This window comes from Bradyrhizobium sp. WYCCWR15520 (assembly GCF_056174665.1).
In genome coordinates this window covers 1-99957 of record NZ_JBWBWM010000031.1, presented here as the reverse complement: position 1 = coordinate 99957, position 99957 = coordinate 1, and the positions used below count along the sequence as shown (strand labels likewise).

The 99957-nt window shown below is 61.7% G+C and carries 127 protein-coding genes; 74 read left to right on the top strand and 53 right to left on the bottom strand.

Annotated features, from left to right (window positions below; genetic code table 11):
* The 4 genes from AC0QUY_RS30670 to rimP all read right to left on the bottom strand — a co-directional run.
* Positions 1-609: translation initiation factor IF-2 associated domain-containing protein (locus tag AC0QUY_RS30670; protein WP_475389979.1), on the bottom strand; the 609-nt coding region annotated here is incomplete at its 3' end.
* 76 nt (positions 610-685) lie between these two features.
* Positions 686-1366 carry an RNA-binding protein gene (locus AC0QUY_RS30665; RefSeq protein ID WP_475389978.1) on the bottom strand — a complete coding sequence of 227 codons (681 nt, stop codon included), beginning with the start codon at positions 1364-1366 and terminating at the stop codon, positions 686-688.
* 76 nt (positions 1367-1442) lie between these two features.
* Positions 1443-3053: a transcription termination factor NusA gene (gene nusA / locus AC0QUY_RS30660; RefSeq protein WP_161851115.1), complete on the bottom strand. Its 1611-nt coding sequence runs from the start codon at positions 3051-3053 to the stop codon at positions 1443-1445.
* Positions 3054-3056: 3 nt separating this feature from the next.
* Positions 3057-3833 carry a ribosome maturation factor RimP gene (gene rimP / locus AC0QUY_RS30655; protein WP_475389977.1) on the bottom strand — a complete coding sequence of 259 codons (777 nt, stop codon included), beginning with the start codon at positions 3831-3833 and terminating at the stop codon, positions 3057-3059.
* Between the two features lie 341 nt (positions 3834-4174).
* Here rimP and AC0QUY_RS30650 point away from each other — a divergent pair, with 341 nt between their 5' ends.
* Both AC0QUY_RS30650 and AC0QUY_RS30645 read left to right on the top strand, forming a co-directional pair.
* Positions 4175-5245, top strand: coding sequence for a DUF2336 domain-containing protein (locus AC0QUY_RS30650; RefSeq protein ID WP_475389975.1), 1071 nt, complete (start codon positions 4175-4177; stop codon positions 5243-5245).
* Positions 5246-5318: 73 nt separating this feature from the next.
* Positions 5319-5450: a hypothetical protein gene (locus tag AC0QUY_RS30645; RefSeq protein WP_475389973.1), complete on the top strand. Its 132-nt coding sequence runs from the start codon at positions 5319-5321 to the stop codon at positions 5448-5450.
* Between the two features lie 109 nt (positions 5451-5559).
* Here the strand turns inward: AC0QUY_RS30645 and AC0QUY_RS30640 are convergent, their stop codons facing one another.
* The 18 genes from AC0QUY_RS30640 to murJ all read right to left on the bottom strand — a co-directional run bounded on the left by AC0QUY_RS30640 (position 5560) and on the right by murJ (position 23788).
* Positions 5560-6375: a DUF3658 domain-containing protein gene (locus AC0QUY_RS30640; protein ID WP_475389972.1), complete on the bottom strand. Its 816-nt coding sequence runs from the start codon at positions 6373-6375 to the stop codon at positions 5560-5562.
* 200 nt (positions 6376-6575) lie between these two features.
* The gene (gene trmB / locus AC0QUY_RS30635; protein ID WP_475389970.1) at positions 6576-7316 is read right to left on the bottom strand and encodes a tRNA (guanosine(46)-N7)-methyltransferase TrmB; all 741 of its coding nucleotides are present in this window, start codon (positions 7314-7316) and stop codon (positions 6576-6578) included.
* A complete protein-coding gene (locus AC0QUY_RS30630) occupies positions 7316-8443 on the bottom strand; it encodes a M20 family metallopeptidase (RefSeq protein ID WP_475389968.1) in 1128 nt (375 codons plus the stop codon). Before AC0QUY_RS30630 ends, trmB begins: the two co-directional genes overlap by 1 nt.
* Before the next feature lie 98 nt (positions 8444-8541).
* On the bottom strand, positions 8542-8958 hold the full coding sequence (locus AC0QUY_RS30625) for a helix-turn-helix domain-containing protein (RefSeq protein WP_161851120.1): 417 nt from the start codon (positions 8956-8958) through the stop codon (positions 8542-8544).
* 247 nt (positions 8959-9205) lie between these two features.
* The gene (gene lnt, locus AC0QUY_RS30620; protein WP_475389967.1) at positions 9206-10816 is read right to left on the bottom strand and encodes an apolipoprotein N-acyltransferase; all 1611 of its coding nucleotides are present in this window, start codon (positions 10814-10816) and stop codon (positions 9206-9208) included.
* Positions 10813-11931, bottom strand: coding sequence for a hemolysin family protein (locus AC0QUY_RS30615; protein ID WP_161851122.1), 1119 nt, complete (start codon positions 11929-11931; stop codon positions 10813-10815). Before AC0QUY_RS30615 ends, lnt begins: the two co-directional genes overlap by 4 nt.
* A 1-nt stretch (position 11932) precedes the next feature.
* Positions 11933-12457 (bottom strand): rRNA maturation RNase YbeY, encoded by a 525-nt coding sequence (gene ybeY / locus AC0QUY_RS30610; RefSeq protein ID WP_475389983.1) that lies wholly within the window; start codon positions 12455-12457, stop codon positions 11933-11935.
* Between the two features lie 62 nt (positions 12458-12519).
* The gene (locus tag AC0QUY_RS30605; RefSeq protein ID WP_475389966.1) at positions 12520-13575 is read right to left on the bottom strand and encodes a PhoH family protein; all 1056 of its coding nucleotides are present in this window, start codon (positions 13573-13575) and stop codon (positions 12520-12522) included.
* 4 nt (positions 13576-13579) lie between these two features.
* Complete coding sequence (gene miaB / locus AC0QUY_RS30600) at positions 13580-14980, bottom strand: tRNA (N6-isopentenyl adenosine(37)-C2)-methylthiotransferase MiaB (protein ID WP_475389964.1); 1401 nt, start codon at positions 14978-14980, stop codon at positions 13580-13582.
* A gap of 190 nt (positions 14981-15170) precedes the next feature.
* The gene (locus AC0QUY_RS30595) at positions 15171-17144 is read right to left on the bottom strand and encodes an ArnT family glycosyltransferase (protein WP_475389963.1); all 1974 of its coding nucleotides are present in this window, start codon (positions 17142-17144) and stop codon (positions 15171-15173) included.
* Between the two features lie 102 nt (positions 17145-17246).
* Positions 17247-17927 (bottom strand): HAD family hydrolase, encoded by a 681-nt coding sequence (locus tag AC0QUY_RS30590; protein ID WP_475389962.1) that lies wholly within the window; start codon positions 17925-17927, stop codon positions 17247-17249.
* A 12-nt stretch (positions 17928-17939) separates the two neighbouring features.
* Positions 17940-18389 (bottom strand): Fur family transcriptional regulator, encoded by a 450-nt coding sequence (locus AC0QUY_RS30585; RefSeq protein WP_057862685.1) that lies wholly within the window; start codon positions 18387-18389, stop codon positions 17940-17942.
* A 53-nt stretch (positions 18390-18442) separates the two neighbouring features.
* Positions 18443-18928 carry a ribosomal protein S18-alanine N-acetyltransferase gene (gene rimI, locus AC0QUY_RS30580; protein ID WP_475389961.1) on the bottom strand — a complete coding sequence of 162 codons (486 nt, stop codon included), beginning with the start codon at positions 18926-18928 and terminating at the stop codon, positions 18443-18445.
* Entirely contained in the window at positions 18925-19620 is a 696-nt protein-coding gene (gene tsaB, locus AC0QUY_RS30575; RefSeq protein ID WP_475389959.1) for a tRNA (adenosine(37)-N6)-threonylcarbamoyltransferase complex dimerization subunit type 1 TsaB, read from the bottom strand. The genes rimI and tsaB overlap by 4 nt, the downstream gene beginning before the upstream one ends.
* Before the next feature lie 162 nt (positions 19621-19782).
* A complete protein-coding gene (locus AC0QUY_RS30570; RefSeq protein WP_475389958.1) occupies positions 19783-20352 on the bottom strand; it encodes a NifU family protein in 570 nt (189 codons plus the stop codon).
* Between the two features lie 116 nt (positions 20353-20468).
* Positions 20469-20963 (bottom strand): universal stress protein, encoded by a 495-nt coding sequence (locus tag AC0QUY_RS30565; RefSeq protein WP_161851130.1) that lies wholly within the window; start codon positions 20961-20963, stop codon positions 20469-20471.
* An 82-nt stretch (positions 20964-21045) separates the two neighbouring features.
* Complete coding sequence (gene trpS, locus AC0QUY_RS30560; protein ID WP_475389956.1) at positions 21046-22098, bottom strand: tryptophan--tRNA ligase; 1053 nt, start codon at positions 22096-22098, stop codon at positions 21046-21048.
* Between the two features lie 145 nt (positions 22099-22243).
* Complete coding sequence (murJ, locus tag AC0QUY_RS30555) at positions 22244-23788, bottom strand: murein biosynthesis integral membrane protein MurJ (RefSeq protein ID WP_475389955.1); 1545 nt, start codon at positions 23786-23788, stop codon at positions 22244-22246.
* Between the two features lie 206 nt (positions 23789-23994).
* Between murJ and AC0QUY_RS30550 the strand changes: the two genes are divergently transcribed.
* The 3 genes from AC0QUY_RS30550 to AC0QUY_RS30540 all read left to right on the top strand — a co-directional run bounded on the left by AC0QUY_RS30550 (position 23995) and on the right by AC0QUY_RS30540 (position 25852).
* Positions 23995-24996, top strand: a complete 1002-nt coding sequence (locus AC0QUY_RS30550) for an adenosine kinase (RefSeq protein ID WP_475389954.1) — start codon at positions 23995-23997, stop codon at positions 24994-24996.
* Positions 24997-25187: 191 nt separating this feature from the next.
* A complete protein-coding gene (locus AC0QUY_RS30545; RefSeq protein WP_161851134.1) occupies positions 25188-25448 on the top strand; it encodes an antitoxin in 261 nt (86 codons plus the stop codon).
* Positions 25445-25852 (top strand): PIN domain-containing protein, encoded by a 408-nt coding sequence (locus AC0QUY_RS30540; protein ID WP_475389953.1) that lies wholly within the window; start codon positions 25445-25447, stop codon positions 25850-25852. Before AC0QUY_RS30545 ends, AC0QUY_RS30540 begins: the two co-directional genes overlap by 4 nt.
* 506 nt (positions 25853-26358) lie before the next feature.
* On the opposite strand, the gene AC0QUY_RS30535 is transcribed toward AC0QUY_RS30540, so the two are convergent.
* From AC0QUY_RS30535 to AC0QUY_RS30480, 12 genes are all read right to left on the bottom strand, one after another.
* Positions 26359-26625 carry a helix-turn-helix transcriptional regulator gene (locus AC0QUY_RS30535; protein WP_475389952.1) on the bottom strand — a complete coding sequence of 89 codons (267 nt, stop codon included), beginning with the start codon at positions 26623-26625 and terminating at the stop codon, positions 26359-26361.
* Positions 26626-26723: 98 nt separating this feature from the next.
* The gene (locus AC0QUY_RS30530; RefSeq protein WP_475389950.1) at positions 26724-26936 is read right to left on the bottom strand and encodes a hypothetical protein; all 213 of its coding nucleotides are present in this window, start codon (positions 26934-26936) and stop codon (positions 26724-26726) included.
* A gap of 91 nt (positions 26937-27027) precedes the next feature.
* A complete protein-coding gene (locus tag AC0QUY_RS30525) occupies positions 27028-27405 on the bottom strand; it encodes a hypothetical protein (protein WP_475389948.1) in 378 nt (125 codons plus the stop codon).
* A gap of 81 nt (positions 27406-27486) precedes the next feature.
* Positions 27487-28134, bottom strand: coding sequence for a hypothetical protein (locus AC0QUY_RS30520; RefSeq protein ID WP_475389947.1), 648 nt, complete (start codon positions 28132-28134; stop codon positions 27487-27489).
* On the bottom strand, positions 28134-28430 hold the full coding sequence (locus AC0QUY_RS30515) for a hypothetical protein (protein WP_475389945.1): 297 nt from the start codon (positions 28428-28430) through the stop codon (positions 28134-28136). Before AC0QUY_RS30515 ends, AC0QUY_RS30520 begins: the two co-directional genes overlap by 1 nt.
* 32 nt (positions 28431-28462) lie before the next feature.
* Complete coding sequence (locus AC0QUY_RS30510; RefSeq protein ID WP_475389943.1) at positions 28463-28918, bottom strand: hypothetical protein; 456 nt, start codon at positions 28916-28918, stop codon at positions 28463-28465.
* Between the two features lie 33 nt (positions 28919-28951).
* Positions 28952-29188, bottom strand: a complete 237-nt coding sequence (locus AC0QUY_RS30505) for a hypothetical protein (RefSeq protein WP_475389942.1) — start codon at positions 29186-29188, stop codon at positions 28952-28954.
* An 11-nt stretch (positions 29189-29199) separates the two neighbouring features.
* The gene (locus tag AC0QUY_RS30500) at positions 29200-29403 is read right to left on the bottom strand and encodes a hypothetical protein (RefSeq protein ID WP_475389941.1); all 204 of its coding nucleotides are present in this window, start codon (positions 29401-29403) and stop codon (positions 29200-29202) included.
* 2 nt (positions 29404-29405) lie between these two features.
* The gene (locus AC0QUY_RS30495; RefSeq protein WP_475389940.1) at positions 29406-29792 is read right to left on the bottom strand and encodes a hypothetical protein; all 387 of its coding nucleotides are present in this window, start codon (positions 29790-29792) and stop codon (positions 29406-29408) included.
* A 211-nt stretch (positions 29793-30003) separates the two neighbouring features.
* Entirely contained in the window at positions 30004-30438 is a 435-nt protein-coding gene (locus AC0QUY_RS30490) for a hypothetical protein (protein WP_475389939.1), read from the bottom strand.
* Positions 30435-31274, bottom strand: coding sequence for an ERF family protein (locus AC0QUY_RS30485; RefSeq protein ID WP_475389938.1), 840 nt, complete (start codon positions 31272-31274; stop codon positions 30435-30437). Before AC0QUY_RS30485 ends, AC0QUY_RS30490 begins: the two co-directional genes overlap by 4 nt.
* Positions 31271-32059 carry a YqaJ viral recombinase family protein gene (locus AC0QUY_RS30480; RefSeq protein WP_475389937.1) on the bottom strand — a complete coding sequence of 263 codons (789 nt, stop codon included), beginning with the start codon at positions 32057-32059 and terminating at the stop codon, positions 31271-31273. The genes AC0QUY_RS30485 and AC0QUY_RS30480 overlap by 4 nt, the downstream gene beginning before the upstream one ends.
* Positions 32060-32431: 372 nt before the next feature.
* On the opposite strand from AC0QUY_RS30480, the gene AC0QUY_RS30475 reads away from it, so the two are divergent.
* The 13 genes from AC0QUY_RS30475 to AC0QUY_RS30415 all read left to right on the top strand — a co-directional run bounded on the left by AC0QUY_RS30475 (position 32432) and on the right by AC0QUY_RS30415 (position 41197).
* Positions 32432-32683: a helix-turn-helix domain-containing protein gene (locus AC0QUY_RS30475; protein ID WP_475389936.1), complete on the top strand. Its 252-nt coding sequence runs from the start codon at positions 32432-32434 to the stop codon at positions 32681-32683.
* Between the two features lie 24 nt (positions 32684-32707).
* Positions 32708-33157 carry a VRR-NUC domain-containing protein gene (locus AC0QUY_RS30470; protein WP_475389934.1) on the top strand — a complete coding sequence of 150 codons (450 nt, stop codon included), beginning with the start codon at positions 32708-32710 and terminating at the stop codon, positions 33155-33157.
* Positions 33157-34200 (top strand): MT-A70 family methyltransferase, encoded by a 1044-nt coding sequence (locus AC0QUY_RS30465; RefSeq protein WP_475389933.1) that lies wholly within the window; start codon positions 33157-33159, stop codon positions 34198-34200. Before AC0QUY_RS30470 ends, AC0QUY_RS30465 begins: the two co-directional genes overlap by 1 nt.
* Positions 34197-34775 carry a hypothetical protein gene (locus tag AC0QUY_RS30460; RefSeq protein WP_475389932.1) on the top strand — a complete coding sequence of 193 codons (579 nt, stop codon included), beginning with the start codon at positions 34197-34199 and terminating at the stop codon, positions 34773-34775. Before AC0QUY_RS30465 ends, AC0QUY_RS30460 begins: the two co-directional genes overlap by 4 nt.
* A 14-nt stretch (positions 34776-34789) precedes the next feature.
* Positions 34790-35104, top strand: a complete 315-nt coding sequence (locus AC0QUY_RS30455) for a TSCPD domain-containing protein (RefSeq protein ID WP_475389931.1) — start codon at positions 34790-34792, stop codon at positions 35102-35104.
* Positions 35101-35289 carry a hypothetical protein gene (locus AC0QUY_RS30450; RefSeq protein ID WP_475389930.1) on the top strand — a complete coding sequence of 63 codons (189 nt, stop codon included), beginning with the start codon at positions 35101-35103 and terminating at the stop codon, positions 35287-35289. The genes AC0QUY_RS30455 and AC0QUY_RS30450 overlap by 4 nt, the downstream gene beginning before the upstream one ends.
* Positions 35208-36266: a DNA cytosine methyltransferase gene (locus tag AC0QUY_RS30445; protein WP_475389928.1), complete on the top strand. Its 1059-nt coding sequence runs from the start codon at positions 35208-35210 to the stop codon at positions 36264-36266. The genes AC0QUY_RS30450 and AC0QUY_RS30445 overlap by 82 nt, the downstream gene beginning before the upstream one ends.
* Positions 36263-37168 (top strand): DUF7146 domain-containing protein, encoded by a 906-nt coding sequence (locus AC0QUY_RS30440; RefSeq protein WP_475389927.1) that lies wholly within the window; start codon positions 36263-36265, stop codon positions 37166-37168. The genes AC0QUY_RS30445 and AC0QUY_RS30440 overlap by 4 nt, the downstream gene beginning before the upstream one ends.
* The gene (locus AC0QUY_RS30435; protein ID WP_475389925.1) at positions 37155-38396 is read left to right on the top strand and encodes an AAA family ATPase; all 1242 of its coding nucleotides are present in this window, start codon (positions 37155-37157) and stop codon (positions 38394-38396) included. Before AC0QUY_RS30440 ends, AC0QUY_RS30435 begins: the two co-directional genes overlap by 14 nt.
* 229 nt (positions 38397-38625) lie before the next feature.
* Positions 38626-39009 carry a hypothetical protein gene (locus tag AC0QUY_RS30430; RefSeq protein WP_475389924.1) on the top strand — a complete coding sequence of 128 codons (384 nt, stop codon included), beginning with the start codon at positions 38626-38628 and terminating at the stop codon, positions 39007-39009.
* A 282-nt stretch (positions 39010-39291) separates the two neighbouring features.
* Entirely contained in the window at positions 39292-40167 is an 876-nt protein-coding gene (locus AC0QUY_RS30425; protein ID WP_475389923.1) for a cation efflux transmembrane domain-containing protein, read from the top strand.
* Positions 40164-40559 carry a MerR family transcriptional regulator gene (locus AC0QUY_RS30420; protein ID WP_475389922.1) on the top strand — a complete coding sequence of 132 codons (396 nt, stop codon included), beginning with the start codon at positions 40164-40166 and terminating at the stop codon, positions 40557-40559. Before AC0QUY_RS30425 ends, AC0QUY_RS30420 begins: the two co-directional genes overlap by 4 nt.
* The gene (locus tag AC0QUY_RS30415) at positions 40556-41197 is read left to right on the top strand and encodes a class I SAM-dependent methyltransferase (protein WP_475389921.1); all 642 of its coding nucleotides are present in this window, start codon (positions 40556-40558) and stop codon (positions 41195-41197) included. Before AC0QUY_RS30420 ends, AC0QUY_RS30415 begins: the two co-directional genes overlap by 4 nt.
* 141 nt (positions 41198-41338) lie before the next feature.
* Here AC0QUY_RS30415 and AC0QUY_RS30410 read toward each other — a convergent pair whose 3' ends face one another.
* Positions 41339-42259, bottom strand: a complete 921-nt coding sequence (locus AC0QUY_RS30410) for an AraC family transcriptional regulator (protein WP_475389920.1) — start codon at positions 42257-42259, stop codon at positions 41339-41341.
* Positions 42260-42512: 253 nt separating this feature from the next.
* Between AC0QUY_RS30410 and AC0QUY_RS30405 the strand changes: the two genes are divergently transcribed.
* The 54 genes from AC0QUY_RS30405 (at position 42513) to AC0QUY_RS30140 (ending at position 79201) form a co-directional block, all read left to right on the top strand.
* Positions 42513-43121, top strand: coding sequence for a hypothetical protein (locus tag AC0QUY_RS30405; protein ID WP_475389919.1), 609 nt, complete (start codon positions 42513-42515; stop codon positions 43119-43121).
* A 120-nt stretch (positions 43122-43241) separates the two neighbouring features.
* Positions 43242-43466, top strand: coding sequence for a hypothetical protein (locus tag AC0QUY_RS30400; RefSeq protein WP_475389917.1), 225 nt, complete (start codon positions 43242-43244; stop codon positions 43464-43466).
* An 11-nt stretch (positions 43467-43477) separates the two neighbouring features.
* A complete protein-coding gene (locus AC0QUY_RS30395; protein WP_475389982.1) occupies positions 43478-43723 on the top strand; it encodes a response regulator transcription factor in 246 nt (81 codons plus the stop codon).
* Positions 43720-44679: an N-acetylmuramoyl-L-alanine amidase gene (locus tag AC0QUY_RS30390; RefSeq protein ID WP_475389916.1), complete on the top strand. Its 960-nt coding sequence runs from the start codon at positions 43720-43722 to the stop codon at positions 44677-44679. Before AC0QUY_RS30395 ends, AC0QUY_RS30390 begins: the two co-directional genes overlap by 4 nt.
* A 12-nt stretch (positions 44680-44691) precedes the next feature.
* A complete protein-coding gene (locus AC0QUY_RS30385; RefSeq protein WP_475389914.1) occupies positions 44692-44910 on the top strand; it encodes a hypothetical protein in 219 nt (72 codons plus the stop codon).
* Between the two features lie 72 nt (positions 44911-44982).
* Positions 44983-45141, top strand: coding sequence for a hypothetical protein (locus AC0QUY_RS30380; protein ID WP_475389913.1), 159 nt, complete (start codon positions 44983-44985; stop codon positions 45139-45141).
* A 498-nt stretch (positions 45142-45639) separates the two neighbouring features.
* On the top strand, positions 45640-46335 hold the full coding sequence (locus AC0QUY_RS30375; RefSeq protein ID WP_475389912.1) for a ParB/Srx family N-terminal domain-containing protein: 696 nt from the start codon (positions 45640-45642) through the stop codon (positions 46333-46335).
* A complete protein-coding gene (locus AC0QUY_RS30370) occupies positions 46332-47081 on the top strand; it encodes a Mom family adenine methylcarbamoylation protein (RefSeq protein ID WP_475389910.1) in 750 nt (249 codons plus the stop codon). Before AC0QUY_RS30375 ends, AC0QUY_RS30370 begins: the two co-directional genes overlap by 4 nt.
* Positions 47078-47572 (top strand): phage terminase small subunit P27 family, encoded by a 495-nt coding sequence (locus tag AC0QUY_RS30365; RefSeq protein WP_475389909.1) that lies wholly within the window; start codon positions 47078-47080, stop codon positions 47570-47572. Before AC0QUY_RS30370 ends, AC0QUY_RS30365 begins: the two co-directional genes overlap by 4 nt.
* Positions 47550-49133 carry a terminase large subunit gene (locus AC0QUY_RS30360; RefSeq protein WP_475389908.1) on the top strand — a complete coding sequence of 528 codons (1584 nt, stop codon included), beginning with the start codon at positions 47550-47552 and terminating at the stop codon, positions 49131-49133. The genes AC0QUY_RS30365 and AC0QUY_RS30360 overlap by 23 nt, the downstream gene beginning before the upstream one ends.
* A gap of 84 nt (positions 49134-49217) precedes the next feature.
* A complete protein-coding gene (locus AC0QUY_RS30355) occupies positions 49218-49526 on the top strand; it encodes an HNH endonuclease signature motif containing protein (protein ID WP_475389907.1) in 309 nt (102 codons plus the stop codon).
* Positions 49527-49541: 15 nt separating this feature from the next.
* A complete protein-coding gene (locus tag AC0QUY_RS30350; protein ID WP_475389905.1) occupies positions 49542-49898 on the top strand; it encodes a hypothetical protein in 357 nt (118 codons plus the stop codon).
* A gap of 160 nt (positions 49899-50058) precedes the next feature.
* Complete coding sequence (locus AC0QUY_RS30345; protein ID WP_475389904.1) at positions 50059-52275, top strand: phage major capsid protein; 2217 nt, start codon at positions 50059-50061, stop codon at positions 52273-52275.
* Positions 52276-52304: 29 nt separating this feature from the next.
* Positions 52305-52610 carry a hypothetical protein gene (locus AC0QUY_RS30340; protein WP_475389903.1) on the top strand — a complete coding sequence of 102 codons (306 nt, stop codon included), beginning with the start codon at positions 52305-52307 and terminating at the stop codon, positions 52608-52610.
* On the top strand, positions 52611-54062 hold the full coding sequence (locus AC0QUY_RS30335) for a phage portal protein (RefSeq protein ID WP_475389902.1): 1452 nt from the start codon (positions 52611-52613) through the stop codon (positions 54060-54062).
* Complete coding sequence (locus tag AC0QUY_RS30330) at positions 54037-55305, top strand: collagen-like domain-containing protein (protein WP_475389900.1); 1269 nt, start codon at positions 54037-54039, stop codon at positions 55303-55305. Before AC0QUY_RS30335 ends, AC0QUY_RS30330 begins: the two co-directional genes overlap by 26 nt.
* Complete coding sequence (locus tag AC0QUY_RS30325; protein WP_475389899.1) at positions 55305-55946, top strand: hypothetical protein; 642 nt, start codon at positions 55305-55307, stop codon at positions 55944-55946. Before AC0QUY_RS30330 ends, AC0QUY_RS30325 begins: the two co-directional genes overlap by 1 nt.
* Complete coding sequence (locus tag AC0QUY_RS30320; RefSeq protein WP_475389898.1) at positions 55939-56310, top strand: hypothetical protein; 372 nt, start codon at positions 55939-55941, stop codon at positions 56308-56310. Before AC0QUY_RS30325 ends, AC0QUY_RS30320 begins: the two co-directional genes overlap by 8 nt.
* Positions 56301-56657 carry a head-tail joining protein gene (locus AC0QUY_RS30315; RefSeq protein WP_475389896.1) on the top strand — a complete coding sequence of 119 codons (357 nt, stop codon included), beginning with the start codon at positions 56301-56303 and terminating at the stop codon, positions 56655-56657. The genes AC0QUY_RS30320 and AC0QUY_RS30315 overlap by 10 nt, the downstream gene beginning before the upstream one ends.
* Position 56658: 1 nt before the next feature.
* Positions 56659-57306 carry a hypothetical protein gene (locus AC0QUY_RS30310; RefSeq protein ID WP_475389895.1) on the top strand — a complete coding sequence of 216 codons (648 nt, stop codon included), beginning with the start codon at positions 56659-56661 and terminating at the stop codon, positions 57304-57306.
* Entirely contained in the window at positions 57303-57617 is a 315-nt protein-coding gene (locus AC0QUY_RS30305) for a hypothetical protein (protein ID WP_475389893.1), read from the top strand. Before AC0QUY_RS30310 ends, AC0QUY_RS30305 begins: the two co-directional genes overlap by 4 nt.
* A gap of 106 nt (positions 57618-57723) precedes the next feature.
* A complete protein-coding gene (locus AC0QUY_RS30300) occupies positions 57724-59217 on the top strand; it encodes a phage tail sheath C-terminal domain-containing protein (protein ID WP_475389891.1) in 1494 nt (497 codons plus the stop codon).
* Between the two features lie 27 nt (positions 59218-59244).
* Positions 59245-59610 carry a phage tail tube protein gene (locus AC0QUY_RS30295; RefSeq protein WP_128941060.1) on the top strand — a complete coding sequence of 122 codons (366 nt, stop codon included), beginning with the start codon at positions 59245-59247 and terminating at the stop codon, positions 59608-59610.
* Positions 59607-60047 carry a phage tail assembly protein gene (locus tag AC0QUY_RS30290; protein WP_475389890.1) on the top strand — a complete coding sequence of 147 codons (441 nt, stop codon included), beginning with the start codon at positions 59607-59609 and terminating at the stop codon, positions 60045-60047. Before AC0QUY_RS30295 ends, AC0QUY_RS30290 begins: the two co-directional genes overlap by 4 nt.
* A gap of 35 nt (positions 60048-60082) precedes the next feature.
* Entirely contained in the window at positions 60083-60211 is a 129-nt protein-coding gene (locus AC0QUY_RS30285; RefSeq protein ID WP_475389888.1) for a hypothetical protein, read from the top strand.
* A complete protein-coding gene (locus AC0QUY_RS30280; protein ID WP_475389887.1) occupies positions 60211-62622 on the top strand; it encodes a M15 family metallopeptidase in 2412 nt (803 codons plus the stop codon). Before AC0QUY_RS30285 ends, AC0QUY_RS30280 begins: the two co-directional genes overlap by 1 nt.
* The gene (locus AC0QUY_RS30275) at positions 62619-63170 is read left to right on the top strand and encodes a DNA circularization N-terminal domain-containing protein (protein WP_475389886.1); all 552 of its coding nucleotides are present in this window, start codon (positions 62619-62621) and stop codon (positions 63168-63170) included. Before AC0QUY_RS30280 ends, AC0QUY_RS30275 begins: the two co-directional genes overlap by 4 nt.
* Complete coding sequence (locus tag AC0QUY_RS30270) at positions 63167-63835, top strand: hypothetical protein (RefSeq protein WP_475389885.1); 669 nt, start codon at positions 63167-63169, stop codon at positions 63833-63835. Before AC0QUY_RS30275 ends, AC0QUY_RS30270 begins: the two co-directional genes overlap by 4 nt.
* Positions 63832-64299: a hypothetical protein gene (locus tag AC0QUY_RS30265; RefSeq protein ID WP_475389884.1), complete on the top strand. Its 468-nt coding sequence runs from the start codon at positions 63832-63834 to the stop codon at positions 64297-64299. The genes AC0QUY_RS30270 and AC0QUY_RS30265 overlap by 4 nt, the downstream gene beginning before the upstream one ends.
* Positions 64296-64493, top strand: a complete 198-nt coding sequence (locus tag AC0QUY_RS30260; protein ID WP_475389883.1) for a hypothetical protein — start codon at positions 64296-64298, stop codon at positions 64491-64493. The genes AC0QUY_RS30265 and AC0QUY_RS30260 overlap by 4 nt, the downstream gene beginning before the upstream one ends.
* Positions 64462-65529: a phage baseplate assembly protein gene (locus AC0QUY_RS30255; protein WP_475389882.1), complete on the top strand. Its 1068-nt coding sequence runs from the start codon at positions 64462-64464 to the stop codon at positions 65527-65529. Before AC0QUY_RS30260 ends, AC0QUY_RS30255 begins: the two co-directional genes overlap by 32 nt.
* A gap of 11 nt (positions 65530-65540) precedes the next feature.
* Positions 65541-66314, top strand: coding sequence for a phage baseplate assembly protein domain-containing protein (locus AC0QUY_RS30250; RefSeq protein ID WP_475389880.1), 774 nt, complete (start codon positions 65541-65543; stop codon positions 66312-66314).
* Positions 66315-66318: 4 nt separating this feature from the next.
* Positions 66319-66837, top strand: coding sequence for a phage GP46 family protein (locus AC0QUY_RS30245; protein ID WP_475389879.1), 519 nt, complete (start codon positions 66319-66321; stop codon positions 66835-66837).
* Positions 66838-66841: 4 nt separating this feature from the next.
* Complete coding sequence (locus tag AC0QUY_RS30240) at positions 66842-67975, top strand: baseplate J/gp47 family protein (RefSeq protein ID WP_475389877.1); 1134 nt, start codon at positions 66842-66844, stop codon at positions 67973-67975.
* A complete protein-coding gene (locus AC0QUY_RS30235; RefSeq protein ID WP_475389876.1) occupies positions 67972-68754 on the top strand; it encodes a YmfQ family protein in 783 nt (260 codons plus the stop codon). Before AC0QUY_RS30240 ends, AC0QUY_RS30235 begins: the two co-directional genes overlap by 4 nt.
* 16 nt (positions 68755-68770) lie before the next feature.
* Positions 68771-70096: a hypothetical protein gene (locus tag AC0QUY_RS30230; protein WP_475389875.1), complete on the top strand. Its 1326-nt coding sequence runs from the start codon at positions 68771-68773 to the stop codon at positions 70094-70096.
* Positions 70089-70661, top strand: coding sequence for a DUF4376 domain-containing protein (locus tag AC0QUY_RS30225; protein WP_475389873.1), 573 nt, complete (start codon positions 70089-70091; stop codon positions 70659-70661). Before AC0QUY_RS30230 ends, AC0QUY_RS30225 begins: the two co-directional genes overlap by 8 nt.
* 12 nt (positions 70662-70673) lie before the next feature.
* The gene (locus tag AC0QUY_RS30220) at positions 70674-71021 is read left to right on the top strand and encodes a hypothetical protein (protein WP_475389872.1); all 348 of its coding nucleotides are present in this window, start codon (positions 70674-70676) and stop codon (positions 71019-71021) included.
* Positions 71018-72304: a hypothetical protein gene (locus AC0QUY_RS30215; protein WP_475389871.1), complete on the top strand. Its 1287-nt coding sequence runs from the start codon at positions 71018-71020 to the stop codon at positions 72302-72304. The genes AC0QUY_RS30220 and AC0QUY_RS30215 overlap by 4 nt, the downstream gene beginning before the upstream one ends.
* Positions 72304-72621: a hypothetical protein gene (locus AC0QUY_RS30210; protein WP_475389869.1), complete on the top strand. Its 318-nt coding sequence runs from the start codon at positions 72304-72306 to the stop codon at positions 72619-72621. The genes AC0QUY_RS30215 and AC0QUY_RS30210 overlap by 1 nt, the downstream gene beginning before the upstream one ends.
* Positions 72614-72901 carry a hypothetical protein gene (locus AC0QUY_RS30205; protein ID WP_475389868.1) on the top strand — a complete coding sequence of 96 codons (288 nt, stop codon included), beginning with the start codon at positions 72614-72616 and terminating at the stop codon, positions 72899-72901. Before AC0QUY_RS30210 ends, AC0QUY_RS30205 begins: the two co-directional genes overlap by 8 nt.
* Positions 72902-72904: 3 nt before the next feature.
* Positions 72905-73234, top strand: coding sequence for a hypothetical protein (locus AC0QUY_RS30200; protein ID WP_475389867.1), 330 nt, complete (start codon positions 72905-72907; stop codon positions 73232-73234).
* Positions 73235-73543: 309 nt separating this feature from the next.
* Positions 73544-74194 carry a hypothetical protein gene (locus AC0QUY_RS30195; protein WP_475389866.1) on the top strand — a complete coding sequence of 217 codons (651 nt, stop codon included), beginning with the start codon at positions 73544-73546 and terminating at the stop codon, positions 74192-74194.
* Positions 74187-74543 (top strand): hypothetical protein, encoded by a 357-nt coding sequence (locus AC0QUY_RS30190; RefSeq protein WP_475389865.1) that lies wholly within the window; start codon positions 74187-74189, stop codon positions 74541-74543. The genes AC0QUY_RS30195 and AC0QUY_RS30190 overlap by 8 nt, the downstream gene beginning before the upstream one ends.
* On the top strand, positions 74543-74956 hold the full coding sequence (locus tag AC0QUY_RS30185) for a helix-turn-helix domain-containing protein (RefSeq protein ID WP_475389864.1): 414 nt from the start codon (positions 74543-74545) through the stop codon (positions 74954-74956). The genes AC0QUY_RS30190 and AC0QUY_RS30185 overlap by 1 nt, the downstream gene beginning before the upstream one ends.
* Positions 74953-75462: a hypothetical protein gene (locus tag AC0QUY_RS30180; RefSeq protein WP_475389863.1), complete on the top strand. Its 510-nt coding sequence runs from the start codon at positions 74953-74955 to the stop codon at positions 75460-75462. The genes AC0QUY_RS30185 and AC0QUY_RS30180 overlap by 4 nt, the downstream gene beginning before the upstream one ends.
* Entirely contained in the window at positions 75459-75740 is a 282-nt protein-coding gene (locus AC0QUY_RS30175) for a hypothetical protein (protein WP_475389862.1), read from the top strand. Before AC0QUY_RS30180 ends, AC0QUY_RS30175 begins: the two co-directional genes overlap by 4 nt.
* A gap of 20 nt (positions 75741-75760) precedes the next feature.
* Positions 75761-76153 carry a helix-turn-helix transcriptional regulator gene (locus AC0QUY_RS30170; protein WP_475389861.1) on the top strand — a complete coding sequence of 131 codons (393 nt, stop codon included), beginning with the start codon at positions 75761-75763 and terminating at the stop codon, positions 76151-76153.
* 3 nt (positions 76154-76156) lie between these two features.
* Complete coding sequence (locus AC0QUY_RS30165) at positions 76157-76864, top strand: hypothetical protein (RefSeq protein WP_475389860.1); 708 nt, start codon at positions 76157-76159, stop codon at positions 76862-76864.
* Positions 76861-77163, top strand: coding sequence for a hypothetical protein (locus AC0QUY_RS30160; protein ID WP_475389859.1), 303 nt, complete (start codon positions 76861-76863; stop codon positions 77161-77163). Before AC0QUY_RS30165 ends, AC0QUY_RS30160 begins: the two co-directional genes overlap by 4 nt.
* 40 nt (positions 77164-77203) lie before the next feature.
* Positions 77204-77413, top strand: coding sequence for a hypothetical protein (locus AC0QUY_RS30155; RefSeq protein ID WP_475389858.1), 210 nt, complete (start codon positions 77204-77206; stop codon positions 77411-77413).
* Positions 77355-77777, top strand: coding sequence for a hypothetical protein (locus AC0QUY_RS30150; RefSeq protein WP_475389857.1), 423 nt, complete (start codon positions 77355-77357; stop codon positions 77775-77777). The genes AC0QUY_RS30155 and AC0QUY_RS30150 overlap by 59 nt, the downstream gene beginning before the upstream one ends.
* A gap of 80 nt (positions 77778-77857) precedes the next feature.
* Positions 77858-78820 (top strand): AlbA family DNA-binding domain-containing protein, encoded by a 963-nt coding sequence (locus AC0QUY_RS30145; protein ID WP_475389856.1) that lies wholly within the window; start codon positions 77858-77860, stop codon positions 78818-78820.
* Positions 78821-78850: 30 nt separating this feature from the next.
* Positions 78851-79201 carry a hypothetical protein gene (locus AC0QUY_RS30140; protein WP_475389855.1) on the top strand — a complete coding sequence of 117 codons (351 nt, stop codon included), beginning with the start codon at positions 78851-78853 and terminating at the stop codon, positions 79199-79201.
* Between the two features lie 27 nt (positions 79202-79228).
* On the opposite strand, the gene AC0QUY_RS30135 is transcribed toward AC0QUY_RS30140, so the two are convergent.
* The 3 genes from AC0QUY_RS30135 to ligD all read right to left on the bottom strand — a co-directional run bounded on the left by AC0QUY_RS30135 (position 79229) and on the right by ligD (position 80993).
* Positions 79229-79375 carry a hypothetical protein gene (locus AC0QUY_RS30135; RefSeq protein WP_475389854.1) on the bottom strand — a complete coding sequence of 49 codons (147 nt, stop codon included), beginning with the start codon at positions 79373-79375 and terminating at the stop codon, positions 79229-79231.
* Positions 79376-79594: 219 nt separating this feature from the next.
* On the bottom strand, positions 79595-79930 hold the full coding sequence (locus AC0QUY_RS30130) for a hypothetical protein (protein WP_475389853.1): 336 nt from the start codon (positions 79928-79930) through the stop codon (positions 79595-79597).
* A gap of 157 nt (positions 79931-80087) precedes the next feature.
* A complete protein-coding gene (ligD, locus tag AC0QUY_RS30125; protein ID WP_475389852.1) occupies positions 80088-80993 on the bottom strand; it encodes a non-homologous end-joining DNA ligase in 906 nt (301 codons plus the stop codon).
* Between the two features lie 398 nt (positions 80994-81391).
* Here ligD and AC0QUY_RS30120 point away from each other — a divergent pair, with 398 nt between their 5' ends.
* On the top strand, positions 81392-81808 hold the full coding sequence (locus AC0QUY_RS30120; protein ID WP_475389851.1) for a hypothetical protein: 417 nt from the start codon (positions 81392-81394) through the stop codon (positions 81806-81808).
* A gap of 5 nt (positions 81809-81813) precedes the next feature.
* The gene (locus tag AC0QUY_RS30115) at positions 81814-82476 is read left to right on the top strand and encodes an SOS response-associated peptidase (RefSeq protein WP_475389981.1); all 663 of its coding nucleotides are present in this window, start codon (positions 81814-81816) and stop codon (positions 82474-82476) included.
* A gap of 18 nt (positions 82477-82494) precedes the next feature.
* Here AC0QUY_RS30115 and AC0QUY_RS30110 read toward each other — a convergent pair whose 3' ends face one another.
* From AC0QUY_RS30110 to AC0QUY_RS30040, 15 genes are all read right to left on the bottom strand, one after another.
* Entirely contained in the window at positions 82495-84945 is a 2451-nt protein-coding gene (locus AC0QUY_RS30110) for an AAA family ATPase (RefSeq protein WP_475389850.1), read from the bottom strand.
* Entirely contained in the window at positions 84942-85565 is a 624-nt protein-coding gene (locus AC0QUY_RS30105; RefSeq protein ID WP_475389848.1) for a hypothetical protein, read from the bottom strand. The genes AC0QUY_RS30110 and AC0QUY_RS30105 overlap by 4 nt, the downstream gene beginning before the upstream one ends.
* Entirely contained in the window at positions 85562-87304 is a 1743-nt protein-coding gene (locus AC0QUY_RS30100; RefSeq protein WP_475389847.1) for an SIR2 family protein, read from the bottom strand. Before AC0QUY_RS30100 ends, AC0QUY_RS30105 begins: the two co-directional genes overlap by 4 nt.
* Before the next feature lie 148 nt (positions 87305-87452).
* Positions 87453-87794, bottom strand: a complete 342-nt coding sequence (locus AC0QUY_RS30095) for a hypothetical protein (protein ID WP_475389846.1) — start codon at positions 87792-87794, stop codon at positions 87453-87455.
* Positions 87795-87860: 66 nt separating this feature from the next.
* A complete protein-coding gene (locus AC0QUY_RS30090; protein ID WP_475389845.1) occupies positions 87861-89045 on the bottom strand; it encodes a GIY-YIG nuclease family protein in 1185 nt (394 codons plus the stop codon).
* Positions 89038-91104, bottom strand: a complete 2067-nt coding sequence (locus AC0QUY_RS30085; RefSeq protein WP_475389844.1) for a DEAD/DEAH box helicase — start codon at positions 91102-91104, stop codon at positions 89038-89040. Before AC0QUY_RS30085 ends, AC0QUY_RS30090 begins: the two co-directional genes overlap by 8 nt.
* Complete coding sequence (locus AC0QUY_RS30080) at positions 91101-93872, bottom strand: class I SAM-dependent DNA methyltransferase (RefSeq protein ID WP_475389843.1); 2772 nt, start codon at positions 93870-93872, stop codon at positions 91101-91103. Before AC0QUY_RS30080 ends, AC0QUY_RS30085 begins: the two co-directional genes overlap by 4 nt.
* A gap of 220 nt (positions 93873-94092) precedes the next feature.
* The gene (locus AC0QUY_RS30075; protein WP_475389842.1) at positions 94093-94356 is read right to left on the bottom strand and encodes a hypothetical protein; all 264 of its coding nucleotides are present in this window, start codon (positions 94354-94356) and stop codon (positions 94093-94095) included.
* Between the two features lie 474 nt (positions 94357-94830).
* A complete protein-coding gene (locus tag AC0QUY_RS30070; protein WP_475389841.1) occupies positions 94831-96210 on the bottom strand; it encodes a tyrosine-type recombinase/integrase in 1380 nt (459 codons plus the stop codon).
* A gap of 13 nt (positions 96211-96223) precedes the next feature.
* Positions 96224-96940 (bottom strand): hypothetical protein, encoded by a 717-nt coding sequence (locus AC0QUY_RS30065; protein WP_475389840.1) that lies wholly within the window; start codon positions 96938-96940, stop codon positions 96224-96226.
* Positions 96941-96965: 25 nt separating this feature from the next.
* Positions 96966-97412, bottom strand: a complete 447-nt coding sequence (locus AC0QUY_RS30060; RefSeq protein WP_475389980.1) for a DUF3085 domain-containing protein — start codon at positions 97410-97412, stop codon at positions 96966-96968.
* Between the two features lie 14 nt (positions 97413-97426).
* The gene (locus AC0QUY_RS30055) at positions 97427-97795 is read right to left on the bottom strand and encodes a hypothetical protein (protein ID WP_475389839.1); all 369 of its coding nucleotides are present in this window, start codon (positions 97793-97795) and stop codon (positions 97427-97429) included.
* Positions 97796-97864: 69 nt separating this feature from the next.
* Positions 97865-98524, bottom strand: a complete 660-nt coding sequence (locus AC0QUY_RS30050) for a hypothetical protein (RefSeq protein WP_475389838.1) — start codon at positions 98522-98524, stop codon at positions 97865-97867.
* A 106-nt stretch (positions 98525-98630) separates the two neighbouring features.
* On the bottom strand, positions 98631-98777 hold the full coding sequence (locus AC0QUY_RS30045; protein WP_475389837.1) for a hypothetical protein: 147 nt from the start codon (positions 98775-98777) through the stop codon (positions 98631-98633).
* On the bottom strand, positions 98774-99178 hold the full coding sequence (locus tag AC0QUY_RS30040; RefSeq protein WP_475389836.1) for a hypothetical protein: 405 nt from the start codon (positions 99176-99178) through the stop codon (positions 98774-98776). The genes AC0QUY_RS30045 and AC0QUY_RS30040 overlap by 4 nt, the downstream gene beginning before the upstream one ends.
* Positions 99179-99957 lie beyond the last annotated feature (779 nt).

Sequence of the window (99957 nt, the reverse complement as noted above, 5' to 3'; positions counted from 1 at the left end):
GCCAGCGGGACGCGCCGCAGCCGGACGGGCGGCCGGAGCAGGCGCAGCAGCAGCCGCGGGCTTGGCCTCGGCCTCGCCAAACCGCTTCTTGGCCTCGACTTCGGCCTTGCGCTTGGCTTCCTCTTCCTGGCGATGCCGTTCTTCCTCGGCCTTGCGGCGGGCTTCGGCGGCCTCGCGCTCGGCCTGCTCGATGCCTTCACGGCTGGCGCGGCGCTTGGCTTCTTCCTCGGCCAGCCGCCGTTCCTCGATTTCACGGACCTTGGCGTCGGCCAGCGCGCTGGCGCGGGCGGAACGCTCGTCTTCCGTCAGCGTCCGCAGCACAACGCCCGAACCCGAGCGGGGCGCAGCACCGGGCGCTGCCGCCGGGCGGCCGAGAGGGGGCTTTGCAGCGGGTGCCGCCTTGGCGACAACCGGCTCCGGCGCATGCGTTTCCGTGGCAGGCGCATCGCCGCCGACGCGGCGCTTGCCGCGCTTTTCGACCACGACCTGCTTGGTCCGGCCATGGCTGAAGCTCTGGCGCACGGTGCCCGTCTCGACCCGCGGCTTCAGCGTCAAGGTCTTGGTCGGAACACTCAGAGTCTTGTCGCCAGGCGTTTTGGTATCAACCATTCAGCAGTCCTAATCTCGTTACATTGTGCGCATTCGCACATTCATTGAAGCAAGGCTTCGGAACCAATCGTCGTCGTCAGAATTTCTGGCCGCCATCCCCGGTCTTGTCGTCATCGTCCGTCCGGTATCGAACCAGGATCTGGCAGCGCGACAGGAACGTTTTGCTCGCCGGGCCCGCGAGCAGCGCAGCATGTATCACATTTGACCGGCCCAGTGCCAAATCCAATTGTGCCGAGGTTAAAGCAGTCACAATCGGCAAATCCCGCGATTCGCCAATATTTCGGCCCCTTTGCCCGGCGATCGCGTCCAATTTGCGGATTCCGTCGGCTGCGCCGTCGGAAGCGTGGATCAGCGCGTCAGCCCTGCCCTGTTCGAGCAGGCCCTCGACCTTGGCAAAACCGGAAATGACCTGACCGGCCTTGGCCGCCATGGCCAGCGCCTCGATGCAGCTTCGTTCCAGCAGGGCCTCGGTATCGGCGGGAAGGGTGGCCGCGACCCGGACGTCGCGCTTGAACCCTCTGCTAAATTGGTGACGCCGGACCGCTTCCGCAACCGTTCGGCGCGAGGCCGATACCCAGAGGCCGCGGCCGGGCAGCTTGCGTTTCAGATCGGGAACGACGTCGCCGGAGGGGGCGACCACGAAGCGGATCAACTCGTCGATGCAGCGCACCTCGCGGCTGACCGCGCACATCCGCATGGTCGCGGACTTGTCGGTCCGCGGCCCATGGTCGAGATCGGGGTCAGCCAAAGCGAGCATGCCTGTTGAACGGTTCCTGTCATCTGCGCACGGTCTGCGCGCAGAAAAGAGTTTCGGCTTTGCGGAACACCCGCATTTACGCCGTCTGGTCTTCGGTAGCCTGGGTCGCCTCGGTCTGCTTGGCGAGTTCGGCCTCGGTGATCCAGCCGGCAATGACGCGCGCCTGCATGATCATGCGCTCGGCATCGTCGCGGGAGATCTCATTGGCGTCGAGAATGCCGGCATGCTTGGTCGGCTCGCTGCCTTCCTTGCGCTCGGTCCAGCCGACCAGATCGTCGGTCGCGCAACCCGCCAGATCCTCGACCGACTTGATGTCATTCTCGCCGAACTTCACCAGCATCTTCGAGGTAACGCCGGGCACCGTCTTCAAAGCATCATCCACACCAAGTTCCTTGCGCTTGTTTTCCAGCTCTGTCTCGAGCTGTTCCAGATATTCCTTCGCCCGGCTCTGCAGCTCGTTGGCGGTTTCCTCGTCGAAGCCTTCGATGCCGGCCAGTTCCTTGACATCGACCAGTGCGAGTTCCTCGACCGACGTGAAGCCTTCCGACGCCAGCAACTGGCCGACGACTTCGTCGACGTTCAGCGCTTCCATGAACACCCGCGTGGAGTTCTCGAAATCGGCCTGACGGCGTTCGGATTCTTCCTGCTCGGTGAGGATGTCGATGTCCCAGCCGGTCAGTTGCGAGGCGAGGCGCACGTTCTGGCCGCGCCGACCGATTGCCAGCGAGAGCTGGTTATTGGTGTCGGGAACCACGACCTCGATCCGTTCGCGGTCCTCGTCGATCACGACCTTGGCGACTTCGGCGGGCGCCAGTGCATTGACGACGAAGGTTGCGATGTCGGGCGACCACGGAATGATGTCGATCTTCTCGCCCTGCAATTCGTTCACCACCGCCTGCACGCGCGAGCCGCGCATACCGACGCAGGCGCCGACCGGATCCACCGAGGAATCCCTGGAAATCACGCCGATTTTCGCGCGCGAGCCGGGGTCGCGGGCCACCGCCTTGATCTCGACGATGCCATCGTAGATTTCCGGCACTTCCTGCGCGAACAGCTTTGCCATGAATTGCGGATGGGTGCGGGAGAGGAAGATCTGCGGTCCGCGGGTTTCGCGGCGAACGTCGAAGATATAGGCGCGGACGCGGTCGCCGTTGCGGAACACCTCGCGCGGCAGCATCTCGTCGCGGCGGATGATGGCCTCACCGCGGCCGAGATCGACGATCACGCTGCCATATTCGACGCGCTTGACGACGCCGTTGACGATGTCGCCGATGCGGTCCTTGAATTCCTGATATTGCCGGTCGCGCTCGGCCTCGCGCACCTTCTGTACGATCACCTGCTTGGCGGATTGCGCGGCGATGCGACCATATTCCAGCGGCGGCAGGGTGTCGGCGATGGTGTCGCCGACCTGGGCGCCCGGATTGGCGCGCTGCGCGTCCGCCAGCGAGATCTGGTTCGACGAGTTCTCGACCTGCTCGACGACCAGCATGTGGCGCGACAGTCGCAGCTCGCCCTTCTTGGCGTCGATCTCGGCGTGAACATCGGTCTCGCTGCCGTAACGGGCGCGGGCCGCCTTGGCGATGGCGTCTTCCATCGCAGCGATCACGATGCCGCGGTCGATCGACTTTTCGCGGGCGACCGCGTCGGCGATCTGCAGCAGCTCGAGTTTGTTGGCACTGACTGCCATGGCCTAGTCTCCTTCGGTAGGATCGGTCTCGCCCCTGCGCAGCCTTTCTGCGGCGAGGCGGTGCTTCTTGGTATTGGTCGGCTCCGGCTTCTTGCCGGACTTGTTTCCGGTTTTGGGCTTCGGCTTATTGCTCCTGGCCGGATCGCTTTTCTTGGCGTGCGGCGGAGGCGTAGGCGCCAGCCCGAGATTCTGTTTGAGTTCGCGCTCGGCCTGCTTGCCGCGCCGCATCGATTCCGCAATCAATTCGTCGGTCAAAACCAGCCGTGCGTCGGAGATGTCTTCCATCACCAGCAACACGTCGGCATCTTCGTCCGCGCGTGTGTCATCCCGATGTAGGCGCACGGCATCGCCTTCGACGCCGGCCAGCGTACCACGGAAACGCTTGCGGCCCTGATGGGCGACTGCCATTTCGATCTTCACGAGATGTCCGCCGAAGCGTTCGAAATCGGAACGGCGCACCAGCGGGCGGTCGATGCCCGGCGAAGATATCTCCAGCCGGTAGGCGCGGTCGATCGGATCGGCGACGTCGAGCACCGGCGACAGCGCCCGCGAGATCGCCTCGCAATCCTCGATCTGCATCGTACCATCAGGCCGTTCGGCCATGATCTGGACGGTGCAGCCGGCCTCGCCTGAAATCCTGATCCGGACCAGCCGGTAGCCCATTCCCTGCAGCACCGGGGTCGCCACCGCCGACACCCGCGCCGCCACGCCCGGCTCGACGACGAGACGGGGCTCGGCCAAGAGGTCGGCATCCTCGGGAACAGCAGTTGGATCGGTCATGTCCAGGGTCAAAAGCGTCTTACTTGCATGGGTTTAGGCCGGGCCCTAACCGGAGGTCCGGCCGGTTCCCTGAGCCGCCCCTGAATGTCTATTCTGGGCAGGGCAGGTTCAGGTAATAAAAAAGAGCGGGTCCCGGGGGGCCCACTCTCAATACGCGATCGTATGAGATCCATAAGTTGCCGCGGATATAGCGGTTTTTCCGCAATCCGACAAGGCCCGCGATCTCGTTAAGTCCGATTTTGCCAAGCTTTGAAAGGCGGGCAATAATCTAACCCTTCATTCACGAACGCTGCCTAGATTTCCCGAAAAACCAGCCAATTAAGGCCGGTTTGGGCGGGTTTATGATAATTTCACCATCGCTGATCCCGGAATTCGACGACATCGTCAGTCGTGGCGACCCCAAGCGCCGCGCCGATGCGATGCGCCGTATCAGCGAGCTGTTCCTGCAGGGTGCCGCGAGCTTCCGCGCCGATCATGTCGATCTGTTCGATGGCGTCCTGACCAGTCTGGTCCCCCATGCCGAGATCGAGGCGCGCGCCGAACTGGCTGAGCGCCTGTCGACGCTGGCGAATGCGCCGCGCGGCCTGGTCGGCCAGCTTGCCCATGAAGATGAAATTGCCGTCGCAGGTCCGTTGCTGCGCCACTCGCCGGTCATCGACGAAAAGATGCTGCTCGAAATTGCGTCCATGAAGGGCCAGGGTCACCTGCTGGCGATGGCGGAACGGCCGACGCTTTCGGCCGATCTCACCGACGTCATGATCGCCCGCGGCGACCGCGCGGTGGTCAGGCGCGCCGCCGGCAATGCGGGCGCAGCGTTTTCGTCAGATGGCTACTCGACACTGATCAAGCGCGCCGGCCAGGACGGCGTGCTGACGATCAAGCTCGGTCAGCGCGACGACCTGTCACCTACCCAATTGAAGGAGCTGCTCTCCGGCTCCATCGACGTCATCCGCCGCCGCCTGTTCCAGGTCGTCAAGCCCGAGCGGCAGGCCGACATCAAGCAGGCGATGGTTGCCATCACCGCCCCACCCGAACGCGAGGAGCGGCGCGACTTCCTGTCGGCACAGCGCACGGTGCTCAAGCTCCACCGCGAGGGCATGCTCGGCGAGGGCGCATTGCTCAACTTTGCCAGGGCGTTCAAATACGAAGAATCGATCGCCGCACTGTCGGCGATGACCGGCGTCAAGATCGAGACCCTCGATCGCCTGATCAGCGGCGAACGCTACGATCCGATCCTGATCGCCGGAAAATCCATCGACCTCGAATGGGCGACAGTGCGCGCGCTGATCATCCTTCGGCTCGGCCCGACGAAAACGCCGTCGCCGGCCGACATCGAAAACGCGCGAGTGAATTATGTGCGCCTGATGCCCACGACCGCCCAGCGCGTCGTCGAGTTCTGGAAGACGCGGTAATCGGTCCGACGCTTTCTCCCCGTCATTGCGAGCGAAGCGACGCAATCCACCTCTCAGCTAGCGAAGAGATGGATTGCTTCGTCGCGGAGCCTGTCATCGGGCGCAAGGACGCGGCACCCGCCTGCAGGAATTATGCGGCTACAGCGTCTACAAGGGACAGTTCGGCCACATCGACAACCACGACCCGATCGAGACCGAGAGGTGACGCCAACTCGACCGAGAGCTGACACCGCGGCCGCGACGGCCAATTTCCTCTTTCGGGGTAAAGCAGACGTGCATCAACCGCATCGTGATGTAAGCCAGCGATGAGTTCTTCAGTCGTGGGGAGTCCGACTGATCGGTAACCGCAGCTCGCTATTCTGAATGTCAGACAAGTCTCCCCGAGATTCCAGACAGCCAGCGGCAGTAAGTGCGCGGGCGCGCGCACACAAGACCAGATCGGCGGTCTGCAGCACTGACGTCTCCCAGGAATCTGCGAGTGCTTTACCAATGACCCTTGCCGCTTTTTGCCATTCAGGCGTTGCGCACGACAACAGGAGCGGGTCAAAGAATGAAAGCGGCGCGGACACAAGTTCACCTTCGCTGAGGACGCGCAGTGGTGCATTTTCGGTCCTAAGGCGCCCCCATAGCTCTCGATACTGAGCGCGTAGGACCGGTGTGAGTGTTTCAGTGCGGTCGAACAATTCGTTTTCTAGAATCGTGTGTGGAGGCAGTATTCCGAGGGAAATTGCGAGGTGTCGATTGGTCGGCCCAGTGCTATTTCCTGCCACCATGACGTCGGTGAGATCGATGACCTCGATTGGTTCTTCAAGCCGCCACAGCCACTCGAGGAAGCCTGCATATTCTTGCGTTGATCGTCGCGACAGCCACGCGATCCTTCGACTGCCGATCGACAGAGCCTCGGGCCAGAAGGAAGCTGCTTGGCCGACGACCTCCTCCCACCCCGTATAGCCGAGTTCCCCTTCAACCCACTTCCTTCGCAACTCGGGATCGGGTGGGTTGATTGGGCCGAAGCTGAGGCAGTCGGAAAGGCTGACCACGCGTTCGTTGCGGCCTGCCTGTCGTAGTGCGTCGCGCAGGCCAGCCGCCGCGGACGGATTGAACACGATATGAAGCGTTGAGGCAGCCACTGCGAGCCTCTCCCGAATGATGCGGTTCTGCCCTTCTAGAATAGCGTGTAGTTACGCCTGCACATTGTCACAATCGAAAATTGGTAAAGCGAAGCAAAAAACTCATGTCTGCCCTTGGCCTTGGCGGATATGCGCGGAAGCGATAAAGCCGACATTTGGCCGATCGTACCAAGTATCCCGGATTTATGGGTGCTTGGCCGCTAGCTGACACGCCGAAACTTTAAATACGCCGCGACCCGTCCCTCGCGCTCGGCTTTGCGGCCGTAGCGCGTCATGGTGTAGCCGTCCCACGGCTGTTGCCAGTCGGCGGCGCGCTCGGCGGTCCAGAGAAAATCGGGGCTGCGCATCAGATGCCATAGCGTCCAGGCGCAGTAATCGTCGATGTCGCTGACGAAGCGAAACTCGCCGTCGTCTTTCAGGACGCGGGCCATTGCGTTGACTGTGGCATCCTGCACGAAGCGGCGCTTCCAGTGCCGCCGCTTCGGCCAGGGATCGGGATGGATCAGGTCAATCCGCGCCAGCGAGCGCGGTGGCGCCCAGGCCAGCAATTCCGCGGCATCGCCGGCATAGAGGCGGATGTTGTGCAGATTGTGCGCCTCGATCTGCGTCAGGATTTTTGCCATGCCGTTGATATAGGGCTCGCAACCGATGAAGCCGATGTTCGGAGAGGCCTGCGCTTCCGCGATCAGATGCTCGCCGCCGCCGAATCCGATTTCGAGCCTGACATCCTCTGTGCCGCTATCGAAGAGATCGGCAAGCCGCTCCGGCGCTGGTGTAGCGATGTCGAGCGCCAGCTGCGGCAGCAGATTATCGATCAGGTCGGCCTGATGGATGCGGAGCTTGTGGCCCTTGCGGCGGCCGAAGAACGAGCCGCGCGCATGCGCCGACGCGTCGTCTTCCGGCGGCGCGCCGCCGTCGCCGATATCGCGCGGGGCGGTCATCATAGCAGCGTCTGGTACAGCCGGTACAACAGCCGCGCCCTCGGCTCGATCGAGGAGATGTACATCTGCTCGTAATGGGTATGGGCGCCCTGGCCGTCAACGCCGAGCCCATCGAGGGTCGCGGTATGCGGCGCGGTGAAATTGCCGTCGGAGCCGCCGCCTGTTGAGGTGTCGACCAAGTCGAAGCCGATCTCCGCCGCGATCGTTCTGGCATGCTCGTAAAGCGCCGCGCCGGCATTGCTCTTTTCGTAAGGCGGGCGGTTCAATTCGCCGATCACCTTGACGGTGACGCCTTCGGTGCGCGATTTCAGATTGAGGATTTTTGCCACGAGCTCTTCGGAGTCGGCGATCGTCGGCACGCGGGTGTCGACCTCGGCATAGGCTTCCTCCGCGACCACGTTCGGCTTGGTGCCGCCGCGAACGACGCCGACATTGACGGTGATGCCGCGCGCAAGGTCGTTCATCGCCTCCAGTGTTTGAATGACGTTGCCGAGTTCGCGGATGGCGCTGCGGCCGTCCTGCGGCCTTGTGCCGGCATGCGAGGGCACGCCCTTGATGAAGACCTCGAAGCGCCCGACGCCCTTGCGCCCGGTGACAATCTTGCCGCCGTCACGCGCCGGTTCGGTGACCAGCACATATTTCGCCTTGCGTCCCTCGGCCTCGATCAGCGCGCGCGAGGTCGGGCTGCCGATCTCTTCATCTGAGACATAGAGCTGGGTGATGCCGAGCGGCGGCCGGGCGCCATCAGCGCAAACCTGCCGGAACGCATGATAGGCGAGGTAGGCGCCGCCCTTCATGTCGTAGATGCCCGGACCGAATGCGCTGTCGCCGGCGATGCGGAACGGCAGGCGCTCGATGAAGCCCAGCGGGTGCACCGTATCGAGATGGCTCAGCACCAGGATGCCCGGCTCGTCCTGTCCCCATGATGAGCGCGCCACCAGATGGTCGCCGCAGCCGGAGTGCCCGGCAATCCGCTCCACGGTGGCAGGCAGGCCGCGATAGTCGTTCGCGACGACGTCGGCCAACTTATTGACCTGCTCAGGTGCTTCGGTGGGGGTCTCGATTTCGACCCAGCGGCGGATGCCTTCGAGGATCGGGGTGGCGTCGAAAGGATTGGTTGTCGTCATGTCGTATCCGATACGGCGTCATTTCCCGATGCGCAATTGCCGATCGGGAATGAGGCATATTCCAGAATACGAAATTTTCAAACCGGACCCAGTCAAAGTCAGCGCGGGTCAGGTCCGTTGCGCGATGCGATCTGCTCGACCAGCTCGACAATGGAGCGCCGCATTTTGGAGTCGTCGATGCGCGTGAACGCGCGCGTCAGCGCGAGACCTTCTGATGTCGCGAGGAAATCGGACACATAGGCCGGGGAGGCGCCGTCGCCGAAACCCTCGCCGTTTGCCGAGCCGCTCGGTCCGCCGTCGAACAGAAACGACACTGGCACCTGCAGAATTTCAGAGATCTGCTGCAGGCGGCTGGCGCCGACCCTGTTGGTGCCTTTTTCGTATTTCTGAACCTGCTGGAAGGTGAGACCGAGCGCTTCGCCCAGTTTTTCCTGGCTCATTCCCAGCATGATGCGGCGCATCCGGACGCGGCTGCCGACATACTTGTCAACCGGATTGGGCGCTTTGGTAGACATCTGCATCGCTCCTGGGATCGCGCGCCGGGAATGAGGCAGTGGAAGGCACATGCCTCAGGCGCGCCGTGACCGTCATATCCTGCTCGGAGGATCGGGTGGAATTACGGACGATCTGAGCAGCGGAAGTGACTGGTTGTTGTTTTTGGCTTGCAACCGCAGAAAGCGAATTGCAGGCTGTCTGTCAACTGGTGGAACCGCACACGCAGCGTTTTTAGTAAACCAGTGACAAAACTGCGCTGCGGAAATCTCAGGCAGCGTGCTTCGCCGCGCGGCGTCGGATGACGAGCATCAGGGCAACGGCCACAATCACGGCCGCCGGGATATCTCCAAAGCGAGCATAAACCGTCGGCGACAGTGCCGATGGCAGGCTAGCGTCCAACACACCTTCGATGCCGAGGCCGAGGCGTGCGACAATCCGCCCGGAAGGATCGATCACCGCCGAGATGCCGGTGTTGGCGGCACGCACCATCGGCAGCCCTTCTTCGATCGCACGCAGCCGCGCCTGCTGCAGGTGTTGGTAGGGGCCGGTTGAATTGCCGAACCAGCCGTCATTGGTCAGGTTGATGATCCAGCCTGGACGGTCGTCACGCGCCGCAACATTTCCGGGAAAAATCGCCTCGTAACAAATCAGCGGTAGCGTGCGCGGCGCATTCGGTATCTCCATCGCCTGGCGCCGCGTGCCCGGAATGAAGCCGCCGTGCACCTTCGTCAGTTGCACGAAGCCGAGCTTTTCCATCCATTCCTGAAACGGCAGGTATTCGCCGAACGGCACCAGATGCAGCTTGTCGTAGACCGATAGCACGCCACCGTCATGGTCGATCACATATATCGAGTTGTAGGCGCGGGAGACGCGGGCGCCGGGCGGGCCATCAGGGGCGCGCACGGAGCCCGTGATCAGCACCGTCCCCTTGGGCAGGAGCTCGGCGATCTGTGCCATCGCATCGGCTTCGCGGGTCAGGAAAAAGGGGAAAGCCGATTCCGGCCAGATCAGGATCTGCGCATCCCGCACGCCGGTGGATTGCGGCCCCGAAGCGCGGTCGGACAGTGTCAGATACTTCTGCATCACCTCCGCCTTGGCGCCGTAGTTGAATTTGACGTCCTGCTGCAGGTTCGGCTGCATGATGCGCAGCTTGACCTTGGTCAGGGCCGTCGGCTGCAGCGACAGCCGTACGGTGCCGTAAATCCCCATTGCCGCCAGCAGCACGAGCGCCGCCACCGGCGCGATCCAGGGCTTGCGGCCGCGCGAGGTGCCATCGATCAGTACCGCCGGGCTGGCAAAGATCGCGACGCTGAGGAAGGTCATGCCCCACAGCCCGATCAGCGACGCCGTCTGCGCCAGCGCCAGCGGCTCCGAGAGCGCGTAGCCATAGGCATTCCACGGGAATCCCGACAGCATGTAGCCGCGCAGCCATTCGCTGACCGTGAGCGCGACCGCGAGCGCGAGCACGCGCGAGGCATCCCGTGTCCAGATCAGCCGTGCCAGCGCGAAGCCGAGCGCGGAAAACAGGGCCAGGTAGGCCGGCAGCCCGAGCACCGCAAACGGCATCAGCCAGGCAAATGTCTGCGCGTCGACCAGGAAGGCGTTGCCGGTCCAGTAGAGCCCGGGCACGAAATAGCCGAGCCCGAACCAGAAGCCTGATAGCGCCGCCGCCGGCACGCCGCGCCATTTTCCGGCTGCGGCCCCGTCGATCAGCCAGACCGCGACCGGAAAGGTGATAAACAGCACCGGCCAGGCATTGAACGGCGCCATCGACAGCGCCGACATCGCGCCCGCGACCAGCGCGATCGCGGCGCGCTTCCAGCCCCAGGCGAGGATGATCGAGAGTCCCGCCACACGGAATTTGCTTGAAGGAATCACTGCGAGCCGGCTCCGTCGCTGGAACTCGGCGGCGTGTTGTCATTGGCTTGCGGTGTGCTGCTGTCGGGCGCGCTCTCGCGACGGCTGCGCTCCCGCGCGGTACGCGGCGTCGGACGCTCTTTCCGAGCCCCGATCCGCAGTCGCTTGACCCGCCGCGGATCGGCATCGAGCACCTCGATCTCGAAATTGCCCGGGCCTGCGATCACCTCGCCGCGCACCGGCAGCCGGCCGACCTGCGCCACCAGATAGCCGCCGAGCGTCTCGACTTCCTCGCCGGCTTCGCCGGTGACGAATTCCTCGCCGATCATCTTGCGCGCATCCTCGAGGCTGGCGCGGGCGTCGGCGATGAAGGCGTTGTCGCCCTGCCGCACGATCGAGGGCGGCTCGTCGCTGTCGTGCTCGTCGTCGATTTCACCGACGATCTGTTCGACAATGTCCTCGATCGACACCAGTCCGTCGGTGCCGCCATATTCGTCCACCACCAGCGCCAGATGAATGCGCGAGGCCTGCATCTGCGCGAGCAGGTCGATCGCTCGCATCGACGGCGGCACATATAGGAGCTTGCGGATGATGTTGGCTTCCGCCAGCGGCATCGCGAGGTTGACCGCGCGGAGGTCAAGGCCCGCGGGGAGCGGCTTCTTGCGCTTAGGCTTGTCGGTCTCGCCGACGCGCGCCTTCGCGGTCATGAACGCCAGCAGGTCGCGGATGTGCACGATGCCTTCGGGGTCGTCGAGGGTTTCGTTGTAGACCACGAGGCGCGAATGCGCCGCGCTCTCGAACAGGCTCATCAGTTCGCCGAGCGGAATGTCGCGCTTGACCGCGACGATGTCGGCGCGATGCACCATCACGTCGGCGATCCGCCGCTCGTTGAGGCCGAGGATGTTGCGCAGCATGGTGCGCTCGATGGCGGAAAAGCCGACATCGTCCGGCGTCGAGGCATCGAGCACGACCTGAAGATCGGCGCGCACCGATCCAGCCTTCCAGCCGAACAGCGTCCGGATCGCCCGCATGAGCCAGTTATCGGCGGCGGGGCGCAGTACCTCGCCTTCCTGCACCACCACCGGCAGGTTGCGCGTATCGCGCGGGTTGTCCTGTATCGGGTCAGAGTCCGGCATTTCAGTCCATCCGCTCCCGGTCCGCATACGGATCGGGAATGCCGAGCTGGGCGAGGATCTCCCGTTCGAGACTTTCCATGGCTTCGGCGTCGTCGTCATTCTCGTGGTCGTATCCGATCAAATGCAGGAAGCCGTGGACCGCGAGATGGCTGAGATGATGATCGAACGGCTTTTCCTCGTCATCGGCCTCTTTCCGCGTGGTTTCATAAGCGATGGCGATGTCGCCGAGCATGCGCGGCGCGTCCGCCGGCGCGCCCGCCGTCGGCTGCAGGGCCGGAAACGACAGCACATTGGTCGGCTTGTCGATGCCGCGCCAGTTGCTGTTCAGCGTGCGAATACCTGAATCGTCGGTCAGCATGACCGCGAGTTCCGCCTCGCCGACATCGGCATCGGCGAATTCGACCGCGGTGTTGATGGCGCGATGGATCACCGCCTCGGCATCCGGCTCGGTCTGCCAGCACTCGGCAACGACGAGAACTTCGGTGAGAGGAAGGGCGGACGACACGAGCGTTCCAGCGGTTTGCATAACATTGTTCTGGTTGCGGCCGCGGCCTGCCTGCGGCAGGTCCACGGCCGAGGATATTTCGATCAAGATTTTCCGGTTGCCGGCTTCTGCGGCAATCCCTCATAGGCGGCGACGATCCGCGCCACCAGTTCATGGCGGATGACATCCTCCGCGGTGAATTTCACCTGCGCAATGCCCTCGACGTTGTCGAGCAGCTTGCAGACCTCTGCGAGCCCCGACGCCTGCCCGTTCGGCAGGTCGACCTGCGAGGGATCGCCGGTGATGATCATGCGGCTGTTCTCGCCGAGTCGCGTCAGGAACATCTTCATCTGCATCGACGTGGTGTTCTGCGCCTCGTCGAGGATGATGACGGCGTTGGTGAGCGTGCGGCCGCGCATGAAGGCGAGCGGCGCGATCTCGATCTCGCCGGCCTGCAGCGCGCGTTCCACGATCCGCGCATCCATCAGGTCGTACAGCGCGTCGTAGATCGGCCTCAAGTAAGGGTCGACCTTCTCGCGCAAATCGCCTGGCAGGAAGCCGAGCCGTTCGCCGGCCTCGACCGCGGGCCGCGACAGGATGATGCGATCGACTTCCTTGCGTTCGAACAATTGCGCGGCATGCGCCACCGCCAGCCAGGTCTTGCCGGTGCCGGCCGGGCCGACGCCGAATACGAGTTCATGGCGCTTCAGTGCCCGGATGTAGGAATCCTGCGCCGCGGTGCGTGCCCGCACCGGACGCTTGCGCAGGTTGATGGTCTCGAACGTCGACTTGGCGGTCTTGGCGTCGAATTCGAACAGCGAGCCCTGCGCGATCACGGCGCGGATGGCGCCCTCGACCTCGCCCTGCGAGAGATCATGGCCTTGCAACGCCTGCGCATAGAGCGTTTCCAGCACGCGCCGCGCGGCGTCGCAGCCGTCGCGGGTGCCGGCGATGGTGATGTGGTTGCCGCGGGAGTCGACGACGACGCCGAGCCGCCGCTCGACCAGCGCCAGGTTCTGGCCGTAGGGGCCGACGAGGGCGGAAGCGGCGCGGTTGTCGTCGAAGTCGATGACGACCTGGGTCTCGGGCGGAACTTGCATGTCGCGGTCAAATTTGCGGCTGGGAGCGAGCGAAGGTGAATCCGATGCGCTTTTTGGCAAGGGTTCAGGCTCCCGTCGTCATGGAGGAAAGCGTCGATGGCGCAGGCCGCGTGGAGGGACCGGCGAGTTCGCCGAGCAGGCTGTAGCGCTCAAGGCTGTCGATCCTGACCGGCAGCACCTGGCCGATGATATCAGGCGAGGCAAACACATGCGCAGGCTGAAGGTACGCGGTGCGGCCGACGATCTGGCCGGGATTGCGGGCCGCGCGTTCGAACAGCACGTCGACGGTTTCGCCAATCATGGCCCGGTTGAAGGCCGATTGCTGAGTGTCGATCAATTCCTGGAGCCGCACCAATCGCTCGTCCATTTCAGCCGCTGACACCGTCTCCCGCATGTCCGCCGCCGGCGTGCCGGGCCGCGGCGAATATTTGAACGAATAGGCTGCAGCGTATCCGATTTGCATGACAAGCGCGAGGGTCGCGGCAAATTCTCCCTCGGTTTCGCCGGGGAAGCCGACGATAAAATCTGATGAAAACGCAATATCTTGGCGGGCGGTACGGAAACGGTCGATAACGCGTCGATAATCATCGGCGGTATGCTTGCGGTTCATGGCCGCCAGAATCCGGTCGGAGCCGGACTGCACCGGAAGATGGACGAACGGCATCAGCGCTGCGAGGTCGCGATGCGCTGCAATCAGCGTCTCCTCGACGTCGCGGGGGTGGCTGGTCGAATAGCGCAGCCGCGCGATGCCGTCGATTTCGGCAAGTCGATGCAACAGCTTGCCGAGCGGCCAGGTCCGTCCATCGGGGCCCACGCCATGATAGGCGTTGACGTTCTGGCCGATCAGGGTGATCTCGCGCACGCCGTTGTCGGCCAGCCGCTTCACGTCGTCGACGATCCTGGCGACCGGGCGCGAGACTTCTGCGCCGCGCGTGTAGGGCACCACGCAGAAGGTGCAGAATTTGTCGCAGCCTTCTTGCACGGTGACGAAAGCGGAGATGCCGCGCGCGCGGATGGCGTCCGGCTTCGGCTGCGGCAGGAAGCCAAACTTGTCCTCGATCGGAAATTCGGTTTCCAGCGCCCGGCCTTCGCTTTTGGCGCGCGCCAATAGCTGCGGCAGGTGATGATAGCTCTGCGGCCCGACCACGACGTCAACCGTCGGCGCGCGGCGAATGATCTCCTCGCCTTCGGCCTGCGCGACGCAGCCGGCGACGGCGATGTGCATTGCGCGCCCGTTCCGCGCCGCCTCGTCCTTGGCGACCCGCAGCCGCCCGAGCTCGGAATAGACCTTTTCGGAAGCCTTCTCGCGGATGTGGCAGGTGTTGAGGATCACCAGATCAGCATCCTCGGCCCTGTCAGTCTCGACAAAGCCCTCAGGCGCCAGCGTGTCGACCATGCGTTGCGCATCGTAGACGTTCATCTGGCAGCCATAGGACTTGATATGCAGCTTGCGCGGCGGCTTCATGGAACCTGTAAATGCGGGTGGAATGGCGCCCTCGCGGCGACTGGGGCTCAGATATAGCCTAAATGGCCAAAAAGCCAGCGTTGGTCCGTCATTCCGGGGCGCGAAGCGAACTATGTGGCGCCCTTGCGCCCCTGAGAATCTCGAGATTCCGGGTTCGATGCTGGCGCATCGCCCGGAATGACAGCCAAGCTCAGTTCGCAGTGCGCCAGAGATCGAACAGTTCGGGCGGCGGAACTTCCACCCATTGATTGCCGAGGTTGATACGGTAGGGGGTGCTGCTCGAAGCCCCCGACAGCCGCCACAATTTCGGATCGACGGGGCGGCCCTTGGTGCGCACCCATCGCGCGATCGGTTCGAGGGCCGCCGCCTGTTTGGCGGGGGCCAGCGTATATCCGCCCAGCATCACAAAGCGTAGCTGTCTGTCCGATACCAGCCGTTCGATATCCGCTGGCGCCAGGATCGGATCATCGCCGAGATAGCCGCCCATCGCCATGACCGGCTGGCCGGTCGCAAGGATCAGTGGTGCCGCGACATTGGCGTTGGGCACCGCCACGAGAAACTTTGCGGTCTCGCGATTGGCGGTCAGGTAGCCCGTGAGCTTCTGGCGTGCGGCCTCCAGCCGCGATGTCCGCGATGCCAGGCGGTCGGTGTCGGATGGCGCGAGCAGGGCCGTCATGTTGGCGATCGGCGCGGCGATGTTCGGGCGCCTCAGGACGACGCTGGCTGCGGTCAGGATCGGCGAAACCAGCAACGCGCCAAAGGCCACGACGGCGAACAGCTTTGGCAATCTGTCGTTCTGCTGCGGAAGGAAACAAAGGCCAGCGGCGCAGATCGCAGCGATTCCGATTGACATCAGCCATGTCACGCTCAGCCAGTCGGATCCGATCGTCTCGGACCGCGCGATGCAGAGATAGGCCTGCCAGGCGGCCGTGGCGATGATGACCAGCGGCAGGTGCATCCGCGCGAGCTTGCCCTCCTGCCATCGCGACCACAGCCCGGCCGCGGCGATGCCGGAAAATACCGCGAGCGGCGGACCAAGCACGGCGACGTAATAGGTGTGGATCAATCCGCCCGCGAAGCTGAGCACGATCCAGTACATCGCGAGCCAGCCGGTCCAGACAGCGGCGCTGATGCGGCGTGATCTTGTTGCGTCCGGGCCCCATGCCTCCGACCAGGCGAGCACGAGGCCGAGAAGCGCGAGCGGCAGCAGCCAGGCGAATTGTGCGGCGGCCCGCGGCCGAAACAGACGAAGAGGGCCGACAGGCGAGTCGTCGGTCATGACGGGCTGCCGGACTACCGTGCCAGCAGGTGCCGTCTCACTCGAGGCCTCAGGCGAAGAGTTTGCCGGACTGCCTGCGGGCGTGGCCATCGCAAGAAAGCGGGCCGCGCCATTATGCACCAGAGCAAGCTCCAGCATCGAATTATGCCTGGTGCTGCCCGCATAGGGCCGGTCCCGCGCCGGCGCGAGATCGAAGAGAACAGCCCAAGACAGCGAGACGATGACGAGGACCACGCCCGCGATGGCCTGTCGCCCGAGATGCCACGTCACGGGAGCGCGTGGTCGCGCGAGGCTGAACGTCAGGGCCAGCACGGGAGCCAGCACCAGCGCCGCTCCCATCTTGATGTTGAAGCCGACGCCGATCGCGGCCATCGCGGCGCAGAGCAGCACGAGCCGGCCGGTTTCGGCGGCCCGCATGCCGAGCCACGCAGCCGTCAGCAGCACCAGGATGAGGCAGCTCTCGGTATTGTTGGAACGATCGACCGCAACATTGACCGGACTGAGCGCGAGCGACAGCGCGGCCACAGCGGCCGCCGTCCTGCCCCAATACTTCTGCACCAGAATGTAAACCAGGAGGATCGCGGCCAGTCCCGCCATCACCTGGGCGAGCAGGATCGACAACGCGGAAAAGCCGAGCAGTTTGGCGCTTATGACCTGCAGCCAGATCGCCACCGGCGGCTTGTCGATCGAAACGAAGCCGGCGGGGTCGAACGAATTGAAGAGGAAATTGTGCCAGCTCTCCAACTGGCTGCGCACGCCTGCGGCGTAGTACTGCCTGCTGAATTCGTTCTGTGAAAGCTGCCAAGTTCGCGCGAGTGCCGCCACCGCCACGATGAACGTGAGCGGCACGGCCGCCTTCAACGCTTTGCTGTCCGATAATTTCACGATGCGCCGCCCCCTCACGCAGGTTCGCGTGAGATTATCACCTGCGGCTTCGACGCCCAGTTAACTCGCGGCAAGGTTGCTTGTTGGAAGTGACGCCGCGTTCTAGCCGGCCGTTCGACCGACGCGCGCAATCAGATCCGGCAACTGCCGCATATCGTCGAACGTCACGGCGGCGCCAGCGGCGAACAGCATCTCGGCATGGCCGGGCTGACAATGGCTGCCGCCGTGAAAACCAAGCACGGTCATCCCGGCAGCGCGACCGCCGGTGACACCGGGAACGCTGTCCTCGATTACGACGCACTGGGACGGTTGCACCTTCATCTGTTCGGCCGCGAATAGAAACAGATCGGGCGCGGGCTTGCCGCGATCGACCTGCGTAGCGGAGAAAATATGCGGCGCAAGTTGGTCGTAGAGGCCGGCGCAGGTGAGGCCGTGGCGAATCTTTTCCGGCGTTCCGCTGGAAGCGACGCATTTGGGCAGTCGTATTGCGCCAATCGCCTCGCTGATATGGGCGATCGCCTGCAAATCGCCCTCGTAAAATTTCAGCGTGGCCGCCTTCACCTGTTGCTCGAAGTCATCGGGCAGTTTTCGGTCGATCTCACGCTCGATCGTTTGGCGCGCCTCGCGGTCAGAAACGCCGAGAAATCGAACGAGTACCTGCTCCGACGTGATCGGATAGCCGTGACGCGTCAGCGTCTCCGCATGCGCGCGGCATGAAATGACTTCGCTGTCGACCAGCACGCCGTCGCAGTCGAAGATGACCAGATCGAAATTCTGCTTCAAGGTGGCTCGCGATCAGGTCTTGTCTTCGTCGAGCGGGACGCAATAAAGCTCCAGCCGATGATCGACCAGCTTGTAGCCGAGTTTTCTGGCGATCTCGGCCTGCAATTTCTCGATCTCCTCGGAGGTGAACTCGATCACCTTGCCGTCGCGCAGATTGATCAGATGGTCATGGTGGCTGTCGGGCATCTGCTCGTAGCGCGCGCGGCCCTCGCGGAAATCGTGCCGCTCGATGATGCCGGCATCCTCGAACAGCTTGACGGTGCGGTACACCGTCGAAATCGAGATCTTGTCGTCGACCGCGACACAGCGCCGGTAGAGCTCCTCGACATCAGGATGGTCGACCGAATCGGCCAGCACGCGCGCGATCACCCGGCGCTGTTCGGTCATGCGCATGCCGGTGGCGGCGCAGCGCGCCTCGATGCCGGTATTTTTCTGCGCAGACGGAGATTTCAATGCGGTCATGGTCTCTAAGGCCTTGAAGGGCAGGTCAGGGCTTTGTGCCACACGCGTGCATATTACGACAAGTCGCGCCGCATCAGAAGTGCATTCAACTGTTCGCCTCCGGGCTGCTGATAGTAGCGTTCCCGGCGGCCGACGACCTCAAATCCGGCCCATTCATACAGACGCCGCGCCGGCTGATTGTTCTCTTCGACTTCGAGGAAGACCTTGCATACGCCGCGGCCCGCGAGATGACCGAGATGTGTCAGCAAAAGGTTGCGCGACAGGCCACGGCCGCGCTGATTCGCATCGATGGCGATCGACAACAGCTCGGCCTCGTCGGCCGCCATGCGCGACACCGCAAAGCCGATGATCTTGCGCCCAAGCCTGAGGCGGTGCACGAGCGTGTTGCGCTCGGTCAGCATCACCTCGAATTCGCCTTCGCCCCAGCCGCGATGAAACGATGCGCCATGCAGTTGCGCCAGACGCGCCGCGTCGCGCTGGATCGCCGGTTCGATCACCGCCGTGCCGCCGCCCCACCAATCGGAGAGCCACGCCATCATGATGCCGGCGGCTGCTCTGCGCCGGACAACGGATCCTTCGGCGGCTTGGCATCGGGCGCGCGCAGATAATAGGGCCGCGCCGGCGAACTCTCGGGAGTGACCGCGACGCCCAGCCACGCCACCCAGGCGATATCGGGCGCGCCCTGCTGATCCACTTTGAAAGGCGGTGGCGCATCGGCCGGCCAGCGCTCGGCGAGGATATTCGCCGCGTTGCCGACCAGGTGTGGCGCGCCGAAGCGTGCCGCGTCGAGCGCTTCCGCAACCGGCGCAACGTTCGGCTTGATCAGCGAACCGCCGTCGCCGCCGAGCACCTGGAAATAGACATGATCATGTCGCGCATCGACGGCTGATATGACGGGATGTTCGCTGTTCGCGCTGACGATGGGCGCAGCAAACGCGGTCAGCGTCGTTACGCCGACGACCGGCTTGCCGGCGGCGAGCGCAATGCCACGGGCGGCGGAAAGGCCGACGCGCAATCCGGTAAAGCTCCCGGGGCCGGTCGTCGCGGCGATGCGATCGAGCGCGGCAAAGCCGACGCCGGACGCCTTCATCACGCGCGCGATCAGCGGCATCAGGGCTTCGGCGTGGCCGCGCTTCATCGGCTGCGATTCCTGCGCGATGACGCCCGCGCCGGTGTCGAGCACAGCCGCGGCGCAGGCATCGAGCGCGGTATCGATGGAGAGGATCAGCATGAGCGGAGGTATAGCAGACGCGCAATCATGCCGTCAGTCATGTCTTGCGATGCTGTAGCCGCGTAGGGTGGGCAAAGCGAAGCGTGTCCACCATCTGGCTCTACGGATAGATCATGGTGGGCACGGCGCGAAGCGCGCCTTTGCCCACCCTACGGCGCCTTCTTACACCGGCCGGACTTCGACCACGTCGGGCACGAAATGCCGGAGCAGATTCTGGATGCCGTGCTGCAACGTTGCCGTCGATGACGGGCAGCCGGCGCAGGAGCCCTTCATGTTGAGATAGACCACGCCGTCCTTGAAGCCGCGGAAGGTGATGTCGCCGCCGTCATTGGCGACGGCCGGCCGCACCCGGGTCTCGATCAGGTCCTTGATGGTCGCGACCGTTTCCGCGTCCTGCTCGTTGAAGAACTCGCCTTCCTCGTCGGAAGCCTCGTCGTTGCCGGCGGTGCCGTCCGCGAGCAGCGGCGCGCCGGACATGTAGTGCTCCATGATGGCGCCGAGGATCGCGGGCTTGAGGTGCTGCCAGTCGCCGTCCGCCTTGGTCACGGTGACAAAATCATAGCCGTAGAACACGCTGGAAACGCCTGATACGCCGAACAGCCGTTCGGCAAGCGGCGAGCGGGCAGCGGCTTCGCGGCTCGAAAATTCCATCGTGCCGGTATCGAGCACGGTGCGGCCCGGAATGAATTTCAGGGTGGCGGGATTGGGCGTGGCTTCAGTCTGAATGAACATGATTTTTCTCCGGCGTCGCCGGTTCAAGGCCGGCGCGTGGGCTTCCTCTAGCAGATGGCGACGGGGTGCGCACGATCAAGGGGCGCAGAGCAGCAATTCTGTAGGTGGATCAAGCCCTAAGACAGGCCGTCGATGTCCGAATCCGTGAGATCGCCGGGCACGATGACGACCGGGATCGGGAACGAGCCGGCGACCTGCGCCATCATGCTGATCAGTGGCCCCGGGCCCTCGGGACCGGGATTGGCTGCCAGCACCAGCATCGAAATGTCGACGTCCTGGTCGATCACGTCGAGGATCTGGGTGATCGGATCGCCCTCGCGGATCACCCGCTCTGGCGTGATCGCGGCAATGCCGTTGGCGCGGCCGGAGGCGCGGTCGAGCGCCTCGTTGGCGGCGTCCTCCGCCTCGGCCCGCATCAGGTCGGCGACCCCCAGCCATTGCTGGTTCTGGTCCTCGATGGCGATGATGCGGAGCATCACCACCCCGCCGCCGACGCGCACCGCCCAGCGGCTGGCGTAATACACCGCGCGGTCCCATTCCGCGGTGTCGTCAACGATGACAAGGCATTTTGGCTTGTGACCCGTCTCGTAGCTTCGTCGCTGGGTGGTCATGCATGTCCCGGTGCTGCGCCAAACCGCCGCATGCTGCCACGGCGCAGCCACTCTCGACAAGCGGCGTCGCTGTTCGACGCAGCTAGCTCTTTCGGATGAAACCGACGATGTCCCGCGCCGCTCGCATGGTTTCATCGGCGATGACGCGCGCGCGGTCGGCGCCGTCGACCAGGATTTTGTCGACATGGCCGGGATCGGCGACCAGCCGCTTCATCTCGGAGGCGATCGGCGCGAGCTTTGCGACGCAAAGTTCCACCAGCGCGTTCTTGAAGCTGGAGAACTGGCCGCCGCCGAACTCGCGGAGCACGTCGGATTTGCTGCGATTTGCCAGCGCCGCATAGATGCCGACGAGGTTGTCGGCCTCGGGCCGGTTCTCCAGCCCGTTTTCCTCCGACGGTAACGGTTCCGGATCGGTCTTCGCCTTGCGGATCTTTTGTGCGATCAGGTCGGCGTCGTCGGTCAGGTTGATGCGCGAATTGTCCGAGGCGTCCGACTTCGACATCTTCTTGGTGCCGTCGCGCAAGCTCATCACCCGCGTCGCCGGCCCGGTGATCAGCGGCTCGGGCTGCGGAAAGAACAGTCCGTCACCGAAGCCGTGGCCGCGAATCGAATCGCCGAAATCGTTGTTGAATTTCTGCGCGATGTCGCGTGACAGCTCCAGATGCTGCTTCTGGTCCTCGCCAACAGGCACATGGGTGGCGCGGTACAAGAGGATGTCGGCCGCCATCAGCACCGGATAATCGTACAGTCCGACGGAGGCGTTCTCGCGGTCCTTGCCGGCCTTCTCCTTGAACTGCGTCATGCGGTTGAGCCAGCCGATCCGCGCCACGCAATTGAAGATCCAGGTCAGCTCGGCATGGCCGGTGACCTGGCTCTGGTTGAACACGATGTGCTTCTTGGGATCGATGCCGGCGGCGATGAACGCCGCGGTGACCTCGCGGGTGTTGCGGGCCAGCTCGGCCGGGCCGCCCCAGACGTCGACGCCCATCGTGATCGCATGCATGTCGACGACGCAATAGATGCAGTTATGGGTTTCCTGCATCTTCACGAAATTGACGATCGCGCCGAGGTAATTGCCGAGATGCAGATTACCGGTCGGCTGGACGCCCGAAAAAACCCGTTCAACAAAAGCCATCGTCAGCTTCCCCCAGGGATCCCTAGTCGGATGCCTGTTTCGCGCCGTCGTTTGCCACGCGAGCCCTATTCGCGCAAGCGGCCAGGGCATGATCCCGAAAAGTGGGTACCGGTTTTCGGAAGAGATCATGCCCAAATCAAAAAGCCTACCGTGCGGTTTGCCTGATGGCGTTAACCGCCTCGCGCCAGCCGATAACGCCGAAAAGCCGCAGAAACAGGCCGTAGGTCGCTATTCCCACCGAGATCACGGCCAGTAGCAGGACGGCCTGCACGAGGCCGTGAGCGCCCGAGGTGAGGGGAGGCAGCGAGCGTGTCGCAAGCCACAGCAGCGCGCCCATGGCGAGTGCGGCGAGAGCGATGCGCGGCAACCGCCGTTTTGCCTCTCGATCGATCGAGAACCCAAAGGTCTTCGCGCCACGGCGGATCAGTCGGAACGCCATGCTCCACGCGCCGAGCGCAATCGCCGCCGCAATGCCCTCAGTGCCGTACCAATGGCCCAGCAGGTACGCGAGCGCGACCGCCAGCACCACGCCAAGCAGCGCGGCGACCAGCGGCGTCATCGTGTCCTCGCGTGCGAAGAATGCCGGCGACAGCGCCTTCACCAGCACATGCGCCGGCAGCGCCAGCGTCAGCCACATCAGCGCGCGGGCGGTTGCGTTTGTGTCATCGGCGGTAAACGCGCCGTGCTCGAACAAGAGCCGCACGATCGGCGTAGCTAACACGATCAGGCCGAGCGTGGCCGGCAGCGCCAGTCCAACCGCGAGTTCGAGGCCGCGCGATTCCGCGTGCGCGACGGCCGCGCGATCCTCACCCCGTACCGCGCGCGATAATTCCGGGATCAGCACCGTGCCCATGGCGACGCCGACGATGCCGAGCGGCAACTCGATCAGGCGGTTGGCGAAATAGAGCCACGACACCGCCGACGGCGATGACGAGGCGATGATCGCACCCGCCACCATCAGCAACTGCGGTGCGCTCGACGCCATCATGCCGGGCGCGGCCTTGGCCAGGAAGCCGCGGATCTCCTTGTCGAACGAGATCCGCAACGGCGCTGCGATGTTCTCGCCTCGGCGCAATACCAGCACCGATAGCTGCAACAGCCCGGCGACGCCGACGGTCGCGGCGATGATCTGCGCTGATTGCACCGCATCCAGTCGTGCGACCAGCAGCACGGCCATCACAACGATCAGCGCGATGTTGAACAGCAGCGGCGAGAACGCGGTCAGCGCAAAACGGCCCTGCGCGTTCAACAGCGCCATCATCACGGTCACCGGCCCAGCAAAGGCGAGGTACGGCAGCATCAGCCGCGCATTGTCGACCGCCAATTGCAGCGTCTCGCGCCCCGAGAATCCCGGCGCCAGCACGGCGATGACAAGCGGCATCACGAGCGCAAGCAGCGCCGTGGCCGCGATGAGGGCGAGTGTGATCGTGCCGAGCACGCGCCCGGCAAACGCCGCCGCCGCAGTCGCCCCATCGGTTTCCCGCACCCGCAACCAGGCCGGCACCAGCGCCGCGTTCAGCCCACCCTCGGTCAACAGCCGCCTGATGACATTGACCAGTTGAAACGCCGCCAGGAACGCATCCGCGATGGCGCCCGCGCCGAGCAGCGCGGCCAGCAAGGAATCGCGCGCGAATCCAAGCAGCCGCGACGCCAGCGTTCCCGAAGATACCGTGAGAAAGGAGCGGATCATTGGAGGTTCTATAGCAGTCCATAACCCGTCATGCCCGGCCTTGTGCCGGGCATCCACGTCTTTACGGTCTTGCAGCGACGAAGACGTGGATGGCCGGGACAAGCCCGGCCATGACGAGAGACTTTCGGCATCCAGCTTCCCTTGCTGCCACGGGGCCGATCTGGTAGGCCGCAGCCTCATCGCAACGCCGCTGACAGGACGGACGAATGACTGACGCAAAATACGACGTTCTCGGGATCGGCAATGCGATTTTCGACGTGCTGGTGCAGACCGACGAAGGCTTTCTGGCGCGTCACGGCATGACCAAGGGCGGCATGGCGCTGATCGACGAGGCCCGCGCCGCCGCCATCTACAGGGATATGGGCCCGGCGACCGAAATGAGCGGCGGCTCGGGCGCCAACACCATCGTAGGCGTCGCCGGCTTTGGCGCGCGCGCCGCCTTCATCGGCAAGGTCAAGAACGACCAGATCGGCGGTCTCTACACCCATGATATCCGTGCCGCAGGCGTCGCGTACGAGACCAAGGCGGCCGAAGCAGGCCCTGCCACCGGCTGCTCCTACATCCTGGTGACGCCGGACGGCGAGCGCACCATGAACACCTATCTCGGCGCCGCGCAGGATCTTAATCCCGCTGACATCGATGAAGCGCAGATCGCTGCCTCCGGCATCGTCTATCTCGAAGGCTATCTCTGGGATCCCCAAAGCGCCAAGGAAGCCTTCGTCAAGGCGGCGACCATCGCGCACAAGGCCGGCCGCCAGGTGGCGCTGACGCTGTCGGATTCCTTCTGCGTCGACCGTTATCGTGACGAGTTTCTCGATTTGATGCGCAAAGGTACCGTCGACCTCGTCTTCGCCAACGAGGCCGAACTGCATTCGCTCTATCAGACCTCGGATTTCGATGGCGCGCTGAGGCAGTTGCGCGCGGATGCCAAACTCGGCGTCGTCACCCGCAGCGAGAAGGGCTGCGTGGTGGCCGCGAAAGACGGTGTCGTTGCGGTGCCGGCGCACCCGATCGAGAAGCTGGTCGACACGACAGGCGCCGGCGACCTGTTCGCCGCCGGCTTCCTGTTCGGCCTGGTGCGCAATGCCGGCTATGAAAACGCCGGGCGCCTCGGCGCGCTCGCCGCCGCCGAGGTGATCCAGCACATCGGCGCGCGGCCGCAGGTGTCGCTGAAGGAGCTGGCGGGGCAGAAGGGACTGCCGGTGTAGGCCACGGCCTCTCCGGCCGGGCCAGGCTTGACCCGGGCATACACCTCTTCTCGTTCGCTGCCGGTAGAGAGCGTTCCATCCGTGCGCGGGCGTGTTCGGGGCGCGGTTGCCTGCGCTGCTGGATGAGTTGACGGATTCTCTGGTCGTATGATATATATCAATGATATATACCGCATGGACGGAGGCGGATGATGAGTGCAACCGCCAAGATATTTATGCATGGGCGCAGCCAGGCCGTGCGCCTGCCCAAGGAATTTCGCTTCGAGGGTAACGAGGTGCGCGTCAGCAAGGTCGGCGACAAGGTGATCCTTGAGCCGCTCAAGGCACAACCGGTTGATCTCGATAAGTTCTGGGCTGAGCTTGACGCGCTTGGCGCCAAGGACTTCCTGCCTGACGGGATTCCGGACGAAGCGCCGGCCGAGCCAGACCCGCGCGTCTTCTTCGACGAATGATCTGCCTCGATACCAACATTGTCATCGCGATCGTAAACGGACGCAGTTCGTCGCTCCGCCATCGGTTCGGAGAACAGATGCGGGGAGGCACGGCGATTGCGCTGCCAGTTGTCGCGTTGTTCGAAATGCGCTACGGGTCCGCCAAGGGTGGACGGAGTGAACATAACGAACGCCTGCTCGAAAAATTTCTCGGCCTTGGAATAGATGTTCTCCCGTTCGAGGTGGAAGATGCGGCGCACGCCGGGGATATCCGTGCTCGGCTGGAAAGCGCGGGCACGCCGATTGGGCACTATGATTATCTGATTGCCGCGCAGGCCCGTCGACGCGACGCGGCCTTGGTGACGCTCAACGTCAGCGAATTTTCGCGAGTGCCGGGATTGATCGTTACGGATTGGGCGGTGTGATGGATGCCCCAGCACTGATTTGCCCGACAACGCAAATCAAAAACCGCTCCTCCCGCAAAAATAATTCGCTTTTCGATTGACCCAAATCACTCGTACAACTCCGCCATCCCGTCCCCCCAAGAGGGGCGTTTCGCGATCGTCACTAAACGCGGGGCGGGGTGCGGTGGACGCGGCAGCGTCGGGCGCGCAAACGTCGTCGCAGGGCGGGCTCGCCTGAGCCTGTGAGCGAAGGGACGGCACGCCGACGACCGATGCTAAAGCGCCTTTCGTCAGGCCTTGGCGGATGGGTACCAAGCCCGTTGAGGCCCCTGATGTTGAGGCGTGCCGCGTACGGCCAAGTCGTGTGGGCCTGTAGCCAAGCGATATTTTCACCTAAATAATGTCGGCTTTTCAGTACCTTGGAAGAGCGAAGGGCCTAAGCGGATCGGCTCAGGCCCCAAATATGCCCCAGATCAGCTTTCGCGATGGCTGGCCCTATCTGGCCAGCTCTGGCCTGTAATGGGCGGCTAAGCCAGCCTGCCGCGCTTATTGCGCCGCCGCTCCTGCTTCTTGCGGGCGCTTTCGGCTGGCAGGGTTTGCTGCCAACGCTCTATCTGATCTTCATACCAGACCCGCTTGTTCGGGCTGATGTAATGCGGGCGCGGAAACTGGTCGCGCGCCATCATTCGCTTTAGCGTCGAGTGGCCGACCGGCACCAGCTTCAATACCTGCTCCAGCGTGAGCATGCGCCGCGCGCCGCCTTCTTTCTCCTCTCCCACCATTTCCAGCACCATCGCGCTCCTTTCTGCGCTTCACCTTCGGCCACCAATTGCCCCAGGCGTCAGCGGCGCGCGTTTTCATTGCTTCATCATCTTCACCTGCTGCCCATTGCTCACTGCGCCAGATTCATCAGCTCGCGCAGCTCGATCGCCGCGCGCTTCAGCTCATCCGGGTCCTGCCTCGCGGTGTTGCCGATCACCGTGGCCAGCACCGCGAAGGCCACCTTGACTTGTACGGCAGCAGACTCGCCGAGCATTTCATCCATGATCTCCTCGTGCAGCGCGTTGATCACCTTGGCCTCGTTTGTGTTCATGCGCATCGCCAATCCTCTCGCTGCGTCATTGTGGTGGACTCGCCGAATTGCTATCTGTGGGGCCGACGGCGCGATTGCAGTCACGCCGCCAGCCGGGCTTGTGTCAGGCGAGCCGTTCAATCCGTTCGGCCTGCTGGTCGTTCGAGATTGCACCGCCGCAGTCGCAGGAGAAGGCGTGCGCTTGGGTGATCGTCAACTCAAAGAAGCGCAGCGCATCGGCTATCGTCGTCGTCGCGCTCAGACCCTGTGCCTGAAACACCGGGTCTGACGCGGCGATGCCGAGAGCAGTCACGTCGTCAGGACCGATGCGGGTTTTCTGCTGCTGTGCCCAGCTCATGTACTCAAGCGCGTGATAGAGCCCGATGGGCCTGTCCGCCTTGCGGATCAACGCAGCCCAGTGCAGCAGCTTCTCGCGTCGTGTCATCTTCGGTGGAGCAATCGGGACGGCACTGACGAGTTCGCCTATTTCGACGTGCTTCATTGTTAGTCTCCGTTGCGGCGGCTGGTGCAGATACCCGAAACCTCCGCGCCGCCAGCAGGAGGTCTCAGGCCGAGACATCGGTCATGCTGGCACTAACTCCATTGCCCTGTCGTACATCTGCTTCAGCTCGGCGACGGCTTCAGGCCCGTCGCGCTCGGCCATCTCGCGCAGAATCGGCAGACCACTGTCGATGGAAGCCATGATCTCGTCGCGCGTGGCCGCGCGGCCCTCGGCGAAGAACTCGACGCGCACCGGATCGCCAACATTGAACAGCGCGCCGCCGCGGCCATCCTTGAAGATCGAATAACCTAGCGTCGTCCAGAGCAGCGTGGTGCCTGGATTCCTGTGTATCATGATGCCCGCTGGCTCTAGGCTCTCGGGCATATCCTTCTCGTTACGCTTCATTCTGGGTTGCGATAAAAACGGACAGCCTTGCACCGCATAGAGCGCGCAGTCGCGGTGGCTTGGCGGCTCGGCGCTGACGCGGTTGACGGCGCACATCGGCCCGATCACGAACACCATGAACTTGCCGAGCGGCTCACCGCACAGCCAGCACCGCTTATGCCGCACGCAGATGCCCAGCTTCTCGCCATCGAAGCCACGAAACTCCGGCTTGCCATCGACGTAAGGAACGAAGTACGGCACCGGGAAACCCTGATCGTTGATCGGCAGGCGCTTCATGCGATCGGGCAGCTCCAGATGCCGGATGCGCTGGTTCAGCTCGCGCATCAGCTATCTCCGCCGTTCGCCCGACGATCGAGCGCCCGCAGCAGCGCGATGATCTGGTTGAAGGCCAGCTTGCCGATCCCGTCCATCTTACGCAGCTTGTCCGGTCCCGCCGCCTTCAACTGCTCAACGGTGGTAATGCCTGCGTTTCCCAGCGCCACCAGCACGCGGTTTGGCAACGCCAGCTCGCTGCGCTGATCAAGCGCTTCTTCTTTCCACCATGCGCCGCTGCCGCTGGCTTGCTCGGCGAGCGCCGACAATTTGGTCGGGCTGGTGCTGCTGCTGATCTGGTCGCTCATGGTTTCCTCCATTTCTGTGATCCACATTGCCGTCATGATAGTGCCTCGCCAGCTGGCAGCAGGCCGAGCTGATCGGCGCGTTCGGAGATGGTGCGACCGTCATGAGTGAGCATGAAGGGAAGGAAGACAGCGTCGAACGACAGGATGCCGGTCTCAACCGCCATCAGCTGACCCTTGACCCAGTCGCGCAGAATCGAATTTATCGCGATCTGCCCCTGCGCCAGCGCCTTGTTGCGGTGCTGCTGCTCGTCGCCCTTATGGCGATAATTGTACGGGTGTTCCTTTAGATACAGCGCGGCCCAGCCCTTGGCGCTGGCGCGCAGCTGCATCTGGCGGCCTCGATGCTTGAAGACCAGCATGACCTCGTGCTTTTCGTAGTCATCCATGAAGCCGATCTGCTCGCAGCCGAAGCGGCGCAGCAGCCGCGTGATCTCATCGCGGGCCGCAACACCGCTGGTCGCCTGCGCATAGGGCGTGTCTTTTGCCATCACGCGACCATCCTGAGTTCTTTACGACGACCTTCATACGCATGCTGTCCGCAGCTTCAGTTGCATCCGCAGCAGGTCGATCAGGGCGTCGATCTGGTCCTCGTCCTCGCACATGCTGTCAATCTGCGCGGCCAGCAGATTGATCAGCACCGACATACGTTCATCATCCTTGAGCGGCCACAGCAGCAGCGTTGTCACCTCTAGCGACCAGCGCTCGCCGAAGCTGGCGCTGCGCCATGGCTGCTGCGTGATCGAATGAAATGTCGCCATGACCGCCTCCCTCAATGCTTTGCCAGCAACCGCTTCGCGCTGGCAATCTTGCCCTTGCTTATTCCGGTCGTAACCAAGGCCCTCAGCGCAGCGCGCGTCTCCAGCAGATGCCGTGCATCCTTGATCTCGATGATTGCCACCAAGCGCGGGTTGTTCTCGCGCGCCACCCGTTCAAGGCAGTGCCAGACTCCGGTCGGCTTGCTGCCGTTCTTCACGGCTAATACTCCGACAGCTTGTCGAGTTCGGAGGCCAGCCGCTCGGTGACATCCTCGCCGCGTTTTGCTTCCGCTAGGGCAGCGCTGCCGAGCAGATAAAGCGCGGTGATGTCGGCCTTCACCTTGGCGGCGCGCTCCAGCACCAGCTGCTCGACCGCCTTCGAGTTCTCCCGCGAGCGCTCCAGCTGGCTGACCCAGTCGGTGGCGACCTCATCGACGCCCGTGATCATCAGATCATGCTTCTTCTGATCGAATGGCAGCGCCGAGGGCGGCAGCGTCTCCTGAACCTTGATCGACTCGGTGCGGGCAGCGGCCAGGCGCTGGATGTCGCGCACCGTCTCGGCCATATCGTTGCCCGCTTCGTGCGGCAAGCCGTTCATCTCGGTCATCATTGATCTCCGTGGCATGGTTGCTATTTGATCCTTCGGCTCGCCGCCCACCGACAAGGCTGGGGCGCAATGGCAATAGAACGGCGAGCCTCTGGATCACCGCAGGCGAACCCGGACGTCGCGCTGCGGGATTCCCCGTCTCTTCCTCGGCCTGCCGCTCCTTGCGGAGCGGCGAGGCCTTCGGATCACAGCAGCTTCCCGTGAGATACAGTCACGCTGGCTGCAGCAATATCGTTTCCGCCAAGCGATCCCTCTCGGCGGTGACGGTAATTCTCGGCAGCAATTTGCTCTGGATCACCTCCCTCGCTTCGCCCCAGAACGCATGAAGTTCGTGGTCCTTCATGTTCCTGCGCGACATCGAATTGATCGCGACCACTGGCGTGCCGAGCAGATCGCCGAGCAGCACGAAATTGCCGGTCGCAACCAGCAGCTCGGCGCGCACCTTCTCGGGCGTGGTGTGCAGCGCCTTGGCCAGCTCGTTGATGGTCGCCATGATGCGGCGGTGCTCGATCATGTCGCGATCGTGCAGCAGTTCGATCTCGATCACCTGCGCAGCGATCGGCTCGCCGCTGCTCTGGCTCCGGTGAACCTCACGCGCCTCGGCATCGAACGGTGCCCAGCCGGTCGGTGTCAGCACTAACCTCATTTCGTCAGCTCCTCATGCTTGCCTTCGATGTTCTTTTCAAACAGCCGGAACAGCTGCGGCTTGGTCTCGCGCAGTTTCAGCAGCAGGTCCTGATTCATCAGCTTCCATTCGTCCCACTCCTCGATGGTTCGGCAGTGGGTCATGTAGCGCTGCAGCGGCTCCACGAACTCGGCCCAGGTCTGGCCCTCGTGCATTTCGAGCGTGAACGGATCGACGTGATCAACGATCTCGCCACTGTGCGGATCGACCAGCTCATCCATTGAGCGCGGCGCGGACGCTGGCGCTGACACCGGCGCTGGCCGATAACCGCCAGCTCTGTTGCCATCGTCATCGTCGCCGATGGCGAGATTGAACATCATGATCTCCAGCGCCCGCTTGCCGTAAGAGATGGCGGATATTGTCGCGTGCGTGCGGGTCATCATGTCCTGACCGCGAATGCCCTGCGTGACGATGGGCATGTCCACCTGAAAGCGGCGCTGGATCATACCGTTCGACAGCATGCCGACGACGCGGATCATGTTCGGCTCGCCGGTCGGCTCGGTGTTGAACTGGATGCCGAAACCGTGACTGGTGTAGATCGGACGAATCTCGCCATCGAGCCGCGCGAAGGTGGCGTATCGACTCCTCGTCTGCGGATTGTTGGCGTTGGTGGCGATGGTGCTCATCTCGGCTTCGGCCTTCGACAACGCCTCGTTGAACCGTTGATCAGCGTTGCGCTGCTGGCTGGCTTCCTGCATCGCGACCAGGCGCTCCAGCTTGTCCACGTCGAAATTGGGGTCCATCGCGGCGCGCTCGATCACGCTGTGATAATCGCTGGTGACTGGAACCGTGTTCATGCGGCCCTCCTGGTGATGGCAAGGGTGCCCTTGCGATTGCGGGTGATCTGGAAAGCGCCAGCGAAACACTTCCCGACATCATCGGGGATCAGATCGCGCGCCGCCTTGCCAGCTTCCTCGTGGGACTGGGCTGCATCGGCGGTGCTCTCAAATTCGTGAAGGTAGAGGAGCAATTCGCCGGACCAATTGGTCGGCTCGGCGATGATGTCGATCGTGCGCCACTTCTCTCTCGGGACCGCAGGCGGCATCGGGAACGGCGGCGTCAGTGTCCGCAGGCAGGTCAGGAAGATGCCCGCGCGCTTGATCAGCTCGGCGGCATAGTCAGGGTCGTACTCATGCTCGAAGTCGAGCGGCTCGTTGGTGCCCTGCGCGACCAGCAGGATCGCCTTGCTGGCCCCGGTGCAGAGTCGCTGCAGCATCGTCTGCGGATAATACGCGGCAAGAAATTCTTCTCTGCGCCACGCTGGCGAGAGAAATTTTACCTCGATGACGGCGTCGAGCGCCGCGCAGTATCCGTCCAGCTTGCAGCAAACGTCGGCGATCTCGGGATGGAAGACAACTTCGCCGCGCCGCGTGATCGAATATGCGGTTTGTGACGCGAACCAGTCGAGGATCAGCGGCTCCATATGCGAGCCCGCTTTCATCGCCCAGGTCTGCGGCTCTGGCGGATCGATGGCGGCCCTGATGCGGTAGTGCTTATTCCAATCGGCTTCGCTGCCTTGCATCACCACATTGGCGCTGCTGCCGGTGAATCTGCCGATCTGGTAGTCGAACTCGGAGGACATACGGGCGCACTCCCGCAACGACTGCTGCAGGCTTCTGTCACAAAATGCATATTTGAAGAGAGTGCTGGTCGGGCTTGCCGCTTGTGTCTTCTCTTCCGCTGCTGGGCGTCCCGTATCTACGCGCCAGCATCAGCGAACGGCAACTTCAAGCACAAATTTTTATCGCGTCAAGGTGGTACGGCGAACATTTTTTCAGTTCAGTTGTCGGAACCTGAGCGGCTCGATGGCACGAAAAATTTAATGTTGAAGTGTTTGAGCCGATCTGACCTTGCGTGAGCCATTCTGGTTTGAATTGGTAAGTCACGCTCGATCACTTCAAACCATTTCGCACGTTTGACTGAAATAATTTTTGAGCATCAGCATGACGCCATCATGACGCGGCGTCTTCAACCGATCTGGTCCTTCAACGAAGTAGTCGATGTGCTCGGCGGCCCTGTCGCTGTCGGTCGCCTCACTGGCCAGACCTCCGCTGCTGTCTGCAATTGGCGCAGATATCGCGGACTCTTCCCGAGCAAATACTATTTTTGCATGCGCGCCGCGCTCGCGGACGAAGGCTACTTCGCGCCGATCTCTCTCTGGGGCTTCTACGGCACAGCCGAAACCAACAAGGATCAAGCCGCCTGATGATCAAGCGCGGAGGGAGCCGCTATGCGTCAGCTATCGCTGTTCAAGGGCAAGAGGCAACGAGGCATCGCACCACCGCCGCCGCTGGAGTTCGCAACCCACGCCACGCTCGCCGACATCTGCAAACGCTGCCTGCATCCCGACTGGAAATTCACGCACCTCCCGCTCGGCGAACACCGCGAACACCGGATTAATCCCCGCACCGGAAAAAGATACTCGCTGACCGGCCAGCGCCTGAAGCGCATGGGCGTTCTGCCAGGCTGGCCAGATTTTATTTTTTGCGGCCCCAACGCGCAGGTCTTCTGGCTGGAGCTGAAGCGCTTCAAGACGGGCCGCCTTTCCGAGGATCAGTCAGATGTGCTCGCGCATCTCGTCGCCTGCGGCTTTGCTGTGCTGGTCACCACCTCGCTCGATGATGCGGTCGCCACGCTGAAGCAGGCGGGCATCCTGCGCTCGACCGTGGAGCTGCAGTGATGGGGCGCATCGCAAAACACGAAGCCGATCCGCGCGCCCTTGAAGCCTACGGCGCTTTGCGCGAGGGCGTGCATCTCGCGGGCTACAGCTTCGAGCGCGCTTGCGGCAAGTTGAAATGGCTGCTGCAGGAGGATCGCTGGTGCGGCGTCGGCACCGGCTTCGATGACATCAACGCGTTTCTATCCTCGATCCGGCTCGACAACCTGAAGGCCGTCGCCGAGCAGCGCAAAGAGATCGCGAAGCTGATTAAGGAGAAGCAGCCGAAGGCTTCGAACAGGCAGATCGCGAAGACGCTGGGCGTCCGCGAATCCACTGTGCGCCGTGACCTTGCGCCAAATGGCGCAGCGGCTGGAAAAAAGCCGAGCAATGTCAGCGAAGCAAAAGCATCAGCTGCGCCAAATGGCGCACCTGCCATTGCCGGTGCCGCTGCCGCGAAGCTGATAGCGCGGCGCGAGGAAGGCAAGCAGGCCCGCCTCGACAAGGTTGCCGCCGATGAGCGACGCGTGCTGCAGCTCGTGCCGGTGGTCGGCAAGTTTCGCACGCTCGTGCTCGATCCGGCTTGGGACTATGACTGGCTGTCGGTCGCTGGCCGCGCCAAGCCCGGCTATGCGATGCAGACGCACGAGCAGCTGTTGCTGCTTGATCCGAAGCAATGGGCCGACGAGACCGGCTGCCATCTCTACCTCTGGGTCACCAACAATTTCATGGCGCGCGGCTGCGAGCTGATGGCGCATTGGGGATTCCAACATCGCATCGTCATCACGTGGGTCAAGGAAGGTGCTTTCGGACTCGGCTCCTATTTCCGCAACAGCACCGAGCATGTGCTGTTCGGCACGCTCGGCGAGACCACGACGCGGCCAGCGGCGGCGAGTATTCCAACGCACTTCATTGCGCCACGCCCAGGCGAACACTCGGAAAAGCCCGAGGCCTTCTACGACATCGTGCGCGCGGCATCCTATCCGCCCTATGGCGAGGGCAACCAGCGCGAGGCGCGGCCCGACTTTGCCAACCTGTTTCAGGAACTCGCGGAGGTCGCCGAATGAACGACGACTTCGAGCGTGACGACAAGTGGCAACGGGAGATGCGCGACGCTTATCTGCTGCCGTTCTATCGGCGTAGCTATGCCGGTTTTCTGCTGTTCGATGAAGGCCGCTTCGCGCATCAGCAGCAGAAGAGTGGCATCGACACGCTGCTCTGGCGCTCTAATCGAATCCCGGTCTCCATCGAAGAGAAGATCGTGCGCGAACCGCCGCCCGAGCGGCGCGAACCTTATGACGCGATCTGCCTTGAGACCGACAGCTGCAGCTCGCCTGGATTCATCCGCAGCGGCTGGATGGTCTATTCGCGATGCGACGTGCTGCTCTATTGCATGCATTGGCGCGATGACTCGCTTGACTGCCTCTGGATCGACTTCCCGCAATTGCACGATTGGTTCTGGCCGCGCGTGAAAAAATTTCCGGTGCACGTGGAGACCAAAACCATCAACAAGAGCATCTGCCGTGTCGTACCGATCAAGGACATCACCGCTGCCGTGCAGGTGCATCGCTTCCGCCTATTACGCGACCGCCCCGTGATCCCTTGGTCGAAGGTGGTCGGAGCCAACGATCCCATTGTCTGAACGGGAGGCCCGACATGCAGCGCCGCACACTGCCGCAGCGCCGCCGCGCCGAAACATTTGAAATTGCCTTCGGCGGTCTCTCCCGCAGCCATACCGTCACGCTCGGCTACTACGAGGACGGCACGCTGGGCGAAGTCTTCATCAACGGCGGCAAGAGCGGCGAGCTGGTCGAAGCGATAGCGCGCGATGGCGCGGTGCTGCTGAGCCTCGCGCTGCAGTTTGGCGTTTCGCTGGAGAGCATCCGAAGCGCGATCACGCGCGATGGCGCTGGCGATCCGTCCTCGATCATCGGCGCAGTGGTCGATCGCCTGAGCGAGGGGCCGCCATGACGATCACCGCCGACGACAAGCTGCAATGCGCCGAGCGCGAGCTGCGATATCGGCAGCGCGTCTACGGCCGGCTGGTCGAGCGCGGCAAGATGTCGAAGCGGCAATGCGACCGCGAGCTGGAGCTGATGGAGGCCATTGCCGAGGACTACCGCAAGCTGGCGGCGCAGGAAGTGCTGCCGCTTTGACCGCCTGGTACAACGAGATTGATGCCTATGCCGCTGGATGGCTGCGCAACCTCATTGCAGAGCGACTCATCGCCGATGGCGAAGTCGATACCCGTTCAATTGTCGATGTTCGATCTGCCGATCTTGCCGGATTCGACCAATGCCATTTCTTCGCAGGCATCGGCGGATGGTCTCTCGCTTTGCGACGAGCGGGATGGCCTGACCCTCGACCTGTTTGGACAGGAAGCTGCCCCTGTCAGCCGTTCTCGCTCATGGGCAAGCAGGCTGGATACGCAGACCCACGGCACCTTTGGCCGACTTGGGCTCGGCTCATCGGCGAGCGACGACCTGCAACGGTCTTTGGCGAACAGCTTGCGACCGCTGCTCGCTGGCTCCGACTTGTGCGAGGTGATCTGGAAGCGCTGGGTTACACCGTGGGGTCGCTGCCTATCGAGGCCGCATGCGCGGGTGCGGAGCAGCTTCGTGATCGATATTGGTTTGTGGCCCACCGCGACATCGAGCGCGGAGAATCCGCAGGTGCGTGGCTTCGGCGCGGCGGCATTACATCCGAAGCGTGGGACGACGCTGGCGGGCGCGGCGTTCTGGTCAACGGCATCAAGCCGGGACTGGAAGGACTCGCCGGGGATGTCGATCAAGCGCGAGAAGAATCGCAAGCGGCTCGATCAGCTACCGAGGCAGGTTTTCAATTCGGAAGTGGTGCTGTGGCCGACAGCGCGGGCCTCGGAGGCGGGACCGGATTTCGCGAAGGCCTCGCGGTCATCGACGGGGATGGCGCCGCCAGCGATAGCCGCGAGTTCGATCTCTCAATCTGTAGAATCGACGGAAAAGTGCGGCGCATTAAACCCGGACTTCGTCTCGTGGCTGATGGGATACCCGCCCGAGTGGATAAGCTGCGCGCCCTCGGAAACGCCATCGATCCCCGACCTGCCGCTGCCTTCATCCGCGCCGCCATGCAATGCATCGGAGCTGGGCCATGAATGCTGAACAGCTCGCCCAGGCGCTCGGCGCTGTCCGATCCGGCAGGCAATGGAAGTGCTGCTGCGTGGCGCACGAGGATCGCTCGCCTTCGATGATCATCTTCGATGGCCGCGAGAGCGTGCAGGTCAGATGCATGGCTGGCTGCGAGCCTGAGGACATCATCGGCGTGCTGCGCTCGCGCGGATTATGGTCTGGCGCGAGCCGATCTGACCAGCCGCGAGCCGAAAAATGCGTTTCACATGAAACGTTTAGCAGCGATCGGCGCGAGCACATGCTGCGCACGCTGGCGCGCTGCGTCTTCGATGATGCGCAGCCGATCAAGGGCACGCTGGCGCAAAAATATTTCGAGAGCCGCGATCTCTGGTCGGTCGCGATGGAAATTGACGACATCCGCTTTCACCCGCGTTGCCCGCGCGAGAAAGGCGAGCAAGCTGCGGTCGTGATCGCGATGCGCTCGATCCGATCGCATGCGGTGACGGCCATCCAGCGAATTTTTCTGGACCGTCACGCCAAGAAGACCGGCAAAGGGATGATGCTCGGCACCTGCAACGGCGCGGCGATGCAGCTGCAGCCGAAGATCGGCAGGACATTGCATATTGCCGAAGGGCTGGAGACCGCGCTGGCCTGCATTGCGATGGATCGCGCGCCGACATGGGCGCTGGGCTCGACATCGCTGATCCAGACGTTCCCGGTGCTGCCCGATATCGATCGGCTGGTGATCTGGGCTGATCATGATCGGCTGAAGTTTATTGGCGGCGTCTGGTGCAGGCCCGGTCACAAGGCCGCAGGCATTTGCATGGAGCGCTGGCTGAAGGCCGACAAGCAGGTCGAAGTCGAAACACCGAAGCAGGAAGGCTGGGACGAGGCCGATGTCTGGAGTGCCCGCTGTGCCCGACTTTGAAGATGAGGATCATAAGCCGCTCTCGCCAGCGGACATCATCGTTCCGTTCGATGATGCGCGCCGCCGGCGCGGCAAGGCCGAGGAAGGTGAGCCGCAGCAGCGCGTCGTCATCGTCGCCGCGCCGTACATCTGGACCGATCCGCAGAACATCCCGCTGCGCGATTGGCTGTATGGGCGGCTGCTGGTGCGGCGATTCCTGACCGTTACCATTGCGCCAGGCGGCGTCGGCAAGTCATCCCTGATCGCCGCCGAGGCCTTGGCGATGGTCTCAGGGCGCGATCTGCTCGGCGTGCAGCCGGTGCGCAGGCTCCGGGTCTGGCTGTGGAATCTCGAAGACCCGCAGGAGGAGACCACGCGCAAGATTCAGTCGGCGGCGAAGCATTTTCATCTGACGGCGGACGACATCAGCGAGCGGCTGTTCGTCAATTCGGGCCGCGATCATGCGCTGGTGATCGCCAAGGAAATTCGCGGCGGCACCATCATTCTACGGCCCGTCATCGACAACATCGTGCAGCAGGTGAAGGAGCACGCCATCGATGTGCTGGAAGTCGATCCGTTCGTCAGCTGCCATGAAGTGTCCGAAAACGATAACAGCGCGATCGACATGATCGCCAAGGAATGGAGCCGGGTTGCCGAGCTGGCGAACTGCGCCGTCCATCTCGTGCATCATACCCGTAAAGCGCCAGCGGGCACTGAAGTGACAACCGATAGCAGCCGTGGGGCGAAGGCGCTCACCGATGCGGCGCGTGTTGCGCGGGCGCTGAACCAGATGACCGAGGAGGAAGGCGCGAAGGCGGGCGTCGAGAACCACCGGCTGTTCTTCCGCGCGTTCAACGACAAGGCGAATCTCGCGCCGCCCGTCACGGTCTCGGACTGGTTCAGGCTGGCCAGCATCTGGCTGGAGAACGGCCCCGCTGGTGGTGACAGCGTCGGCGTGGTGACGCATTGGGACTGGCCCGATCCGATGCTGGGCGTAACCGGCAGCGACTTCGAGAAGGTCGCGTTGGTGATCCGCGCGGGATCATGGCGCAAGGATGTGCGCGCCAGCGACTGGGTCGGCAAGGCAGTCGCCCAGGCGCTCGGGCTCAATGTCGAGAACAGAGCCGACAAGGCGAAGGTCAACGGGCTGCTGCAGGTCTGGCTGTCGGCGGGTTCCTTGGTGGTGGTCGAGCACGATGATGAGCAACGCCGACCGCGTCAATTTGTGGAGGTGTGCGATGCAGAATGAACCCTGCTCCAGTCGCTATAATAGTGAGTGGAGCAAACTGGAGCGAAGTGGAGCGCCGACAGTCACTGCTCCACTTCCAGTTCCTTACAGGAACAGGAACTGGAGTGGAGCAGGTTCCACTGTCGGTGAGGCAACTGGAGCGGAGTGGAGCGACCAGCTGCTGGACGATGTCCCATCGACGTGGAACGGGCCGCATGTCGGTCGCCGATTGTGCGAAGCAATGCGGACCTTGGCGATGCTGCCGATGGGTGGCGGTTCCGGCCACGCCGCATGGCCAGCCTACTGCTACGAGTGGGAGGACTTGTTGGCTCAGCACGAGCAAGGCGAGCTGGAGCGTACGCAGCAGCTGCAGAACCGCATCCGGCTGCTGCCCTCCAGCCGCGATGTGCAGCGCATGGAAGCCGCGATCTGCTGGCCAGCCCAGTATCTCGCGCCGCTGGCGCATCTGCTGCGCGCGGTCAACGCGGTGGCGCTGGCGCACTCGCTCGATCGCGATGCCGGATGGATCGCGGCCAAGCGCGGCGGCTATGGCGAGACATGGCGCGAGCGGCACGATCAGGGCTGCAGCATCATCGCGCGAGGGCTGCGCGCCTGTCGGGTGCCGGTGTTTTAGGCATGGGCGGCTTCAGCATCGGCGCGGTCGTTCATTTGACCGCGGAGGATGCAATCTGCGCATCGTCGGTGGCGACGCTTGCTAGATCAACACGAGATGCGAAACCGCTCCCGTGTGACGGGACCCATAATGTAAGTTGAAAGCATGAAGTAACACCCTCGGAGCGTGGATTCGATAAGGAGCGCAGAAAAAGCCACATGGCCGGGCTGCGCTGGCCTTTCCGCTTGCTCCTGTAGTCGCTACAGGAGTTAAGTTTCTTTTGGCTCAACGAAGGGAAAGATGATGTCGACAACCGAACTGGATGCCCCAGTACGCTACCGGGTGACCGGCATGGATTGCTCCTCCTGCGCCTCGAAAATCGAGGGTGCAGCGCGCAAGGTGCCCGGGGTACAGGACGTGCGCGTGTCGATTGCCTCCCAGGAGATGACGCTGCGTGTTGATGAGAACGCCGCGGCGCTGCATGAGATTGAGCGCACGGTGACGGGGCTTGGCTACAAGCTCGCGCGCCTTGATGCGAACGATGACGACGACAAGGTTCCAAGCCTCTCCCATGTTACCCCCGCCTACAAGCGCGCTCTCTGGATTGTGGTCCTGCTCAACGCCGGATATGGCGTAATCGAAATCGTCGGCGGGTTTATCGCAGGTTCGCAAGCCCTGAAGGCCGATGCGCTCGACTTCCTGGGCGATGGAATGATTTCCATGTTAGGGCTGATTGCCGTCGGCTGGGGGCTGGCAGCTCGCGCCAAGGCCGCGATGCTGCAAGGGATTTTTTTGGGTGTGTTGGGCACGGGCGTGCTCATCACAACAGCGTATCGAGTGCTGTTCCTTCATCAGCCAGAAGCTGAACTGATGGGAATACTTGGCCTGATCGCCCTCGCGGTAAACGTAGCAGCCGCCGTGGTGCTCCTGCCGCACCGTCACGGCGATGCCAATGTGCGGGCGGTATGGTTGTTTAGCCGAAACGACGCTCTCGGGAATGTCGCAGTCGTCATTGCAGCTTTGCTGGTCGCGTGGACCCAAACAGCGTGGCCTGACCTAGTGGTGGCAGTCATTATCGCTGGTCTGTTTCTGCAATCGGCGCTTTCCATCATTAGGGATGCACGTAACGATCTGAGCGCAGCCGAGCGCACTACAGGAGCAAAGGATTTTGCCGCATGATGCCAATTGGCACGCTTTCCGAACGCGCCGGCGTTAACATCGAGACCATTCGCTATTACGAACGCGCCGGCGTTCTGCCGAAGGCCGAGCGCGGCGAGAACGGGCGCCGGGTCTACGGAGACGACGATGTGCGTCGCCTGGCATTCATCCGTCACGCGCGCGAGCTGGGCTTTGAACTCAAGGCCGTGCGCGAGCTGTTGAAGCTGCAGGAGCAGCCAGAGCGTTCATGCAAGACCGCATCGCGCTTGGCCGCCAGCCAGCTCGCAGCGGTCGAAAGCAAAATCCAACGCCTCACGCGCTTGCGCGATGAGTTGGACCGCATGGTGAAGTCCTGCAAGAACGGCCGCGTGGCTGAGTGCCGCGTTATTGAGGCCCTGGCCACAGCGAAATGATGCCGCACCTTGCAGCGTTCATCTCACGGCTGCACTTGCGCCTGTTCCAGATGACGTTGGGCGCAGGATATCGCTCCGCTTTGAAAACCGCGCCTTGGCGCGATGAGCTGATTAGAGCTGTCGCACCGCGTGCGGGAGAGCGGATTTTAGAGGTCAGCGCGGAAGGATTCAGTTCGTGCGCGGAGCTTGCGCGGCGCTATCCGACAGCGCATTTCGTGGCAGCTCACCCAAAGGCGACCGCTTCAAGCGCGTTCGTTACCCTCAGTAATCTGGAGCACTTACCCTGTTGTGAGGGGCGCATCCAAGCCAGCGGCGCTTCGTTCGACAAAGTGGTCTGCGCGCTTGCTCTGCATACATTGCAACCCCACGAGAAGATCGCGCTGCTCAAGGAAATGCGGCGCGTGCTTCGCTCTGGCGGCACGCTGCACCTAGCTGATTTCGATGCCCCATCCACGCCACGCAAGGGAAGCGCTCTGCGCGCCACCAGTTACCTGTTCGGACCGGACAGCGCCAAGCCCCATCTCGACGGCACATGGTTCAACATGATTGGGCAGGCTGGCTTCGCGCGCGTGCGCCGCGTAAAAACCTGCTCTGAGATATTAGGGCAGGTCGCCATCGTGCGCGCTCGGCGAAGGTAATGAGATTCTGAAACCGAAGCAATGGAGGCGTTCTGGCGCCTTTTGGCAAGCAGCGGGAAAGGCCGCGCGATGCAGCGACGGAACGCTACTCTGGCAGCCGCGTGACGAAACGCAAGCCGTTGCTGCCACGCGTTGACAGTCTCAGAGGCGATCAATGACAAGCACAACTGACTCGATCCAAGTGGCGAAAGTGCCGAAACGCCGCCGCAGCGTCGTCGAGGGCAGCTCACCGAACATCTGTCGATAGGCGGCAGCAAACCTGCCGAGTTCAAGGAAGCCGTGCTCCATTGCGATCTGCTTCACTGTCGCGGCAGGCCCAGCCGTCAGCAGCGCGGTATGCACGTCGCCGAGTCGCTTGCGGCGCAGGAAGGCAATCGGTGGCACCCCAAGCGCGTTGATGAATGCGCGATGCAGCATTCGCCGATGCACCTTGAATCGCTGGCACAGTTCGGAGATGTGGATGGGCCTGGTGCCTGCATCAACGAGGAAGTGGTCCACCTCAAGCACCAGCCGCGCTGCCGCCTTCACCGGCTGGCCACGATAGCTGACGCCGTTGGACAGCGGTGCTGTCACCAGCTCCAGAATGTTGCGCTTGTAGAATTCCACGACCTCGTCTGGCATCGTCGCACCTTCTGCAGTGAGAGCTGCGAGCAGCGTGCGAAAATTCTGGACATTGGCAGCAGCGATGGCTGGATCAGTGTTCAACACCAGGCTGGGCAGCTTCCATATCGGCGCTTCAGATGCTCCGGGCTGCTGGCTGTCGAGATGCGCAAACAATTCGCTCGGCGTGATGAGTATCGCCGCATACCGGTTGGCGCTGTCATGGTGCGAATAAAATTCATGATGCGGTGCGGTGATGATGTGGTCGCCGGGTATCGTCTCGACATGCTCGATCGAGGCCGGAGCATCGAGCGTCATGCCAATCTGCCACCGCTGTTCGCTCAGGGCACCGCGAAAGCGCACGCCGCGTGAAAAGGAGCCGGTTGAAATGCCGAGCGAGCCAACTGACAGGTGCGCCAGTGTACCGCCCATCTTGCCGTACTCTAGCTGCACGACGTCCATTGGGGCATCCTGTACAGCATTGCGCAGTGCCTCGAAGTCGGAAAATTCCGTTCGCCTGATGACGATGGGCAATGTCCCCGTGCCCCACTAACTAGAACGCGAATCGCGGGCATATACAGCTGGAGGATTAAGGAGAGTCTTTGCTGGACCTTGATTAAACCTGTGGACGAAAATTGCGCCGCTTGTCACAAACTGCATAGGGACTCGGGCTGGCACAGGTGCTCAGGCGTCTACGAAATGAAGCGAGGCAATGATGGCGCTGCAGCTGCCACGAGGCGCAGAGCGTGAATACATTGCAGTCAGCAACATCGTTGCGGTCTATGTCGCCGCGCTGCCTGCAGGACCTGCCTTCGTCTCGTTCTCCCGCGATCTGCTGCACAGCCTGCTAACCTTGCGCCGCAGATGGTCGGCATTGCAGATTACCTGCGCCTACTGGGTGAAGGATAGAAGCGAAGCGCGGCTGATCTGCCGCGAGGTTGATTCCAGCCTTTCGCGAGGCGAGGATGGCCTGCTGATCGCGACCGCCAGGGCCGCGCAGCGCAAGGTCGAGAATGTCGCCGCGCATATGGGGATCGCTTTGACCGAGCACGATGTGGTGCTGATCCGCGCACGCGCGGCGGTCGAATACATCGAGCAGCGCATCGCGCAGGCGCAGGCGTCAGGTGAGTTGTCATGGTTCAACCGGGCCTATCGCGCGTGGCGGCTGGAGGCGAAGCAGTACGGGCGCAGCATGTCCTATGCTGAGGCTCGCGCCCGTCTGCGACAAAATTTATTTCGTCAAATTCTGGTCAATGAAGGCCAAAGCGGATCAACGCCGCTGTTCCCGCCGCTGCCGGGAATTGATTTTCCGGTTCCGGGGTGATCTCTTCACGCGCGCAGGTGCGGCTCGAAGTGTGACTGCACTGCGCGCAACCCCCCTTACTGAACGTACCTCCACCCGGCTTCGATCCCCCGAGGCCGGTTTTCTTTGGGAGCTGCGCTGATGGGCGCAATTGAGGAAGGCGGCAAGGTCGCAGCCGGCGTTATCGAGGGCCTGAAAAACCAACCGCTGGCGCTCGCGCTGATCGTGGTCAATGTCCTGTTTCTCGGCTTCATGGCCTTTCTCATCCACGCGTTGAAAGAACAGACCGAACGCAAAGATGCGTTGCTCAGCGATCTTGCGCGCAATTGCGTGGTGATTGCGCCGAAATCGGAGGGCAAGCCGTGACTGCTGCCTTGATGCTTGCCCCGGCTGCGGTTTGCGGTCCGCCGCCGCTGGAAATGCAGCGCAGGATCGCAACCTTGACCAAGCGTGAACGCGAAGTGATGGACCACGTTCTGGCTGGTCGAAAAAACAAGCAGATCGCCCATGATCTCGGCGTCGTCGTGAAGACCGTCAAGGTCCATCGCTCACGGGTGATGACCAAGCTCGGTATGCGCAACATCGTGGAGCTGGTTCGGGCGGCAGAAAGGGCTGGGCTATGAGCTACAATCGCATCGTCATTTCGTCCGGTCACGGAAAGTATGTGCGCGGTGCCAGCGGCATCCTTGATGAAGTGGACGAGGCCCGCAGGGTGGTCGAGCAGGTCGCCATCGAGCTGCGCAATCGACGCGTCGATGTCACGACGTACCACGATGATGTCAGCAAGAGCCAGAACGAGAACCTGAACCGGATCGTGGACTTCCACAATTCCAAGCAGCGCGATCTCGACGTGTCGGTGCATTTCAATGCTTATGAGCAGGTCTCGAAGCCGATGGGCACCGAGGTGCTGTACGTGACGCAAAGCGGCCTCGCCGCCCAGGTATCCAGCGCCATCGCCGTCAGCGGCGGCTTCATCAATCGCGGTGCGAAGAAGCGCACGGATTTGTTCTTCCTGAACAACACCGCGATGCCGTCGATCCTGATCGAGGTTTGCTTCGTGGACAGCGAGGCAGATGCCTATCTTTACGATGGGAATTTTGAAGCGGTCTGCGATGCCATTGCGGACGTGCTCGGCGGCGTTGAGGACGGCGAGATAACACCGTCACCGCCGCAGCCGGATGCAGCGCTCCATGTCGTCGGGAAGGTTTCCCATTTCGGCGGCCCGGACGACAAGGGCGTGTCGGCGAGCGAAGGGTTGGCCTTCATCAACAAGGTCGATGAGAAGCCGGAATTGTTTCTGCCGTACCAGCCAAAAGGGACAACCGGGCTGGCGCGTCGGCTCAACCCCCACATCCACTACGTCGCCTGCCGATGGGACTACAGCAAAACGCCGAAGCCAATGATGCTGCAGGAAGTGGCGCTGGTCCGCGCGACCGCCACTGGCATTGAGATGAAAGCCTTCCCGGCCGACTGGGGACCGAACCAAAACACCGGCCGCGTTGCCGACATCAGCCCCGGCCTGATGGAAGACCTCGGCATTCAAACCGACGACGAGGTCGAGGTGATCTTCCCGTACTAGGAGCGCGCGCCCATGATCACATCGCTGATCTATCTGGTGGTCTACCTGATCGTTGTCGGCATCATCATCTGGCTGCTGCACTACCTCGTGAATGCGATCCCGCTGGATGAGCCTTTCCGCCGCGTGGCCAACATCGTCATCGTTGTGATCGGCGTGCTGATCGTGATCCTGCTGCTGCTGCAGTTCATCGGTGCGATCGATGGCGGCTTGCCCCGCTTGGGAAGACCATAGGCGACAGCCAAGTCGAGCCGCTGCCGCCTTATCCACCACCACCGCCTTCGATCTGCAGAGGATGCTAGGCCGATGCTGAAGCGCTTGCCCATCATCCGTCATGTGCGCTGGCTGATCTGGGCGTGGCGGGCCGAGCGGCACTACGCCATGTGGGCGCAGCTCGGCAGCCTGCCGGTCTACCGGGACCAAGACGAGGCCGTGCTTGATGCGATCTGGCGTGGTGAGCGGTAGCAAGTCCCTGATATTACAACATTATCAGCGTCTAGAACCTGGTTCTCTTTGCGCTGAACGGGCGGCCAAACGGGGCCGGTCCGGTACCAAAAGGGAACACGAGACCCTTCGGATAGTCCGAAATTGACCAAGCAACTGCATGGTTCGCGCTCGTGCCCGGGCTAACCAATTGATATTATGGGGGAATAAATTGCTATGGGCCGGGGGGAAGGTCTCGCGAACGGTTCGCGTTCAATTTCGGAGCGCGGCGGCGCTCGAATTTTAGCGGCTGCGAAACGAAAAAACTCTGAGAGACGAAAGTTCTTTCACCCGAAAAATGTCGATGTTCCAATCGGTTGTACGAAAAATACTGCTCAGCTGGAAAACAGTTAGCTGATGCCCGTCCCGGCTAACTTGCACCTCAGAACGGCCCTATCCGCCGCATCCTGATACCGCAGAGAACTTTCTTCTCAACGCCGAAAACGCAGCATTTTCATTGGCTTACCCAAAGGAGCCGGAATGCAGCTGCCCAGCGAAAGGCCTGTTTTTCCCGACAAAAATAGCCATTTCGGAATGTCCGAAATCGCCAAAAACTGGCCTGCAGATCAGGTAGAGCGCCGCCCGATCAGGGAGCTGGTGCCGAGCGCCCGCAACGCGCGCCTGCATTCCGACGACCAGATCGAACAGATCGCAGCCTCGATCAGCGAGTTCGGATGGACCATGCCCGTGCTGATCGATGAAGCGGGAGAGATCATCGCTGGCCACGGGAGAGTGCTAGGTGCCGAGCAGTTAGGCCTCAGTGAAGCGCCGACGATGGTAGCTCGCGGCTGGTCGGAAGAGCAGAAGCGCGCCTATCGGATCGCCGACAACAAGCTGACCGAGAACGGCGGCTGGGATCAGGCGCTGCTGCGGATCGAATTGAACGACCTCGCAAGGATCGGCCTCGACAGCCTGACCGGCTTCAGCGAAGCCGAGCTGCGCGAAATGGGCATCGGCGTCGAAGCGCTCGGCGGCATGCCGCTGCTCGCCGATGGCGAGCGCTCGCCCTTCCAGCAAATGACCTTCATCCTGCACGCATCGCAGGCCGAGATCGTCACCGAGGCGATCGAGCGCGCTTCGCAGGCGCTGGGGCCGCCGACCGAGGCCTCGCCGAACCAGAACCAGAACGGCAATGCGCTGGCGGAAATCTGCCGCGCGTACCTGGGCGGCGCATGACCAGCGCCAAGGAGATCGAGGTCCGCCCGATCGCCAAGCGCGATGCGGACGCGCTGATTCGGCGCGTGCATTACAGCCATAAGGTCGTTCGCAATTCGAAACTCTCGCTGGGCGTCTTCTTGCACGGCATGCTGGAGGGCGCGATGCAATTCGGCCCTTCGCTGCAGAAGTCAAACATCGTGCATCTGGTCCGCGATACCCGTTGGAACGGATTCCTCGAACTGAACCGGCTGGCCTTCACCGAGGCGCTGCCGCGCAATTCGGAAAGCCGCGCGCTCGGCATCGCGCTGCGCATGATCAGGAAGAACTATCCGCATATCGAATGGGTCGTCTCCTTCGCCGATGCCTGCCAATGCGGCGACGGCACCATCTATCGCGCGGCGGGCTTCGTGCTCACCGCGATCAAGGTGAACAAGGACCTGCATATCGCCGAGGACGGCAGCGTCGTTCACAAAATGACGCAGATCACGGGGCGCAACCGGCTGCAGCATCTCGCGGCGACCGGCGGCAGATGGCGCGGCACTGGCCCGACGCTGGAGGGCCATACGCTGCGCTACATCTATTTTCTGAACCCGACTGCGCGCTCGCGCCTGATCGGCGAGCCGCTGCCCTTCAGCGCGATCGAGTCGCGCGGCGCAAGCATGTATCGCGGGGTGCGTGGGAAGCAGGCGATGGCTGGCACCAACCAGCACAGCGACGGAGCAGCACCGATCCCCACGCTCCAGCGAGAAAAGAGGACAGCATGACGACCACCGGAAGAAAGCCCGTGCCGACGCATCTGAAACTGCTGCGCGGCAATCCAGGCCAGCGCCGGCTGAACGACGAGCCGCAGCCCGAGCAGCATGATGACGTGCCCGAGCCGCCGCCCTTCATCACCGGCTATGCCGCCGATGAATGGTGGATTACCGCCACCGAGCTGCATCGACTCGGCCTGCTGACCAAGGTCGATGTTCCTGCGCTCGCCGCCTATTGCCACGCCTTCGGCCAATGGAGGATGGCGGCGGAATCGCTGGCGAAGATGGCGGCGAATGATCCGATCATGCACGGCCAGATCATCAAGACAAAATACGGGGACGCCGCCGCGAACCCGCTGGTCTCAATCGTGCGCAAGCACGCGGGCGATGTCGTGCGCTACGCCGCCGAATTTGGCCTGACCCCTGCCGCACGTAGCCGGATCACTTCCGGCATCCACGGCGATGACTCGCAGAGCAAGTTTGCCGGACTCATCGCAGGTTAAGCGGACGCCTGAAGGCAAGCGCCGCGCCGCAGCGGTTATAAAATTCATCGAGAAACTGACCGTGCCCAGCGGCCAAGGCATGGGCAAGCCGTTCAAGCTGGAGCCGTTTCAGAAGCTGTTCATCCGCGCAATCTATGAGCCGCATCTCGGCCTGCGCCGCGCTGTGCGCCGCGCGATCCTCTCGATGGCGCGCAAGAACGGCAAGACCGCGCTAATCGCCGCGATCGTGCTGGCGCATCTGGTTGGCCCCGAGGCGATCGTCCACGGCGAAATCTATTCCGCCGCCAATGATCGCGATCAGGCGGCCATCGTCTACAAGTTCGCGCGTCAGATGGTCGAGCTGGATCATGAGCTGCGGGCGATGATCGAGCTGGTGCCTTCGACCAAGACCATGATCGCGCGGCGCACCGGCTCGGTCTATCGCGCGGTCAGCGCCGAAGCTGGCACCAAGCACGGCTATCTGCCAAGCGTGGTGATCTATGACGAGCTGGCCCAGGCGAAGAATCGCGATCTGTATGACGTGCTCGATACTTCGTTCGGCGCGCGGGATGAGCCGCTGTTCATCGTCATCTCAACGCAGAGCAACGATCCCGAACACATCATGTCGAAGCTGATCGACGACGGGCTCAGCGGAATCGATCCCGCCATCGTCTGCCATCTCTACGCTGCCGATGAGGGCTGCGAGCTGGCGGACGAGACGCAATGGCGCAAGGCGAATCCTGCGCTTGGAAAATTCAGGGACTACGAGGACCTCGCGACTGCGATCCGCAAGGCGATCAGGATGTCCGCCGAGGAGCCGAAGGTCCGCAATCTGTTCCTGAATCAGCGGGTCTCGCCGCATGCTTCGCTGATCAGCCGCGCCGAATGGATGGCCTGCGCAGGCAAGGTCGAGCTGGCGCAAGGCGAGGAAGTCTATCTGGCGCTCGATCTTTCCAGCACCGTCGATCTGACCGCGCTGCTGGTCGGCACCGCCGCCGATCCGTGCCGCATCGAGCCGCATTTCTGGAAGCCGCGCGAGCATCTGACCGAGCATGCCAGCCGCGACTTTGGCTCGGGATCGCATCGCTACCGCGAGTGGGCCGAAGCTGGCCATCTGAAAATCAGCCCCGGCAAGACCATCAACCCCGAGGCGGTGGCGCTCTTCATCGCCGAGATGACGCAGCGCTACAGGGTCAAGGGGCTGGCCTATGACCGCTGGCGCATCAACGATCTGCTGCGCGAGTTCGATCGCGTCGGCCTGCAGGCGCACGAGGACGGCGAGAAAGGCGGCGATGGGCTGCGGCTGGTGCCATGGGGCCAAGGCTTCAAGGATATGGGGCCAGCGATCGACGCGCTGGAGCTGGCGGTGATCGAGCGCAAGCTGATCCATCCCAACAATCCGATCCTGAACTGGAACATGGCGAACGCGGTGGCGACGATGGACCCTGCGGGCAACAGGAAGCTGGACAAGGATAAGGCGCGCTTTCGGATCGACGGCGCAGTGGCTGCAGCCATGTTGCTGGGGCTGCGGGCGCGGGATCGCAGAATCAAACCCATCGACATCGAGGCGCTGATCGGATGACACCGCGCGAACGTGGCGACATTCCATTGCTGGTCGCCATCGCGGTGGCGGTCTGCCTGATCATGCTCCTGATCGTCGCCTATTATGCGTGAGGCATGGCAGCACTTCTACGGCACCGCCTTCTGGCAGCGCCGCCGCAAGCTGCAGCTGCAAATGCATCCGCTCTGTCGATTCTGCGCCGAGGGCGGCGTCGTCACCCGTGCCTCGCATGTTGATCATGTCGAGCCACACAAGGGCGACTGGAATCTGTTCTGCCTCGGCGAGCTGCAGAGCCTTTGCGCTTCCTGCCACAACTCGCGCAAGCAGCTGATCGAAGCGCGCGGCCACGACATCATGGTCGATGACGATGGCTGGCCAACTGATCCGAAGCACCCGGCCAACAGGCATCGTTGAAAAGGAGATCGCACCATGCCGATTGCTATCCTCGACGGGCCGACCATCGCAGCTGGCCAGTCCCTCTCTGATGGAATGGATTGCTCAGCTGGCGAAATCGTCCGTATCACCATCCCGCAGGAATACACGCCAGCGAACATGACGTTTCAGGTCTCCAGCGATGGCAACTTCTACAATGATCTATACAGCAGCAGCGGCGACGAGGTCACGGTAGTCGCCAAGCCGAACACCGGCATCGTCATCTATGATCGGGCGTGGGTGCGCTCCATCAAGTTTATCAAATTCAGATCAGGCACGCGCGAGCATCCAGTCGATCAAAAGGTCGAATGCAAGTTCGCCATCGCAATCGAAACGCCAGAGGCGGCTCCGTAGGTGGACCGCAATATCAGCGCGCCGAGCATCGGGCTTTTATGCCTGCGACGGGCAGAGCTGGACTGAAGGGACGCGCTTGGCCGACATCGAGCGCCGTCTAGAGCCCTGATCATCGAAAGCATCAACGAAACCAACCTGCAGCCTGCGGGAGGGATGAGTCATGCCGATCAAACCGCACAAGGGCGAGAGCCAGAGCGACTTCATGGCGCGCTGCGTGCCCGAGATGATGGGTGATGGCGACCGGCCGAAGGATCAGGCGGTTGCGGCATGTCTCGCGATCTGGCGCGACCGCGACAAGAGCACGAAGGCGATGGAGCCTGATGACGACGAAAGCCACAGCGACTTCATGGAGCGCTGCCAGGACGAAGGTTACGACGAAGATGAGTGTCAACTGTTCTGGGAGGATCGCAGTGCTGCAGGCATCAGGCACAAGACTCACGCTGCGAAGGTCAACGGCCTTGAGTTCGTGCTGTCAGATGAGACGCCCGATCGCATGGACGATGTCATCATGTCCGATGGCTGGGACCTGTCGAATTTCAAAAAGAACCCCATCGCGCTGTTCGGCCATCGGAGCGACTTCCCGATCGGCAAATGGAGAAACCTGCGCGTCGTAGACAAGCAGCTGCGCGGCCATCTGGAGCTGGCACCTGAAGGCACATCAGATCGCATCGATGAGATCAGGAAGCTGATCGATGCCGACATCCTGCGCGCAGTCAGCGTCGGCTTCAGGCCGATCGAGAGCAAGCCGCGCAAGGAAAGCGAATACGGCGTTTTCTTCACTAAGGCCGAGTTGGTCGAGACCAGCCTTGTGTCGGTGCCAGCGAATCCGAATGCGCTGGCGGTAGCCAAGTCTCTGAAAATTTCTCCCGAAACCATCGACCTCGTCTTCGCCGGGAAAGGCGCAAGGGACGGCATCGAGCGGCGCGGGATCACCGGCGGGCAAGCCGAAAAATCATCGCTTGTGAGAAAGGGCACGACAATGTCGTTTGCTCAAAGGATCACTGCTGCCGAACAGCGCATCAATGCGCTGCGCGATCAGCTCGCCGCCCACTGGGAAAAGGCCGACGAGACCAACGTCACCGACGAGCAACTGAAGATCGCCGCTGACTTTAACGAACAGATCGAGCGGGAGGAGCGCACGCTTACTGCGCTGCGCGATTCCGAGAAGCATCTCGGCGCAACATCGGACGACAACGGCGGCGGCGCGATCGTGCTGCGCGGCGGCGCGCAGCTCAGGCCGCATGCCGAGCCGCTGCGGCCGTTCTCGAAGAAGAGGATCGAGCCCCGCGAGGTGCTCGTGAAGATGGGCGTCGTTCAGATGCTCGCGCACGTCACCAAGAAGCCGATCGATCTGGTGATGCGCGAGACCTATCCCGACGACGAGCCGGTCATCCGTGGCGTGTTTGAATGGATGGCCAAGGCGGCGACCGCGCCAGCGATGACCTCGGTCACCGGCTGGGCGGCTGAGCTGGTCCAGCAGATCAACGCTGGCTTCATGGATACGCTGATGCCGAAGTCGGTCTATCCCCGGCTCTCGAATGCTGGCCTCAGCCTGTCGTTCGGCACCAACGGCAAGATCGTCATTCCGACGCGCGCAACCACACCGACTATTGCGGGCTCGTTCGTCGGTGAAGGTCTACCGATCCCGGTTCGTCAGGGCCTGTTCACTTCGCAGGCGCTGACCCCGAAAAAGATGGCGGTCATCACCACATGGACGCGGGAGATCAACGAGCACAGCGTGCCCGCCATCGAGGGTCTGCTGCGCAACGCGATCCAGGAGGACACCGCTATCTCTCTCGATACGGTGCTGCTCGATGCCAATGGCGCGACGGTTGTTCGCCCTGCTGGCATCCTCAATGGCGTTACCGGCCTGACGCCCACCGCAGGCGGCGGCTTCAATGCCCTCGTCGGCGACATCAAGCAGATTTCGGGTGCGTTGCTCACCGCTACCAAGGGCAACGTGCGCAATCCGGTCTGGCTGATGAACCCGCAGCAGGTCAACAGCATCTCGCTGACGGCGATGCCCGGCATGAGCGCTTTCCCGTTCCGCGATGAAGTTGGCCGAGGCCAGCTCAATACGTGGCCGATCATCGACTCGGGAACGGTGCCTCTCGGCACGGTGATCGCGCTTGATGCTGCAGACTTCGTCTCGGTGGGTGGTGATGCGCCGCGCTTCGAGCTGAGCGATCAGGCCACGCTGCACATGGAAGACACCACACCGGCTGACATCGTCGGCGGCGCAGACCCCGGCACGCCAGCCAACCCGGTCAAGTCGCTCTGGCAGACCGACAGCATCGCGCTGCGGCTGATCCTGCCGATCAACTGGACGCTTCGCCGCACTGGTGTCGTCGCCTTCGTTGCTGGCGTCACTTGGTAACGGGCGGGAAAGGCAAAGGAGAAAGCACCATGACAGACAACAAGCAGGATGAGGCCGCCCGCAAGCGCTTGAGCGAAGAGCGGGCGCGGCGCGAGAAGCAGCAGGCATCGCAGCGCGAAGCGATGGCTGGCGTGAAGCCGACACCGACGCAGGAGGAAAACGACCTTGCTGCATTGGGCGTGCCGGTGACACCGGAGCCGGATGGATCGCCGAAACAGCCGCCTGCACCGCCCGAGCCGCCACCGCCGGAAGGCGGCGCAACGCGCACGCGACAGGTCGAAGCGGGGCAGTCGAGCAAGGGCTCATATTCAACGCGCAGCCCTGCGTCTGAATGAATGAGCACGCGCAGCCTGCTGGCGCGCATTGCCAACCAGTTGGTGCGACGGGGTGAAGGCGAATATCACCCCGGCCCGTGGCTGCTGCCGATCACCGGAGGCTGGCTGCCTGCCGGTGTCGGCGAAAGCCTGAACTGGTGGCAGCGCGGCTTCGATCCTGTCGGCTTCTCGTCGCGGTCGGCGATGGTCGAGGCGTGCGTCTCGGCCTACGCGCAGACCGTTGCGATGTGCCCAGGCGATCACTGGCGGCTGAACGACAAAGGCGGGCGAGACCGGGTCAAGACATCCGCGCTCGCCCGCATGCTTCGACATCCCAACAGTTACCAGTCGATCAGCGACTTCCTGCTGAACGCCACGCGCTCGCTCTATCTGGAGGGCAACACCTATGCGCTGGCGCTGCGCAATGATCGCTTCGAGATCGATGAGCTGCATTTGATGGACCCGACGCAGTCGTACCCACGGCTGGCGCAGACGGGCGACATTTTCTACCAGCTCGCAGGCAATGATATCATCGACAAGCGGCTCGGCGGCGCGAAGCTGATCGTTCCGCAGCGCGATGTGCTGCATATCAGGCTGCATTCGGTACGCAACCGCTCGCCTGTGCCGCTGGTCGGCGAGTCGCCGATCGTCGCCGCCTATGAGGACATCGGCGTCGGTGGGGCCATCGCGCAGCAGCAAGTGCGCTTCTATCTGAACGAGGCGCGGCCATCGGCGGTGCTGTCCACCGATCTGGTGCTCGACAAGGATCAGGTGCAGGCCCTGCGCGACCGCTGGAATGATCAGGCCAAGGGCCTGCATCAGGGCGGCACGCCGATCCTCACCGCTGGCCTGAAGGTGCAGCCATGGGCTACGGGCGGCAAGGATGCCGCCACCGCTGACATCCTGAAGCTGACCAACGAGCACATCGCGCTCGCCTTCCGCATCCCGCTGCAGGTGCTGGGCCTGGGCGGCAACAACCTCTCATCGACCGAGCTGCTGATGCAGAGCTGGATCGCATCAGGACTCGGCTTCGCGCTGAACCACATCGAAGAAGCGATCGGCCTGCTGTTCAATCTGAAGGGCCAGCCTGACGAATATGTCGAGTTCGATACGGCAGCACTGCTGCGCTCGGCACTGAAGGACCGCATCGAAGCACTGGCGCGCGGCGTTCAGGGCGGCATCTACGCGCCCAATGAGGCCCGTCAAAGCGAAGGTCTCGACGCCGTCGAATACGGCGATGAGCCGCGCGTCCAGCAACAGGTCGTGCCGCTGAGCGCGGCGGCAGCGATCCCCGCAGCGCCGCCTGCGCCAGCTGCGCCGCCAGCTGAAGGCACCGCCGAAGCTGATGACGACGAGGAAGAACCGCCACCGCCACCGCGTCCAGAAAAGGGCGACCGCGATGCAATCCAACGGGAAGTCCGCAACCTCATTGCCTGCGCCGACCGGATTGGCCGCCGAAGAATTACTTCTTGAGGCGTGGCGCGAGGCGCTGGCCGAGGTGCTCGATACCGAGCGCAAGCAGTGGCAGCGCGAGCGCGCCCTGATCGAGGCGCAGGCAGAGGCGATCATCGCCACGCTGAAGGCCGAAGTGGTGCAGTTGCGCAGCAGCTCGCTGGAGCAGATCAACGCCACCATGGGCGAGATCGTCCGCGTGGCTCTGGCCCAGATCACCAGCGGCGAGGATGGCGAGCCCGGACCTGCAGGCCCGGAAGGCCCTGTCGGCGCACGCGGCGATCAAGGCTTGCCCGGTGAGAAAGGCGATCGGGGCGATCCCGGCCCGCAGGGCGAGAAGGGCGAACCCGGAGAGCAAGGCGAGCGCGGAGAACGCGGCGAGCAAGGTTTGCCCGGTGAGAAAGGCGATCGGGGCGATCCCGGCCTGCAGGGCGAGAAGGGTGAACCCGGAGAACAAGGCGAGCGCGGAGAACGCGGCGAGCAAGGCCTTTCTGGTGAACGCGCCGAGCGCGGTGAGCCGGGAGAGCGCGGCGAGCAAGGGCTACAGGGCGAGCGCGGCGAACGCGGAGAACGCGGCGAGCGGGGCGAAAAAGGCGAAGCGGGAGAACGAGGCGAACATGGCGAGCAAGGTGAAAAAGGCGAAAGAGGTGAAGCAGGCCAACAAGGCGAACCAGGTGCGCGCGGCGAGCAAGGCGAGCGCGGTGAAAAGGGCGAGACCGGCCAGCGCGGGGAAACGGGCGCGTCGGGGCGGCTGACAGCTGCGCACCCGTTTACTGAAGGTGCCGTCCATTACGAGGGCGACATCGTCCTCCATATGGGCGGCACCTATCAGGCGCGATGCGATACCGCCCGCGCGCCGCCGCATGAAGACTGGGCCTGCCTCGCCGCCAAGGGCCGCGATGCCGCGATGCCCAAGATCATCGGCACCTATCGCGAGGGCGAGAGCTATTCGTTCCTGAACATCGTCGCGCTGGGCGGCTCCAGCTTCATTGCGCGCACCGATGATCCGGGGCCGTGTCCAGGCGATGGCTGGCAGCTGATCGCATCCGCTGGCCGCCCCGGTAAGCAGGGGCCGAAGGGCGAGCGCGGCGAGCGAGGCGAAGCAGGAGCGCGCGGCGAGCGCGGCCTGCCTGCACCCGGCATCCTCGGCTGGAGGATCGATCGCGAGGCCTATACCGCCACGCCGATCATGTCGGACAGCAGTGAGGCCCCGCCGCTGCAGCTGCGCCCGCTGTTCGAGCAATTCCACGGCGAGGCAGGCTGATGGCTGACATCTGGGTCAAGGTGCTGGAGCCTGCCGACAGCTACGCGCTGCTGACGCTGGAGGAAGCCAAGACGATCCTCGGCAACTCGACTGGCGACACTTCCGAAGATGATCAGATCAAGTTGTGGATCGACCAGTATAGCGACGTGGTCGCCACTATGTGCAACCGCGTCTTCGCCAAGGAGAAGGTGCAGGAAACATGGCGCGGCGATCTGATGCCGTTCGACAGCCCGCGCCTGTTCCTGACGCACTACCCGGTCGCCGATGATGACATTGAAGGCGTGGAGTCGCCGCGCGGCAGCATCATCAATGCAGCTGCCTACGAGATCGAAAACGGATCGGGCAAGCTGCGCATCGAAGGCGCGTGGTCAGAGCCGATCACCGTGATCTATACGGGCGGCTATGTCTTGCCGGATGATGCGCCCGATGCGCTGAAAGCCGCGACCGGCCTGCTGATTCAGGGTGCGCGATCCGAAATGACGACGACCGCCGTCAGCGGCATCAAGTCGATCACCCATCGCGAAAGCCGCGTGCAGTTCATGGAAGGCGGCGGCCAATCCAGTGGTGGCGGCGGCGCATTGTCGAAGGCCGCCGACACCGTCAACGCGCTGCTCTACAAATACATGCGCTTCTATGTTTGAGGTCAGGATCGACGGCATCGAGCCGCTGCTGGCGAAGTTCGACAAGCTAGAGGATCAGATCACCGCGCTGCAGAAGGCAATGCCCGCCGAGCTGGAGGCGTGGCAGCGCGATGACATGAAACGCAAGTATCCCAACATGACGGTCGAGGTCGTCAACAACGAGACCAATGCAACGACCTACATCTGGCCGACATCACGCACGCCATCCGCCAGGCGGCGACGGTTTCAACGACCGAAGCAGCATCGGCCGGCTACCGCTGGCCCTGTGGTGCGAAGCAATCGCCCGATCCTGCGTGCCGAGCTGCTGGCGCAGCTCTGGGACCGCATGAAGAGGCTGACAGCCGAGGCAATGAAATGGCCGTGAACCTCGATGTGCTGCTGCAGGGGCCGATCTTCGACTTCTGGGCGGTGCCGGTGACGTTCAAGCCGATCAAATCGCAGCCGGGACAGCCTGACTATCAGGGGCGCGGCATCCTGAACACCTACAGTCTCGATGTCGCGGGTCTCGATGGGCAAATCTATTCCGATCAGCGCACCATCCTCGACATCCGCGAGAGCGAGTTCGCAGTGCTGCCCGAGCAGAATGATCGGCTGCTGATTCCGAGGGACTGCAACAACGTGCCGCGCGGCGAATACCAGATCGTCGATGCCTCCAGCGATGGCGGCGGGCAGACCATGCTGACCATCCGAAAATACGAAACGATCATGTGACATGGGCATCACCGACACGCAGTCATTCTCGCTGGTGATCCGCGATGTGTTCTTCGATGCCGTGAGTTCAGATCCATTTTTCGCCAATTACAGCAAGCGCAAGAACAAAATGCTGAGCGTCCAGCATCAGCTGCTGCCGTACCTGGGCGTCTACATCATCGATGAGACGATGCTGCCGGATGGCGACGCCAATGCGGGACAGGTTCGCTTCATCCATGCGCTGCGCATCGGTTTCTCGGTGATGGTTGCGAACAACGATCAGGTGGTCGCCGAGCAGCAGATCGACGCGGGTTACTGGCGGATCATGAATCGGCTGTGGCCCGATCAGTACATCATGAATTTGATCGACACATACAACCCGCACACTGGGACCGAAAATCCAGACAACACGCGGATCGAAAGCATCGAGCGCGGCGTGCGCCGCCATGTCTTCGGAGCCACCGCGCTGAACAACGAAACGCCGGTCGCCGAGATGCAATACGAAGTAACGATTAAGCATCGCACCGACTGGCCGCCGATCATCACCGACGAACTGGAAGAGATCGATGTCACCACCGTGGTCGGTGACGAGCCCTACGATCAGCGCGAGCCAATTCGCAGCAAGTACCTGTTCGACATCTCACCTAGAAAGAGGGAGCCACGACGATGAATGCAAAGTTCAGCAAGGCGGGGCTGCGCGGGCTGCGCTCGAAGCAGCGAATGGAAGCAATGCATGCGACCGCGCCAGCTGGTGTGCGCGTGGTGCCCGCCAATGATGACGGACGCCGGCTGCTGCGGCATCCGAAGGGCGGCGGCTTCCCCGCCGAAGGGAGCGCCGAGTGGCCGGATGATCGTTTCACCAAGCGCAGGCTCGCGGACGGCTCGGTGACGCGCGAGGCCCCGCCCGAGCCCGAGGGCCGAGAGAAAGAGCGCAGCAAGCCCGACAAGGGCGATCAGCAGGAACCCAACGACGCCGCCTAACCGGGCGGCGTTTTCATTTTGACAGGAGGCCTCGATGCCGATCAGCTTTGCGAACATCCCCGCCAACATCAAGGTGCCGCTATACTGGGTCGAAGTCGATCCGTCGATGGCGGGCCTGCCGACCATCAACCTGCGGGCGCTGCTGGTCGGCGTCATGATTGCCGATGGTGATGCGCCGTTTGACATCCCGCGTCCTATTGGAAGCCAAGCGCAGGCCGATGAAGCCTTCGGCCAGGGCTCCGAGCTATCGCGAATGTTCAAGGCATACTTCGCCAACAACTTCGCAAACGAGGTCTGGGGCCTGCCGCTAAAAGAACCTACATCTGCAACTGCTGCAACTGGCATCATCACGGCCACAGCCCCGCCAACGACAGCAGGCACGCTGCATTTGTACATCGCCGGTGAGCATATCCCGGTCAACGTGAGCACGACCGACACGGTTACCACCATCGCAGCGGCCATCGTCGCCGCCATCAATGATGACGTGACGCTGCCGGTCACTGCAGCCAACACAGCTGGCGTTGTGACCTTGACCTCGGTGTTCAAGAGCATCAACGCCAACGAGATCACTGTCTCGCTGAACTACTATGGCAGCCGCGGCGGCGAACAGACCCCGCCCGGTCTGGGCATCACAATGCCTGCGACTGGCTTCCTGACTGGCGGCACAGGCGCACCGGATTTCGACACCGCAGTTCTGAACCTCGGTGAAGAGCCTTATGAGTACGTTGCGATGCCGTACACCGACAGCAATTCGCTGTTCGACTGGGATCAGGAATACGGCTTCACGGATCAGGGCCGCTGGGGCTGGCAGCGCCAGCTGTTTGGCCATGTGTTCTCGGCCAAGCGCGGCACCTATGCCGAACTGATCACCTTCGGCGATGCGCTGAACAGCCCGGTCGAATCGGTGATGGCGGTGGAGAAGGCCAGCCCGTCGCCGACCTTTGAATGGGCTGCAGCGTATACAGCCAAGGCGCAGCGCGCCCTGATCAACGATCCTGCGCGACCGCTGCAGGCCTTGACGCTCAACCAGATCAAGGGCGCTGGCGTGCATCAGCGCTTCGACTTCGTCGAGCTGAACTCGCTCGCATCCACCGGCCTCGCGATCCAGAAGGTCGGCGCGGACAACCAGCCGATGATCGCCCGCGAGCAGACCACCTATCAGGTCAACCTCTACGGCCAGCCGGATGATGCCTATGAGCTGGTGACCACACTGGCCACGCTGGCGAAGTTGCTGCGGAATCAGAAGCACGCCATCACCTCGAAGTATCCGCGCCACAAGCTGGCGAATGATGGCACCAAGTTTGGCCCCGGTCAGGCGATCGTCACGCCTGGAATCGCGAAGGCCGAGCTGATCGCGCAGTATCAACAGGATATGTACGTCGGCCTCGTCGAGGACCTTTCCAACTTCAAGCGCCATCTGCTGGTCGAGCGCGATCCCAACGACCCCAACCGTCTCAATGTCCTCTATCCGCCTGATCTGATCAACCAGCTGCGCATCTTCGCGGTGCTGGCGCAGTTCCGGCTGCAATACGACCGGGGCATCGACACCCAAATCATCGGCCCGACCTCGCCGCCTTACAACGCGGCATCGGGTGCGTGATCCACGAGCATCAAGGAGGACTGATCAATGGCACAGAGAATTGCGGGCATCGCCTTCCTGACCGTGGATGGCAACCAGCTGGCGCTGCGCGGCAACTTCACCGTCAGCCCGTCGCCGGTCGAGCGAACCATGATCGCTGGGCAGGATGGCGTGCATGGTTATCAGGAGCTGCCGCGCGTGCCCTACATCGAGGGCGACCTGTCTACGCTTCCCGGCTTCTATCTGGAGGACCTGCTGAACGAGACCGATGTCACCGTGGTGGCGCAGCTCGCCAACCGGATGCAGTACGTGTTGACCAGTGCGACCTGCAAGGGCGGCTTCGAGAACAATACCCGCGACGGTCAGGTCCGCGTGCGCTGGGAAGGCGTGACCTGTGAGGAGGTCTCGCTGTGAACGTCAACCCGAAACGCGAAGGCTTCGTTGACGATTCTGCGGCGAAGCCAGAAGCCGAAGTCATTTCGCCAAGCGGCAAACGCGCGATGCCGCCGCCCGAGATCGAGCCGTCGCCAGAAGAGGTGCCGCCACTGGCGCAGGACGAATGGCCGATCATCGTCAAGTTGCTCTACAAGCCGATCCGCAACAATCGTGGTGAGGAGATCAGGGAAGTCTCGCTGCGCGAGCCACGAGCTGGTGACATCAACCGCTACGGCAATCCGATCCGCGTCAACAAAGACGATGACGTGGTCATCGACGAGCGCAAGATGACGTACATGATCGGTGCGCTTGCCAACATCCTGCCGCCGTTCATCGAAGAGATGGACCCGCGTGACTGGAACAGCTGCGCCTATCGGTTGCGGCGTTTTTTTCTTCCCGATCCAGCGGCCTGGTAGGCAGCGAGGAAGAGATCATCCTCGACTGCTACCGCTTGGCCCGCTGGTATCACGTCAGCCCCGAAGTGTTTTTGGCGATGCCGCTGAGCGAGGTTTCGCTGCATCTGCATCGCACCGCGCAGTGTGATCGCGAGCAGCAGGCAGCAACAGGCGATGACGACTGATGCCCACTGAACAGGAGGAGCTACGCTTAACCGTCAGTTTGGCCGACAACGCTTCGGCTGGGCTGGCAAAACTGAACGAGGAGATCAGGCAGCTCGGCAGCGGCGCGAACCAGCAGCACATCGAGAAGTTCAAGCGCGAGACCACGGAGACGACGCGCAAAGTAAAGGAGATGGGCAACGAGGTCGGCGAAGCCTACAAAGGCCTCGGCCAGCTGCGCGCGGGTCTCGCTATCGGTGCCGCTGGGCTGTCGCTGTTCGGCTACGAGATCGCGCGACAGGTCAAGATCATCGTTGACTATGCCGACAAGATCAGGACGCTGAATCAGCAAGCCCGAGCCATCGGCGTCAATCCTTCGCAGATGAAGAACGTGATCGAGCAGCTGGAGGCCTTCGGCATTTCTGGCGAGGCTGCGGCATCCAGCATTGCAGCCGTGCAAGGCAAGATCGTTGAGCTGCAGCGTCGGAGTAGCGCACTGCGCGCCGACATGATGGCGCATGCGCCAGATGATCAGGCCCGCCGCAACATGACGGCCTATCTCGACAGGCTGGCGCGGGCAACAACGCTGGCCGAACAGCTCAATATCATCCGTCAGGGCGGCGAGAATGTCTATCAAGACACGCTGCGGCGCACTGGCAATGAACAGCGCGCGGCAGCTGTCCGCAACGAGTTCTGGGCCAAGCAAGGTTACAACCAGCTACTGCAGAATGCCGGGAAGCTGCAGGAGCTGGGCAAGGAAGAGCAGCGCATCGCCGATGAGCGCGCGAAAAACGCCGAGGCCCTGTCCAACCAGCTCGGCCAGATGACGCGCAAGTGGAATGAGATGGTCGAGGCATCGAACCAGCCGATGCTGCAGAACCTGAAGGCGGTGCTGGAGTACGTCGATCCGATCCTCGACAAGCTGAAGGCTTTTCAGGATTGGATGCAGAAGAACGATGTGCAAATTAAACCGGGCGACAAGGTCGAGCCGCTGCCGCCTGACCAAGGCGCACAGGGATGGCTTCGCCGGTTCGGCGACTGGTGGCGCGGCCCGGAAAGAAGTTTCGATGAGCTGAAGAAGTCGCTTGATGATCATAACCGGACGATCAAGGAGCTGAACGACGCCATCAAAGGCGGCCCCGGCGGCTTCCAGCCGACCGGCTTGGGCGGCGGCGGGTTCGGCGCTGGCGGTGGTGTGATCCCCGCAGCCTTCCATCCGGGCGGCGGCGGTGGCGCTCGTGGCGGCGGCTTCAGGAGCGGTGGCGGCTACTCGCTTCTGCCCAATGGCAGCGATGTCGGCGCAGGCACTGGAGTTGGCGCAGGATCAACGCCAGCTGCTGGCGGCGGTGGCGGCGGCGCACCGAGCACCAAGGGACCGATGACGCTCGGCAAGGGTGATGATCCGCGCGGGCTGGAGCCATACATCCGCGAGACGGCACAGAAGTATGGCGTCGATCCCGACACGGCGGTGCGCGTTGCGAAGTCGGAAGGCCTGCGCGATTTCCTCGGTGATCGCGGCAAGTCAGGCGGTGCGTTTCAGCTCTACACTGGCGGCGGCCTCGGCAACGAGTTTCAGAAAGAGACCGGCCTGAGCCCGCTGGACCCCGCAAACGAGAAGGCAACCATCGACTACGCGCTAAAGAATGTCGGGCGCACCGGCTGGGGTCCGTATCACGGTGCAGCTCGCGTCGGCGTAGGTCCGCGCGAGGGCATCGGCGCTCCACCGAATGGCCAGACGGCTGGTCCCGGCACTGGAGCTGGCGCAGGTGGCGTGCCGCGCACCTATGAGCGGCGCAGGGGCGAAGCTGGCGAGTTCAATTGGGCAGCAACAGGTGCCCTTGGCCGCCCAGGCGAGAACCTGACGACCATCACGCTGAAGAACGGGCAAACCGCCCGCGTCAATGCAGCGGTCGCCGATCGCTACAAGGGTTTCATGGACGAGATGATCGACGCGGGCTATCCGGTCGATGTGCGCGGCGGCGGCGGCTTCGCGATGCGCAGCAAGGTCGGCGGCGGCGGCCCTTCGATGCACGCCTATGGCGCGGCGCTCGACATCAACGTCGCCAGAAATCCGATGGGCGGTCGCACCACCGACATGCCGCCTGATGTCGAAGAGCGCGCGTGGAAGCACGGCCTGTCATGGGGCGGCAGGTTCGGTGATCCGATGCATTTCGAGCCGATGTCCCCGCAGGCATGGGCATCGAAGCAAAGGCAGCTGGCGGATCGCCAGCAGCTGGACCGAACACAGGCTGCAGCCACCAAGGTCGAAGGCACCGGCAAGATCAGCGTCGATGTCAACGCGCCCAAGGGCACCAACGTAGGAGCCGAGGGCGGCGGCTTGTTCAAGAAGGTCGAGATCAGCCGACAGACGCAGATGTCTGAAGCGAAGCGCGGGCCGTCAGGCGGCTATGCGACGGAGCAGTTCCTGCAATGACCAACATTTTCGATCTGCCAGCAGTATGGCGCAAGGCGTTGATGCCAGCCTCGTTCAACGGGGCGCGCTTCCACTGCGAATTGAACAGCCGCGAGAGCGGGCGCAGAATTGTCGAGCATCAGTTTCCCAAAAAAGAACTGCCCTATGCCGAGGACATGGGCCGCGCGGCGCGCGAGTTCACGGTGCGCGGCTACTGCATCGTCTTTCCCTATGACAGCGAATATTCGCTCTATCAGCGCGACTATCGCCGCCCGCGCGACGAGCTAATCAAGCAACTGGAAAAGGAAGGCCCCGGCACGCTGCAGCTGCCGACGCAGCCCGCGCAGCAGGTGGTCTGTCCGCGCTATCGCATGACCGAGGAAGAGCGGTTCGGCGGCTACTGCGTGATCGACATGACGTTTCAGGAGTACGGCCTCGACCCGCAGTCGTTCGCACCCGGCTTGGCCACCGCCACCGCCATCGCCCAGGCGAGCGAGGCCCTGCGCGGTCAGGTGCTGCGCATGCTGGCAGAGAAGCCGCTGCCGCCACCGACAGGTCTCAACCAATGAAGCGGTTCGACGCCGAGGAAGCGGCACCGATCGCCGACCGCATGCTCCAGAACCTGCTCGGCACCGTGCCAGCGAAGGGCCGCGCTGGCTCGGATGCCCGCACGGCGATCGGCGATACCCGCGCCCGCGCCTTCAAGCTGTGCCTTGCCGATGCGATGGGGCCGCCGCTCGATCAATGCTTCGATCTGGCGCGGCAGGCGGGCTCGACCTCGCAGCAGCTCGACTTCGTGCGCGAGCAGATCGAGGCCGAAAAGCCGGTCACGCTGGGCGGCTCGATGATCATGGATGCAGGAATCCGGCTCTGCCTCGCCGCGCAGGCGCGCATCGTCGCTGGCATGACCTTTGTCAGCCGACAGGATGTCAATGCGATCAAGCAGCAGCTCTACCAGCCGTTCCGCGATGCCGAGGAGGTCGCCGCCGACAATATGGATCAGGCGACCTTTCAGGCGCTGATCACACTGCACGGCGCGGTGACGAACCATCTGGTCGCGACCGCGCGGCCCCTGCCGCGCATGGTCAGCTTCCGCTTCCATGAGCCGCTGCCTACGCTGGTGATGGCGTACAAACTTTATGACGACGCCTCGCGCTGCGATGAGCTGCGACAGGAGAACAAGGTGGTGCACCCGGCCTTCAGCCCGATGACCGGCTTGGCGCTGTCGGCATGATCAACCAGCAGCGCGTCGAGATCGTCTTCGTCAATCCACTGAAGATCATGGAAGTCGCCGAGGAGCCGCTCGGGCAAAAGCAGATCACGCTGACGTTCGGTCAATTCACCATCACCGCAGAAGGGAATCACGTCATGTACAAATTGCCTGTAGACCATTCCGTGAAGATGCAGGTCAGCTACGTCGATGCGCATGGAAACGCCGCGACCATCGATGGCGATGTCACGTGGGACACTTCGGACGCGAGCGTCATCGCGGTGACGGTCGATCCGGCCGACAGCACCATCTGCAGCGCTACTCCTGCAGGAAGCCTCGGCCAGGCGCAGGTGACCGCGACCTGCGATGCCGACCTCGGCGCTGGCGTGCGCGAGCTGATCACCCTGTGCGACATCGAAGTGGTCGGCGGCGAGGCCGTCGCTGGCACGATCCAGCCGGTCGGCGAACCTGTGCCGACTGGTCCGTGAGCAAATGGCGGCGCGTGGTTTTCGCCGCTGATTGCGACGAGGACGGCAACTGCCCGGTCTGCGGCATCGATTATGCCGAGTGCAAATGTCCGGGGCCGACCATGGATGACTACGAGTACCGCGAGAAGAACGGCGTGCTCTATGGCAGACCGATGGTGACGCATGCCGAAGCCGCAAGAAATCGCCGTTCTTGATGTCAACGGAAAGACCTTCGAGGATTGGGAATCGGTCTGGGTGCAGCAGCGCTGGGCGGATTCCTCGACCGTGTTTCGCTTCACCGCCGCCGAGCGCGATCCGATCTTCACGCAGGCTGGCATCTTCCCGCTGATCGCAAAGCTGCAGTTCAAGCCGGGAGACAAATGCACCGTGACGCTGGCGGGGCAGCTCGCGGTCACCGGCTACATCGAGACGCGACAGGTCGCCTATGACGCTTTTGCCCATGGCGTGATGCTGATCGGCAAGAGCGCGACCGCATGGCCAGCGCGATCGAGCGTCGATACCAAAACCGGCAACTTCGACAAGAAGAACATCCAGCAGGTCGCGCAGGAGATACTGAAGGACTATCCGGTCGGCCTGCAGGTCGTCGGCCAGCTTGACCTCACACCTTTCGACAAGCTGCAGAACGAAAAAGGCGAGCTGATCTGGGACTTTCTGGAGCGCATCGCGAGGCCGCGCGGCGTGGTGATGGGCTCGGACAGCAAGGGCAACTTCCTGCTGATCGGCGAGCATGCTTCCCCGGTGGTCGCGCAGCTGGTGGAAGGCCAGAACATCAAGTCCTGCCAGTGCATCATCACCGAGGAGCACACCTATACCGAATATCGCGTCGATGGGCAGGCCCCGGCCAGCGACGACAATGCGGGCACAGCCTCCAGCGAGCTGACCGGCAAGGTTGGCGGCACATCGCCAGTGATCAGCAAGTTGATCACCGCCGCCGAGCAGCCCGTGAAGACGCAGGCCGAAATACAGGCCCGCGCCAAGAACGAGAGCGTCTGGCACGAGGGCACGAAGATACAGGCGACCATCGTTGTGCAGGGCTGGCTGCGCGATGGCTCCAGCCTCTGGCGGGCGGGCGATGATGTTCATGTCTATTCGCCGATGGCGATGCTGAACAACACGCTCTCAATTCAGAACTGCACATTCACGCAGGACAATGACAGCGGGACGCTGACCACGCTCGATCTGGTGAGCCCCGGCCTGCTGAGGTCCATGTCGAGTTTCAATCCCGGTTAGAGGAGCAGACCATGCACCGAGCCACGCCGCTCAATTCATCCATCCGCGCCTACACCGCAGGCGGATCGCGCAGCGTTGTCGACAAGGTCGATGACGAAAAGCTGATGCAGGAGATGGGCGGCAACTTCATGGCCAACGAGACCCGCTCCGAGATCGAGAGCCCGCAAAACTATGGCTTCACCAGCGTGGTGTTCGATGCCGAGAAGGGACCGGACGGGAAGATATCCGGCAGCGCCGAGACCTTCATCGGCTTCATGGGCGGCAACCGGTCCTTTCCGGTCTCTGGCCCGATGGATGATCGCAGGCACCGGCTCTACAAGCTGAAGAAAGGCGACACTGCGATGTTTCGCGGGCGCGGCGACAAGCAGCAATTCCACATGACCGAGGACGGCGGCTTCTGGACTGCGCCGCAGAACAAGACCGTGCGGATGCAGCTGGTGCCGGCCGACAGCGAGGACAATTCCAGCCAGGGCGGCGGCGGTGGTGCGCAGGCCCGCGCGGCTGAAGGCGGCGGCGGCAGCTCGGCGCAGGGCGGCCAGCAGAAGCGCGGACAGGAGGCGCTCTACAAGGATGGGCAGAAGTCGCACCGCTTCATCGATGCGACCAAGGAAGCGAGCCGGGTCTCGGGCGACCATGTTCATCTGATGCTCGGTGACGGCAAGGTGTACGTCCACGTCGCCGACGACAAGAATGTCTATCTCGGCGGCAGGAAGGGTGAAGGCAGCTTCGCGCGGGTGGCGACCGAGTCGGGCCTGTCGGTCAACGTCTGGGCGAAGATCGGGTGAGCCGATGCCGGGTCAGATCAACGTCCCCGACATCCGCCTGGTCCAGAACAATCAATTCCCGAAATATTCCGTCACCCTGGACTGGTCGCTGCTGCCCAATGGCACGCTCGATGACACTCAGGCGCTGGCGACAGCGGTCTGCGTTGCGCTCGGCACCAACGCGCTGGCCTCGCCTGAAGAGCCGCTGCCCGATCCTGACAGCAACGACCGCTGCGGCTGGTGGGGCGATCTGGACGCCGAGCTGATCTGGAACGGCTGGCCGATCGGCTCAAAGCTGTGGCTGCTGCGTCGCGCCAAGATCAATTCGGCATCGGCTAAGGAAGGCTCCACCGTGGTGATGGTCGAGAACTATATCCGCACCGCGATGCAGCCGTTCGTGGACCGCAGAATCTGCTCCAGCTTCGATGTCTGGGTCACGCGCGTAGACAAGAACCGCATCGACGCACTGCTGAGAATTTATCGAGGACCCGCGCAGCCGATCGAGCTGCGGTACGAGGTGCTCTGGGACGCGATGGGGCCATAGAGTAATGCCTTGGTCAACGCCGACACTGCGAGATGTCCGCTCGCTGGTGCGCGATGCCGTGAACGCATCGCTGCCGGGTGCTGATGCCAATGTGCCGAACAGCGTGCTGCGCGTGCTATCCGATAATCAGGGCGCGCTCTGCCATCTGACGCTGCAATACATCGACTGGCTTTCGCTGCAGCTGCTGCCGGACACCGCCGAGACCCAGTGGCTCGATCGCCATGGCCATATCTGGCTGGTCAATGCCGATGGTTCGACGGGCCGCAAGATGGCCACGCCGGCGACCGGCACCGCCAGCTTCCAAGGCATCAGCGACGGCACGGTGGTCCCTGCCGGGACGCAGCTGCAGAGCGCCGTGGGAATGCCTGTCGGCACGGACTCGCCCTATGAGGTGGTGACCTACGAGACGCTGGAGGACATCACCACTTCCTCGGTCTCGCTGGTGCAAGGCCCGATCCGCGCGCTCGATCCCGGCAGCTTCGGCAATCTGCCGCTGGACACGCCGCTGTCGATGTCGATTCCGGTGCCAGGCGTCAGTACGACCGCCATCGTGGTCGCGCTGACCGGCGGCACCGATGACGAGACCGACGAGCAGCTGCGCGCCCGTATCCTGCGCCGCATCCAGCAGCCGCCGATGGGCGGCGCAGCGCACGACTATGAAGCATGGGCGCTGGCCGTGCCGGGCGTTACCCGAGCATGGGCGGTGCCGAACGAGATGGGCGTCGGCACGGTCACGGTGCGCTTCCTGATGGATGATCTGCGCGCCGATGATGATGGCTGGCCGAGGCCGGAGGACATCACAGCCGTCGCCGACTACATCGACAAGATGCGGCCGGTGGCGGTCAAGGATTGCTACGTGGTCGCACCGATCAAGCAGTTCATCGATATCACCATCGAGAATCTGCAGCCCGACACCGATGCATCGCAGGCCGAGATCGAGGCCAGCTTGCGCGACATGCTGATGCGGATGGCCGCGCCGGGACAGACCATCTATGCGGCGTGGATCAGCTACGCGATCATGAACGCGCCGAGCGTGCAGTCGTTCAAGTTGGTCACAGATGCCGACTACGTCATGGCCTCGCCCGGACACATGGCGGTGCTCGGCACCATCCTCTTTGAGGAGACCACCGCGACATGAGCGACCGGCATGTGCGCAGGGCTGGTGACGAATATCGCGATGCCTTCCTGTCACTGCTGCCGCAAGGTCAGGCATGGCCGCGCCACGCGCCCGATAGCGTGCTCTGGCAAGCCTGCGACGGGCTGTGCGACTATTGGGGCTTCGTTGATGGCCGCGCGGCCGATCTGCTGGAGCGCGAGAGTGATCCGCGCACCACGATAGAGCTGCCGGCCGACTGGGAGCGTAACTGGGGCCTGCCTGATCCCTGCTATTCCGAACCGCAGACCATCGGCGAGCGGCAGCGCGAGCTGGTGATGCGGATGACCATGATGGGCGGTCAGTCGCGCCAGTTCTTCATCGATACCGCCGCCTATATCGGTTACGACATCAGCATCACCGAGTATCGCCCGTTCATGGTCGGGCTCGATCGCTGCGGTGACAATCGCGTCTATGGCGACGGCACCAACCCGATGTTCTCGGGCACATTCGTGCGCGGCTATCTGCCGGTCTACAATCCAGATGGCAAGCGCGTCGAGCAGGATGAGCTGAGCGAGTATCCGAACTACGGGCTCGGCCCTGACACCAACCGCTTCTATTGGACCGTGCATGTCCACAAGACCAGCCTGACATGGTTCAGGCTCGGCAACGGCGGCGGCCAGACCGGCGTCGATCCTCATCTGCGCATCGGCACGGCCACCGATCTGGAATGCATCCTAAAGCGCTGGAAGCCAGCGCACACCGAAATCATCTGGGACTACTCGGGCCTCACACCCGGCGACCCGATGGCAGGGACGCCGTAAGAAGGATGGCTGCATCATGAGATACAATCCGCCCTACGGCATCTCTGACCCAGAAGGCCCGTACATCAACGGTGATCCTTCCATCGGGCGCGCTGGCTCCATCCCACCGGCCGAAAGCATCGAGTATCCGCAGCGCGAGATCGTCAACCTGATCAAGGACGTGAATCTGTTCACGCCCGACAACGGTGATCTGCACCAGCTCGGCAAAGCCGTGCAGAGCATGCTGCTGATTTCGGATGACGATGCAGGCACTGCCAATGCCTATCAGGTGACGATGACACCTGCACCGGGCGCTTACTTCCCGTACATGACGGTCGTCTGCAAGATCGGCAACACCAACACCGGCCCCTCGGTGCTCAACGTCAATGCGATGGGGCCAAAGCCGATCAAGCATCCAGCTGACAATACCGAATTGACAGCGGGTGAGCTGAAGCAGAACTCGATTGCCTGCTTCGTCTTCGATGGCACCATCTTCCATCTGGTCTGGTCGTCGTCTGGTGTTGCGGGCGTCTCGGGCGGAACGATCTATCTGACAGCGCCAAGGGTGCTCTATGTAAACGGCACCACCGGCAATGATACCTATGACGGCACGCTCGCGGCGTTCACTGACGGAATCCACGGGCCGTTCAGGACGCTGCAGCGCGCTGCTGATGAATGCGGCAAATACAATCTCAACGGCTTCAGCATCACCGTCAATGTCGCTGGTGGCACTTATGCCGGGGCCACGATGTACCTGCCGACCGGCGCTGGGACCACGGTCTGGAGAGGCAATACGGCAGCACCATCATCAGTGGTCATTGTTGGCACCAGCCGATCCGCGTTGATTATCCAGGGGCAAGCGAATGTCGATGTCAGTGGCTTCAAGTTCACCTCTACAGGTGCCAATGCCGCCGATCCCTGCTCCGGTATCTTTACCGCTTTCTGTCGCATGAACCTTCGCGATGTCGAGTTTGGTGCATGCAGTGGCTACATGATCGGTATCACGCGCAACGGATCATGCGTGATGGGCGGTAACATCGTGATTTCCGGCAGTTCGACTGGCAATGCTTATGCGAGCGGCGGGTTCATCAATTGTTTCTTCTCCGCTGGTGTCGAGACCTCGCCTTCGATTAACCCGCTCCACCTCACCATCTCGGCGGCGGTCAGTCTTAGCTATTTCATCACATCATCACAGTTCGGTTGGGTCAACTTCACGTGGAGCACGATCACCGGCTACGCCAACGTCACCGGCACAAAATATCTCGCTGCGATGAATGGCGTCATCAGCAGCGGCGGCGGCGGCGTCAACTACTATCCCGGCTCGATTGCTGGTTCGGTATCGAACGGAGGTCAGTATGCCTGATTTCAATCCCTACAGCTGGTATTGGCTGGCCGATGATGGGCGGGTGTATTCCGGCCCACTGCAAGCGGTCGTGCAAGCCGATGATCCGGGATATGTCGAATGGATTGGGTACGCGCTTATCCCGACACCTTGGCCGCGCGACGATGCAGGCAACCAAACCGATGCCGCGCTGCAGGCAGTGCTCGAACCCTACGGCATGTTTGTCAATTTGAATTTCTACACATTGAACAAGCGCTGGCAGACCGAGACCGGCGGCATCACTGTCACCATCACGGCTGGCCCGATGCCGATCAGAACAGATGACCGTGCGCAGGCAAATATCAATGGTCAGCGGCTCAAAGCGCAGGCCGATAGCGCATTCACGACGCAATGGCATGCGGCGGATCACACCATCCATCCGCTGACCGCTGAGGAAGTCATCTCGATGAGCGACCAATTGCAGGCGCATGTCACCGATTGCTTCGCGACTTCCGCGACCATGTTCGCGGGCATTGACGATGGCAGCATTACAACGCGAGCGCAGATCGACGCGGCGTTCGAGGCCATCGTTGCAAGGTACAGCTAGGGTGGCATAGCCGTGGCAATCGTCAACATCACGGTCGAGAACGACGCCGACTTCTACCGGCAGTTCGTCTATCAGACCATCAGCGGCACGCCGATTGACCTGACCGGCAACACCCTGCGCATGGGCATCCGCAAGCGCGCCGAAGATGTCACCGAGGAGATGCTGCTGACCACCGAGAACGGCGGGCTGGATATCATCGACGCTGCAAACGGCAAGTTTACGGTGCGGATCACGCAGGATCAGCTCGTGCATCTGCCGGTCGGTGACTACGAGCATTCGCTGGTACGCCTGATCGGCACGCAGCAGCGCTATCGCGTCTGGTCAGGCTCGCTGATCAACAATGCGGGGGCGAGCCGATGAGCGGCGTCGAGGTAGCCGATCAGCTTGATGTCAACATCAGCAGCAGCTCTGATCCCGTCATCGTCATTGCTGACTTCGAGGTCGAAGTCATTCAGGTGCAAGAGCAGGGTCCGCCTGGGCCGATGGGACCTCCCTCAACGACGCCGGGGCCTCCGGGTCCGCAAGGTCCGCAGGGTTATCCGGGTGTTGATGGCAACGTCATTCACTACGGCATCACCAACCCGACGCCTGAGATCGGCACCAACGGCGACAGCTACATCAACAAGACGACCAACTTCCTGTTCGGTCCCAAGGCCGGCGGCAGCTGGCCTGCAGGCGTGTCGCTGATTGGTCCGCAAGGCCCGCAGGGCATCCAGGGCGTCAAGGGCGATCAAGGCATCCAAGGCATTCAGGGGCCGCAGGGCAATCCGGGTGCAGATGGCAACACGGTGCTGTACGGCACCATCGATCCAATCTCGGCGATGGGCGTCAACGGCAATTTCTACATCAACACCACCACGAATTTCATGTTCGGCCCCAAAGCGGGCGGCGCATGGCCTGCAGGAACGTCGCTGGTCGGCCCGCAAGGGCCGCAGGGCATCCAAGGTGTTCAGGGCATTCAAGGTGCGCAGGGCATCCAAGGCGTGCAAGGCGTACCCGGTGCCGACGGCAACACGGTGCTCTATGGCTCCGTCGCACCGACAGCAGGCGTCGGTGTAAATGGCAACTTCTACATCAACACATCGACGAACTTTATCTATGGCCCGAAGGCTGCTGGTGCGTGGCCAGCGGGCACCTCCCTGGTCGGCCCACAGGGACCGCAAGGCCCGACTGGTCCAGTCCCTGAAGCACCGACCGATGGTGTGCTCTATGGCCGCCGAAACTCGGCATGGGCACAGATCGCAGGCGACTTCCCTTCGGGAACGGTGATGCTGTTCTATCAAGCAGCAGCACCGACCGGCTGGACGAAGCTGACCACACATAACGACAAGGTGCTGCGCGTGGTTTCTGGCGCTGGCGGCGGTGCAGGCGGCACCAATCCGTTTTCGTCAGTGATGGCGCAGACGGTGGTTGGGAACACCACGCTTTCAGAGGGGTCGATACCGCAGCACGCACACGGCGGTCCCACTGCCGCTTATTCATTCATGTTCAACATCGCGGGCGGCGGCGGCGCGGCGATGCCGGGAGGTACCGGGGCTGGCATAAACGCCATTACAGGCTATTTCGGAGGCAGCAGCGTGCACAACCACACGATCACCATGGCCATGCAATACATCGACCTGATCCTCGCGAGCAAAAACTGATGGTGAAAATTCCGCACGCCGATGAAGGGGCGATCTGCCCGCTCCACAAAGAAGACACCTCCAAGGTCTGCCACAGATGCCCGTGGTGGACCCGCGTCATCGGAAAGAACCCGCAGAGCGAAGAGATGATCGATGACTGGCGCTGCGCGGTAGCATTGTTGCCGATGCTGTTGATCGAGAATGCGCAGCAGTCGCGGCAGGCCGGTGCGGCGATCGAGACGCTGCGCAATGATCTGGTCGTCGGCGTCACCCAAGCGGTCGAAGTGGCGGCGCGAAATGCAGGGAGACAGATTGATGCGCGTTACAATCGTGGCTGACGACAACGTCGTGCTGGTCGATGGCAAGCCGCAGACGGTAGATTGCGCACCGCTGATCGAGCAGAACATCCATGCTGTGCAGTGGTATGACACCTTCGGCGAGGAGGAATATCGATCCGATTCTGAGACCGGCAACCGCGCGCCTAATCAGCGCATCACCGACTTCTCGCCGTATCAGTCCTACGTCGATCAGTGGAATGCTGAGGAAGCGAAATCGAACATCAATCCAAACCTGAACAGCATGCACGCAAAGACCATTGCCAGCATTCTTGGAGTCTGAGCCATGTCCGCACTCGATCTGATCGCGACGGCCTCCGACGAGACCTTTGCCGGTCGCGTCATGATGTTGATGTTCACGGTCTCGCAGGCTGTCGCCAGTGAGGACCCCGGAACAGCCGACCACAGCGCGCGGCTGGCCTATTCGCAGCGCGTGATGCGCGGCGACGAACAGCCGCAACTGGTCTCCGCACATGTCATCTCATCGAATCCGACCATTGCGCAGGCGATCGAAAGCGATCCGGCAGCGTTGGGCTCCAACGTGCCCGATGACGATATTGAATTTGCGCTGGCCTCGATCTGGACAGCGCGCTCGCTGGCGTTCGCAGCAGCATGATGTCACAAAGCGCATAGTCGGCACGAAGAAGATGATGGCCCCGCTTCGGCGGGGCTATTTTTTTGTGGCGCAGCACAGGAACTTCCCTTCGGCGAACTCCGTTTGCTATACAACCGCCACTATCTGAATTATCTTGACAGCTCCTCGGCCGTCTCGCGTTCGCTGGGGCCAACGCGAGAACCACCTTGGCAAAGATGTGTGCGACCAAGGCACGGTAAACTCGTGCAGCGTATCAAGCTGCCCCATCGCCTCTGCCCCGAATCCACACATCGCTGATCTGACTCCTGTTCTGCGAAAGGGGACCATGCGATGCCGAAAACATTTCCCATCAGACTTGAAGTAGAAGAGATCGCGCTCGGCCCAGTGCTGCGCAAACTGAATGACATGCCCGGAATAGTAGACCTGCACCTCGACCTCGGTCATGGCGGCCAAGGAGCTGGACGGAAGCAGCTAGAGGAAGCTGCAGCCAAAGTCCGCAACGGCGAGAGCGTAGAGCAATCCACCATCAAGCTGCTGCTGCAGGGGCCAAAGCATATCAGCGAAATCGCCAGAGCGCTCGGCGGCACCCGGACGCGCGCTTACGGTGCTGTACATCAATTGAAGAAAAAGGGCCTAACCGAAACAGGCGTTGAGAAAGGTACGCACCAGCTGACAGCCAAGGCAAGAGCACGGCTCGGGGTCGCGATGCCTGCACTGCCAGCTCCTGCAGTAAAGCGCGGACCATCGGGGCGTGCAGCTCCCGGCTCGGGCAATATCGTGCTGCGGGCTGCTCTGGATGCAGGCCCAGTGTCGCCCAGTGATCTGCGTGCGCACATGACCAGCAAGGGCATGTCACCCAAGAGCATCTCAGGCGTGCTGGAGCGCGCCAAGCGCGATGCATTGATTAAGAAGAACGGCAGCGGCTACGCGCTGACAGCGAAGGGACAGAAGATCGAGATGGAGGCTGCGGCACATGGCTGAGATGAGAATGTACCGCACCTATAATTACATCGATAAGGACCCGATCATCGACAAAGTCCGCACGCTTGTTCAGGACGAAGGCTTGATCAGGAAGCTGAAGATCGTCCACGAAATTTCGGGAGTTGCTACAGCGACACTCGATAACTGGTTCAACGGCACCACGCGAAAGCCGCAGCATGTGACCATTGCAGCAGTGATCACCTCGCTCGGTTATCAGGAGGAGTTCGTCAAGAAGAAAGACATCGACATCGAGGCCGAGCGCAAGGCTGGCGCGGATTGGCTGGCCAAGCGCGTGAAGCAAAATGCCAAGCCGAAGGCCGCCAAGAAGCGGAACGGCGGGAGGAGATGATGCGCAAGAAACAATCGAACAAGCGCAAGGTGACCAGCCTTGATGCCATCATCGGCAACAGGATACGCGCACGCAGGCTGGAATTGCGCGCCAGCCAGAGTGATCTGGCCGACAAGCTGGGCGTCAGCTTTCAGCAGGTGCAGAAGTACGAGAAAGGCGTGAACCGCGTCGGGGCTGGCCGATTGCAGCAGATCGCCAAGGTTCTGGAGACCGACATGCAGTTCTTCATGGGCGATCTCGGTGGCGACAGCAAGAAGCCTCCGACCGTGTCACGGTTCGCCACCTTCATGGCAACCAAGGACGGCGCGGACATCATCGAAGCCATGATCCGGCTGGATCATCCAGAGCTGCGGCGCAGCGTGATTGATCTGGCGCGCAGGCTGGGCAGCGTCTACTGCGAGGCCGAGGCGTGAGCGAGCGCGAGCTGCGCAACATGCTCGACTATGCGTCAGCATTTTGCGAGCGGCACTTCGCCAGGAAGGGCGAGATTGCGCCGATGTGGCACGCGATCACAGCCAAGGGTGAGACGATCATCGAGGCGCATCCAGTCTATCTCGGCAAGGACATGGCGGCGGCCATGATCCGCTCGTTCTTCGATCTGCGGGATGTGATCCGCTACGTCTACATCGGCGAAGCATGGACGCTGAACCGGATGATCAAGCCAGAGGAACAGGAGGAGATTTTCCGCAAGGGCATCGCGGAACATCCTGACCGCGTCGAGGTGGTGCAGCTGCAGGGCGAGGATCGCGACTACGGCCAGATCATCGCTTCGCGGGACATCATCAGGCCTGCCAATGGCAAGCCGTATCTCGGGCCGCTGACGATGGTCAACGACCTGCCGCATATCCCGCGCGGCGCAACGGTGACATCCGAGGGCCGCTTGGTCGGCATGCTGCCAGTGCGAGGGACAAGACAATGAAGCAGCCCGTCATTGTCCACGCCCCGCCGAACGAGCAGCTGCGCATCGATGAGGTCTATCTTTTCATCTCGATAGATGAGACCGGCGAAGGCGTCTGCGCATTCACCAGCCAAGGCGTTTCGTGGCCGATGATCGCTGCCGATGAGAAGCGGTTGGAGCAGCTGATACCGATCGCCCGCGACATCGCCAAGGCGACCGGCAAGCAGGTGAAGCTGATCAAGCTGAGCCAGCGCAGCGAGCTGATGACGCTGCAGCCGGATGGGAGCCAGATGCAATGAACGCATGAGCGAGGCGCGCGATGACGAAAGCGAGGACACTTTCGTATCAGGAGAAGGTGCTGCAGGCCCTGCTGCACGGAGGCGGCAAACTCCGTCTCAGCTTCGACGTGGACACGGAGACATTCACGGCGCTGATGCGATCAATCGATGAAGGCGCGGCAAGGGTCAAGGCAAAGTCCCGCACCATGCTAAACATCAAGCAGGTGCTGAGCATCGTCCCGATCAGCAAGAGCACCCTGATGCGGCTGCTGGCCGAAGGCCGGTTTCCAAAAGGAAAATACATCAGCGCGAACCGGCGCGTCTGGACCGAGGACGAGATTCTGCGATGGCAGAATGCGCCGAACGGCAAGACGATGCGCAAGCAGCACGCGCCGCGCAAGGCGGCAGCGAAGAAACGGACGCGACGGGGGTGAGTGATGACGAAAACATTCCACGTTGATACCGCCGCGCAGGCCTTTGACGTATTGCGGGCCGAGAGCCAGCACCGCCTCGCCAACGCGCTCGGCGATCTGACGGTGATGATGGCTGATCCGCCGCCCAAGATGTGGAAAGCGCTCGCTGCGATCAGCGCTCGCGCGCACTCGGCTTATGACGAATGCTCGGGCTCGCCGATCGGCTCATCGCGCGACAAGTGCCTGTTCATGTCGCTGGCGGTGCGCGACTTTCTTGTCCAGATCGGCTTCGCTGATGCCACGGTGCGGACCTGCTTCCTGTTCATCGGCGCGACTGATCTGCAGGACCGCGAGCTGTGGTCGGTCGGCATCGGTGCGCCTGGACAGCAGCCGGTGCCGGAAAAGTTCAACGGCCATGCGGTCTGCACGGTGCCATCGCTCTCGCTGCTGATCGACACCACCATCTATCAGGCGATCAGGCCGCAATGGGCGGGCGCGATCAGCGGCATGTCGGCGATCAAGTATCATGAGCCATGGTCGCATCAGAAGGTCTACGGATGTCCGTCGATTGCAGGAGCCGAGGTCAACATGCCTGATCGCTGGGTGACGATGCTCTGGCTCGATCGCCCCGAGCTGGAGTGGAAGCGCGAAGTGGACTTCAGGCAGAAGAACGAGCGCCGCCGCTATGTCACCAAGGCGATGCGGGAGGCCTTCGGAGAGTGGAAGTCATGAAAGCGCATAGCAATATCGCCGCCGACGACGACGATGATGAGCGCGCCGAGCAGGCAACCGGGTTGGCGAGTACGCTGGTCGAGATAATCAAGCCGCTGCTGGCGGGGCAAGAGCCCGAGGTCGTCGGCGCAACGCTCGGCCAGCTGCTGGCGATCCTCGTGGCCGGTCACCCGCCCGAGCTGCGCCCGGCAGCGATGGAGCTGGTGGTCGATATGGCGCGCGATCTGGTGCCGATCGTGGTCGAGGAAATGATCGATGAGGGCCGCGTCAACGAGGACTGGCGAGGGACCAAGCAATGAAACGCAAACCTGCACCTGAGACTGAGCAGAACGCAAACTGATGAGCGAGCGCTTCACCAAGGCCGACTACCGTAACATGGTCACCGCCATTGCGATGGTCGGCGCTGATGCATGGGACGATCACTCTTACGGCCCGCGCCGGAATTGGGAGAAGCTGCAGGCCAAGGTCATGGCTCGGCTGGAGAGAATGCATGAGCAAAGCAAAAAACCACCGCGTGATCCTGATCGATCCCGAGGCGCGAAGAATTAGCGAGCTGGAGAGCAGCGCCACGCTGGCTGCGCTGCACGAGCTGATCGGCGCGGAGACGCTCGATCACTTCCGGCTGGCGGCCTTCGAGAATGGCCAGATCGACACCGGCTGGATTGATGATGGCGGGCTGTCGCGCAGCAAGCCGATCCACGCCTTCCTGCTGCCGACCGGCAAAGACCCCATCGGCGGCAAGTGCGTCATCATCGGTGCCGATCGCTATGGCGAAACCTGCAGCGCGATGTTGCCGCTGGCGCTGCTGCGCCAGGACGTAAGCTGGCTCGGCTTGATCCGGCCCGAGGTGACGTGGGATTATACCGCGCAGGGCTCGCGCGCTATCGTCACCTATTCGCGGGTAAAAGCATGAGAGCTGCGCTCGCGCAGGGTGACGGTTGAACATCGTCTGCCCGCCGTGGTAGAGCAAATCTTTTGCTCCACGGATGCACCATGTTGAAATTGAAGAATAAGGCCGACCTACAGCGCTTGGTCGAAGAGCGGTTGGAGGAGAGTCTCACCCTCGATTACAAAGCTTCTCCCGCGCTCAGCAGGGAAAGCAAGGCAATCGAAGAGCTATGCAAGGACGTTACGGCGCTCGCGAACTCAGCCGGTGGTCAGATTGTTTATGGAATTGAGGAAGACAAAGTTACTCGGAAGCCAAGCCGCGTCGATGAAGGGGTCGATGACCCGAAGATCACCCGAGAATGGATCGACCAAATCCTTAACTCCCGCGTTCAGCCTCGAATGAATGGTGTGCAGACTGCTCGGATAGAGATGGGCAACGGGAAATTCGGCTACGTGATTTCCGTCCCGCAGACCCAGACCGGGCCTCACCAATCACCGGACGGAAAATACTACAAGCGCTTCGACCTTCAGTCGGTCCCGATGCACGACTATGAAATACGGGACATCATGCGGCGGTCAACGACGCCTGAGCTATACACAGACTTGTTTTTCGACGGTCGCCAAAAGTCTGTGACAGCTCTCGTTCGTGATGGAGAACAATACTCTGAGACAATTATCCTTCATTGCGCTGTGCGCAACCGCTCCAACACGCCCGCATATCATGTGGTCGTTGATTTTCTCGTCGATTTCGATCTGGTTATCCCGTTCCAACTGGCTCCGTTCCAAGGCAGCATTGGGGAGCGCGATGAAGCGCCCAGCCCGAAGATGCGGATATTCCGACGAGTGATTAATTCACCACCAAATCTCCCGATTTTCAAAGAGAGTGACGTGGTTGAGCACTCCGGGGCCATCGCCATCCAAATTCCGTTCGAGGTCGTTGCCGGTGGGATAATTTATCTTGAAACCTCCATCCAAGCGCCGGGGTTCTCCACTACCGAACACTGGACTATTCAAGCGCGCAACGGTCGGCTGTCACTATATGAACCGGGCCACCCTCGAAATCGGTAGAGCGCATGACGTTCCAGTGGACCCCCGACAATGATGAAGCCTGATTACATCCTAACGCTTGTACAGATCACCGGCCCTGACTTCGTTGGCAGCATCGAAACCGATGGCGCGACCATCCGAAAGGCTGATCCGGTCCTCAAAGATATGGTCGCCATGACTGCCGCCGCAGCCCGTGAGCACATCAGGGACAACGGCTGGAAAGCTGCCCTCATCACCTCCGGCGCTCCAGGCATCGTGCAGAATGAAGAGTCCTTCGAGGTCCTGAAGGGCGGCAAGCGGGCATATTTCTATTTCGATGACGTTGCGGGCCGCCGTGCCATCAACGGCCGTCCAGCAAAGGAAGTCGCACTGCAGCGGGCGCAGAGGTATCTGGCAGAGTGAAACATTTGTTAAGTTGGCGCTGCCGATTTATTCGATGACCGGATACTCGAACGCCACGCCCTCGGGGTCGTTTTCCTCGAACCAAGCTTCTGCGGCTTCGGCATTCGCGAAAACCTTGAGGTGATCAGGGTCGCCGACCTGCTTGCTCGTATCCACGTAAATAAGCACGCTCACATTGGTCCTCGTCAATGTTGCCTATCGCTTGGCGAAGGGAGCGGCCGAGCGCCGAGTTTGTAAAAGGTCTGGCTGGCTGGCTCCCATGTTTCGGGATCGAGCACATGGCTCAAGGCCTGCACGGCGCCAAACAGAGCGAAGCGATCTTCATCCTGAGCCTATCGTCGGCGAGCATGGCCTTGATCTCGCTGAGTTCGGTCATGATGGCGTCGCGGCTTATCATTGTGCGACCAGCCGCAATGTCAGTTGGCGATCAGCGCCGACATGCCGGTCGATGAAGTCCTCCAGCGCGGTCGGCACCTCGCGGCCCTCCAGCCCGAGGCGGCGCAGCAGCTCCTGCGCTACGCTCGGCGAGACATCCTCCGAGCGATTGGCCTCGGGGTTGAACATGATCACGCGCAGCGGATCGGAGTGCTGCCCGCTCATCAGGTCGCTGATGGTGGTCTCATAGTCGGCCCGGTAAAGATCGGTCTCCGCGAATGCCGGGCCGTACTCGCCGTAGTGGTTCAGGACGATGTAATAATCTTCGGGTGGCACTGGAACAAGCGACGGCATTACGCAACTCCCTTCGCGTGCCCAGAGCCTACACCGGCAAGCCGTTCTTGGGACTCGCATTTTTGCATGAGGGCCTATCTGCGACCTATGCGCAGGGACGGACTGTTCGCTCTGCCGGTCAAGGCGGCCACGGTTCAAGAACGGGGTTGTCAGGTTGTCAGGTGCGCCCCGTTCCCTTGATCAGCCCTTTGAACGAACTCGCCCGCAGCAAGCCTTCCGACGTGATGTCCCGGTATTCAACATCGGCATAGAACTTTGGCTCTACCCATGTTGCTTTCGGCTTTCTGATGGGTCTGGTTAGCCTTGACTTCGGGCTGACCACTGTATCGAGCTGCTTTCTGATCTGGCTTGAGACGGTACGAGACCAGCCCGTCCCAACCTTGCCCATGTAGATAAGGTCTTTGCCTTCCTGCTTTCCGAGATACAGGGCGGCGACGCCGGTCGGGTCTTTGACAAAGCCGACGACAGGGAATTTGCCCTTCTGCACGGCCTTGATCTTCAGCCAGTTCTCATTTCGCTCCGACCGATACGGGGCGTCCGCTCGCTTAGATATGATGCCCTCCCAATTCAGTTTGGCGGCATGCTCAAACATCTTCTGACCGTCGCCGACGAGATGCTCGGAAAAGAGCACGGGGAGTTCGATATCGTTTTCGCCGAGCAGATCCAGCAGCGCCTGCTTGCGCTCAATCTGAGGGAGTTTGCGGAGATCTCCATCCCGCCAGAGAAGGTCAAAGGCGTAATAGACCAGTCGATCCTGCCGACCGGCTGCTAGTTCAGCCTGCAATTCCGAAAAGTTCGTGCGGCCCTCATGGACTACAACCACTTCGCCATCGATGATGGCTTGACCCGAAATATCGAGCGCGCCAGCAATAACAGAGAACCGTTTGGTCCAGTCCAGTCCGTTGCGGGTGTAGACCTTCTTCCGCCCGCTATCTACGTGAGCCTGTACGCGGTAGCCGTCGTACTTGATCTCATGGAGCCACTGGTCGCCCTGGGGCGCTTTGGCCTTCAGGGTGGCGAGCTGGGGTTTAATGAACCCCGGCATCTCGATACGCTTCGGCACTCAGGAAACTCACAAAAGCCCGCCGCACCTTGGGAGGGCAATGGCGAGCATTTTACCTACTTCCTGAAGATCTCGAACAATCAGGGGACGTGACCGCTCTTACCACCACCAATGCTATAAAGGGGTAGTCTGCAGATTTTTCCCGATCAGGTCCGGCCTCGAAATACCGTGATTCTACGGAATCCTCATTCCTATTGAACGCGATAAGCTTACTCTTGCCAGCGTGGTGTTTTCATCCCGAACAAATTTGGGCTGGCGGAGGGCCGCAGGAATGCGGCCCTTTTGCTATTCGGTAGCTGAGCCGTTCGCTCATGCCACAATTCGCCGGGGGTCCGGCAATCGCCACTACCAGCCCTAGTGCAATTTGCGTTGCGCTCCGCGACCCGCTTTGATGGGCGATGGGCACCAAGTCACGAGAATCCATCTACGGCGCGTCAGTTCGGGCTGCCGCAGAACAGGCAGCGGAGGCGCGCAAGACCGCCGACCGTTTGGCTTGCGAGGCTTGGAACAAACGGATGCTCGGCTTTCAGGGACCGGCGCAGCCTTCTCCAGCGTTGGGCGACGCACTCAATGCCGGCTACCTTTACCTCGAAGTGAAATGCCTTGGCTGCAACATGCATCAAACCGTGCCGCTGAATATAGTCCGCCGACCGAAGACTACGCCAATCCATGAGCTGGAGCGCTACATGCGGTGCAAGGATTGCTCGCGGCTTCAAGGGCGACCGTACAAGCGAAGCCATCTAGTGGCACTGCGGGCGACAAAGATCTCCGCCAACGATCCGGCGTCAGCATGGTGGCCGGGCGAGCGGGATTAGGGACCATGTGCAATCTCTATTCGATCACCACGAACCAAGCGGCTATTGCCGCGCTTTTTCGCGTTATCAACCGCTATGTCGGCAACCTGCCGCCAATGCCAGGCGTGTTTCCGGACTATCCCGCGCCCGTTGTGCGCGACCTCGGCGCTGAGCGCGAGCTGACGGTGATGCGCTGGGGCATGCCGCCGCCACCGCGCACTGGCGGGCCGCCCGTTACGAACATCAGGAACACATCGTCCCCGCACTGGCGGATGTGGCTGAAGCCAGAAAGCCGCTGCCTGGTCCCGTTCAACAGCTTCGCCGAATACGCGCCAGAGCCAAACCCGGAGACTAAGAAAAAGGACGTGGTCTGGTTTGCGTCGAACGACGACCGGCCACTGATGTCGTTCGCGGGCATCTGGACCGAGTTCAAAGGCGACCGGGGCACCAAATCCAAGCCGATTCCGGGGCCGCACCTCGTCTACGGTTTCCTAACCACGACGCCGAACGCGGTCGTCGAACCGATCCATCCCAAGGCTATGCCGGTGATCCTGACGACCGACGAGGAGCGTGATGTCTGGATGCGCGCGCCTTGGGATGAGGCGAAGGCGTTGCAGCGGCCACTACCTGATGACATCCTCCGGATCGTTGCGCGTGGCTCTGACAAAGAGGATCGGGCAGCATCATGAGATCGCTTTTTTGGAGAGCTACGCAACAGCACGCAGCGCAGTTTCCTGCCTGAAGATTCTCCGCTCGGGAAAGCAAAGAGTATCCGTGGCGGGCCCTCGTGAAAGCTCAAGAGTCCGCAAGCTGTCGCCTTCGAATGCCGGACTAAGTTCTAACTTGAGGTACTCGAAGAGCTGGCGATCATGGACGGCAACAACGATCTGTCGGCCATGCTGCTTTGAGAGCGTTCGCAGCAGCGCGGCAAAGTGCGCGATATGAACATCGTCCATCGACTGCACGGGATCATCGAGAATCAGCCATGGGAGTTGCACGGCTACCGTTAAGTGGAGGGCAATAAACAACGTGAGAGCTGCAGTGTTGAGATTCCCCGCGCTGAGCATAGCGCCAGGAGTGCCGCCTGCACTGCCAGATCGATGAGTCGTGATCAATTTCGGTTGCAGCCTGTGCGTGGACTCTGTTGGAATACGGAAGGCCGGAACATAGGGCTCGTTTGGTGCCAGCCGTACGAAGAGATCACGCCACAGCCTATTCAGTCTATCGTTAAACTCCCTTCCGATAATTCGCGACCGGACCGACTCAACCTTGCTCCTTATCGCCTGAGCGTCCGTGCGGATTCCGGCAGCACGCTTAAGAGCTTCATCCGCGCGACGATAACCGACTTGGCTTGTGGCGATTTGACCGTCGGCATCTTTGCGTCGGGCCAATTCAAGAGCTGCTTGCCTGAGCATGTCCCGCGCGCGTGCCCTAGCAGTCATACGCAGATTCTGCGCGCTGGTCCTTTCCTCTATGACCTTCAATAGGCGTCCGACAATATCTTGAGGCGCATCAAGTGAGCTCGGCAGGCTCTGGTCTAGCGACGTAGCGAACTCGGCCAGCGAAGCCATCGTGGCTGTCCTAGAGAGACTGCGGGACTGGTACTCGCTCAGAGCACGTCGCGCAGCAGTTTCGGCTGATGCAAGTGACGCGCCCTCAATCATCGCAGAGCCGAAGCTTGCAAGCTCGGATATGAGTTTTCCTAAAATGTCGACCACTCGGTCCGAGTCGACGGTATCTTTCTGCGTTAGCGTTCTGGATTGAATCTGCGCATTCTCCCTCTCCAGCCGCTCGATCTGCTCCTGTTGCGCAGATCGATTTCGGGTCAAGCCTAGCAAGCGCTCGGCGGATCCCGACAGAAATCGGACCTTGTGGTTTACGTGATCTGATAGCGACCCTTGGCGCTTCTCACTGAAATCCCGTTCGCACACAGGGCAAGTATCGGTAGAGATAAACGATGTTAGCTCCGCGAGAATTGCAGCCAAAGAGCCCGAGTTCGCTGCGATCCTTCCAATTTCTTCATCAATCGTCTGAAGATTCTTGCGAGAGACCGCGAGCTCATTGATGATTTCGGCCCTTCGCCGCGCGTCTTGCGCTGCACGAGTAGATCGATCCTCCACCTGCCGCTTTTGCTCGCGAAGAGAAGAGAGCGTCAGGCGCTGATAGTCTTGGGGATCCGTTGGGGAAGCATCAGCATCTGGCAACACGTCGTTGATGCGCGCACGCAGATTGCGGATGGGCACATCAAATTGTTGCTGCCATACGCGCAGCCGCTCACTTGCCGACTGGTGCGCGGATACAAGGGCGCTCTCATCTTGCTGTGCGTCAGCGTCGGCGCTTCGACTTGCCTCGCGGGCTATAGCCTCAAGACGGCGACGCTGATCGTGGAGATTGGAGAGCGTAGATTCCTCGGGGGTTGAGCTTAGCTCACTCGCAATCGTCTCAAGGTTAGATTCGTCAATAGTGTTATGCAGGCCAAGATTCGATCGCGCGGCGTTGAGCTCGGACAATGCCTCACTCAATGCATTCTGAGCCGCGTCACGTGTGCGTCTATGCTCCGCTAAACTCCGCTCAAGTTGGCTCTTCTCAAATTCGACCTGTCCGTATCGCTCAGTCGTTTTCCGAAGGTTTCGAATGTCCCCGACTGCGGAAAGACCAGTCTCAATTGCATCCAGACGATCGAGTCCGAGCAATTCGCTGACAAATCGCGATAATGGCGAGTCTGGAGACGAGTCCGAATCTTGATATATCTGTAAGAGCTGTCCGAGAAGCGATTGCGGAAGGTAACATCGTTCACTGAAGAATGATGCCACGCCGGTCGGGAGCGTGTCATGGGTCTGCACATTGGTCTGAGTGATGACGCTTTTGAAATTATTCTCGCCTGCTAGGCCTTCTGTTTGAAGCGTGATGGCTCCCTGACTTAGAACATCTTCAGTCGATACCCGATGCAAGAGCTGAGACATGTAATTGGGATCGGCGCGCTGTAGCGAGATAACTCGCCCCGTCAGCGCCAATTCGATTGCTGACAGAAGGCTCGTCTTCCCGGCACCGTTTTCGCCGTGAACGAGGACCACTTTCGCGTCCAACGGTGCGTGGATCGTTCCCCTGATACTACGGAAATTTGTGATTTCGAGGCGTCGAAGCAGGATATCGGTCACTGCCTATCCTCCTCTGACAAGACATCTTCCAGTCGGTTCCCAAGTGCGCGCCCCACGGCGTCCTCGCCACTGACAGATGCTTCAATTACAGCACCAACGAGCTCTTGGTCCAACGTCTTGGGTAACTCTGAGCGCAGTTCGCTCACCGGATCGCCTTCAAGTACCTCGGTCGCATCGTCAATTCTCAGATCCAATGGCAGAAGCACTCGAATGTGATCGTCAAGCGCCTCTGCTGCCGCATCACTTGTCGGTCTGCCGTCACTGTCGAGTGAAGCATGCTCTATTGTGAGCACGCGGCAGCTGGTCGATAGTGCATCGATGTCGCCCGGAAGGGAAGCCCCCGCCAGAATGACGGTCAGAACGTAGCGCGAGCCGGTAATGTCCAGCGCACGGCTCAAAGCTTCGAGACGCTGCCTCACCTTTGTGGCGTCTCGATCGCCATGATCGCCGGTTGCCGTATCGACAATTAGCACTAGATCCAGCCCACGCCCGGCGGTGCCTAGAAGTGCGGCGGTGAACTCGAAATCGACCGAGGCCACCTTGAACGGTGTTGAGAGGGGCTCATACCCTGCGGCTTCCAGCCGTTTCACGAGACCATCAACTAGCAGACTGATGGTCATATTGCGACCTCGGTGGCAAACCGCTTTCGAAGTGCGTCCACGTCGGGCTCCGTGTCGAGCAGTTGGGCAATGCTCACGTGCAAGGTCGTAGGGCCTCCGGTACGACCAGGTGCGCGCTTCGGTCTGCGAGCGCTCACCGTGCCAGGTGGCTGCAACTGATGCCACGCGTCATCTGCATGAATAACGATCGTGTTGTCGTTGGCAAAAGCGCCTCGTTTCTTTAGGTCGAGAGCGACAGCAGCGCTGCGGACGAAGAAGATCGTTCTGGGCTGGGCACCAGCCCATGTTGCGATGCAAGTCAGCACCCCGGCAGTCAGATCACCGCTCGAGGGTGCACTCAGTTGCCATTGACCAGTGGACTGGCCATCGGACAACAATGACAGGGCAATGCCAAGCTCCCCGAGCGAGGCTGCCCGGGCGTTTGGATCGTTGGCCAATTGCCCCATAGGAACACTGCTGATGAGCTCATACGCATACCCATTCGATGGGAGCTGACCGATCCGGAATAGACTTATCATGCGCGACCACAAGGCAATCGCAGCGTTGGCAAACACCGTGCGATCGCCAGTTGCGTTCGCGGCTACCGCGTCGCGTAAACGCTCAAGAGAGTTCGCGAGTTCATCGGCGGCGACCGCTTTGCCGACGAGGCTACAGCGCATCAACACGGTTAGCTTGTCGGTGATCAGCTTCAAGACTAGGGCGAGGAGGACTTGTTCCCCCCATGCTCGCAAATGGGCGCTACCCTCGATATCGGCGATGTTGTCGTTGTACGCGTCAGCGTACACAGTCTTGAGCATCTGGCGCTGGCCATCGCCGATCTCGTTCTCGCAAAAGACGTGCGCTTGAGCGTGAGGGACGCATGGCCAAGGCCATGGATTTGCCTGCCGGGCCCTCACGAAAACGGATTGAAGATTCACATCTTGAAGTGACAACCCAACCATCATGGCCTTCAGGTTCGTCGCTGCTGAGACCACTTCAGCTCGCATTGCCGCAATGGCTTGTTCCTCAGGCCAATTGAGAATCTGAGTCTTGCTCGCGATGAGGCATCTACGATAGGTCGCCGGGTTCTCAGTGGCGTGAATGATACATCCGTGAAACTTTAGGAGTCGCGCTTTTCCAGGCGCGTCTCGCAAGTGAGCTGGATCAACAACGACCTGCAGATTACCACCAATTGCACCGGCAAGCTGTTCGATTGCGGCTTCGATGAACCCATCCCAATTGGCCGATACGATTTCCTGCAACGCACCTTCGAGAATGAGAACAGCAATACTCAAGTGCTCGCATGCAGGAGGGGCGGAGTGACTGAACGCGTCCCGCACATTGACAGCGTCCCACAGCATGAAATCACTAGGCTCACCTTGGATGCGTTCATCTAGCAGGTCGGAGTATTTATTCCACAATGCGTCGCGGATCTGGAGATAGTCCGGCCACTGCGAGAAGGGTTGTCCGAGGAATGCATTTACCTCGGCGATATCAACGCCAGCCAATTTCAGAACGCGTTGGAGTGCTGGCCGGAATCTTGCGGATGTGGCCGCTTCGGCGGTCTTCTCCCGGAGGAAATCGACAGCGCGAGTCACAAGGTCCCCCAAGCTCGGCGCTTTTCTAGAGATGCCAGAGCCAACCCATAGGGCAAATTCACCGTTCTCAAATGCCGCCGCCATCGCACCGAAGTCAGTGTCGAGCTTATGAAGCGTGTCCAAAACGGATATTGTCGTGGCGGCTACAGGTGCCACTGGCATTAGTTAAGTTCCCCCTCACAAAAGGCCGCAGCCTTCGCCCCCAAAATGCGCGACCGTAACAAATTGGCGCAACAGCTATTATAACGAAAGGTTTAGCTTCTGCATCAGTAACATCAACAGGTTGCAATGTCACTGGAGGGTGAAAACCTCAGTTGGGTCGTGCAGCAACGCTTAAACTGGCGCGCCTCGAATCTGCACTCAGGACGTGCGACAAGGTTGCTTTCCCAATCGATTCGCGTTGCGTCGACCATCCCTCAGTTAAGTCCTCGCCGTTGCAGCGCCTCAGGTAGTCGATCACCTTGGCTCGTTCAGCATTTGCCAAGCGGCGAAGTTCGGCAATCGCGATCTTGTGTTCTGCCAGCTGGGCGCTGATGTGACGGTCCTCCGCCGATCGCCGCTCGTTCGCCCCCACTAATTGCGCCAGCTTGAGTTCTAGGGCGCGAGTATTTTTGGTCTGCGCCTTCAACTTCTCATCCTGATTGTCGATCATGGCCTTTAGCTCGGCGACCAATTCGATGAGAACCTCGCGATCAAAGCTGCGTCTGGCGTCGATCCGTCAGGCTTTCGCACGCACCAATGCCGCTGCGCTGGTATCGTATACGTAGTCGGTAATGCTTCCATCCTTTATCCGATCAACTGCTTCGTTGACGACGAACAGCGGCACAAGGAACCATTCGCGCGGGATCACTGGATTCCCAAAGCGATCCTTGATCTCGACATCGAGCTGAGCGGGGCCAAAGATGCGGTGGATGAGGTATTCAAGCTTGGCGCGATTGATGTTGTAGAGTTCGTAGGTCGCAACGGTTTCCACATCGGCCATAAGAAACGTCGGATCGAGCTTCGCATTTGCGATACGCCGGTTTACATCCCCGCTGGTTACGCCGATCTTGTGCAGAACGTCGCGATGAGCTGCTATCACCGGATGGTCGGACTTGCTGCGCAGAACGTAGATCGTGCCACTTGTTAGGTCGCCGTCGGCACTCTCGCCTGCGAAGAGCGGACCCGCTGCGGGGTCGGTAATCCGCCGCCCCGCTTCATCCTTGTGGAGCGCGCGCTGCAATGACCGCATGAGCAGGTTGCTCTCGGTGCCGTTGTCGAAGATTACGCGCAGCCGCGCGTCCGTCCGACCTTGTGCGTTGGAAAACACCTCGCCCATCGCGGCGACGTAGGCCTTCTGCCCGCCGACAATGAACCAGCTACCCGGGCGGATTTCAGCTTTCAGCTCGAACGGGCGAGTTTGGCGCACGCCGGTCGCGATTTCCTTTTGTACCTTCTCGAACAAAGGCTTAAAGCTGTTGAAGTCCTCGCATTTCTCCCGATTGGCGATTTCCTCTGCTGCGCGCTTGTCCTCGGCGGTGCGGACATGGCGGAGTTCGGTAATATCGGATGCGCCTGCCGCATCTCTCAGTTCGGCAAGCAGCTCGTCCTCGTCTACCGTCTCTTCGGGCGCGGCGGAGGCGCTCTCCGTGCCTGTCAACAGTCCCTGATAGTCAAGCGGCGCAAGAAGCGAACGACATTCCTCCAGCGCGCGCAGACGGTCGAGGCGAACGGCATAGAGCCGTTCGAAGATGTCATTATCCTCGCCCTGCTGCGGAGCGCGGTCGTGTTTCTCGAAAAAGCGCTGAATTTCCTCAAACCCGGCAATGATGCGTTCTTCGCGCGCGGAGCGTCCGCCCTTCTTTTCGGGTGCTGCGAAGTCGTCCAGCTCGGCACGTAGCTCGTCAAGGTCGAGATCAGTCATAGCGGCCCTCGTCCTTGAAGCGAACAAAGGCGGCAGCGCCTTCGGCCATCCGCTTTTCCCAGGCATCCGTCGAGCTGATCGAGGGGAGCCGCCCGCGTTCCTTCTTGAACCTGAATGCCCGAACAGCGAGTTCCTTCGCCTCCTCGGGTGTGAGGCTCGTGCGTTTGGCGGAAATCGCCGCCTGCACCTGTTTCAGGCTGTCTTCGCTCATGGTCTTGGCGAGGATAGCATATGCTTCGCCGAACGGATTGATCCGGTCGATCAGATCAATGTCCAACTCGCGCACATCCATCGCGAACCTGCGCACGCCATCAATCAGGGCCGTATTGGCGCTTTGTTCGGCGTCGCTGCCCGTCGCGCCGCCCAGCGCAATCTGTTTGGCCTGTTGCGTCAGGTTGAGGGCGGCGATGGCGTGCTGGCGCACCGCCTCTTGATCGTTTTCGTCGAGTTCCGGATATTTGTCCTTGATGATCTTGCCCATGCGGACCTGCGTCAGCTCCTCGGGTACCAGTTCCTCATCGAACAGACCGCGCTCGATGGCCGTTTTGTCCTGAACGAAGGCGGCAATGACTTCGTTCAAATCTTCCTGGCAGATGCGTGCCGCTTCCTTGCTCTTGGGTTCGGCCAGACCTTTGATCTCGATCTGGAAGTGGCCCGTTTTTTCGTTGAAGCCGACATTGCACTTCTTAGGATCATAACCCTCTTCCCCGTAGTCAAACCCTTCCACCGGGCCGCTCGTGGGGTTCTTCGGTTTGAACTCGAAGCGGGGCGCAAGCACTTGCTCCATGAGAAGGCTCGCCGCTATGGCCTTTAAGGTGTCGTTCACCGCCTCGGTGACCGCCTCGTCGGCCGCGTCCGGTTGGGCAATCAGGTTGGAGAACCGCGCCCGTGTCTTTCCCGGCGCGTCACGGGTGGCGCGGCCAATGATCTGCACGATTTCAGTCAGGCTCGAACGATAGCCGACTGTCAGCGCATGCTCGCACCATATCCAGTCGAAACCTTCCTTCGCCATGCCGAGCGCAATGATGATGTCCACATGGTCGCGGTTGTTCTTCTGTGCCGGATCTTTCAGCGCTGCGGAAACGCGGTCGCGCTTCGCAGGATCGTCATCGACTAGGTCGGCGATTTTGAGCACGCTGCCGTTAGGTATTTTGACCAGCTGAAACCCGGTCACGGCGTCCGTCCCCTGCCATTCGCCTAGTTCCTCGATGATATGCTCGACTTCCTTGATCTTTTGCTTCGTGCTTTCGCGCGCATTGACGCTAGGGATGTGGATGATCGTCTTCTGGCGGGGGTCGAGCACCTGCATGATGTCGCCGGTATAAGGGCCGGAGTAGAAAAAATACCCGATGTCGAGCTGCTTGAGGTATTCGTAGCCATTGAGCTGCTCATAATAAGTGTAAGTGATGGTATCGAACTTCGACTCGTCCTGCGGGACCAGCACGGCCTCGGCATCGCCCCGGAAATAGGAGCCGGTCATGGCGACGATGTGCGCCTTGTCGCGGGCGATGAACTGTCCGAGGTGCACGCCGAGCTTGTTGTCGGGGTTGGCCGAAACATGGTGAAATTCGTCTACGGCGATCAGCCGGCCGTCGAACGCCTCGACCCCGAACTTGTCCACGGCGAAACGGAAGGTGGCGTGGGTGCAGACCAGCACCTTGTCGTCGCCATCAAGGAAAGCGCCGACAGAATTGACCTTGCCGCCATTGTCGTTTCCGGGCGCGTCGCACAGATTCCATTTGGGCGCAACCGTCCAGTCGGCCCAAAAGCCGAACTTGGCCAGCGGTTCGTCGTGAAAGCTCGCACCGATGGATTTCTCCGGCACGACGATGATCGCCTGTTTGAGCCCCTGATTGGTAAGCTTGTCGAGGGCGATGAACATGAGCGCACGGCTCTTGCCCGAGGCCGGTGGGGACTTGATGAGAAGATACTGCTCGCCGCGTCTTTCGTAGGCGCGCTCCTGCATGGGGCGCATGCCAAGCGCATTGGCCTTGGTCGAGCTGCCGTTGCGGGCGTAGGAGACCGAGACAGAGGGGACGGATTTGATCTCGTCGGTCATGCGTTCACTCCCGCCTTGCGCCTCTTCGTTGCGCCTTGGCTCGCGCTCAACTTCGTGTACAGGTCGAACAGCTTCTCCAGCCGCTCGGTGTCGTTGCGAAACCGACGGCCGATATAGATGCGCTCAAGCACCTCGTCGTTACGCTCATGCGCCTGGCGTAGGTTCTCGGGCATCTTTTCGGGGTCGTAAAGATCAGCAATCGTCGCCGGGAACTGCGCCTCGCGTGCCAACAGGATGTCTTCGGCGCAGCGGGTTAGGTCCACCTTGTTCTTCTCGGTGAGGGAGGGGACAGGAAAAGTGTTCCAGCCAAGGGTGTTGGAGAAGCGGAAATCTGTCTTGATCTTTCCACAAACGGCGCCGATCCACACGATCGAAAGGCGTGAAGCAAAGACAGCGATATTCCATAGCGGAGGATCGTAGAACGAGAACGCCCCATCGCCAACAATTGCGCCGTTTGGAAGAGCGATCACGGGATAGTAATCTCTGCTCTCCGAGGAATGTCGGGGGATCTGAAAAATCGTTTCAAGTCCCGTTTGCCTAATCTGCTGAAATTCGTATGGCTTATCCACTCCCGCCCTGGTTAGAGGCTTGTCACTCTTCTCCCTCATTTCGACAACTTTCAAGAAGCGGGCCTGGAATTCCCCTATCTCCTTCAGCGCAAAATAATCCTCCTCAGAAGCCCAAATGCAATAGCGTCCCGTTCCGTGAGTGCCATCATGCGCCCCAAAGAAGGGGCGAACTGTGTGTACATAACGTGGCGCTGCTGCTTTAAGCGTGGCAGCGACTTCTGCGTCGAAAATTAGTCCGCCACCATCAGCAGGTTTGTTGCCATTCACGACAGGCGCCATGCCGTTTTGAGGTGCGGTCTCATTCTTTACGTAGATGTCTTTGTAAGGAACAAGGTATGCATTGATATTTTCAACTTCTCTGACAAGTCCGACATCCCCGTCAAAGTACCTGACCAACCGCGGGTTTCTTTGCAAGCCCACAATGCAGACCGTCACTCCCGCGTTCTTGCTCGCCAAATTTGACCACTTAAATGAGGTGACCGCAAAAGAAATGCGAACGCCTTCAGTAAGGCACTGTGGCCAAAAGCGATAAACCTGTTCACCTTGGCAAATAGAATTGGTCGTGACGAAAGCAGCCGACGCTTCGCAGAAACCCAGAAAAATCCGAGCTTTTTGAAAAAAGCCGAGGATATAGTCAAAGGATTTCCAAGCTGGAAAGGTCGTTCCGAAGACGAAACCCATATCGTCCTTTTGTAGGGTGTTCTGCTCGGTTCCTCCTTTGTAAGGCGGGTTGCCACATATGTAAGTCTCGCCGCCCTCATTCTCGAAGTCGATTTGGGCCTGGTCGAGCGGCGTGTGAAACAGGTCTTCCGCGTGATGCTTGACACCAGTTCCCGTGGGCGGGCAGATGCTAAGCCAGTCGAGGCGTAAGGCATTGCCACAGGTGATCCAGTTCTCTGTGTCGAGCGGCAAGAACTCGGCCAAGGCTTCTTTCTGGCCGCGATAAAGCTCATCGCACTGAAATTCCGCGATGATGAGGGCGAGGCGCGCTATTTCGGCGGCGAAGTCGCGCAACTCAATGCCGCGAAAGTTCGTCAACGGAATTTCCGAAGGCCGATCCGCTTCGCCGCGCCGCTTGTTGATCTTGGCCTCGATGGCCCGCATTTCCTTGTAGGCGATGACAAGGAAATTGCCGCTGCCGCAGGCGGGGTCGAACACGCGGATTCTGGCCATGCGGTTACGCAGATTGAGGAGCTTGCGCGAATTATCTCCCGCCTCATCCAGATGCTCGCGTAGGTCGTCGAGGAAGAGCGGGTTCAGCACTTTCAGGATATTGGGGACGCTGGTGTAGTGCATCCCAAGAGCACCGCGCTCCTCATCGTCGGCGACGGCCTGGATCATCGAGCCGAAGATGTCGGGGTTGATCTTCGTCCAATCGAGATTGCCGATATGGAGAAGGTAGGGTCGCGCAATCCGACTGAAACGCGGCACCTCCGCGCTCCCTGAGAAAAGGCCGCCATTGACGTAAGGAAACTTGTCCGCCCACCGGGCGATTCCAGCTCGCTCCCGATCCCCGCGCTTTGTGTTCATGGCACGGAACAACTCGCTGATCACCTCATGGGTATTGGACGAGTCCCGCGCGCTCATCTGCTCGATGGTGGCCGTAAACAGGCGCTTCCCGTTGAAGATGTCGGTGTCCTCCGCGAAAAAGCAGAAGATCAGCCGCGCCATGAAATGGTTCATGTCGGGACGGCGCTCGACCGTTCCCCAATCGGGGTTGTCCTTGAGAAGCTCGACATAGAGGCGGTTCAGGCGGCTGGTGGCCCGGATGTCAAAAGAGCTGTCGCGGACCTGCTTGACGGTGGTGATCCCGGCGAGCGGCAGGAAGAAACCAAAGTGATCAGGGAAGTCCCGATAGGCACACGCAATCGGCGGATCGTTCGACTCCAGGTCCTCGGCCTCGAACTCCGCCCCGTCGGTCGCGAGGATGTATCGCGCCTTCGCTCTGGCCGTTGCCGGGCTGGCCTTCAGCGCGGCAAGAATTTTGGTAACCTCGCCCAGCGGACACACGGCGATGTGGATATTGTTCGTTTGCAGAACACCGCCCAAATCGGACTTGTTAGACGCACCCGAGCGCAGCCGCTTGATCGTTGTATCCTTGTTCCCGAACGCTTGGAGGAAAGCGAAAGGGAATTCGATGGCGTCAAACGGCTTCTCAGCAAGCTCCGAAATCGCTTCTTCGATCTCAACTGGATTCATCTAGTCTGCCCCAGCACTCCCCGGCGGGATTAGCCCTGATCAGCTGAACGGACCTAAACGCCTTGCCCCGTAAAGGCGAGAATTTGGTAGGAATCGGTGCCTTCCTTGTCACTTAGTTGCGGCCTGTGCGCAAGCGCCGATGTTCTACCAATGGCTGATTGTCCCCGCGTGGTCACCCAGGTCAAAAGTGGATGCTGCCATAGGCTTTTCCTGTCGTTGCTCACAGCCAAACCTCCACGATCTGCGGCTCGTCATCGGGATGGCGCATCATGCAATGCAGGCCCCACGCGATCATCTGCGCGCGAAGCGCCGCAAGGTCGGTCGAGACCAGCCGATGCTCGGTCATCTCAGCGCCGGCGGCCCCGATCAGCGACAGGCGCGCGACGTAGCAGCTCGGGTAGTCCGAAGGCCGATCATAGATCGTCCAGAGCCGCAGCCGCGCATGCTCGGGGCCTGGTATTCCGCGCCCGTCCATCTCGTTCATCGCCTGCATCTCCACGATAGATGCCGCCCGATGTGGAAATAGCGGCGGCCTTTCTTGCCGCATACCGGATCGGCATGGCGTCGCGAGCTGCTTTGGCCTTGCTTGGCCTGAACTGGCTTTGTCTGGCCTTCTTCAGCCATGCTCGCCTGATGCATAGCTGCAGCTGGAGCCTGCCAGCGCTCATCCAAAGGCCAGCAGCGGGGCGATCCGCTCGGCGCTAATGATGCGAAAAATCGGCTCGGGCGGCGGCCCAGGCGCTGGCGCTGATGCGATATTCCGCGCGCCATGGCCCAATACAGCCGCCACCGCCAAGGCGCACCAGAGGGCTCCTAAAGCGATGGCCAGCCGGATCGGGAATCGCGGCTGCAGCAGGGGATGCACGGGGCTCACCTTGGCTGTGCCCCAGCCTTGGCGGGATCGATGGCAACAAAAAAGCCGCCCCAGATCAACCGGGGCGGCTAACTTTTTTTAAGGTCAGGCGGCTTGTCTCATCTCCTCCCGCGCTTCCATCGGCGCGCTGACGATGCGCCTGATCTCATCAGCCAGCCGCTGCAGGGCCTCGCGCTTTTCAACGATGCGCTGATCCTGATCGTAATGCTCGCCGGTCACCGCCGCGATCTCGCCGTGCTCATCGGCCTTGACGACATGGTCGAGGCACATCGAGATGATAGAGCGCGGCACCTTAATGCTGCCCATCAGGCTGGCGGCGGTGCGGCGCAGATCATGCGGCGTGAAAGGCTTCATGCCGAGCAGGCGGCAGATGCCGAGGCTTTCGATCACCACCTTGCCCTTGACGCGCTTGGTCTTGCCGCGCAGCGCGCAGGCCATCGCCTTGCGATGCAGCGGCTCGGTGCCGAAGCGGCCCGCGAACATCCACGGGTAATTGCCCATCGCTTCCCGTGCGATCTCGACCGCCAGATCGGAAAGCGGCTGATGAATCTCGCGGGCCTTTTTGACGCGCTCCTCGGGGATCACCACCAGCGGAAGCTTGTCGCTTAAGCCGCGCCCGGCCAGCTCATCCTGATGGATGTGCAGCATCTCCCACGAGCGCAGCATGCTGACCAGCGCGAACTTGAGCGCGAGGCAGATGCGGCGATCGATCGGCATGTCAGAACGATCGAGACCATGCCATAGCACCCTGATCTCGTCATGGCTCAGCTTGCGCGTGCGCGGCGGCTCCTTCGGCAGCGGCGGCAGATTCACGCAGGGGCTGGAGCTAACGTAGTCTTCCTGCGCCGCCCATTTGAACAAGGCCGACACCGCCTTGCGCATGTGGCGAGCGTTGCTGATCGACTTCTTTTTTGGCTTGCCGTTGACGATCAGCTCGCCCTGCAGGATATCCTTCTGCAGCTGCGCAATGTCGCGCTTGGTGACCTCGGTCGCGATCATCGATCCGAGGCGCGGGCGCACGAGGCGGTTCAGATGGCTGGCCATGTTCGCCCAATCCTTTTTACGCGGCCCCATCTTCAGCGTGATGCCATCCTTGGCGCGGCCCTTCGGCTCTTCCTCGCTCATCCAATCAATGCGCAGATCGATCAGCGCATCGACGGTGAGCGCCTGCTTGGCCTGCGCCGCATGCGCCCGCCGCGCGGCGGCAGCGATATCCTCGCCATTGGCAATGCGGCCCTTCAGCTTGATCGCTTCTCTGCGCCAATAGGCCACGTCGCGCTCGCCTTCCTGATAGACGCCGAGCCGATGGCTGGCGCGCTTCTTGGTGATTGGCGAAGTGTACTTCAGGCAGAAAGTCGGCGGCGCTGTGGGGCTCAGGCTGACGTACAGGCCCGAGCACTCGGCATCGTAAATTTTGGTGCGCTTGCTGACCGCCTTGCGGCAATGCTTCTCGGTGATGTTCATTGGTGATGCTTCCTTATCGCGCGAGCTGGTTGTTGGGATGATCGGGGTGCGGCTCCAGATGCACGTGATCGATATCGAGGATCAGGTAGTGGCCATTAATGTGCAGGCCTTCATACCAGCCGCGCGATTCCATCTCGGCGCGCATGTTCTCCTCGGTGTAGCGCTGAAACCAGCCGCCGCTCGCGTTGAAGTTCGCAACCAGCTGGCTCAGCATCATCACCGTCGGGCCTTCATTATCGCCCGTGTAGAGCACGCGCATATCCTTGGGCTGCGCCATGGTGAAGGCCAGCTCGCTGACCTTGCGCGCCTTCGGATGGATCAGCAGGTCGCCTTCCGATCGGATCAAGCCGCGCTTCAGCAGCACTTCAAATTTCTTGTCATCAAGCTGCCATTGCAGGATCGCGCCCTCGGCCTTCTCCAGCCTTTCGAGGCAGCCCGCGACCTCGGCGCGCTCCTCTTCGACGGCTTCGATGATCACCGCCCAGTCATCGGTTACGATTGGATCGGTGATGGTGTCCAGATTGTCGGACGGCTCCAGCGTAAAGCGGCAGCCCTCGCTGATCTCACGCTGCTCGGGATCGGCGTAGTCGATCCAGATGCGAAGGCCCAGCTCCTCGCTGACGAAGTTGGGGCAAGAGTCGTTGTGCCAAGAATTGTCCGCGAAGCCTTGCGGGATCGCGGGCATGTCATCGGCGGGGAAGTCGGGAAATTCAGTGCGATAATTAGCCATTGTTTGGGTTTTCCTTTGAACGTGATCAGTTACGCTGGCGGGACTGGCGCGACGGCAGCAGCTCCAGCGACTCGCCTTTGACTTCGATGATGATCTGCTCAGCGCCAGCAATGATGTGAGCCTTGATCTGCGCGGCCCACGGCAGGCACTCGCCGAAGTCATCGCCGCCGACCAGCGCGCGGGCGGTGTCATACCAGCCCTTGTCGATGCTCGGATTGCAGCCCTCGGCATAGGCGACGTATCGCCTGAAGAACTTGCCCTTGGCCTTGGTATCCAGCGCGTCGGCGGGTTCGCCATTGCTCATCAGGTAGACGCCCTCGTCATGCACCAGCAGCACTGATGCAGCATCGGGCGGCGCGGTAATTGCCTTGCCATCGCGATAATCAACGAGGCGCTCGGCCTGCTTCGGCGCGGCGAGAGAATGATCCACTACGCGAAGCAGATCGTTGGCTTTAAAAATAAGGTTTGCCATGATGATCAAGCCTCTTACTTGGCAGATGCAGGCACGAAGAGCAGATCGCTGCGCGGCGACCAGAGGCAATCGGGCTCGCCCTGCCAGCGCACGCAGATGCTGAACTTGCCGTAGGTTTTGATTGCCTTGCCGGTGCTGCCCATCGCGACCGGAACGCAGCCCGCGACCTTCGCTGCTGCGGCCTGATCGCCGTCGCGGGCGAGCGAGCGCGCCTTGTCATGGTTAGCTTCAGTATCGCAGCCGATCGTCGCCACGTTGGCGGCGATGGTGTCGCCATATTGCGCGTCGGGCTTCTTCGGCTGCGATGGTTCGAAAGCGCCGCCGATCCAAAGCAGGCCAACGCCCATGGCTGCGGCGATTATGATTCCAGTTCTCATACTCATTGTGGGTTTTCCTTTGTGGGTTTTGAAAGCATGAAGGGCGGCCCTGATGAGAGCCGCCCCTTGATCGCGTTACTTCGGAGCCGATGCCGAGAGCGTGCCATCGGCGGCTTGCTTCAGCTTCATGCCCTTGCGGGCGCAGATCGCCTTGATGTTGATCGAAGGCCAGTCAACCGCCTCGGCGATATCCTTGCGCGTCACCGCCTTTTTGCCGGTGAGCATCTTTATGACGATATCAACCTTCGAGCTGCCTTCTTTCTTCGCGGGCTTGGCCTTCGCGGGCTTCGCTTTCTTGGCGGGCTTCGCGGCCTTCGCTGGCTTCGCGGCCTTCGCTGGCTTTGCCTTCAGCGCGGCGCGCTCGGCGGCCTCGGCTTTCGCCGCAGCAAGATCGGCCTCGGATGGCGAGCCAACCTTCGGCCCTTTCGCGGGCTTCGCATCGCGCGCCTTATCATCGGCCTTCGCGGCTTCGCTACCTGCATCGGCGGGCGTGCGGCCATACAATGCCGGGACGAGGACCGCGCGGCCATCCTCGGTGATCGCGTACACCAGCGCCTTGCGGGCATTGTTCGCGGTCGCATTCAACTTCGCCGCCTCGATCCGCGCAGCAGCAAGCGTGGCAAACTCGAAAGTCTGCGGCTTGTTATTCTTCAGGATGGTTGCGGTGAATTTTTTACAAGCCGGGATGAGCGCCAGATCAGCAGCATCGGCAGGGTGGGTTTTCAGCTTAGTCATTTGACAGTTTCCTTTTTCAGAAGGCCTCGCGGAATTGCGGGGCGTTCTGACCGCCTAACCCCGGCACCTATCGGTGTCCGGGGCGGCTGGGAGGCATTTGCCAAGATCAGTTCAGCTGTGTTGCTCCATCGGTTTCGCGATGCAAACCGGCCATCGCTTTTTCAATTTCCAGATTGCGGAGCGAGGCCTGCAGATCAGCGAGCATTTTCTTCAACTCGACGATGCGGGCGCGGATGATCTCGGGCTCGGTCATTTGAACACCGCGATGCCGTTGGAGTAGCAGGTGTCGATATCGCGCCCGGCAGGTACATCACCGGGGCGCAGGATGAAGAGCGGCGAGCCGCGTGGATCGCCCTGCACGTGGAAGGCGAAACCGGGATAGGCCTTCATGATCTTTGCGAGTCGCTTCAGCGCGGCGGTCTCGCGATCGGGAATCTGGATGCGCCCGCGCTTGCCATTCTGGCCAGTGTCAAAGGTCAGATAAGTCAGCTTGGTTTTCTCATCGCGCTCGATCGCTTCGCCGCGCTCGTTGCCGCACTCCAGCTCATGCCAGCGATGCAGCGTCATCGAGATTCGGCGCAATGCACGTGCGTCATCCTCACTGATCCCCGCGCTCTTCAGCGTGGGGATGCAGTCCTTTCTCTTCGTCGTCATAGTCGGTAGTCTCTCTGGGCCGCGCCCATTAGTGGGTTTTGGGCGCTGCCGCTGGTGGCTCGGCTCTAGCCTCGTCGGCCTTGGGAAGGGTTCGAGGCTGGGGCCTTGCCCCAGTAGCAGCGGGTTCGCGGTGATCCGGCTTCGCCTTGCTGGATAATGATAAATCCGAAAAGGCCTATTTTTGAAGGCCTTAAGATCGGGCCAGATCGGCTAAGTACAGGTCACCTGCCCACAAAATAGGGCCGTGTGGTCCTGGCACCCGTGGCTGGTGTCAAGTCCGCGGAGGATGCGCCGGCCCGACCGGGTAAGCGCCATCCGTCAATCTGCGGATGATGGTGGCTAAAGGAATTCGCACACCAGGGAGAGCGCGAAGTACGCCGTAAAACCATTGCGCAGGGAAGGCCGGATGCTCTCCGCTGGACCTGTATGCTCGTGTGCGCGTTCTTTTGCGCAAATTGCACACGAGACCGCGGGTGCAGCGCGCACCCGGTCTTCCCTGCGCCCTCTGTTCTCAAGGGCGTGAAAGATCAGGCAAAGCTCGGGCGAAACGCGCCGCGAGATCGCGAAGCTGTGTTTACTCCCTCGCCCCGCTCTTCGCGGGGAGAGAGTAGGGGTGAGCGGCTCTCTCCATGCACTCGACTCGTGGAGACAGCCCCTTGTATCTGCACGGCCAAGATTTGTGCGATGGAAGCGACTTAGCGTCTTGGCCGGTGGCCACCGGCCAAGACGCGTGGCGATGTCGCCCGTTCCCCCTCCGGCTACAACCGTGGGTGAGCTTT

Bases quoted from the DNA above. Each gene is read 5' to 3' on its own strand.
- AC0QUY_RS30665 (WP_475389978.1), bottom strand. From the start codon at position 1,366: ATGCTCGCTTTGGCTGACCCCGATCTCGACCATGGGCCGCGGACCGAC.
- nusA (WP_161851115.1), bottom strand. From the start codon at position 3,053: ATGGCAGTCAGTGCCAACAAACTCGAGCTGCTGCAGATCGCCGACGCG.
- rimP (WP_475389977.1), bottom strand. From the start codon at position 3,833: ATGACCGATCCAACTGCTGTTCCCGAGGATGCCGACCTCTTGGCCGAG.
- AC0QUY_RS30650 (WP_475389975.1), top strand. From the start codon at position 4,175: ATGATAATTTCACCATCGCTGATCCCGGAATTCGACGACATCGTCAGT.
- trmB (WP_475389970.1), bottom strand. From the start codon at position 7,316: ATGACCGCCCCGCGCGATATCGGCGACGGCGGCGCGCCGCCGGAAGAC.
- AC0QUY_RS30630 (WP_475389968.1), bottom strand. From the start codon at position 8,443: ATGACGACAACCAATCCTTTCGACGCCACCCCGATCCTCGAAGGCATC.
- AC0QUY_RS30625 (WP_161851120.1), bottom strand. From the start codon at position 8,958: ATGTCTACCAAAGCGCCCAATCCGGTTGACAAGTATGTCGGCAGCCGC.
- AC0QUY_RS30615 (WP_161851122.1), bottom strand. From the start codon at position 11,931: ATGCCGGACTCTGACCCGATACAGGACAACCCGCGCGATACGCGCAAC.
- ybeY (WP_475389983.1), bottom strand. From the start codon at position 12,457: ATGCAAACCGCTGGAACGCTCGTGTCGTCCGCCCTTCCTCTCACCGAA.
- miaB (WP_475389964.1), bottom strand. From the start codon at position 14,980: ATGAAGCCGCCGCGCAAGCTGCATATCAAGTCCTATGGCTGCCAGATG.
- AC0QUY_RS30585 (WP_057862685.1), bottom strand. From the start codon at position 18,389: ATGACCGCATTGAAATCTCCGTCTGCGCAGAAAAATACCGGCATCGAG.
- rimI (WP_475389961.1), bottom strand. From the start codon at position 18,928: ATGATGGCGTGGCTCTCCGATTGGTGGGGCGGCGGCACGGCGGTGATC.
- tsaB (WP_475389959.1), bottom strand. From the start codon at position 19,620: ATGCTGATCCTCTCCATCGATACCGCGCTCGATGCCTGCGCCGCGGCT.
- AC0QUY_RS30570 (WP_475389958.1), bottom strand. From the start codon at position 20,352: ATGTTCATTCAGACTGAAGCCACGCCCAATCCCGCCACCCTGAAATTC.
- AC0QUY_RS30565 (WP_161851130.1), bottom strand. From the start codon at position 20,963: ATGACCACCCAGCGACGAAGCTACGAGACGGGTCACAAGCCAAAATGC.
- trpS (WP_475389956.1), bottom strand. From the start codon at position 22,098: ATGGCTTTTGTTGAACGGGTTTTTTCGGGCGTCCAGCCGACCGGTAAT.
- murJ (WP_475389955.1), bottom strand. From the start codon at position 23,788: ATGATCCGCTCCTTTCTCACGGTATCTTCGGGAACGCTGGCGTCGCGG.
- AC0QUY_RS30550 (WP_475389954.1), top strand. From the start codon at position 23,995: ATGACTGACGCAAAATACGACGTTCTCGGGATCGGCAATGCGATTTTC.
- AC0QUY_RS30545 (WP_161851134.1), top strand. From the start codon at position 25,188: ATGAGTGCAACCGCCAAGATATTTATGCATGGGCGCAGCCAGGCCGTG.
- AC0QUY_RS30540 (WP_475389953.1), top strand. From the start codon at position 25,445: ATGATCTGCCTCGATACCAACATTGTCATCGCGATCGTAAACGGACGC.
- AC0QUY_RS30535 (WP_475389952.1), bottom strand. From the start codon at position 26,625: ATGGTGCTGGAAATGGTGGGAGAGGAGAAAGAAGGCGGCGCGCGGCGC.
- AC0QUY_RS30525 (WP_475389948.1), bottom strand. From the start codon at position 27,405: ATGAAGCACGTCGAAATAGGCGAACTCGTCAGTGCCGTCCCGATTGCT.
- AC0QUY_RS30520 (WP_475389947.1), bottom strand. From the start codon at position 28,134: ATGCGCGAGCTGAACCAGCGCATCCGGCATCTGGAGCTGCCCGATCGC.
- AC0QUY_RS30515 (WP_475389945.1), bottom strand. From the start codon at position 28,430: ATGAGCGACCAGATCAGCAGCAGCACCAGCCCGACCAAATTGTCGGCG.
- AC0QUY_RS30510 (WP_475389943.1), bottom strand. From the start codon at position 28,918: ATGGCAAAAGACACGCCCTATGCGCAGGCGACCAGCGGTGTTGCGGCC.
- AC0QUY_RS30505 (WP_475389942.1), bottom strand. From the start codon at position 29,188: ATGGCGACATTTCATTCGATCACGCAGCAGCCATGGCGCAGCGCCAGC.
- AC0QUY_RS30495 (WP_475389940.1), bottom strand. From the start codon at position 29,792: ATGACCGAGATGAACGGCTTGCCGCACGAAGCGGGCAACGATATGGCC.
- AC0QUY_RS30490 (WP_475389939.1), bottom strand. From the start codon at position 30,438: ATGAGGTTAGTGCTGACACCGACCGGCTGGGCACCGTTCGATGCCGAG.
- AC0QUY_RS30485 (WP_475389938.1), bottom strand. From the start codon at position 31,274: ATGAACACGGTTCCAGTCACCAGCGATTATCACAGCGTGATCGAGCGC.
- AC0QUY_RS30480 (WP_475389937.1), bottom strand. From the start codon at position 32,059: ATGTCCTCCGAGTTCGACTACCAGATCGGCAGATTCACCGGCAGCAGC.
- AC0QUY_RS30475 (WP_475389936.1), top strand. From the start codon at position 32,432: ATGACGCGGCGTCTTCAACCGATCTGGTCCTTCAACGAAGTAGTCGAT.
- AC0QUY_RS30470 (WP_475389934.1), top strand. From the start codon at position 32,708: ATGCGTCAGCTATCGCTGTTCAAGGGCAAGAGGCAACGAGGCATCGCA.
- AC0QUY_RS30465 (WP_475389933.1), top strand. From the start codon at position 33,157: ATGGGGCGCATCGCAAAACACGAAGCCGATCCGCGCGCCCTTGAAGCC.
- AC0QUY_RS30460 (WP_475389932.1), top strand. From the start codon at position 34,197: ATGAACGACGACTTCGAGCGTGACGACAAGTGGCAACGGGAGATGCGC.
- AC0QUY_RS30455 (WP_475389931.1), top strand. From the start codon at position 34,790: ATGCAGCGCCGCACACTGCCGCAGCGCCGCCGCGCCGAAACATTTGAA.
- AC0QUY_RS30450 (WP_475389930.1), top strand. From the start codon at position 35,101: ATGACGATCACCGCCGACGACAAGCTGCAATGCGCCGAGCGCGAGCTG.
- AC0QUY_RS30445 (WP_475389928.1), top strand. From the start codon at position 35,208: ATGCGACCGCGAGCTGGAGCTGATGGAGGCCATTGCCGAGGACTACCG.
- AC0QUY_RS30440 (WP_475389927.1), top strand. From the start codon at position 36,263: ATGAATGCTGAACAGCTCGCCCAGGCGCTCGGCGCTGTCCGATCCGGC.
- AC0QUY_RS30425 (WP_475389923.1), top strand. From the start codon at position 39,292: ATGTCGACAACCGAACTGGATGCCCCAGTACGCTACCGGGTGACCGGC.
- AC0QUY_RS30420 (WP_475389922.1), top strand. From the start codon at position 40,164: ATGATGCCAATTGGCACGCTTTCCGAACGCGCCGGCGTTAACATCGAG.
- AC0QUY_RS30415 (WP_475389921.1), top strand. From the start codon at position 40,556: ATGATGCCGCACCTTGCAGCGTTCATCTCACGGCTGCACTTGCGCCTG.
- AC0QUY_RS30410 (WP_475389920.1), bottom strand. From the start codon at position 42,259: ATGGACGTCGTGCAGCTAGAGTACGGCAAGATGGGCGGTACACTGGCG.
- AC0QUY_RS30405 (WP_475389919.1), top strand. From the start codon at position 42,513: ATGGCGCTGCAGCTGCCACGAGGCGCAGAGCGTGAATACATTGCAGTC.
- AC0QUY_RS30400 (WP_475389917.1), top strand. From the start codon at position 43,242: ATGGGCGCAATTGAGGAAGGCGGCAAGGTCGCAGCCGGCGTTATCGAG.
- AC0QUY_RS30395 (WP_475389982.1), top strand. From the start codon at position 43,478: ATGCTTGCCCCGGCTGCGGTTTGCGGTCCGCCGCCGCTGGAAATGCAG.
- AC0QUY_RS30390 (WP_475389916.1), top strand. From the start codon at position 43,720: ATGAGCTACAATCGCATCGTCATTTCGTCCGGTCACGGAAAGTATGTG.
- AC0QUY_RS30385 (WP_475389914.1), top strand. From the start codon at position 44,692: ATGATCACATCGCTGATCTATCTGGTGGTCTACCTGATCGTTGTCGGC.
- AC0QUY_RS30380 (WP_475389913.1), top strand. From the start codon at position 44,983: ATGCTGAAGCGCTTGCCCATCATCCGTCATGTGCGCTGGCTGATCTGG.
- AC0QUY_RS30375 (WP_475389912.1), top strand. From the start codon at position 45,640: ATGCAGCTGCCCAGCGAAAGGCCTGTTTTTCCCGACAAAAATAGCCAT.
- AC0QUY_RS30370 (WP_475389910.1), top strand. From the start codon at position 46,332: ATGACCAGCGCCAAGGAGATCGAGGTCCGCCCGATCGCCAAGCGCGAT.
- AC0QUY_RS30365 (WP_475389909.1), top strand. From the start codon at position 47,078: ATGACGACCACCGGAAGAAAGCCCGTGCCGACGCATCTGAAACTGCTG.
- AC0QUY_RS30355 (WP_475389907.1), top strand. From the start codon at position 49,218: ATGCGTGAGGCATGGCAGCACTTCTACGGCACCGCCTTCTGGCAGCGC.
- AC0QUY_RS30350 (WP_475389905.1), top strand. From the start codon at position 49,542: ATGCCGATTGCTATCCTCGACGGGCCGACCATCGCAGCTGGCCAGTCC.
- AC0QUY_RS30345 (WP_475389904.1), top strand. From the start codon at position 50,059: ATGCCGATCAAACCGCACAAGGGCGAGAGCCAGAGCGACTTCATGGCG.
- AC0QUY_RS30340 (WP_475389903.1), top strand. From the start codon at position 52,305: ATGACAGACAACAAGCAGGATGAGGCCGCCCGCAAGCGCTTGAGCGAA.
- AC0QUY_RS30335 (WP_475389902.1), top strand. From the start codon at position 52,611: ATGAGCACGCGCAGCCTGCTGGCGCGCATTGCCAACCAGTTGGTGCGA.
- AC0QUY_RS30325 (WP_475389899.1), top strand. From the start codon at position 55,305: ATGGCTGACATCTGGGTCAAGGTGCTGGAGCCTGCCGACAGCTACGCG.
- AC0QUY_RS30320 (WP_475389898.1), top strand. From the start codon at position 55,939: ATGTTTGAGGTCAGGATCGACGGCATCGAGCCGCTGCTGGCGAAGTTC.
- AC0QUY_RS30315 (WP_475389896.1), top strand. From the start codon at position 56,301: ATGGCCGTGAACCTCGATGTGCTGCTGCAGGGGCCGATCTTCGACTTC.
- AC0QUY_RS30310 (WP_475389895.1), top strand. From the start codon at position 56,659: ATGGGCATCACCGACACGCAGTCATTCTCGCTGGTGATCCGCGATGTG.
- AC0QUY_RS30305 (WP_475389893.1), top strand. From the start codon at position 57,303: ATGAATGCAAAGTTCAGCAAGGCGGGGCTGCGCGGGCTGCGCTCGAAG.
- AC0QUY_RS30300 (WP_475389891.1), top strand. From the start codon at position 57,724: ATGGCGGGCCTGCCGACCATCAACCTGCGGGCGCTGCTGGTCGGCGTC.
- AC0QUY_RS30295 (WP_128941060.1), top strand. From the start codon at position 59,245: ATGGCACAGAGAATTGCGGGCATCGCCTTCCTGACCGTGGATGGCAAC.
- AC0QUY_RS30280 (WP_475389887.1), top strand. From the start codon at position 60,211: ATGCCCACTGAACAGGAGGAGCTACGCTTAACCGTCAGTTTGGCCGAC.
- AC0QUY_RS30275 (WP_475389886.1), top strand. From the start codon at position 62,619: ATGACCAACATTTTCGATCTGCCAGCAGTATGGCGCAAGGCGTTGATG.
- AC0QUY_RS30270 (WP_475389885.1), top strand. From the start codon at position 63,167: ATGAAGCGGTTCGACGCCGAGGAAGCGGCACCGATCGCCGACCGCATG.
- AC0QUY_RS30265 (WP_475389884.1), top strand. From the start codon at position 63,832: ATGATCAACCAGCAGCGCGTCGAGATCGTCTTCGTCAATCCACTGAAG.
- AC0QUY_RS30255 (WP_475389882.1), top strand. From the start codon at position 64,462: ATGCCGAAGCCGCAAGAAATCGCCGTTCTTGATGTCAACGGAAAGACC.
- AC0QUY_RS30250 (WP_475389880.1), top strand. From the start codon at position 65,541: ATGCACCGAGCCACGCCGCTCAATTCATCCATCCGCGCCTACACCGCA.
- AC0QUY_RS30245 (WP_475389879.1), top strand. From the start codon at position 66,319: ATGCCGGGTCAGATCAACGTCCCCGACATCCGCCTGGTCCAGAACAAT.
- AC0QUY_RS30240 (WP_475389877.1), top strand. From the start codon at position 66,842: ATGCCTTGGTCAACGCCGACACTGCGAGATGTCCGCTCGCTGGTGCGC.
- AC0QUY_RS30235 (WP_475389876.1), top strand. From the start codon at position 67,972: ATGAGCGACCGGCATGTGCGCAGGGCTGGTGACGAATATCGCGATGCC.
- AC0QUY_RS30230 (WP_475389875.1), top strand. From the start codon at position 68,771: ATGAGATACAATCCGCCCTACGGCATCTCTGACCCAGAAGGCCCGTAC.
- AC0QUY_RS30225 (WP_475389873.1), top strand. From the start codon at position 70,089: ATGCCTGATTTCAATCCCTACAGCTGGTATTGGCTGGCCGATGATGGG.
- AC0QUY_RS30215 (WP_475389871.1), top strand. From the start codon at position 71,018: ATGAGCGGCGTCGAGGTAGCCGATCAGCTTGATGTCAACATCAGCAGC.
- AC0QUY_RS30210 (WP_475389869.1), top strand. From the start codon at position 72,304: ATGGTGAAAATTCCGCACGCCGATGAAGGGGCGATCTGCCCGCTCCAC.
- AC0QUY_RS30200 (WP_475389867.1), top strand. From the start codon at position 72,905: ATGTCCGCACTCGATCTGATCGCGACGGCCTCCGACGAGACCTTTGCC.
- AC0QUY_RS30195 (WP_475389866.1), top strand. From the start codon at position 73,544: ATGCCGAAAACATTTCCCATCAGACTTGAAGTAGAAGAGATCGCGCTC.
- AC0QUY_RS30190 (WP_475389865.1), top strand. From the start codon at position 74,187: ATGGCTGAGATGAGAATGTACCGCACCTATAATTACATCGATAAGGAC.
- AC0QUY_RS30185 (WP_475389864.1), top strand. From the start codon at position 74,543: ATGCGCAAGAAACAATCGAACAAGCGCAAGGTGACCAGCCTTGATGCC.
- AC0QUY_RS30175 (WP_475389862.1), top strand. From the start codon at position 75,459: ATGAAGCAGCCCGTCATTGTCCACGCCCCGCCGAACGAGCAGCTGCGC.
- AC0QUY_RS30170 (WP_475389861.1), top strand. From the start codon at position 75,761: ATGACGAAAGCGAGGACACTTTCGTATCAGGAGAAGGTGCTGCAGGCC.
- AC0QUY_RS30165 (WP_475389860.1), top strand. From the start codon at position 76,157: ATGACGAAAACATTCCACGTTGATACCGCCGCGCAGGCCTTTGACGTA.
- AC0QUY_RS30160 (WP_475389859.1), top strand. From the start codon at position 76,861: ATGAAAGCGCATAGCAATATCGCCGCCGACGACGACGATGATGAGCGC.
- AC0QUY_RS30155 (WP_475389858.1), top strand. From the start codon at position 77,204: ATGAGCGAGCGCTTCACCAAGGCCGACTACCGTAACATGGTCACCGCC.
- AC0QUY_RS30150 (WP_475389857.1), top strand. From the start codon at position 77,355: ATGAGCAAAGCAAAAAACCACCGCGTGATCCTGATCGATCCCGAGGCG.
- AC0QUY_RS30145 (WP_475389856.1), top strand. From the start codon at position 77,858: ATGTTGAAATTGAAGAATAAGGCCGACCTACAGCGCTTGGTCGAAGAG.
- AC0QUY_RS30140 (WP_475389855.1), top strand. From the start codon at position 78,851: ATGATGAAGCCTGATTACATCCTAACGCTTGTACAGATCACCGGCCCT.
- AC0QUY_RS30130 (WP_475389853.1), bottom strand. From the start codon at position 79,930: ATGCCGTCGCTTGTTCCAGTGCCACCCGAAGATTATTACATCGTCCTG.
- AC0QUY_RS30120 (WP_475389851.1), top strand. From the start codon at position 81,392: ATGGGCACCAAGTCACGAGAATCCATCTACGGCGCGTCAGTTCGGGCT.
- AC0QUY_RS30115 (WP_475389981.1), top strand. From the start codon at position 81,814: ATGTGCAATCTCTATTCGATCACCACGAACCAAGCGGCTATTGCCGCG.
- AC0QUY_RS30105 (WP_475389848.1), bottom strand. From the start codon at position 85,565: ATGACCATCAGTCTGCTAGTTGATGGTCTCGTGAAACGGCTGGAAGCC.
- AC0QUY_RS30100 (WP_475389847.1), bottom strand. From the start codon at position 87,304: ATGCCAGTGGCACCTGTAGCCGCCACGACAATATCCGTTTTGGACACG.
- AC0QUY_RS30095 (WP_475389846.1), bottom strand. From the start codon at position 87,794: ATGATCGACAATCAGGATGAGAAGTTGAAGGCGCAGACCAAAAATACT.
- AC0QUY_RS30090 (WP_475389845.1), bottom strand. From the start codon at position 89,045: ATGACTGATCTCGACCTTGACGAGCTACGTGCCGAGCTGGACGACTTC.
- AC0QUY_RS30085 (WP_475389844.1), bottom strand. From the start codon at position 91,104: ATGACCGACGAGATCAAATCCGTCCCCTCTGTCTCGGTCTCCTACGCC.
- AC0QUY_RS30080 (WP_475389843.1), bottom strand. From the start codon at position 93,872: ATGAATCCAGTTGAGATCGAAGAAGCGATTTCGGAGCTTGCTGAGAAG.
- AC0QUY_RS30075 (WP_475389842.1), bottom strand. From the start codon at position 94,356: ATGAACGAGATGGACGGGCGCGGAATACCAGGCCCCGAGCATGCGCGG.
- AC0QUY_RS30070 (WP_475389841.1), bottom strand. From the start codon at position 96,210: ATGAACATCACCGAGAAGCATTGCCGCAAGGCGGTCAGCAAGCGCACC.
- AC0QUY_RS30065 (WP_475389840.1), bottom strand. From the start codon at position 96,940: ATGGCTAATTATCGCACTGAATTTCCCGACTTCCCCGCCGATGACATG.
- AC0QUY_RS30060 (WP_475389980.1), bottom strand. From the start codon at position 97,412: ATGGCAAACCTTATTTTTAAAGCCAACGATCTGCTTCGCGTAGTGGAT.
- AC0QUY_RS30055 (WP_475389839.1), bottom strand. From the start codon at position 97,795: ATGAGTATGAGAACTGGAATCATAATCGCCGCAGCCATGGGCGTTGGC.
- AC0QUY_RS30050 (WP_475389838.1), bottom strand. From the start codon at position 98,524: ATGACTAAGCTGAAAACCCACCCTGCCGATGCTGCTGATCTGGCGCTC.
- AC0QUY_RS30045 (WP_475389837.1), bottom strand. From the start codon at position 98,777: ATGACCGAGCCCGAGATCATCCGCGCCCGCATCGTCGAGTTGAAGAAA.
- AC0QUY_RS30040 (WP_475389836.1), bottom strand. From the start codon at position 99,178: ATGACGACGAAGAGAAAGGACTGCATCCCCACGCTGAAGAGCGCGGGG.